This window comes from Hyphococcus luteus (genome assembly GCF_002943565.1).
In the GTDB taxonomy this organism is placed as follows: Bacteria; Pseudomonadota; Alphaproteobacteria; order Caulobacterales; family Parvularculaceae; genus Hyphococcus; species Hyphococcus luteus.
This window is the reverse complement of the sequence record NZ_PJCH01000010.1, coordinates 1-115343: the sequence shown is the minus strand read 5'-3', so window position 1 is coordinate 115343 and position 115343 is coordinate 1. Positions and strand designations below refer to the sequence as shown.

Genomic DNA, 115343 nt, shown 5'->3' with positions numbered 1-115343 from the left:
TGGGCTCGCCATTCAAAATGCGCTGGGAGCCGAAGACGCCGGAAATCCGGCCCGTCACCGGCCAGTCGAAGCCCACCGACCAGTCGGCGATGCGCTGCGTCTCCTGGCGGGCGGCTTTTTTGAGCGCGCTATCCTTGGCGATCTTGGCGAGCTGCTCTTCGGTGAAGCCGGAGACCTTGGACTGGTCGAGCCCGTCAATGCGCTGGGTCGGGAACTCCCGGTCCTCGATTTCGATAGCGCGGCGCTCCACGGTTCCGTCCGGCAGGGTCACCACAAGGAGCGCGGTCGGCGCCGCATCGCGGCCAAAGCCGAGAATGAAGCGGCCGTCATCGTCGACCATCACCTCATCGCCGTCGAGCTTCGCCGTCGCGCCGATTTCGGTCTGGCCGAAAAGAAGCCCGCCCTGGGCGAAGGACCCGTCCAGGGTGAAATGCACAGGCTCCCCGGCGAACACTTTCTGGCGCTCGGCGACCTCGTTCATCGCCTCGGCGTAATTGGCGCGGCGGGCGAGCGAGGCTTTGCCGTCATCGCCGGAGATATTGCCGACTTTCGATCCGGCCGGGGGAAGCAGATTTTCCGCTTCTTCAACTTGATCGGTGTTCTTCGCGTCCTGCGCGACAGCAGGCGCGGCGAAAGCAAGGGCTATAAGCGCGGCGAAAGCAGTTTTCATTCGGCGTGTCCCTTCAGTCCGAACCCCTTCATCGCCGCGGCGGCGTCGGCATAGGGCTCCTGCTTGTCCACATTCCAGTAGCGCAGCGCTTTCAGGGAAATGCGCGCGCCGGTGACGGCGCAGACGACATAGGCGCCCGGCTTCACCACATGAAACTCGGCGTCGTCATAATCGAGCACCGCCTCGTCGTCGGGACCGAAGGAGTCAAACGGGTTCACTGTTTACGCTCGCGCCTTTCCTTATCGCTCGTGAATTCCTACCGCGCCGGGGCGCGTCTCGTCAAAGCGGCGCTTAGTCGAAAAGCCGGGGCTGGCGCGGCTTGCCCGCCTCGTCCGGTTTCGGCGTCTCCTTTTGAGACGCTGATTTTGCGGGACTTTTCGGGCTTTTTGAAGGCGCGGCCCCATCGAAATGAACAGCGCGCACGCCATCGGCGAACTGGATTTCGCCGCCCGCGCCTTCCGCCGCATCCCCCGCCCGGCGCAAAAGCGTCCCGTCCTTAGCGCGCACCAGCGCAAAGCCGCGCTCAAGAACGCTTTCGTAAGAGACCGCCGCCAGCATCCGCGCCGAGGCCTGAAGCCGCGAGCCCCGGTCGGCGACGATGCGCTCGGTGCGGGTCTCGATGCGCGACCAGAGAACGCCGATCTTATGCTCGCGCTGGCCGAACCCGGCGGCGAGAAGGCCGGGGGTCAGCCGTCCGCTGGCGCGCGCCAAAGCGGTGAGCGCCGTATCGAGCCTGCCGCGAAGCCCCGAGCGCAACCGGTCCGAGGCGCGGTCGAGACGCTGCGTCGCCGCGCCCAGAATATCTTCCGGTCGCCCCAACCCGCGCGCGGCGGAGACAAGCGCCGAACGCCGGGTTTCGAACATCCGCGTCACGGCGCCGGTAAAGCGGCGCTCCTTGTTAAGGACTTCGGCCAAGAGCTCAGCGCGCACCGGAACGGCGAATTCCGCCGCCGCGGTCGGCGTCGGCGCGCGCTTGTCCGACGCGTAATCGATCAAGGTCGTGTCTGTCTCATGGCCCACCGCCGAGATCAGCGGAATTTCGCTCGCCGCCGCGGCGCGCGCGACCATTTCCTCATTGAAGCACCAGAGGTCTTCCAGCGAACCGCCGCCGCGCGCGACGATCAGAACGTCCGGACGCGGAATATCGCCGCCGGGCCGAAGCGCGTTGAAGCCGCGGATCGCTTCGACGATTTTCTCCTCCGCGCCGCGTCCCTGGACGAGGGTCGGCCAGACGATGACATGGCGGGGGAAGCGCTCGCGCAGGCGATGCAGGATGTCGCGAATGACCGCGCCCGAGGGCGAGGTGACGACGCCGATCACTTTCGGCAGGAAAGGCAGCGGCCGTTTGCGCTCCGGCGCGAACAGGCCCTCGGCGGCGAGCTTTTTCTTGCGCTCTTCGAAGAGCGCCATCAGGGCGCCGACGCCGGCGGGTTCGAGCGAATCGATGATCAGTTGATAGCGCGACTGGCCGGGAAAGGTGCTCATGCGGCCCGTCGCCACCACCTCCATCCCCTGTTCGGGCTTGATGGCGAGCCTTGCGGCCATGCCCTTCCACATCACCCCGGAGATGACGGCTTTTTCATCTTTCAGGTCGAGATAGACATGGCCCGAGGCGGCGCGGGTGACGCGGCCCAGCTCCCCCTTCACCCGGACAAGGCCGAACGTGTCCTCGATGGTGCGTTTGACCGCGCCGGAAAGCTCGGAAACCGTGTATTCGCGGAGATTGCCGATATTCTTTTCACTCATGGGCCGTGTTAAAGCATGTTTCGGAAGCGCAGATAAGCGGCGCGGCGGGGCTGGGACTTAGAACGATCCGCCGAATTGCGGCGCCGGACCCTAACCAAAGTCAGTGTTCTTGCGCAGGGCCCCGGCCTAGGCAGCGCGCAACACGCCGTTCGCAAAGGACGGCGACGAACCATATTCGAGAAACCCATGGGGAGTTTTATGAAAACCAAATTATTGCTGGGCGCCGCCGCAGCGGCCGTCGCCCTTGGCGGCGTCAGTCTCAAGACCCGGATGGCGGACGACAGGGAAGCGGCTGCGCCGTTCCTCAATCCGTTGCTGATCGCGCGCACGCTCTGCGGCGACAATCCCGACGGGCTCGCCAAACGCCGCGCCTTTTTCATCAGCGCCGCCAAGGCCTACGCCGCATCGGGCGCTGAAAAAGACACGGGCGTTCCAATGCTGCGCTCCAATCTCGGCGCGATCAGCTACGCCGTCACGACGGCGAAGCCGGAAGCCCAGGCCTGGTTCGACCAGGGTCTCGCTCATACCTACAACTTCAATCATAGCGAGGCGGTGAAGGCGTTCAAACGGGCGCAGGAAATCGATCCCGATTGCGCCATGTGCTATTGGGGCGAAGCCTTTGCGCTCGGCCCCAACATCAACGCGCCGATGTTCGAAGAAGCGGTGACGCCCGCCTGGGAGGCCGTCAACAAAGCGCTCTCGCTGCGCGATAAAGCCAGCGAAAAGGAACAGGCGCTGATCAACGCGCTCGGCTATCGTTACGCCGAAGTTCAGCCGGAAGACCGCTCCAAGCTCGACAACGCTTTCGCCGACGCCATGGCCGACGTCGTGAAAGACTACCCGGACGACGACTTCATCGCCGCGCTCGCGGCGGAAGCCAATATGGACACGCAAGCCTGGGATTACTGGACCGACGGCGGCCGCACGCCGAAGGGCCGCACCGCGCGCACGATTTCGCTTCTCGAAGGCGTTCTGGCGCGCAATCCCGACTGGCCTGCGGCGATTCATCTCTACATCCACATCACCGAAGCCTCGCGCAATCCTTACCGCGCGGCGGAGCATGCGGACCGGCTGGCGGGCCTCGCGCCGGGCCTCGGCCACCTCACGCATATGCCGTCGCACACTTACTATCGCGTCGGGCGTTTCAAGGACTCGCTGGAGCACAATATCCGTGCTGTCGACATCGATCAGGCCTATCTCGACACGGCCGACGCCTCGATGCTCTATGAGTACGGCTATTACACGCACAACATCCATTTCGCGATGACCTCGGCGCAAATGGCCGGCGACGGCGCCACCGCGCTGTCCATGGCCGAACGGCTCGACGAAAAGCTTCCCGCCGAAATGGCGTCGGCTGCGCCCTGGGTGCAGCCGATCAAGGCGGCGCCTTATTTCACCATGGTGCAGTTCGGCGATCCGGCCGACATTCTACAGCTGGACGCGCCGGGCGAAGGCTCGCCCTTCCTTAAAGGCGCATGGCTTTATGCGCGCGGCGAGGCTTACGCGAAACTCGGCGACGCCGACGCCGCCATGAAAGAAGCCGAAGCCATTTCGAAACTGGTCGCCGAAGCCGACCTTTCCGCGCTTGTGGAAGGCGGCGTTCCGGCTACGGATATTCTCAACATCGCCCGCCTTACGGTCATCGCCCGGGCGAGCGCGGCTGAAGGCGATTTCAGCACGGCAGTCGAATCCATGGAAGAAGCCGTCGCCCTGCAGGAGGCGCTTCCCTATACGGAGCCGCCTTTCTGGTATTATCCGGCGAAGCAGACGCTCGCCGGGATGGTGCTGCAGGCCGGCGATATCGAACGCGCCGAACAGCTCTTCCTCGAAGCGCTGACCGAGTCGCCCAACAATGCCTGGGTGCTTTACGGGCTTACCGAAACCTACAAGCGCGAGGGCGATAAATCGGCGGCGAAATACGCCGGCGCGCTCTTCAAGAACGCCTGGATCGGCGGCCGGAAAACCTATCCGGAGATCGCCGCGCTTTAACGCCCCGCGGACGCGGGGGAGAAGATCGCTCCAAACAGCCATCCCGGCGTTTGGAGCGATTTTTTTAGGCGGTGACGAAAGAATTAGCTCTCGCGGTTGGCGAGCGCCGATTGCAGGATCCACCAGCCCGAAGCGAGACCGATGACGGCGGCGAGCGCGAAAGTTCCTTCCTGCATCAACTTGCCGAGATGCATGAAGGCGGCGAGCGCCCATAAAACCGCTTCGGAAAAGGCGAAGCTTTCGGATGCGACAAGGATGACAAGGGAGGCGATCCCGATTTTCTCGAGCATGGAAAACCTCAACTGAATACCAAAAAACTCATATAGGCCCCTGCATAGACGGCGCCAATCATCTCCATGGAGACTAGTTGTTCTCTTCGGCCTCTTTAAGCTCCCTTTCGAGCTTTTCGATGTCTTCCTGTGACAATTCGCCGTCCTCGCGCAGGGTCCAGGAGGGCTCGAAGGGCGCCGGGCCGATATTCGGCCGGTTGCCCTCGACGCCGCGCATGAGATTGTCGTCGCCCGCATCGGGCAGGTTGTTGACGCTGTCCTGACTGCGGCGCGGATCGCGCAAATCCTCAAGCAACCGGTCCTCGCGCCGGGCCTCGATCCCGGCGGCAGCGGGACCGATAGTCGGCCCCGTGACGCCGTCGGCGCGCTCGCGCTTTAAGAGCTCCGTCGCTTTCGACCAGTCCTCGCCGCTGGAGCCCGGGGTCCAGCCGGAGCGGATTTCGGGCCGGCCGGCGCATTCCTTCTGTTTTTCCTCGTCGGTGAATTCCTCGGGGCAGAAGATCGCCACCACGCCGGAATCGCCGGGCAGGATCGCCGCCTCTCCCGGCGGCGCCTCGCCGGGCGCGGGCAGCTCCGCTGTCGGCAACTGCACGCGCGGCATGACGAAGGTGCGCCCGCCGAAGCTCGGCTCCTGATCGAACATGTCGTCGCCGGTGATTTCCGCATCGGACGGAGTATCGGACGGGGCTTCGGCCAGCGGCTCTTCAGCGAGCGGAACCTCCTCCAGCTCAGGCTCTTCGCCCTCGCTTTGCTCAAGCGCGGCGTCCTCGCCTTCGGTTTCATCGTCCCCGGGGATCTCTTCAAGGCCCGATTCCGGCGAGGCTTGCTCTTCCTCGACCGAGACGAGCGGCTCATCGGCTTCCTCTTCGGGCGCCTGCGGTTCTTGTTCGGGCTCGGGCGCGAGGTCATCCGCCGCCGCCTCGGGCGCGGCGTCGGGGATCAGCGGCGCCAGTTCTTCCGGCGGCGGCGCGAATTGCGGTTCGAGATCGAGATTGAGCTCCGGCTCTTCGGGCTCGGCGGGTTCCGGCGCCGGCTCCTCGGCGAGTTCGGGCTCCGGTTCGAGTTCGACGATCTCCGGCTCGGGCTCTGGTTCAGGCTCTGGCTCTTCGATGACTTCGGGCTCGGGCTCAGGCTCGGGGGTTTCCGGCTCCTGTTCGGGCGCCGGTTCCGGTTCGGGCTCGGGTTCGGGCTCCGGCTCCTCGACGATTTCCGGCTCGGGCTCCGGTTCGGGCTCAATCTCTTCCTCTTCCGGCTCCGGCGCCGGCTCGAGGTCCGGATCGCGCAGATCGATCTCGAAGGGCAAAGGCTCCACCAGCGTCACCTGAATGGTGTCGCTCGGCGCATTGGGGATCCAGATCCGCACCCGGGCGAAAGCCGACAGGAGCGTCAGGACGATGAGGTTGATGGCGAGCGCCAGGGTAATCGAGGCGGCGCGCTGGCGCCGGTCGGTGGCCCCGAGATAGTCGATAAAGCGCCCGCTGGCGCGCCCCCAGGGCCCGTAAACCCGCAGCCAGAAACGGCGCAGCGCCGCCAGCGCGCCGCCCTTGGCGGGCGCGGGTTTCGCCTTTTCCGGCGGGGCCGGTTTTTCCCCAGATTCGGTCATGCAATAGGAAGACAGCCGTCAGGGCGGTGATCGCGAGCCCGTTGATCGCGAAGCCGTTGATCCCGGGAACTGGGGCGCTTAAACGCGAGTGACGAAAAACGGAGAACGCCCAAGTGAAAGTCCTGTTGGTTGGCGGCGGCGGCCGGGAACATGCGCTGGCCTGGAAAATCGCGCAAAGCCCGGAATTGTCAAAGCTCTATCTGGCGCCTGGCGGCGCGGGGCTCAATCACCTTGGCGAAAAATTGACGTTTGGAGACGGCGAGCTTGAGGCGATCGCTGATTTCGCCGCCGAAAACGCCGTGGATCTGGTTGTGGTGGGGCCGGAAGCCCCCCTCGCCGCTGGGCTCGGCGATTTGCTGCGCGAAAAAAAAGACGTCGCCTGCTTCGGGCCGGGAAAAGCGGCCGCGCAGCTCGAATCCTCCAAAAGCTTCATGAAAGAGGTCGCGAGCGCCGCCGGCGCGCCCACAGCCGGCTACGGACGATTCGAAACGCCAGAGCCCGCCAAGGCGTTTCTGCGCGGCCAGACTGCGCCTTACGTCATCAAGGCCGACGGGCTCGCCGCCGGCAAGGGCGTCGTCATCGCCGAAACGCTTGAAGAGGCCGACGTCGCTGTTGACGAGATGCTCGGCGGCAAGTTCGGCGAGGCGGGCGCGGCCATCGTCATCGAGGAATTCATGCGCGGCGAAGAAGCGAGCTTCTTCGCGATCACGGACGGCGAAAACATCCTGCCGATGATCGGAGCCCAGGACCACAAGCGCGCCTATGACGGCGACAAGGGCCCGAACACCGGCGGCATGGGCGCCTATTCCCCGGCGCCGGTCTTCACCGACAAAGTCCGTGAACGGACGATGAAGGAAATCATCGAGCCCGTGGTCGCGGAAATGAAAAACCGCGGAACGCCTTATGTGGGCGTTCTTTACGCCGGACTGATGATCGAGGACGAGGCCCCGCGCCTTGTGGAGTTCAATGCGCGCTTCGGCGATCCCGAATGCCAGATCCTGATGCGCCGCCTTAAAAGCGATCTCCTGCCCGTCCTCTACAAGGCCGCGACCGGCGATCTCAAAGGCGCGACGTTAGACTGGTCTGAAGACGCCGCCGCCCTCGTCGTCATGGCCGCACAAGGCTATCCCGGCGCTTATGAGAAAGGGACCGAGATCAAAGGCGTCGAGACGGCGAACGAACTGTCCGGCGTCGTTGTCTTTCACGCCGGCACGAAAGAGGAAGATGGCAAACTTCTCTCAAACGGCGGACGCGTTTTAAACGTCACCGCCACCGGCCATGACATCGAAGAGGCGGTGGCGCGCGCCTATGCCGGGATCGCCGCCATCGACTGGCCGGACGGGTTTTACCGCAAGGATATCGGCTGGCGCGCGCTTGAAAGACGGGACGCGGAGACGCCCGCGTGATCGCGCTTGAAGAATGGCGCAAGGCCGCGCGGTTCAACCCCTGGGCGGGGCATCGCATCGCCTGCTGGACGCCGGACAATCCCGACCCGCAAAAGCCCTGGCTCCTCCTCATCCACGGCTACCCCACCTCATCCTGGGACTGGTCGGCGCTGTGGCTCGATCTCGAACCGCATTTCAATCTCGCCGCCCTCGACATGCTCGGCTTCGGGCTTTCGGACAAACCGGCGAACGTCAATTATTCGATCCTCGATCAAGCGGATATTCAAGAAGCGCTGCTCGAACGCATGGGCGCCGGCGAGGCGCATCTTTTCGTCCACGACTATGGCGACACGGTCGGCCAGGAATTGCTGGCGCGCCATAATGAACGCTCTTTGAGCTTCGCGTTGAAGTCCATGGTGTTTTTGAACGGCGGGCTCTTTCCCGAACAGCACCGCGCGCGGCCGATCCAGAAACTCGGGCTTTCCCCGCTCGGCCCCCTCCTCGGCATGATGATGACGAAAGAGAAATTCCGCGCGACCTTCGACAAGATTTTCGGACCCGACACCAAAGCCTCCGACGAGGAAATCGACGGCCATTGGGCGCTGATCAACGAGAACAAGGGCCGCAAAATCCTGCACAAGCTGTTGCATTACATTCCCGAACGCCATGCTCTGCGCGCGCGCTGGGTCGGCGCCTTGCAAGACGCGTCCGTTCCTTTGCGTCTCATCGACGGCGGCATGGACCCGGTCTCGGGCAAACATCTTTACGACTATTATCTCGAACAGGTCCCGAACGCCGACGCAGTCCTTCTCGAAGACATCGGCCATTATCCGCATACGGAAGCGCCGGACCGCGTGCTAGAAGCCTTTTTCGATTTCCACAAAAAACTGGGAACCATAAAATGACAGCCTTTCTCTCGATCTTCGTCACCGTTTTCCTCGCCGAACTCGGCGATAAGACCCAGCTGGCGACCGTCCTTTTCGCAAGCGACGGCGGCAAGTCGAAGCTGATGGTGTTTTCAGCAGCGGCGCTGGCGCTGATCGCCGCGACGGGGCTGGCGGTGCTCGCCGGGGCGGCGGCGGACAAATGGCTCTCCGCACTGCCATTGAAGCTTATCGCCGGCGCCGGATTTGTTATTATCGGCGGGCTCATGATCCTCGACCATTTCCGCGCCGCATAAAACAGACAGGGAAACGCCGTGACCGAAGCAGAAGACTTCACCGGACTTGGCGACACGCCGGAACATCTGAAATTCGACGAAGGCGCGCTCGACGCCTATATGCGCGAGAACGTCGACGGCTATGCGGGGCCGCTCTCGGTCAAGAAGTTCAAGGGCGGCCAGTCGAATCCGACCTATCTCATCACGACGCCGACGAAAAAATATGTCTTGCGCCGCAAGCCGCCGGGCAAGCTGTTGCCCTCCGCCCATGCAGTCGAACGCGAATACAAGGTGATGACGGCGCTCGGAACGCAAGACTTCCCCGTGCCGAAAACCTATGCGCTGTGCGAAGACTCTGAGGTGGTCGGCACGCCGTTCTTCATCATGGATTTCGTAGAGGGCCGCATCTTCTGGGATGCGAGCCTGCCGGACGTCGAAAAAGAAGACCGCAAGCCGCTGTTTCACGCCCTCATCGACACACTCGCGGACCTGCACAATGTGGATTACGAAAAGGCTGGCCTCGGCGATTACGGCAAGCCCGGCAATTATTTCGAGCGCCAGATCGGACGCTGGTCGAAACAATATGAAGCGGCGGAGACGAGCCCCATCGAGGAGATGAACAATCTCATTGAGTGGCTGCCGACCGCGATCCCCTCCGACGACGCCAACGCCATCGTTCATGGCGACTATCGTTTCGACAATGCGATCATGCACCCGACGGAGCCGAAAGTGCTGGCGATTCTTGATTGGGAGCTGTCGACTCTCGGTCACCCCCTCGCCGATTTCACCTATTTCCTGATGGTCTGGCACATGCCGAAATCGGTGCGCGGCGGGCTGTTGGGCGTCGACCTCGAAGCGCAAGGATTGCCGACCATCGACGAGGCGGTCGCACACTATTCGGCGAAGACGGGCCGCGACGGCGTGCCCGACGTCGATTTCTGCCTCGCCTACAACATGTTCCGTCTCGCCTCGATCATTCAGGGCGTTTATGCCCGCTCGCTGCAGGGCAACGCGTCGTCGCCGGCCGCGAAAGAAATGGGCGCGCAAGTGCAGCCCCTGGCCGCGCTGGCGTGGAGTTTTGCGCAGAAGGCGGGGGCTTAAGGCGCTAAATATTACTTGCAATGGCTTTCTTTACTTGTTTCACTTTAGTCGGGGCATGCGGGGGCACGAAACTATGATTTTCCGCTTTCTTTTCAGCAAGATATTTTTCGGGATTACTACTACAATTGCGATATTAGCTTTGCTTCAACGAGCAGAAGTTGTCAGCACCGCTGACGCAATTCAAACTATCGTTGATGCTTATATCGCTTTTAGCAATAGAGCATTTATTTGGCTAAACACATTGCCTTTTGGTTTAAATCTAAAAATTTCTTCAGCGGAATCACTCATGCTAACCTCTTTCATAGTGATGATCATGCCATTTTATACAACTAGCGCAAAATACAGCTCATCTCCAATTAGCGGAATTTTCACAAGCTTCTTAATGGTGCTCGCAGCGATATTTCTTTTGTCGCCGCTAAATGTCATTGAATTAGACAGGTCTTCTATAGGGCTCACTTTTATTTTTTCCTTTTTCTCTGGCGTTGGCACCCTTGTGACCGAAAGAAAGGCAGATAAAATTCCAGAAGCGGCAATAAATATTTTTGCTGCCTTTGGCATAATCGCCCTATTGTATTTTTCAAACCTGTTAGAAATTCTGCCTAGCACTGCCGCATGATATGACAGTTATGCCTTCAACAACGCCGCCAATAACACCGCGCTCAACACCGCCCAGCCGGTCATGATGGCGAGGGGAGCAGCGATGACGCCGACCGCCGTCAGCATGACAGCGAGAAACGCCAGATGCGCGGCGGCGCCGGACGCCTGCGCGCCCAGCGCCCAGCCGGCGCGCCCGCGCGCGAGGACGGCGCTCTCCAGCCCGAGCGCCGTAATCTTGAACACTTGTGCGAAGGCCATGAGCGCAATTAAGGGCGCGGCGGCGGCGAACGCCTCCCCCCCGACGCCGACAGCCAGCGGCCGGCGCAGCAGGAAAAAAAGCCCGATGACGGGAAGCGCGATCAGCACTGCCATGGCGATGGAGCGAAACGCGGTCTTCATCATGTCGCGCACGCCATTTTCCGCCTCGATGCGCGAGAGTTCGGGATAGGTCGCCTGATTGAACATGTTGACGGGCTGGGCGAGCACATTGGCGAGATTAAAGGCGAGCTTGAAAAGCCCCGCCGCGCCCGAGCCTAGGACGCCCCCGACAATCAGCAGGGGAACGTGATTGTGCATGAGGTCGATCGAGCTCGACAGGTTCGTCTTGATCATGAAGGGCAGCCATTCCTTGTCCGCTGGCTGCGCCGCCGCTCCCGTCAGGTTCGGCGTCAGCTTTTTCTTTTGAAGCTCGCGCCAGCCGAGAAACCACAGGCTGCCCCCGTAAACGAAAACCGACGCGATCCACACGATAAGAAACGCGCCAAGACCCGCCCCCGTCGCCCAGAGCACGATCGCGCCGACAAAGCGGATCGCCGGCATCAGCGTCAATTGCCAGCCGAGAATCTTGAAGCGGTCGTAAAGCCTGAGGACGCCGGTCGGCGTCGCGGCGATCAAAAACGGCGTTGCGAAACAATAGACGGTGATGAGCCCGCGAATATCGTCGGACCAGCCGAAGGCCCGGGCCGCGAAAGGCGCGGCCGCCAGCGCCACAACAACGGAAGCGACCGCGCTGATGATGTCGAGACGGATCGTATAGCGCAGGAGATCCTTGAACCGCGCCTCGTCGCCGGTCTTCAGCATCGGCGCGCCGAAGCGGATCACCGCCTGCCAGGACTGGAAACGGGCGAGCCCGGCCACGACCTCGGCATAGGCGTGGGCGAGCACGAGCGCGCCCATCGCCGCCGGCCCGAGGCTGCGCGCCGCGATGGCGAGATAGGCGAGGCTGAGGATCCCGGCCGCGGCCTTGCCGGAAAGCAGCGCGCCCGCATTCTTTAAAATGCGCGCGACCGGTCCCGCTGGTTCGCCTGCCGCCTCCGCGTCGCTCATCTTCGCTCCTGCCCCGCCCGAAGGACGGCCTTTCCAAGCTTCCGCACTAAGCGCACAATCCGCGCCAGATCAACGACGCGCCCCCGCCGGCTTGTCCCGGCTTGCATAAAGCGTTCGATTGACCCTAGGAATAAGCAGAAATTCCAATTGCTTAGAGAAGAGAGGACAGGCCATTGGCGCCCCCGCCGGACCGCACCGGGCTGAGAAACGCTGCGATTTTCGATCTCGACCGCACCATCACGCGGCGCGGGACCTTCACGCCGTTTCTTCTGTCCGTGCGGGCGCAAGGCCCGGCGCGTTTCGCCCTCTTCGCGCGATTCCTGCCGCATATGGCGCTTTATAAGACCGGGCGCCTCAGCCGCACGACGCTGAAAAACCGCATGCTGGCCATGGCGCTCGGCGGCTTCGAACGCGAAGAGATCGCCGCGCATGCCGACCGCTTTGTTGCGCAGATTATGACGGACGGCCTCCATGCCGATGCGCTTGCGGCGATTGCGCGCCATCGCGCCGCCGGCGACATGCTGATCCTGGCGACCGCGAGCGTCGACTTTTATGCGCGGCTCTTCGCGGAACGCCTCGGCTTCGACCATTGCATTGCAAGCCCGACCGATTTCGATGCCGCGCGCGATGCGCCGCCGCAGATCACCGGCGAGAATTGCTACGGCCTCGCCAAGCGCGCCATGGTCGACGCACAGCTTGAGGCGCTTTGCGGCGCGGACCGCGCGAAACTCAATATTGCCTTCTACACGGATCACATTTCCGATCTGCCGCTGCTTGAAAGCGCGGACGCGCCTTATGTCGTCAATCCCAAACCGGCCCTGCGCGCCCATGCGCAAAAAGCCGACTGGCCGATCTGTTCATGGATCGCGCAAGGCGGCAAAGCGTGACCGGCCACGATCCGCATGAGGCCGGCTACACGGCGATCGTCATCGCCGGCAAACGCCCCGGGACCGACCCGGTCGCCGCGGCGCGGGGGCAAACCTATAAGGCGCTTGTGGAGATTCATGGACAGGCGATGATTGCGCGGGTGCTTGACGCCTTGTCGCAAGCCCCGGCGATCGCGCGCATTGTTCTGGTTACGGAAGATGCGATCGGCCCGCTTGACGCCATACCCGGCGTCGCCGAAGCGAAAACCCGCCTTCCCGTTGAGCGGGTGCGCGCCGCGCCGACAATCAGCGCCAGCGTCTGCGCCGCCATTGAAGCGCGCGAAAACGATCCGCGCTTCCTCATTGCGACGGCCGACCATCCGCTGCTGACGAAAGACATGGTCAATGACTTCCTCGACCGGTCGCAAGGCAAGCCGGGCGTTTCCATCGCACTTGTCGCGCGCGAAACCATCGAGGACGCGTATCCGCAAATGCAGCGGACTTATCTTAAATTTCGCGGCGCGGAGGTTTCCGGCGCCAATCTTTTTGCAATCAATGACCGCTCGGGCCTCAACGCCGTTCGGTTCTGGGAGAAAGTCGAAGCCAACCGCAAACGGCCATGGAAACTCGCCGCGGCGTTCGGGCCGCTTAATCTCATCGGGTTCGCCTTGAAGCTGTTCTCCATCGACACGGCTTTCCGGCGCGCCGGAAAGATCGTCCGGTGTCCGGCGCACGCCATCCTCCTGCCTTACGCCAACGCCGCCATCGATGTGGACAAGCCGTCCGATCTCGAACAGGTCGAAGCGATCCTCGCCGCGCGTTAAGCCCTGTGTCTTTCCATAAAAGCAACAATGGCGCGCGCCGCCCGGACCGATGACGGCGTTTCCTGAAGATCGAACGTATAGGCGAACGCTTCGCGCTGGAGAGCCGCGTATTTTCGTTCATGCTCGGCCGGCGCGCGGGCGAGCGCCGCATCCAGCATCGCCGGATCGTCAATCACTTCGCCAAGCATCCAATGATTGTAGTTGGGATCGTCCCTCCATTGGGCGCCGTGCGCGTTGAGAAAAACGCAAGGGCGCGGACGGTAGATGAACTCGTAGACCTGGCTTGAAACATCGCCGAGATAGATGTCCGCCGCCATCGTATAGGTCATATCGGCGCTCGCCGGACTGCCTGTGTCGATCAGCATATGCGGACAGTCATAATAACGCTTCGGCAGGCGCTTGCGGATCGTCATGCTGAACTCTTCGAGCGAGACATGCAGCAGACGCTCAAACAGCATGAGATGCGGCGCGAAGATGAGATTGAATTTGTCCGACCGGTAAAAATAGTCCAGCACCGCCGCCCCGTATTTGTACCATGACGACAGGCGGGCGTCGAAATGCGGGTTATAGAGAACCGTCGGACGGTCATTGTCGAATAATTTCGGCGCGGCGCCGGAGAGAAGGTCGAATTTCGGATAGCCGACAATCTCGTAAGGGCGCCCCTCCAAAAGATGGGCGGCGGCGAGCCGGTCGCGAAACTTGGCGCCCGGCAACAACAGGAAGTCGAAAAGGGCGTTGTCGGCGTTGAAACTCAGCGACCGGTCGCCGGCGCCGTGCCGCGCGTAAATCATCGTCAGATCCGTCAGCCCGAAACGATGCTTGATCATGGCGCTGGTCTTTTCCGGCGTCACCAGCGCGTCGAGCGCGGCGAAGCGCTCGATATTCGACCGCAGGACGGCGACCTTTTTTATGGGCGCGAATTTGCCGAACAGCCTGTCGAGCGCCTTTGCAACCGGCCCGCAGTCAATTGGCGTGAAGCGGCAGCGCTGTCCGGGAAAATGCGCGGCGATCTTTTCCAGCTCGGCCATTTGCGCGGGGCTGGAAACCAGCAGCTCAACGTCAATGGCCGGGAAGTCCCGCGAAAGCGCGAACGCCGTCGGGGCGCTGTGAGCGACCTGATGAACGGCTTCATGATTGAACAGAAATCCGATGCGGCGCGGTTTCACGGGGGGTATCCGATAGGGAACGGGCGCGCTCCTATGGCACAAAAATCGCGCCGGATCGAGTGCTCTTGCGCACGCCCCCCTTACCATTGGCCTTCAAAAACCAAAAAAGCCGGCCCGAAGGCCGGCTTTTCGTTTCGCAGAGTGTTGCGAAGCCTGTTTAGGCGGTCTTACGGCGACGCGATGCGAAGCCGAGGCCGGCAAGGCCGGAAAGCAGCAGCGGAAGCGCCGCCGGAACCGGAACTTCGCTCACGGTAAGTTTCGCGACCGTGAAGCCGGAGCCCGGCGTAACCGCCGTCAGAACGAATCTGGCGCCTGTGCCGAGCACGCCCAACACATCGGTGTTGGTAATGTCGATCAGGCTGGCGGAAAGGAAGGCGTCCGCATCATCGAAAATCTCGAGGATGAACTCGCCGCAGCTGCCTTCGCCGCTGCCGTCAGACGTGTTGGTGCAGTTCGTGTCGCCGCCGGCGTTGAATTCAACATCGGTGACTTTCACAAGGTTGTCGAAAATGAATTCAATCGACTCGCCGGAATCGAACTGCGTCTGGTCGTCACTGCCAGAATCTTCAGACCATGCGCCGAGACCGGAGTCCGACGGCGCGATGTCCTGGATCAGACGCGTGGCCGTGCCGAGCGTCACTTCCAGCGTGTCCGTATCGGACACGGTGTCTTCATAAGCTTTAACCTGGAGGCCGTAGCCGTCCAGCGTATAGGAAAGCCCGGCATCGTGATCGATCGAGCAGAAGTCGCCGGTGGTGGCGCAATCTTCTTGGAAATCAACGCCGGCCGTGCCGAGCGGCGTCACATTATTGCCTGCGCCTTTAAAGACGAAGGTCGTCGCATTCGCCGGAACCGCCATCAGGCCCGCGGCGGCAAGGGCTGCCGCCATGTAGCGAAGGGTTTTCATGGTTTAGTCCCCCACTCAAACTGATTGATCCGGAAAACGCCGGAACCCGCGTCGTTAAAACTCCTTTAACGACAGTCCCCAATCTCAGCTTTTTCAGGGTTATGTCAAATAGTTTAGGGCGATTAACTACAAGTTTTTTGTTGCAACGCAACATTTAAGCGCATCCGGATCGGCGCATTCCCGCATAACGGGAAAATTAACCCCTCTCGGAAACGAAACCAGTTTTCAACAGCCCTTTTCAGCTCGCGGGTGCCCCTGGATTCGTCTCAAGGGATCGATTGCGGGGCCTTGCGGCGCCGGTTACACCGGTAATGTCGCCACCCTGGCCGCCTCTCCCGCGCCAGCCCTTCCCATGAAGCCTTTCTCAAGGAGTTCGCTCATGCCGCGTTTCGCCGCCAAATACGCCTTGTTCGCCCTTGCCCTGCCGGCCCTCGCCGCCTGCGGAGGGCGTGACGCGCCGTCTGCCGGCGCGGCGCCGGAAGAGGCCGCCAAGGTCGTGATTTTCACCGGCGGGCCGATTTATACGGGCGTCGAAGGCGCGCCGACGGCGGAGGCCGTCGCCGTGGCCGGGAGCGAAATCGTCGCCGTGGGGGACCGCGCGCTTGTGGAGGACGCCGCCGGCGACGCCGTGGAGCTCGTCGAGCTTGACGGCGCGGCGCTCTATCCGGGCTTCACCGACGCCCACGCCCACCTTCTCGGCATCGGCATGCGCGAGTTGACGCTCAATCTCGAGGAGGTCGGCTCGATTGCGGAGCTCGTCTCCATCATCGAGGCGAATGTCCAACATGCGGGCGAAGGCGAAACCGTTTACGGCCGCGGCTGGATCGAGACCGGCTGGCCCGAGGGCCGCATGCCGACCCGCGACGACCTCGACCCTGTGAGCCCGGACAATCCGGTGCTCCTCACCCGCGCCGACGGCCACGCGCTGGTCGCCAATTCCGCCGCCCTCGGCGCCGCCGGCATCGACGGCGAAACGCCCGATCCCGACGGCGGCAAGATCGAGCGCGACGAAACCGGCCGCGCGACGGGCATTCTCATCGACAAGGCGCAAGGGCTCGTGCGCGGCCTTCTCGGCGAGACCAGCGAGGCGAAAAAACGCGAGGGCTACGCGAAAGCATCGGCGGTTTACACGAGCTATGGCTGGACCGGCGTCCACGCCATGTCCGTCGATCCGGCGAATGTCGACATGATGGAGGCCCTTTCCGACGAGGGCGTCCTCAAGCTGCGCTCCTACAACGCCATCGACCGGGAAGGCCTTCCCGCGCTGATCGAAAGCGGCCCGCGCATCAATGAGAACGGCCATGTCGTCACCCGCGCCATCAAGCTTTACATGGACGGCGCGCTCGGGTCGCGCGGCGCGGCGCTGATGGAGCCCTATTCCGACCGCCCCGACACCAGCGGGCTTCTCCTGATGCAAAAGGACGAGGCGATGCCGATCCTCAACGACGCCCTCGAAGCGGGCGTTCAGGTCTGCACTCATGCGATCGGCGACCGCGGCAACAAGCTGATGCTCGACTGGTATGAAGAGGCCTTCGCCGCCCATCCGGACAAGACCGACATGCGCTGGCGCGACGAGCATACGCAAATTCTGCGCACGGAGGATATTCCCCGTTTCGCAGAGCTCGGCGTCATCCCGTCGATGGAGCCGAGCCACGCCATCGGCGATCTTTACTTCGCGGTCGACCGGCTCGGGCCGGACCGCCTTGACGGGGCCTACGCCTGGCGCGCGCTGATCGACGCCGGCTCGATCATCGCCGGCGGCTCCGACGCGCCGGTGGAGCGCGGCGATCCGCGCATCGAGTTCTACGCCGCCGTGGCGCGGCGCGGGATCGACGGCTATCAGGACGAAAACTGGCGCCCGGACCAGGCGGTGACGCGCGAAGAAGCGCTGAAAATGTTCACCATCTGGCCGGCTTACGCCGCCTTCCAGGAAGACATGCTCGGCACCATCGAGCCCGGCAAAAAGGCCGATTTCACGGTGTTTTCAAAGGACATCATGACAATCCCGGAAAAGGAAATCCTCACCGTCGAACCGGTGATGACCGTCGTCGACGGCGAAATCGTCTTCGACGGGCGCTAAGCCCCGAAAAACCTGCGCCCGGCGGCGCTAAAACCGCCGGGCGCTTGCCGGAAGGGCGTTCACTCCCCATCTATAGGGGACGATGACATTCTGGCTGTTTTTGATCCTGTTCCTGCTGGCTGTTTTCGTTCTTTGGAATATCTGGGTCGCGATCCGGTCGCTGGGCGATATTGGAGACGACGACTGACCGGCAGGAAGGCCGAAAGGCTCTTGAAAGAACCAGCTCCGCGCCTTTGCATTCATCATCGGGCGCGGAAAGCGCATCTTCACGTTGCGAACAACTGGCCCATATCGTCGAAATATTTGAACTCCAGCGCATTGCCCGCCGGATCGAGCAAAAAGAACGTTCCCTGCTCGCCGGGTTCGCCTTCAAAGCGCACATAAGGCTCGATGATGAAGTCGGTTCCCGCCGCAACAAGCAGGTCAGCGAGCGCCCGCCATTGCGCTTCGTCCAGAATGAGGCCGAAATGCTTCGCCGGGACTTTCTTCCCGTCGACCTCGTTCGTGACCGCGCGCCCGCATTCCTCCGGCGCGAGATGGGTCACAAGCTGGTGACCGAAAAAATCGAAATCGATCCATTTCTCGTCGCGCCGCCCGCGCGGGCAGCCGAAGAGATCGCCGTAAAACGCCTCCGCCGCAGCAAGATCGTCGACCGGGATGGCGAGGTGAAACAAGGGCGCGCTCATGAACTCTGCTCCTTTTCACGCCTTGCCCCTGCAGAGGAAGCCGTGCTTGCATTATCGCCTGCGACGCGCGAAATACCGCCCATGCGTCAATTGCGAAACCGACAAATTATGCGAACCGTCATGGCTTGCCTACTGGCCGCGCCCTTCGCATATGCGATTTTTTCAGGCGCCCCGCCGGCGGCGGCGAAATCTGCGGCGCATAAGGAGAAAGCCTTGCCAGACAAGTTCACATCCTTAAGGCCCGGATTTTCGGTCGCGCCCCAGCTCTCCGCCGCCGATATCGCCGAAGCGGCGGAAGCCGGCTACACGCTGATCGTCAATAACCGGCCCGACGGCGAAATGTTGGGCCAGCCGAAAAGCGCCGATCTCGAGGCCGCCGCGCGCGCCGCCGGGATCGCTTATGCGCATATCCCCGTGGACCGGCGCGGCGTCTCCATGAGCCATATTTCCGCCCTGAAAAATGCGTTAGCAGAAGCGGGCGAAAAAACCCTCGCCTTTTGCCGCTCCGGGACGCGCTCGACCGTGGTGCAGGCTTACCTCGCCGCATCCGAGGGACGCGATCCGGACAAGATCATCGCCGAGGCCGCCGAAGCCGGCTACGACATTGCGGGCCAGCGGCCCGCGCTCGAAGCGCTGAAAGCGGCGCATCAAGAGGACTAAAGCCTGAAATGACCCTGTTTGCGTTACTGTTGTCGATGGCGCTCCAGACTCCCGACCCTTACGCGGCGCCGCCTGTTCTGGGAGAGAAGTCCGCCTGCACCTGCCCCGCCTATAACGACTCCGACGTGACCATTACCGGCTTCGTGATCGACGCCGAAGTCATTCTCGGCGCCGACAGGCATTCGGTCGAAGACCGCATGGCGACGATTTTCGACGTCACCCAATCAAGCGATCTTGAGATCAGCGGGCGCACGCGCGTCTGGCACAATGTCAGCGAAGACAATTGCGGCGTCACCTTCGATTACGGAAAGAAATATTCCGTGCCCGCGCGCTATGACGAGAATGGCGATCTTGAAACCGACAGCTGCCTGATGGGCTGGTGAGGGCTGTCCGCTCTCAATAATGAATGATGATGCGCGCGCTCGACGCCGCCGCCGGAATGACGACGGTTTCCGTCAGCGTCACGCCGCAATGCAGCACGGCCATGTCGCGGCCGTCTTCATCCGTCGCGCGCCGGTCCTGGCCTTCGCCGCAATCGAGAAAGCTGCCGCGTTCTTTTTCGACCACGTAAAGATAGTTCGGCGGCGCAGCAACATAGGCGCGGTCGGTGATCCCGCCATGCCCGTCGCCAAGCGCAACGCCGCCGGCTGAACCTTGAGAATTTTGTGCGAGTGCGGCGCCCGGCAAGGTAAACGCCGCCAGCGCGATTGCGGCGGCGAGATTAAGCTTCTGTTTACGTTCGGCACACATGCGCGGCTCGTCGCAAAAGCCGCGCCGTCCGCCGTATTTCGCGCCTCTCGGTAATTTTATTTCCTTGTCAACGGGGAAGAAGCCATGTTCATTGCGGCAGGGGGCGGTTCCGAGGCGGAGCGTCGATGTCTATTTTTGGCGATTTTAAAATTAACGGTAATCAGCTCGTTGCGACCGAAACGGGCGCTGAAATTCCGCTGGATCGCGGCTTCGCCCGCGACGCGCTGAGGATCGCCAGCTTTGTCTGGCTGGTGAACGCGCTGCGGGCGACGCGCATGATGCGCGGGCGCGAACCGCGGGCCCGCATCTCCTTCTTTCCCAAAAAGCCGCGCTCTTATTATGCGGTCTGGCCGGTCTGCCAGCTCGCCGACATCAAGATCGTCGAAGATCCGGCGGAAGCGGACCTGCATTTTTATTTCGAGGACCGCGAATTCCTCACCGCGCCGCGCCTGGCGCCGACGGAAAAACCCGCCTTCAATGTCAACTGTTTCGACATCCGCAAAAGCGTCGTCTCGCGCATTTTCGAAGAAGTCTTCGGCTACAGCCTCGCTGTCGACCCAACGACGCATGAAGGCGTCGCCGTCGAGAAATCCGAACGCAACGGCAAGCATGACGGCCATATCATCGACTGTCCCATCGCTGCGAAGCAGCCCGGCCATGTCTATCAGCGCATGGTCGAAAATACCTTTGACGGCCGCGAACATGTGGACATCAGGACGCCCATCGTCGGCGGCAGGACGACGCCTTACGTCTTCCTAAAAAAGCGCACGCGCGAACTGCGCTTCACCAATGACAATCACCGCGTCGATCTGGCGCCTATCGACGCCATGCTGTCTGCAGACGAGCAGGAAAAGATCGCGGGTTTCGCCGCCGCCATGCATCTCGATTTCGGCGGGCTCGACATTCTGCGCGACCGCCATGACGGACGCATCTATATCGTCGACGCCAACAAAACCGATATGGGCCCGCCCGCGGCCATGAAATATCAGGACAAGCTCACCGCCATGCGCGCGCTCGCCGAGGCCTTCGCCGCCGCCATCGACGCCAAGCTGGGACAGCAGGTCTAAAATTGGCCTCTATTCCTTTCGTCAAAGACATCGACTTTGCGCATGGGCGGTCCGACCGCGTCGCGCCGGGCGTGCGGCGCGTCATCGCGAACAATCCCGGCCCCTACACCTACACCGGGAGCGGGACCTATATTATCGGCGAAGGCGAGGTGGCGGTCATCGATCCGGGCCCGGACGATGACGCGCATCTCGAAGCCCTCCTCGCCGAATTGAAGAGCGAGCGCGTCAGCCATATCCTCGTCACCCACACCCACCGCGACCATTGCGGCCTTGCGATGAAATTCGCCGCCGCGACCGGCGCGCCCCTCCTCGGTTTCGGTGCGCACCCGGTCAAAGAGCAAAAGCACGACGCCCCGGCGCTCGACGAAGGCGCGGATTATTCATACGCGCCGGATGAAACCATCGGCGACGGCGCCGTCATCGAGGGGCCGGACTGGCGCATCGAAGCGGTGCACACGCCCGGCCATCTCTCGAACCATCTGTGTTTCGCTTTGCCCGACCAAAAAGCGCTGTTCACCGGCGATCACATCATGGGCTGGGCGACGACCGTTGTGGCGCCGCCCGACGGCGATATGAACGCTTATCTGACGAGCCTCGACACGCTGCTCGCGCGCGACGACGAGATTTATTTCCCGACCCATGGCGCGCCCATTAAAAACCCGAAGCGCTTTGTGCGCGCGGTCAAAACCCACCGGCTGATGCGCGACGCGCAGATCCTCGAGCAACTGAGAAAAGGCCGCTCGACGATCAATGAGATTACCGCCGCCATGTACGCCGATGTGGACAAGCGCCTTCACGGCGCGGCGGCGCTCAACGTCCTCGCGCATCTAATCCGCCTGACGCAAAACGGCGTCGTCACAAGTGACGGCGCGCCGGGCATGAACGCCAATTACATACTTTCAGACTAGGATTGCGTTTCGTTTTTTCGGCGCGGAAAGCCCTGCGATTTGCGCCGCGGCGCGTTGTCCGCTGCGATAGGCGCCGGAAACATTGCCGGCGTCGTCGTCTGAAACGATGGCTTCGCCGGCGAGAAACAGCGTGTCGTCAACAGGCCGCGCCAGAATATCGCCTTCATCGAGGCGCGCGCCGGGCTTTCGGTGCGAGTAGGAGCCGCCAGCCAGCGGATCCGACGCCCAGCGGGTAACGGCTGCGCCGTCAGGCTCCGGCAGCTTAAGGCCAAGCGCCCGCTCGAAATCGCGATGCAGTCGTGCCGCCGCTTCTTCATCGCTCATGGTTTCAAGACGACGGGACGTCGCGCCTCCGGTTAACCCAAGCAAAACCGGCGCGCCGGAATAAACCGGATGATTGGCGATAATCGCCGGCAGTTCGCCACCGGCCAGCACAAAATATTCACTATCTACAGGCCATGAGACGGATGGATATGACAAGGCGATCTTGTTCAACAGCCCCATGCCAAGACGGTCGAGAGCGGCGCGCGCATCGGCCGGCAATCCTGGCGTCAACCTGATCGCCTGACGCTTCAACAGTCCTGCAGAGACTGTGAGAACAACCGCCGCCGCTTCAATTTCGCCATTATTCGTCACGATGCGCGCTGCGCCGCGGCTCCATTCAATTTCTCTGACATGGGTGGACAAGCGTACTTGCAGATCTTTCGCCAGATAGTCGGCGAATGTCTGCATGCCGCCGGTCATGAACCACTCATGATTAGGCAACTGCTCACCGCCGAGAAAGAGCGATTCCATCGCCTCTTCATGCAGCGGAACAGCGTATTGCGTTTCAAGGATCATGCGATAGGCCTCGCCGCTCAGCGCATCGACTTCGCCCGCAACGGCTTCCTCCCAAACATCGCCAATGCTTCGCCCGGATGCGCCCCCGCCGAGACGCCAGCGCAGATATGGCCAGAAAAGCTGCGACTTGAACCGATCGGCAATATCGAGCTCTTCATAAACTTGCGTGATCGGTTTCTTTTCAACCATCGATCCAGACAGTCCGAACACATCCACATTGTTATAATCGGAAATATTGAAAGCGAGGCCGCTCTCGCGCGCGAGACCAGCCAGCGCGTTTTTCGCCCCGGAATGCAGCCATGAAGCGCCAAGGTCGACCGGCGCCGGCGTCGTTTCCTTCGTCCAGGCGCGTCCGCCGATCCGGTCTCGCGCTTCGACAATCTCAGTCGCATAACCGGCTTTTCGCAATGCGCGCGCGGCGCCGATCCCGGCAAAGCCGGCGCCGACAATGACGACCTTCGCCCCCGGTTCAACCCGCGGCCGCCGGGCGCAACCGCAGCCAAGACCCGCAGCGCCAGAGCCCAGCAAAAAATCACGGCGGCTTGTGGTCATGGCGGCGCTTCCCTTATCGGATTTGCAACCTGTCATATGACAGGTTATTCAATCTGTCAATTGACAGAAACAGCGACTTGAGAAAAGCCGTTGAGCATGACGAAAACGAAGAAAACCAGTGCAGCGAACCGCAGAGCAGAGATCATCCGCGAAGCGCGCACGCTGATGATCGAACAGGGATACGGGGCCTTAAGCTTGCGCGCCGTTGCGGAACGCGTAGGGATCAAGCTTGCGTCACTGCAATATCACGTGCCGACCAAGTCCGCCCTTCTGGCGCTTCTGATCGAGGATGCTGTGGAACACTATCGCTCAGTCCTTATCGGTTTTACGGAGGACCGTAAAAGTCCGAAAGAAACGTTCGATGCAGCGATGTACTGGCTGCTGGAACCCTCGCCCGAATGGAACGAGGTGACGCGATTCGAAATTCAATTCTGGGCGCTCGCCTTCGTCGATGAAACGGCTGGGGCTGCGCTTGATGAATATCTCAGCCTCTATCGCGACTTTCTGGCCGATCTGACCCGACGCCTCAATCCCAAACTGTCAAAAGCACAGGCCAGGCGACGCGCGCTGGCGATCGCAAGCCTCCTGGAAGGATCGATGCTGTTCCATGGGCCGCGACCGATGCGCGCCGCGCCGCCACGCAGCACTCTCAATGATCTCGTCGCGGCGGCGCGCGCAATCGCGCTTGCGCATTGACAGCTATAGAACACTGAACACAAAAAAGCCCCTGCGCCAAAAGGCAGGGGCTTTCATTTCAGAACGGTCAACGCTTAAGCGTTCTCTTTTTTGTATTTCTTGTCGAACTTCTGCCAGTCTTCCACCATCTTGGTTTCGACTTTGACGGTGCGGTTGAACTCGTCGAGCGCCGCCTGACGCGGCTCGACTTCAAGCTCCTCATTTTCAGAAACGGCCGTCAGGCATTCGCGATATTCGTTGAGCTTGCCCTGGTAAGCCTTGATTTCTCCGATCGTCGCCGAGCGATCTTCAGCGGTCGCTTCTTTCGGATCGGGCATTTCCGGCGCCGCAACCATGAGCTTGCACTCGCCCACCTGGGCCACCGGCTCGGCCGGCTGCATCTCTTCTTCCTCAGCAAAGGCCGCGCCCGCCATGGCCATCAGCCCCGCTGTCGCCGCCATCATTGCTTTTTTCATCGTCCGTCTCCTTCCTGAACTCTCAGATCGTCGCCCCCTCCGCCGGGGCCTAAAGGGGACACCATAACGGCAAGCGGCGGCGTGGGGCAAATTTCAGCGCTGTTTTTCTCTCTTACAGTCTCGCAATATTGATTTAGGCGGCAAGCAGGACCCGCCGCGCCTCGGCGATGAGGCGGCGCTGAACGTCCGCTGGCGGACCTTCGATCTCCGCCGTGCGCTCAAGGAGAGCGACAAGCTGTTTTTTCTCCTCATCGGTGCAGATTTCGGTCACCGGCCGCAAGATCTTGCGCACGCTGTTGCCGGCGTCGTTGATCTGCCCGACGGCCCCGCGCGCGAACGCGCGCAAATTATAACCAGACCGCCTTCGCGGTCGGGCGGCCGAACGCATAAAGCCCTTGCGCGGTTTCCTCGTCCGCTTCGAAAACATCGCGCATATCCGCAACAATCTGCGCCGCTTGCCGGTCGGTGACGGCGCCGTCATAGGCGGCCATCTGATAGAGCAACACGGCGGCCGCCCAGCCGCGAAGGCGGCTTAATAATAACCTGCGCGCATTCGCGCGCGGGGCGCGGGTCGGAAAGGTTTTCGATGAGCCGCTGATCGACCCGGCGGTTCCATTGTCCCCGGCGGATGACGCCTTTGACATCGCCAATCGCCTCGCGGCCTTCATTCGCTGCGCGCATGAAATAGGTGAATGCCCAGAAGGCCGCCGCCAGCGCGCCGAGAATGGCGATGATGATGTGCATGGGCCTCTCCCCGCATCCACGGCAAGATTACGGGAATCGTGCGCGCCCGGCAATCTGTAAAAACCTAGCCCAGCGGCTTGATGTGGAAGACGCGCTCGGCGTTTTTGTGCGCGACCTTGGCTTTTGTCTCGTCATCGAGGGGCGCCGACCTGATGAAATCCACCGCTGGCTTCATGGGCTGGTAAGGGTAATCGATCGCCCACAGAACATTGTCGGCGCCGAGCTTCTTGATGGAGTAATCGAGCGCCAGAGGATCCTCGACGCCGCTCGTGGTGATGACGAAATTGCGCTGAAAATATTCCGCCATGGTGAGCGATGTTTTCGGCGCCCGTCCGCCTTCCTGGGCGCGGGAGTTCATGAAATTGAGACGCCAGAGCCAGAATGGAATCGCCTCGCCCATATGGCCGATGCAGATTTTCAGTTTCGGGAAATGATCGAAGACGCCGGAGGTCATCATCCGCACGGCGTGCGTGCCGGTCTCGACGCCATAGCCCCACATGGCCGAATCCATGCCGTAATCCTGCAACGGGCCCTTGAGGCCGTAAGACGCCGCGCGCGGGTGAATATAGATGCAGGCGTCCAAAGCTTCCGCCGCCTCGAGGAACGGCCAGAATTTCGGATCATCGAGATATTCGTCATTGGTGTGCGAGTTCAAAATGAAGCCGTTGAGCTTCAGATCGTTGATCGCCCGCTCCATCTCCTTCGCGGCGCGCTTCGGCGATTGCGGCGCGAAACTCGCGAGCCCCGCAAAGCGCGCCGGATGGCGCTTGCAGATATCGGCGAGCGCGTCATTGGCGAGCGCCGCCAGATCCGTCGCCGTGTCGGCGTCGAACATCTGCACCCCCGGCGCGGTCAGCGACAGGAGATGCATGTCGATGTCGAGCTCGTCCATCTGTTTCAGGCGCCGGTCCTCAACATCGAGGAGGCCGTCGAGGAAGTTCAGGGCGTCATAGCCCTTGCTGGCTCCCGCGTCGTAAATGCCCCGGACGAGGAGCTTGTCGAGGGACTGGCTCGGGCCGCGCGCGACCTCTTTCAGCGCCGCGGCGACTTCAGGGATGGAAAAAGCTTCTTCCGTCGCAATTGTTCTGAGTTTGGCCATTGTTTCCTCTCCTTGGCGCGGTGTTTTGCGGCGATGTTACGCCGCTGCGCCAGAGGGACGCTCCGGAAGAGGAAACCAGAAAAGAAAATCGGCGCAGTCTCTCCGCGCCAGCCTTAAGGCTTTTCCACCGCTGTTGCATTCATGGTCAACAGCGCGCCATCCTTCGGCAGGGCGGCTGCTTCAAACACAGAGCGGGCCGGATGGTGCTCGCCCAGAATATCCGCATAGACAGCGTTCATTCGGTCGAACAACGCCATATCGGTCAGAAAAATATTGATGTGCAACACATGCTCAAAATCCGAGCCCGCATCCTCAAGGATGGTGTTGATCGCTTCCAGGATCTGCGCCGTCTGGCTTTCAACATCATCGCCGGCAAGCGCGCCGGTTTCGGGATCGACGCCCGCAATCGCGCTGATGGAAATAAAATCCCCGGCTTTTGTGTAATGCGAGTAAGGCCCGATGGGCTTCATCAGGTCGGGCAGCGTAAAACTTTCTACCGAACGTCCCATGCGGCCTTCCTCCCGTCACGGATAAAGATGTTCCTTTGTCCAGGGGGACGAAACATCTTCTCGGGCGTATAAAAGCCGCTCGTGAAGACGGAAGGGCCGGTTCACCCAAAATTCAATCTGCACTGGCTTTATTCTGTATCCGGACCAGTGCGGCGGGCGCGGAATCTCGCCAAGACCGAATTTCGCCGTCTTCGCGGCCACGGCTTTTTCCAGCGCAAAGCGGCTTTCCAGCGGGCGCGATTGCTGCGAGGCCCAGGCGCCGATACGCGAAGCCCGGGCGCGGGAGGCGAAATAGGCGTCGGCCTCCTTATCGCTCACCGGCTCCACACCGCCCCGGAAGCGCACCTGGCGGCGGATCGACTTCCAGTGAAACACGACGGCGGCTTTCGGATTGGCGGCGAGCTCGCGCCCCTTGGCGCTTTCCAGATTTGTGTAAAAAGTGAGCCCGCAGGCGTCGACATCTTTCAGGAGCACCATGCGCACGTCGGGCATGCCGCTCTCGTCCACGGTGGCGAGCGCCATGGCGTTGGGATCGTTCGGCTCCTTCTTGCGGGCGAGCGCCAGCCACTCGGCGAAAAGGGCGACCGGATCTTCAATCGTGAAGACGTCGCCCTGGTCCTCGTCGACCGCATAGGCCTCTTCCGAGGGGCTCGGGGGAATGAGATCGGACATGTCGGCTCCTCGGAAGCCCCCCATGGCCGGGATGACCGGGATGGCCGGGGCGTTAGGAAATCGCTACGGGATTGGCTATAAGCTCATCCCGCGAGAAAGCGATTAATACGGAAAAGGCATGTCTTTCAACTCTTTCGGCAGGATGTTCCGGTTCACGACCTGGGGGGAGTCCCACGGGCCCGCGCTCGGCGTCGTTATTGACGGCTGCCCGCCGGGCATCGTCCTGCGCCCCGAGGACATTCAGACGGCCCTCGACAAAAGGAAGCCCGGCACCTCGAAATTCGTCACCCAGCGCAAAGAGCCGGACGAAGTCAAAATCCTCTCCGGCGTCTTCGAGGACGAGCGCACGGACGGCCCGCGCACCACGGGAACGCCGATCAGCCTGATGATCGAAAACACTGACCAGCGCTCGAAAGACTATTCCGACATTCGCGACAAATACCGCCCCGGCCACGCCGATTTCACCTATGACGCGAAATACGGGTTTCGCGATTATCGCGGCGGCGGGCGATCCTCGGCGCGCGAAACGGCGGCGCGGGTCGCCGCCGGCGCCGTGGCGGAAAAGGTTCTCGCCCATGTCCTTGGCGGCGCGGTGTGGATTCGCGCCTCCATGGTGCAGATGGGCCCCGACAAGATCGACCGCGCCAATTTCGACTGGATGGAAATCGAGAAGAATCCGTTCTGGTGCGCGGACGCGAAAGCCGCCGAACGCTGGGCGGAAAAACTCGACGAAGCGCGCAAAAACGGCTCGTCCTACGGCGCCGTGATCGAAGTCGTCGCCTCGGGCGTTCCCGCCGGTTTGGGCGCGCCGGTCTACGGCAAGCTCGACGCCGACCTTGCGAGCGCCATGATGTCGATCAACGCCGTGAAAGGCGTCGAGATCGGCGCCGGGATGGAGGCCGCCGCGCTCACCGGCGAGGAGAACGCCGACGAAATCCGCATGAAAGACGGCGCGCCGCAATTCCTCTCCAACAAGGCGGGCGGCATTCTCGGCGGCGTTTCAAGCGGCCAGGACATTGTCGCGCGGTTTGCGGTGAAACCGACCTCCTCGATCCTCACCCCGCGCAAGACCATCACCACGAAAGGCGAGGAAACCACCGTTCAGACCAAGGGCCGTCATGATCCTTGCGTCGGCATTCGCGGCGTGCCCGTGGGCGCGGCGATGATGGCACTCGTCCTTGCGGACCACGCGCTTCTTCATCGCGCGCAATGCGGGTGAAAGCTCAGGCCGGCTTCCGGAACGAGGATATCTTGGTAAGAAAAGCGAGCGTCTCGTCGTCTTTCGCCAATCCCGCCTCGCCGAACAGCGCGTCCAGGTCAGTGCGGCAGTAACTATCGTAATAAGGCTCGTGAAAACCGCGCGGGAAATTCTCCAGAAGGATATCGAAACCCGATTCATCGCCATACTGAATAGTGTCGACGTGAATATAGGTTCCGCCCGGCTTTAAGAGCCGCATGATTTCCGCCGCGACGTCGGCGCGCACCTTGGGCGGCAATTCGTGAAAGAGATAGACCGAGGAGACGATGTCGAAGGATGCGTCTGCAAGGCCCGTCGCCTCCGCGGGCTGCTGCACATAAGAAATTTTTTTCGCCTCGCCCAGCGCCGTGCGCGCCCGGCCAAGATAAGCGGGCGACAGATCGAGCGCCGTCAGCTGAACCATCGGCCAGTTGTTGTTCACTTCTTCGATAAACCCGCCGCAGCCGCAGCCAAGATCGAGGAGAGAGGCGCGCCCTGCGTCCTTGCCTTGAAGCGCGCGGGCGACGAACGGCAAAGCCTGCCGGCGCATGGCGGCGGCGGAGCCGGTGAACAGCGTTTCGACCTGCATGTCGTAACGCGCGGCGGACTCATCGGTGAGCCAGCCATCGGTCTGGTAATGGAAATTCTGGAGATAATAGCGCGGATATTTGTCCCGGTGTGCATCGGTCATCACTTCCGAATGCGCGCGCACCGCCTTGCGCCGCGCGACCTTGCGCGCATCGAGAAAATAGTCGCGGCTTTCGCGCCAGAGCTTCGAAAAGGACGGCGCACGGCGCAACTCCGCCGGCATTTTGTAAAGCCCGGCTTCGATGTTTTTCCAGTCGCGCTGAAAGAGTTCGCGAAAAGCGCTCTTGAGCCGCGCGCGGTCGAGGGGGCCGAATTCCTCCGCATAAGGCGCCTGGCCCGGATCGGTGAGCGGGCCCATCAGGCGGCGGCCATAGGCGTAATGGCCGGTATACCAGAGCACCCGCGCCGCCTGGGCGGCGCCATAGGCCGCACGCTTTGCGCCATTGGCGATAACCGTGTTCAAAGGCGCCATCGCTTATCCTTTCGTGAAAAGCCCGGCAAGTTCAACATGGGGGGAAAACACGAACTGATCAACGGGAAGCACCTGCGACAGACGATACCCGCCCTCGCGCAGGATCGAGGCGTCGCGCGCAAAGCTCTGCGGGTTGCAGGAAACGCCGACAACCACCGGGACAGAAGAGCGGGCAAGCTCCGCCGCCTGGGCCTCGGCGCCCGCGCGCGGCGGATCGAAGACGGCGGCGCTGTAAATCTTCAGCTCTTCGGCGCGCAAGGGCCGCTCGAAAAGATTGCGCGTCTCCGCCTTCACCGGATGGCGCAACCCCGCCGCGCGCGCCGCGGCGTCGAGCGCGGCGACAGCGGGCGCATCCGTGTCGAAAGCGTCGACGGCGGCGTTCTTCGCCAATGGCAAGGAAAAGGTCCCGCATCCCGAGAAGAGATCGGCGATGTGTTTCGCGCCTTTCAGATGGCTGACGACGAAATCGCTCAGCGCCGCCTCGCCTTCCCGGCTCGCCTGCAAAAACCCGCCGGGCGGGACTGCAACCGGAACGCCGCCGAAGCGCACGCAAGGCGCGGCGAAAGCCGCGACCGGCGCGCCCTCGACGGTAAGACGCGCGACGCCGCCCGCCCGCGCCGCATCGGTCAGCGCGAGGATTTCCGGCCCCGTCAGATCGTCTTCTGCGTCGCCGCCCGTCAAAGCCGCATCGAGCCCGTTGTCGCAAAACGTTACGGCGAGATCGAAACCGCGCCAGCGCGCCGGCGCCGCCTCGGCGAGCGCGCGCAAGGCGGGAAGGTTTTCGGCAAAGACGGGCGCCAGCACCGGGCAATGATCGATATCGACGATTTGCGCCGAGCGCCGCGCATTGAAACCGAAGACGAGCCCTTTCGCCGTTCTCTTGACCGCAAAAGAAGCGCGCCGGCGCGACGCCGACGGGCAGGAAAAGAGCGGCGCCACAAGATTCTCGTCAAAGCCTTCGCGGACCAGCGCAGTGATGACGAGATTGCGTTTCCAGTCCCGGTAATAGGCCGCATCGAGATGCTGCAGGGCGCAGCCGCCGCAGCGGCCGAAATAGCCGCAGACCGGCTCTCCGCGATGATCGCTCGGCTCCAAAATCGTGTCGATTTCGCCGCGCTTTCCCCGAAAGGAAATGCGCGCCATATCGCCCGGCGCCGTCAGCGGTACGAAAACCCGCTCGCCATCAACATTTGCAACGCCGTCGCCGCGCGCGCCGATTTCCCCGATGCGAATCTCGGCGCTTTGAAGCGGCGCCTGTTTCGCCGGTTTTCTTTTATGCTGTCTTCGCCGCGCCAATCAGAAACTCTTTATTGCCGTCGCCGCCCTTGATGGGGCTGTCGATCAATCCAAGAAGACGCCATCCTCGCGCTTCTATCCATTGCGCCATATCGTCCGCAACCGGCCCGGCCAAGCCTTCCTTCACCAGCCCGCCCTTGCCGATCCCTTCGGGGCCGACTTCGAATTGCGGCTTGACGAGCGCGGCGAGACGCGCGCCGGGCGCGGCCAGCGCCAGCGCGAAAGGCAGCGCTTTTTTAAGACTGATGAAACTGACGTCGCAGACAATGACTTCCACCGGATCGGGAATAAGCGCGGACGACAGATCCTTCGCATGGGTCTGTTCGAGATTGACGACACGGGGGTCGCCCGCGATTTTTTCATGCAATTGCCCGCGCCCCACATCCACCGCGTAAACTTTCGCGGCGCCGGCGCGCAGAAGGACATCCGTAAAGCCGCCGGTGGAGGCGCCGAGATCGAGACAGGTTTTTCCCTCCGCGTCGATTTCCATCCTCCGCAAGGCGACGTCGAGCTTCACCCCGCCGCGGGATACGAAGGGATGAACTTCGCCGGAAACGGCGACTTCGTCAGTGTCGGCGATTTTCTGTGACACTTTTTTCGCCGCCGCGCCGTTCACCGCGACAAGCCCGGCCTCCACCGCTTCGCGCGCTTTGGCGCGGCTTTCGGCGAGCCCGCTTTGAACGAGATATTGATCTAGGCGCATGGCGCAAGACGCCTCCTTAAACGCCTGCGATATTATAACAGAAACCTGACAGAAAAATCATGCGCCCGTCCCCATATGGGCATATTCTGACGCCATAGTTGCTTTTCCATTTTCATCAGCCCTCATCCGTTTACCGGAGGCCCTGTCATGAGCCGCTCTTCTTTCCTCTTTATCGGCGCCGCGCTGTTTCTCGCCAGTTGCGACGACCCCGCGGAAATCGGCGACGAATCAGAAACCGCCGCCGCCGCGCAACCCGCCCAAAGTTTCGCCGCTATATTCCAATGCGGCGACAAACGCATCCGCTTCAGCGGCGCCGGCGAGAACGCTACGCTCGAAACCGCAGACGAAACATTTTCGCTGATGCAAACCCGCACCGCTTCCGGCGCCCGATATGAAGATCCGGAAAATCCCGGGACCTATATCTGGAACAAAGGGAAGGAAGCGACAATCTCCATCCGCGGCGGCGTTCTGGAAGACTGCGTAGCCGTCGAAGAGAGCCAACGGGCAACAGAGCGAGCGTTCGACGCGCAGGGCAATGAACCCGGCTGGCGTCTCGAGATCGCCCGCGGCGAGCTTTCGCTCACCTGGAACTATGGAGAGGATGAGCTTTCAGCGCCCGCGCCCGAACCGCAAGAAGACGGCGCCGTCACGCGCTACGCCATTCCGGATGAAGACCTTGTCATCACGACAAGAGAAGAGATTTGTCATGACGACGCCACGGGCATGCCGCATCCTTTTCGCGTCTCCGTCGATATTCGCGGCCAGACGTTGCATGGCTGCGGCGGCGATCCCGCCTCCCTCCTTTCCGGCGAATGGGTGGTGGAAGACATTAATGGCGGCGGCGTCATCGATAACTCCCACGCCACGCTGTCCTTCAGCGCGGACGGGCGCCTTGCGGGGCGCGGCTCCTGCAACAATTACAGCGCCGCCTATACGCTCGGGCCCGAGCGCTTCTCCATCGGCCCTATCGCGGCGACGAAAAAAGCCTGCCCGCCTGCCCTGATGGAGCAGGAACGGAAATTGTTCGACAGCCTCGCCAAAACCCGGCGCTTCGAGATCGACGATGCCGGCGCGCTGATCCTCATCGGCGAGCACGGCGCGCGCCTGCTGGCGCGGAGAACCGATTAATACTTTCCAAACGCTTGTTTTCGCCGGGTTTTTTTAGGAAGATGAAGTTTTGTGCAGATTCCTAAAGCCAGGAACGAGTCCGGGGCGTCTCGTGTTTCCGTTTTTATAGGTGTGATCGGTTTCCTCCGCTCACGGAAAGGAGGCCCAATAATGGCTCAACTCGAAAACAGGAAAATCGCAATCCTCGCTGCGGACGGATTCGAAGAGTCCGAATTGTTTTCACCGCTGAAGGCGCTCAAAGAGGCTGGCGCGAGCGTGGATATCGTGTCGATTAAAACCGGCTCTATTCAAGGGTTCCGGCATACGGTTCCGCTGCGGGACATCCGGGTCGACAAGACTTTGGAAGACGCCGACATTAATGACTATGACGGTCTTTTGATTCCCGGCGGTCTGTTTAACCCGGATGCGCTGCGCCGGGATGAAAAAGCGCTCGCCTTTGTACGCGGGGCTTTCGCAAAAAACCTGCCCGTCGCCGCAATCTGTCACGGGCCCCAGGTGCTGATCAGCGCCGGCGTGGTCGAAGGCCGCAAGATGACCGGCTTCGAAGCCATTCAGATCGATCTCGAAAACGCCGGCGCGGAAGTCAGCGATACGGAAGTGGTTGTCGACGAGGGGCTCGTCACAAGCCGCAATCCAGACGATCTCGACGCCTTCAACAAAAAGATCATCGAAGAATTCTGCGAAGGCAAACACGCCAGGCAAAAGAAATCAGTCGCCGCGTAACCTCCCCTATCTCGCCCCCGCGCGGCGACGAAAAAAGCCCCGCCTTTTGGCGGGGCTTTTGATTCCATCGCTTTGCTCTTGAGAGCGTTAAGCCCTGGCGGCCTTGCGCTTGCGTCCGGCGAAACCGAAACCGGCAAGGCCGGTCAGCAAGAGCACGCCCGCCGCCGGGATCGGCGTTTCGAACGCTGTCTCGTAGACCGTGAAGACCAGATCATTATAGTCGAGGTCGCCGCCGTTCGGCAGATCTTCGAACCCTACCGTGATCGATCCGTCCGCATTTTGCGACAGGATCGCGTGGAGGACATTGTCGTAATTGTCTGCGGCGAGCCCCGTGACGAAGGAGAGCGACTTCGAAAGATTGTCGAGGCGGAAATCAATCTCTTCCCCGGGGAGAAACGATCCAATATTGACCGTCGTGCCAAAAGAGTCGGCGTGGTTGTTAAAGAGCGTTGCGCCGGTATTGACGGAGACGAGATTACTGGAATCGCCCGCCCAGCTGCTGTCGAACACAACAGTAATGTCCCCGCCATTTGAGGATTCGATCTTGTTGGTCGCCGGATTGATATAAGCGGCGTTCGCTGCCCCGCCAGCGGCGAGAACCGCGCCAGACGTCGCAATTGCTGCAGCAGCGAATAATCTCTTCATCATACTCAATACTCCGCGGAGCCAGGGCCCGATACTGATTTTCAACTTATCAAGCGTCCTAAAAATAAAGCAATGAAATTCATCTATTTAAGTTCCCGTTAACCATAAATATTTCTTTGTCTCCCTTACGAAATGTAATCGGCTGAGACCGCTCAACCGGCGGGGGCGGCGAAGCGAAAGAAACGGGAAGCGCGAAGACGGCGTGCGGCTTCAGGCCGATTTCCGCTTCGCCGCGCCGCCGAGGGATTCCAGCGCGCCAACCACAAAATAGACGATGAACGAGACGATCACCGAGTAAATGAAATAGCCGGCGATCGGCTCCACGTCGCCGGCGAGCACCGCCGACAGGGCCGGACCCATGGCCATCCCTTCCGCCAGCGCGTCCTTGAGCGGCAGGATCAGAAGCGTCGCCAGATTGAACGCGACGCAGCTGTAAACACAAGCGAGCGCCGCCGCCGGACCGCCAAAGCGGGTTCGAAGGCCCACCAGGGTTGCGACCACGATGGCGCCTTGTCCGAAGACGGAGGTGAGCGCGATCAGCTCGTAAATGTCCGAGCCGCCAAGCGCCACCGCAAGCGCGCCGACGCCCGCAAACGCGGTGCCGAAACGCGCGATCATGAGCTGTCCGCGCTCGCTTGAGCGCTGGTGAAGCTTTTTGAGAATGTTGATGCAGATGAGCGAGGAGACCGCCAGCAGGTTGGAGTCGACCGTCGACAGGATCGCGGAAAAGAGCGCGCCGACAAAAACAATGGCCAGAACCGGCGGCAGATACTGAACGGCGATCGCCGGCAGGAAATTATCGCCGACGGCGCCCGGCACGTCGAGATGCGCGCCGGAAAGCCCGATCAGCACCGGCATCAGGCCGATGACCATGTAAAGCCCCGCCGCCGAAAACGCCGCGCCCTTGGCGATGGTCGAAGACCGCGCGGCGAGAAACCGGGTGATGACTTCCTGGGTGACGAGGCTGCCGATGACCGGGATCGCCCAGGCGTCGGCGCGCGAGAAAACGGACTCGCCCGGACCGACGAGCCGCAGCTGTTCAGGCTCTATCGAGCCGATCATGATGGAAAGCCCGCCGAACTGATGCGCCACCACCACAAACAGGACGACGACGCCCGCCATCAGGAAAAGCCCCTGAACGACGTCGGTGACGACGTCGCCGATCAGCCCCGCGAACATGCTGTAAAAAATCACGACGCCGGCCGCGACGAAGAGCGTCAGAACGCCCGGCAGGCCAACCGTTGTTTCAAGGATTGCGGCGATGGCCAGGAGCTGCGCCCCGGCCCAGATGACGGAAATGATGACGAGGACAATGGCGGTGATGAATTCGGCGTGTTTGCCGAAGCGGTCGCGGAAGAAATCGGAAATCGTCACATAGCCATGGCTGCGGATCGGCCCGGCGACAAGGAACGCCATAGCCACAAGGCAGATCGCATAGCCGAAAGGCTCGGCCCGGGCGCCGGAAAGACCGCCTTCCGCCACCGCCGCCGAGGAGCCGAGGATCGTCTCCGCCCCGAACCAGGTGGCGAACAAGGACAAGGTGATTGGAAAGAAACCGAGCCGCCCGCCGGCGATGTAATATTCGGTGTCGCTCTTCGTGCCGCGCGCAAACCACAGCCCGAGCGCGATCTGAAACACCACATAGATCGCGATAAAGAAGATCAGTTCACTGCGTTCGAGATCGAGCACGGACCGGCCCCCGCCTTGCGAAAGCGCGTATTCAGCCGCAAATCACGACGCTTGAAAAGCCGAAAGGCGCGCGCAGCAGAAATCCGGCGCAGGAAAACGCCGGATAATGCGCTTATTGCAACAAAAAGACGCCGGATCGCCCCGAGAAGCCGCCGCGCCTCTGCGGGCAAAGGCCGCACCGGCCCCACGCGCCCCGCTCCCTTCATTTCGCCTCGCCGGTTCTTATATCTCAAAGAGCTGTGCGCCGCCTGAGGGGACCGAACTTTACGTCATGGAGGCGCCTTATGGCTGACGCTCCTCAAAACCCCCGCCCGCGCGACTGGACCGGCGAACCGGACCCGCTCGCAGCCAAAGTGCTCGGACTGGTGATGGCGGTCGGCGCAATCGGTTTTTTGATCATCGGCGCGATAACGCTTCACGGCTAAGATTAAGCGCAATCTCAAATCCAGCGGCGCACGCGGGCCTTGTAAGCGCGATAGTCGCCGCCGAACTGGCGCTCCATCTTCTCTTCTTCGTAAGGGATCGAAATGAAGTTGACGAAGACGAAGAAGGCGACAGGCGCGGCGAAGCCGAGATAGGTCCCGATCACCAGGGCGAGCCCCGCTGTCGCAACAAGGATTCCGAGATACATCGGGTTGCGCGTGAAGCGGAACGGCCCCGTCATCACCAGCGCGGAGTTCTTTTTCGACACCGGGACCACCTCGGTCTTGGCTTTCGCAAAGGCGAACCGGCCCGACGCAGAAATGAAGAACCCGAGGACGAAAACCGCCCATCCGGCCATCGGATAACGCCAGGGCGCGGAGAGCCCCAGCGCCCAGCCGGCGAGCCAGGCGGCGAGAACGAACACCAGCGCCCAGGCCGGCGGGGGAATAATCACCAGCCAGGAAGGGCGGAGCCGTTGGTCTTCAGTCATTCCGTCTCCTTTCAATGAAAGGAGGAGCGCGTCCTTAGCCGCGCAAGGTCACCACATTGGATTCCATGCCGAGGGCTTCGCGGGCGCGCTCGACGATGTGGGCGGCGTTGAGCCGGGCCGCGTCATACATCTTTTCGGGGCTGTCCTGGTCCTGGAACACGTCCGGCAGGTGCATGGTGCGGATCTTCAACCCATTATCGAGAAGCCCGGTCTCGGACAGGAAGTGCAGGACGAAAGCGCCGAAGCCGCCGCGCGAGCCCTCCTCGACGGTGATCAGCGCTTCATGCTCGTTGACGAGGCGCATGATAAGATCATGGTCGAGGGGTTTGGCGAAACGCGCATCGGCGACCGTCGTGGAAATCCCTTGCGCTTCCAGCGTGTCGGCGGCTTTCAGCGATTCCTGAAGCCGTCCGCCGAGCGAGAGGATCGCGACTTTCGTGCCCTCGCGGACGATACGGCCCTTGCCGATCTCGAGAAGCTTGCCCTGCTCGGGCATGTCGACGCCGACGCCCTCGCCGCGCGGATAGCGGAACGCAATAGGACCGTCGTCGAACGCGGCGGCCGTCGCCGTCATATGGACGAGCTCGGCTTCGTCGCCCGCCGCCATGATCACCATATTCGGCAGGCAGCCGAGATAGGCGAGATCGAAGGAGCCGGCATGGGTCTGGCCGTCCGCGCCCACGAGCCCGGCCCGGTCCATGGGAAAGCGCACGGGCAGGTTCTGGATGGCGACGTCATGGACGACGGAGTCGTAGGCCCGCTGCAGGAAGGTCGAATAAATCGCCGCGAAAGGCCTTAGCCCGTCCGCCGCAAGACCCGCCGCGAAGGTGACGGCGTGCTGTTCGGCGATGCCCACATCGTAGCAACGATCTGGAAAGACTTCGGCGAACATGTCGAGCGAGGTGCCCGACGGCATCGCTGCGGTGATGCCGATGATGCGGTCGTCTTTCTCCGCTTCCTTGATCAGGGTCTTGGCGAAGACTTTCTGATAGGCGGGCGCGTTGGGCGTGCCTTTTTTCTGCTTGCCGGAGACCACGTCGAATTTCGCGACGCCGTGATATTTGTCGGCGGATTCCTCCGCAGGCGGATAACCGGCGCCTTTGCGCGTCACCACATGGACGAGCACCGGGCCGTCCTTCATGTCGCGGACATTTTCAAGCACCGGCACCAGCTGGTCGAGATTATGCCCGTCGATGGGGCCCACATAATAAAAGCCGAGCTCTTCGAAGAGCGTGCCGCCGGACACCATGCCGCGGCCGTATTCCTCGGCCTTGGCGAGTTGGTTGTAGATCGCCTTGGGCAGGCGCTTGGCGAGTTGCTTTCCGAAAGTGCGGAAGCCCTGATAGACGCCCGACGAGGACGCGCGCGCCAGATAGGCGCTCATGGCGCCCACCGGCGGCGCGATCGACATGTCGTTGTCATTGAGGATCACCACCATCTTCGAGCCCAGATGCCCGGCGTTGTTGAGGCCTTCATAGGCCATGCCGCCGGACATGGAGCCGTCGCCGATGACGGCGATGGAAGTGGTCTCTTTTTTGAGATGCCGCGAAGCCTCGGCGAACCCGGTGGCGGCGGAAATCGACGTCGCCGCATGGGCCGCCCCGAAGGGATCGTATTCGCTTTCGGACCGCTTGGTGAAACCGGAAAGCCCGCCGCCCTGGCGCAGGGTGCGGATGCGGTCGCGCCGGCCGGTGATGATCTTGTGGGGATAGCACTGGTGGCCGACGTCGAAAACGAGGCGGTCGTCCGGCGTGTTGAAGACATAGTGGATGGCCGTCGTCAGTTCGACGACGCCGAGGCCGGAGCCCAGATGCCCGCCGGTCACCGAAACCGCGTCGATCATTTCCGCCCGGAGCTCGTCCGCGAACTGGCGCAGCTCGCTCTTGTCCAGCTTTCTCAGATCAGCGGGAAATTTGACATTGTCCAGGAGCGGTGTTTCTACGGCCATGGAAGTCCCTCTTATTGTTGTGCGGCCTTGCCGTGATGCGCCTTTCGGCCCGGTTTTGCGAAGCGAATCAGGGCGTCCGGCGGTCTCAGCCGCCGCGCGCCCGCGCTGCAGCGCAGTAACCGCCAGTTCTAACGTTTCGACAAGATTTCTCCACCCTTTTTGAGGTGAAAAGAGGGCGCCCCCGCGGAGAATTGACCCCCATGTTGCCGAGGGGCCGCGGGGGAGCGGGCGCGCCGCCAGCCAGGGCTTTTCGGAAGACGGGAAGCCGTTTCGCCGCAGCCCGGCGCCGCCTTTCCTAATTGAAAATGATTCTCAAAAGAGCGAGATAGGAGTCCCGAGGACAATGCCCCATGCTCCTGAGCGAGATGAAAAAAGGCGCCGCCGGCCGGATTTCGGCGATCAGCGCCGAGGACCCGCTGATCGAGGCGAAACTCCGTGAAATCGGCTTCGCCGAAAACGACGCGGTCGAGCTCGCCCATATCGGCCCTTTAGGCCGCACGCCGGTCTGCGTGCGCCTCAACCGCACGCTGATCGCCCTGCGGCTCGACGAAGCGAAAGCCATTTCCGTGAGCCTTGACCCATGACCGCAGCCGCTGCAGCCACACGCATCGCTCTGGTCGGCGCCCCGAATTGCGGCAAGTCGACCCTCTTCAACGGGCTCACCGGCGGGCGCGCCAAGGTCGCCAACTATCCGGGCGCCACGGTGGAGACCCGGCATGGCCGTTTCGAAACGCCGGGCGGCCGCAACGTCGATCTCATCGACCTGCCCGGTTTTTACGGCATGTCGCCGCGCTCCCTCGATGAGAAGATCGCGCTCGAAACCGTGCTCGGCAAAGACGGCGCGGCGCCGGAGCTGATCCTCGCCCTTGTCGACGCCGCGAACTTGCGCACCCACCTTCAGTCGGTGCTGCAATTGCGCGCCATCGGCGCGCCGATGATCGTCGTCCTCAACATGTACGACCTCGCCCTGCGCGACGGTTTCGAAATCGATCTCGACAAGCTTGAGCAAGAACTCGAGCTTCCGGTCGTCACCACCAATGCAACGCGCAAGGCCGGTCGCGAAGCCCTGCTTTCAAAGCTCGACGGCGTGCTGGCGCATCTGACAGACATTAAACCCGCCCCCGCCGGACGGTATCCGGCGCCGGAGGACATCCGCGCCCATCAGGGCGCGGCGCGGCGCATCGCCGACGCCGCAATCGAGCATGAGCCGCTTTTCAACCGGGCGACGCGCATCATCGACCGCTTCGTGCTGCATCCCCTGCTCGGGCCCGTCATTCTCGCCGCCCTTCTCTTTTTCATGTTCCAGGCGGTTTTCACCTGGTCGACGGGTCCGGTGGATTTCCTCGACGCCAGCGCCGGGGCGCTTGGCGGCTTCGTTGGCGCGCATATGCCCGCCGGATGGCTGCATGATCTCCTGGTGGACGGGGTGATCGCCGGGGTCGGCAGCGTCGTCGTCTTCCTGCCGCAGATCGTAATCCTGTTCACCTTCATCCTGTTGCTCGAAGCGTCCGGTTATATGGCGCGGGCGGCGTTCCTGATGGACGAGATCATGCACCGCTTCGGCCTGAACGGCCGCGCTTTCATCCCGCTCTTGTCGAGTTTCGCCTGCGCCATTCCCGGCATCATGGCCTCGCGCGTCATTGAGAACGACCGCGACCGGCTGACGACGATCCTGATCGCGCCTTTGATGACCTGCTCGGCGCGCCTGCCGGTCTATACGCTGATCATCGCCGCCTTCATCCCCAAGGAGAATGTCGGGCCGTTCAACATGCAAGGGCTCGTGCTCTTCGCGCTTTACATTGCAGGCGTCGTCAGCGCCGTTCTCATCGCGTTTCTTTTCAAACGGACGATCGCCAAAGCCCGTTCGCAACCGCTGATCATGGAACTCCCGACCTACAAGGTTCCGAACGCGAAAGACTTCTTCATCAGCCTTTGGATGCGCGCCTCGGCCTTTTTAAAACGCGCCGGCACGGTGATCCTCGCGACCTCGGTCATTCTCTGGTTTCTCGCCGCCTTTCCGGCCTCGGCGACGACATTGCGCGAAAGCTTCGCAGGCCGCATCGGCGCGCTTCTCGAACCCCTGCTCGCGCCCATCGGCTTCAATCTCGAAATCGCCATCGCCCTCGTTCCCGGCATGGCCGCCCGCGAAGTCGCGGTCGGGGCGCTGGGGACCGTCTACGCCGTCCATGGCGGGCCGGACAACGCGCAAGGCCTTTCCGAAACGCTGCAATCGGCCTGGAGCCTGCCCACCGCGCTGGCCTTTCTCGCCTGGTATGTCTTCGCGCCGCAATGTTTCGCGACGCTGGCGACGATCCGGCGGGAGACCGGCTCCTGGAAATGGTCGGGCTTCGCGCTTCTCTATCTCTTCACCCTCGCCTATGCCGGCGCCGGGATCGTTTACTGGGGCGCCCGCGCCGCAGGCCTGTGATCCGGATTTAGGCTGCGCTCCCCGCTTGCGCGCGACGCCGGCGGTTTCCATGATCTCTTCCCAAGCGGCGGAGCGTTTCTCTCATGGACGATAAATTTTCAGGCAAGCTGTGCGTCATTACCGGCGCCGGATCGGGCATCGGCCGCGCCCTGGCGCGCGCTCTCGCGGCCAAGGGCGCAAGGCTCGCCTTGTCGGACGTCAATGAGGAAGGCCTGGCGGAAACCGTCCGCCTTATCGGCGCGCCTGCGTCCAATTCCATCCGCACCGACCGGCTCGACGTCTCCGACGCCGGCGCCGTCGAAGCTTACGCCGCGAGCGTGAAAGAAAGCCTCGGCGACGCGGACTATCTTTTCAATGTCGCGGGGATGACGCGGCTTGGCGATTTCAACGAAACCTCGCTCGAGAATTTCGAAAAGGTGATGAACGTTAATTTCTGGGGCGTCGTGCGCCTGACCAAAGCCTTCCTGCCGCAATTGCTGGCGACGAAAGGCGGCGTGATCAATATTTCGAGCCTCTTCGGCCTCATCGGCTTTCGCGGGCAGACCCATTATTCCGCATCGAAATTCGCCGTGCGCGGTTTTTCCGAAACGCTGGCCATCGAACTGGAAGAAAAAGGCGTCGCCGTCACCTCGGTTCATCCGGGCGGCGTCGCCACCAATATCGTGCGCAATGCGGGGCTCGATTCCCTGCCCGAGGGCGTCGAAGACAAGGCGGCGTTCGACGACGCTTTCGACAAGATGGCCATCACCCCGGCGGAAAAAGCGGCAGACCTTATTCTCGCCGGCGCCGCGAAAGGAAAACGCCGCGTCATCGTCGGCTCGGACGCGAAATTCGTTTCCGCCATCCAGCGCCTGTTCCCGCAAAGCTATGCGAAGATTTTGAAAAAGCTGCGCCGCGAAGACTAGCGCCTATTCGAAATCGGCTTTTTCGGTTTTGGGTTTCCCATCGCCGTCGACCACGATCTTTTCGATCTTTTCCTGCGCCGATTTCAGCGTGGTTTCGCAATGGGCTTTCAGGGCGGCGCCGCGCTCGTAAAGCTTGATCGATTCCTCGAGCGCCGCCTGCCCGCTTTCGAGCTTGGCGACGATCTCTTCGAGCTCCGCGAGGGCTTTTTCGAAGGAAAGCTCGGCGATGTCGGCGGGCGTCTTGGTCGGTGCTTTGGCCATGGGCGATGTTTAACGGGGGCCGCCCGGCTCTGGCAAGCCGGTTTTCTCCCTCTCGCCCGCCCCTGTCGCCCCGCTCTATCGTTATGGGCCCGAACCCCATAAAAGCCCGGCATGGAACTGTTTGACGTCATCATTATCGGGGCCGGCGCGGCCGGCATGATGGCCGCCATCGAGGCGGGCCGGCGCGGGCGGCGCGTGCTTCTGATCGACCATGCGGCGAAACCCGGCGAGAAGATCCGCATTTCCGGCGGCGGGCGCTGCAATTTCACCAATATCCATGCGGGGGCCAAAAATTTCATCTCGCAGAACCCGCATTTCTGCAAGTCGGCCCTGAAGCGCTTTACGGCGGCGGATTTCATCGCGCGCGTCGACAAGCGCGGCGTCGCCTGGCATGAAAAGGCGCTGGGCCAGCTTTTCTGCGACGATAGCTCACGCTCGATTATCGAGATGCTGACCGACGATTGCCGCGCGGCGGACGTGGAAATGCGGCTGTCCACAAGCGTCGAGACAGTGGAAAAAACCGAGGACGGCTTTACCCTGGCGACCAGCGGCGGCGCCGTTGCATGCGCCTCGCTCGTCATCGCCACCGGCGGCAAGTCGATCCCGAAAATGGGCGCGACGGATTTCGCCTATCGCATCGCGCGGCAATTCGGCCTTGATATCGTCGAACCGCGCCCGGCGCTCGTTCCCCTCACCTTTACTGACGGCGTGCTGGAGGAAACCGCGCCGCTTTCCGGCGTCAGCACAGAGGCGTGCGTTTCCTGCAATGGCATGGCGTTTCGCGAGGCCCTCCTCTTCACCCATCGCGGGCTATCGGGCCCGAGCATTTTGCAGATTTCGTCTTACTGGCGTGAGGGAGACGAACTTTCTATCGACCTGGCGCCGGAGACGAATGTCTTCGCGGCGCTCAAAGCCGCACGCCAGGAAAACGGCAAGCAGGCGCCGCAGACCGTGCTGGCGCAGCTCCTGCCCAAACGTCTCGCCGACTGGATCGCGCAAAGAGCCGGCGCGGGCCCGCGCCTTGGCGACTACAGCGACGCGAAACTCAAAACCCTCGCCGGCGCGGTCACCGACTGGCGCGTCAAGCCGGCGGGCTCGGAAGGCTGGCGCACGGCGGAGGTCACCCTCGGCGGCGTCGACACGGGCGCGCTTTCTTCAAAAACCATGGAAGTAAAATCCGTTCCCGGATTATATGTCATCGGCGAGGCGGTCGACGTCACCGGCTGGCTCGGCGGCTATAATTTCCAGTGGGCCTGGTCGTCCGGCTGGGCCGCGGGACAGGCGGCGTAAAGGGGCCATCATGATCATTGAAATCGCGAAGCTCGCCGAGCATGACGATATCCATATCACGCGTGACGACGGCTCGACGGCGGAAACGACTTTCCCGAAAAAGGGTCTCTTTCCTCATGACGCCGTCCATGTGGTCGTTGAAGAAGCGCTCGACCTCAACAACGCTTTCTGGGGCATGATCGCGCAAGGCAAGCATCCCGAAGACATTCAGGCGCTTGCGAAAGAAGCAGGTCACGCCAGCGCCAAACGCGCATGCGAACCGGATCCGTCGATCATCGAACTCCTGCAGGCTGAACGCATTGTGGAATGTTTTGAAGCCGAGCTTTGGAGCGCGCCGTCCGATCTTGGAACTCTGCAAGGCGTCATCGACGCCGCCTGCGCCAGTTCTTTCGTGGCGACGGTTTCGCTTGACGAAAAAACCGCGGCTGAAATTCGCACGCGCCTGTCGCGCCTGAACCAGGAGTGGCTTCCCGCGCCGTTGGGAAAAACGATGACATTCGTCTGGCCGGAAAATTAGATCAGCCTGCTCTTCCGGCGGCTATCATTTCCAATGGGCGTAGTCGTCCGGCTGGGCCGCAGGACAAGTGGTTTGAAACAACCCGCTTTCGAATGGAAAGAGCCTTCATCCTGAGGAGCAAAATTTCTTCGCCCTTCGAGACGGCCTATCGGCCTCCTCAGGATGAAGAAATTTTGCGTCTCGAAGGATCGAGGGCGGGCCGCGTCGCGCCTAAGCCGCTTTCTGGCGCTTGTCGGCCTGGGTGATCAGGGCGCGATAGTCTTCGAGATCGCCGTCATAGGGTTTCGCCGCGCCGTCTTTCACCAGCCAGAGCTGTTCCGCCGTCGCCTCGGCAAGGAAGACGTCGTGGGTGATCAACAGGACCGCGCCCGGATAATCGTTGAGCGCATAGATCAGCGCCTCGCGGCTGTCGATATCGAGATGCGAGGTCGGCTCGTCGAGGATGAGGATATGCGGCGCATCGAGGGACATGAGCCCGAGAAGCAGGCGCACTTTCTCCCCGCCCGAGAGTTTCTCGACTTTCGTTTCGACCTTCTCATGGGAAAAGCCCATCTGCGCGGCCCTGGCGCGCTGCTTGCCCACGGGCATGTCCTTCGGGAGCGCGCGGCGCACATGATCGAGCACCGACTCGCCCAGCCTCAACTCGTCGAGCTGGTCCTGAGAAAAATAGCCGATGCGGATGGAATTCGGCGCGGTCAACGCCCCGCCCATCAGCTTCAACCGTCCGGCGATGGATTTCACCAGCGTCGTCTTGCCCTGGCCGTTGGCGCCGATAATCGCGATGCGGTCTTCCGGATCGACGCGCAGATCGACGTCGGCGAGGATCAGCGCATCCTCGCCATAGCCGAGATCGGCGCCGGCGAGATGCAGCATGGGCGGCGACAAGGGGTCTTTCGGCGCGGGGAAATGAAACGGCGTCGTGCGCTCGGCGAGCGGGATCGTGACGTCCTGCATCTTTTCGAGTTTCTTGACGCGCGATTGCGCCTGGCGGGCTTTCGAGGCCTTGGCGCGGAAGCGGTCCACAAAGGCCTGCAGATGCGCCTTCTCCGCGTCCTGTTTGGCGCGCTGGCTTTCAAGCTGGGCGACTTTCGCGGCGCGCAGCTCAAGCCAGGCGTCATAGCCGCCGGGGCAGACCGTCAGCTTTTTATGCTCGAGCGCCATCGTATGCGTGACGCAGCGGTTCAAGAGCTCGCGGTCGTGAGAGACAATGAGCACCGTATACGGATATTTCTTGATATAGCCCTCGAGCCAGGAGGCGCCCTCAAGATCGAGATAGTTGGTGGGCTCGTCGAGGAGCAACAGATCCGGCTCGGCGAAGAGCACGCCCGCAAGCGCCGCGCGCATCCGCCAGCCGCCGGAGAACTCGCGCGTCGCGCGGGAAAGATCCGCGTCGGAAAAGCCGAGACCTTTGAGGACCTCCGCCGCGCGCGCCTCCGCCGACCAGGCGTCGATGTCGATGAGGCGGGTATGGATATCCGCGATGCGCATGGGGTCTTCGGCCGTCTCGGCCTCCGCCATCAGGGCGCAGCGCTCATGATCGGCGGCGAGCACCACGTCGAGGATGGTCTCGTCCGTGGGCGCCACCTCCTGCGCGACCCAGCCGAGGCTCGCCCTGCCGCTCATGCGGATGGCGCTCTCCGCCCGCGCGCGAAGGCGCGCTGATTTTGGATTGGCCGCATTCGCGGCCGGGGGCTCGGCGATCTCCTCGCGGATCAGGCGCAAGAGGGTGGATTTGCCCGTGCCGTTGCGTCCCACCAGCCCGACCTTCCAGCCGGACGAGATCTGGGCGCTCGCGCCCTCGAACAGGGGGCGCGCCTCAACGCGGTAATCGAGATTTGAGATCGTCAACATTCGCGGCCCTTACCGCAATGCAGCATTGAGGGGAAGGGGTGGGGTTTGATTAACGGGAAGGAGCGCCAAGGCGCGGAGAATACCTTGCCCCCCACGTTTTAACTACGTCGCCAAAACCCTCAAAGAAGGCTTTAAATAGTTTTATTATATCTGTTCGAAGTCAAAAGTCTAAGATTCAACTTGGCGCGCGATATGACCGTCAAAGAGGGCTTAACCGATGCAGCCAGACGAATATTGGAAAAACTTCAACCTTGGAACCGAACTCGATATCGCGGGACGGTTTTTGTATAACGGCCTTCAGACTTTCCATCAAATGGAGACCTTTGCCGGAGAAGAAGACGCGTTCGAGTTTCTCTATGCGGTGTCAGTAGGCATCGAAAGGTTGCTTAAAATTGCGCTGATCTTGACCGAACATGATCACCACACCGATCAAGAGGCGTTTGAACAGGAACTTATAACTCACAGCCACCAAGAACTGCTGAGACGCTTAAAAGAAAATCACTCTCTGACATTAGGGCAGGTACACAACGAGTTTATCAGCCTTCTATCACGTTTCTACAATTCGCATCGCTATGGAAGATATAGCCTAGCGTCCGCCACCGCTCCTGCACAGGAGCGAGATGACTTGAATATTTTTCTTGAAAAATATCTCAAGATCAAAATTGACACTAAAACTATGTTCTTTGTCACCCCAAACGAACGTCGTCATAAGAAATTTGTAGGCAAAGTCATTTCAAAAATCGTAGTGCCCATATTCAACATTATTAGAAATGAAGCTGGCAGACTGAACCTTTACACCTATGAAATTGAATATGGGTCGAAAGCTTCAAAAATCTTTCAGTTCCAAAGCTTCGATTTTGAAAATGAGGACATTCTACAGATAGAACTTCTCGTCTACTTCTTATCAGATATCCCGACAGGAGCTAATACCAAATTCTTACGCGAGTGCATTGAAGCTCTTTCCTTCGATTCTGCTTTGGAAGCCGATTACATTGCCGCACTTAGGTGCGACCGCAAGAAGCTAAAAGTCATGGACGAACTCGAAACTCTCTACGAAGAGGATGTTTCAGATTTCGGGACCCGAAGAGACATGCTTAATGTCGCAGTATCTGATTACCTCCACTACGGATTAGATGAGGATGAGGAATAAGCAGAGGCTTTTTCAATGACTAGGATTCCAGCGTCGGTCCTCTACGTCTCTGAAGTATAGCCGGATATCCGCTTTGGCGTCGGAACTGATGCTGTGTACCGATCACGAAGCTCCCTCATTTCAGAGCCCCCCTACTCCGCCGCGACCTCCGCCCCCACCGCGCGTTTATCGCCCGCGGGTTCGTAGATGCGCCAGGACCAGTAGTGGTTGCCGCCTTCGCGTTCGGTGCGTTTCCAGCCCTCGCGCAAGAGGCGCCGGTCGATCATCCAGTTGAGATAGCCATGGGCGCATAAAAGAACGTCGCCCTTTTGCGAGAGCGCGTCGAGGCGCGCGGCGATTTCGTCGACCCGCGCCCAGGTTTCGCGATTGTGCTCGACGCCCGCCGGGGCGTAGCCCAGGATCCAGAAAGCCCGCGAGACGACGCCCCACAGGCCGGGCTTTAATTTCAGGAAGTCGGGCAGCGGCGGCGCCGGCAGCGGCGCCTCCACATAGATCGGGTCCGCCGGAACCTCGCGGGCGCCGCCGGTGGCCTTGGCCGCGGTCTCGATCGCCCGCGGCAGGGTCGAGGAGAGAACCGTCTTCGCGCCCCGGGCGAGGGCGATAAGGCTTTCCGGCGGGCGCTCGTCGGGGTGCAGGCCGCTCTCGTCATAGCGCGCCCACCACTCGCCATATTCCCGCGCCGTGATGGTGACATCACGGGAGAGGTCGGGACGCCCGTGGCGTGCGGTGATGATGCGGCCGGTCATTAAGGGTGCTGCTTTGTCTCGCCGCCCTTATGACGCGGTTTTCACGCTTCCATCAAGGCTTTGACATGGGCGGCGGCGCTTCGCCCCAGCGCCGGCAGGTCATAACCGCCCTCGAGGATGGAAACGAGCCGCCCGGCGGCCTTGTCCCGGGCGACGCCGGCGATTTCGGCGGTCACCCAGGCGAAATCCGCCTCCGTGAGCTGCAGCCCGCCCAGGGGGTCCGCCCGGTGGGCGTCGAAGCCGGCGGAAATGACGATCAAATCCGGCCCGAAATCGGACAGGGCGGGCAGCAGGGTTTCTCCCCAGGCGCGGCGGAAGGCCTCGCTCCCCTCGCCGCCGGCGAGCGGGGCGTTGGCGATATTGTCGAAGCCGCCCCGGTCCGTTGTCCGGCCTGTGCCCGGATATTGCGGCCATTCATGGGAGGAGGCGTAAAAGGCGTCTTCCTCGTTCCAGAAGGCGGCCTCCGTCCCGTTGCCGTGATGGACGTCGAAATCGACCACGGCGACGCGTTTGGCGCCGTGGGCGGCGCGGGCGTGAAGCGCCGCGATGGCGGCCCCGTTGAAAAGGCAAAAGCCCATGGCGCGTTCCGGCTCGGCGTGGTGGCCCGGCGGGCGGGCGGCGACGAAAGCGTTTTTGGCCTCGCCGGCGTAAACCGCATCAACGCCCGCGCAGGCGCCGCCGGCGGCCCGCAAGCTCGCGTCGAGAGAATGGGGGCCGGCGAAGGTGTCGGCGTCGAACTGCGCAAGACCTTCGGCCGGCGCATTGTCCTCGACGAGTTCGCGGAAACGCGGCGGATGGACAAGCTCTACCTGCCCGGCGCTGGCGCGCGGCGGGACCCGGCGTTCGAGCGCCGTGAACGCCTCCTGTTCCAGCGCCTTCTCGACGGCGGCGTAACGGCCGGGATGCTCCACATGGCCGGGCGGGACTTCATGGGCGCCGAAAGAGGCGTGGGTGTATAGGAGCGTGGTCATAAGAGTCATCATATCGGCGTGAGGGGGCTTTGCATACGCCGTCCTAATCTGCGCATGAACCTCGACGGCGCGCTAGCTGCCGCGCATAACACAAAGCCGTGCGTTCCGGAGTTTCGAAAATGAAAAAAATCGGTTTGGCCCTCGCGGGCGGTTTCGCGTTTCTCGTTCTGGTTCTAGTCGGGCGCACGCTCATGCTGCCGGGGCCAGAAAGCCGCGCCGCCCCCTACGCCGCTTACACGCCTCATGACGGAAACGCCATCGCCGAGCGGCTCTCCCGCGCCATCAAGATCGAAACCATTTCCTGGAACACGCAAACGCCGCCCGAAGGGGAAGCCTTCGCCGCATTCGCCGCCTTTCTCGAAAACGCCTATCCGGCGGCGCACGGCGCCATGACGCGGGAGATCGTGAACGGTCATTCCCTGCTTTATAAGTGGGAGGGGTCGGGAGAAGAAAAGCCCGTCGGCCTGATCGCCCATATGGACGTCGTCCCGGTGGAGCAAGGCACGGAAAGTTTATGGACGCGGCCGGCCTTTTCCGGCGCCGTCCATAACGGCGCAGTGTGGGGCCGCGGCGCCATGGACAATAAAGGCCAGCTTATCGCCATCATGGAAGCGGTTGAGCGCCTCGCCTCGGAAGGGTTTCAACCGGCGCGGGACATCTATCTTATGTTCGGTCATGACGAAGAACTCGGCGGGTTCGACGGCGCCGGCGAGATTGCGAAGCTCTTGAAAGACCGCGGCGTTCATTTCGAATGGACGCTGGACGAAGGCTCAGGCCTCGTTCAGGGGCTGATCCCCGGCGTCGCCTCGCCTGTCGCGCTGATTTCAATCGGCGAGAAAGGCGCAACCACCCTGCGCTTCACCGCGCACGCCGAAGGCGGGCATTCCTCGGCGCCGGGCAAGGACACGGCGGTGAGCCTCGCCGCGCGCGCCGTCATTGCGGTGACGGACAATCCTTATCCGCTCGAACTCGACGAAAACATGGTCGCCTTCCTGCACGCCATCGCGGGTGAAATGCCGTTCCTGCAGCGCCTGGCGCTCGCCAATCTCTGGCTCACCGGGCCGATGATTAAAGCACAGCTTGGCGAGAGCCCGACCACCGCCGCCGCGCTTCACACGACGACGGCGCCGACCATCATCGAAGGCGGCGCCAAGGTGAACCTTCTGCCGCAGCAAACGAAAGCCTTCGTCAATTACCGCATTCATCCGCGCGATACTGTGGAGGCGGTGAAACAGCGCGCCATCCGCCTTATCGATGACGAACGCATCGCCGTGGAGGCCGTCGGCGGGCGCGAGCCGAGCCCTGCCTCCTCGACAATGTCGCCCGGCTACAGCGCCATCGAAACCGCGACGCAGACGATTTTCGGAACCGTGCCGGCGGCGCCTTTCCTGACATTACAGGGCACGGACACGCGCCATTACACCGGCCTTGCGGACGACAATTACCGCTTCACGCCGTTTGTTTATCAAAGCGACGATCTTGAACGCATTCACGGCAATAACGAACGCGTTCTCATCGAGGATCTCGCCCGCGGCGCAGCCTGGTACGAGCTTCTCATGCGACAGACGGCGGGCGAGCAGTAAACAGCGTTTTTCCGGTTTTTGGGCGCCTGCTTGACAGGGCGGCTGGGGTTCCATTATTTAACATTCTTGTTAATTAATGAGTCGGTTAAATATGGACCCTTTATCCTCTGCTTTCTCTGCGCTTGCCGACCCGACGCGCCGGGCCATTCTCGCCCGGCTGGCGGAAGGAGAAGCGACGGTGAACGAGATCGCCGAGCCCTTCGACATCAGCCTTCCCGCCGTGTCGCGGCATCTGAAAGTGCTCGAAAGCGCCGGTCTCATCACGCGCGGGCGCGACGCCCAATGGCGGCCCTGCAAGCTCGAACCGAAAGCCCTGAAAGGCGTCGACGACTGGCTCTCCTTCTATCGCCGCTTCTGGGATCAGCGCTTCGATAAAATGGACGCCTATCTCACCCGCCTGCAGAAAAAGGAGAAACGAAAATGAGCGCCCAACTCGCCGATGACGAACTCCTGATCACCCGCACCTTCGACGCGCCCGCTGCGCTTGTATTCTCCATGTGGTCTGACCCGGAGCACTTCAAAAACTGGATGGGCCCGGAGACATTCGAGTGTCCCGTTGTTGAGATGGACTTTCGCGAGGGCGGTAAATACCGCGCGATGATCCGTTCGGACGAGCATGGCGAGAACTGGTTCGGCGGCGTCTACAAGGAGATCGAACCCTACAGCCGCCTCGTTTTCACCTTCATCTGGGACAGCGGCGGCCCCTCCGACGGTGTTGAAACCCTCATCACAATCCTGTTCCGCGAAATCGATGGCAAGACCGAACAGATCTTTCATCAGTCGGGAATCCTCAACGCCGAACGCCGCGACTCCCAAATGGGCGGATGGTCGAGCGCGTTCACAAAGCAGGAAACCTATGTCGCAAGCCTTATTAAACCAGAAAAGGAGTAAATCATGAAACAATTTCTGGCTGTCTACACAGGAACGCCGGCGTCATTTGAAAAATGGCAGGCCCTAGATGAGGCGGAACGTAAGAAGCGCGAAGAAAAAGGCATGAAAGCCTGGACGGATTGGGGCGCCGCGCACGCGAAGGCTATTGTTGTTGAGGGCGGCCCGCTCGGCAAAACCAAACGCGCCGGTCCGGACGGAATATCCGACACCAAGAACAATCTGGCGGGATACATCGTTGTCGAGGCGCAATCCCACGAAGCGGCGGCGCAGATGTTTGAAAACCATCCGCACTTTTCGATCTTTCCAGGTGATTCCGTCGAGATCATGGAATGCCTGCCCATGCCCGGAATGTAACGTCCGTATAACGACAAAAGGAGAAACCCTGATGATCACCATTTCCGCGTTCGCCTGGGTCCCCGATTTCGCCAAAGGCCAGGTGCGCGATCTGCGCGTGCGCTGGGCGCTGGAAGAAGCAGGGCTTCCTTACAAGACGCACCTTCTCGAGCAGGGCGACCAGGACAAGCCGGACTATCGCGCGCTCCAGCCATTCGGGCAGGTGCCGGTTTTCGAGGAGGACGGACTCTCTCTGTTTGAAACGGGCGCCATCGTTCTGCATATCGGCGAACGCTGCGAAGCGTTGTTGCCAAAAGAGGCGAAGGCCCGCGCCAAGGCACAGCAATGGCTCGTTGCGGCGCTCAACTCCATTGAGCCCTTCATCATGAATGTGGCGCTGATCGACTTGTTTTATGCCGATGAAGAGTGGGCAAAACTGCGCCGACCAAGCGCTGTCGAATTCATGAACAAACGTCTCGACGCCTTGTCGAGCGCGCTCGGCGACAAGAAATTTCTCGACGGAGACAATTTCACCGCAGGCGATCTCGTCATGTCGACGGTCTTGCGGATTCTTCCCGCGATCGCCGAACGCGATCCATGTCTTGCCGCCTATATCGACCGCTGTACAAGCCGGCCGGCCTTCAGTCGCGCCCTTGAGGCGCAGCTTGGCGACTTCCGGGAAGCGGCCTGACGCCTGCAAATCTTCAGTAGCGGATATAGAATTCCCCGTCCGTTTGCGCGGCTATGGCGTCCTCGGTTTCGACGGCATCGACCCGCGCGGCAGGCGGGCCTTCACGGCAAAGCGCAAGCATGGCGTCGACCGCCTCTGAAGGTCCCGAAAACACCGCCTCGACGGCGCCGTCGGGGCAATTGCGCACCCAGCCGGAAAGCCGGCGCGCCCGCGCCGCATCCTGCGTCCAGGCCCTGTAGGCGACGCCCTGCACGCGTCCCGTGATGCGGACCTGCACGGTTTTGTCAGCCATCGCGCCGCTTCCTTGTCATGCTTCAACAGAGTCTAAGGGCTTGTCAGGCGCGGCGAAAGCGGCTGCACTGAATCGAAGAAAGGAAACCGTCCATGCCGCAATTCGACATGATCGTGATCGATCCGGAGCGCGCCAAAGGCGCCGACATCGAACAGCATACGGCCGGCGCGCCTTTGCGCGAAGGCGGCGGCGACGAGACTTATCGCTGTGGCGGCTGCAAGACCAAGCTCTTGGTTAATGTGGCTCACCATGACGCGCATGGCGCGGTGATCAAATGCGGCAAGTGCGGCAAGCTCAATATCGAGCCGCATCACCATTAGGGCTATGACGCCTCGACGCTGTCGCCCACGGCGATGTCGCCGAGCGCGCGCGGCGCGGCGTTCATGCCGAAAATCACGCCTTTGATGCGCGGGTCCGTGGAACGGTGAATGCGCGCCAGGGAGGCGATCGGCTCCGGCCCCATGCGCGCGCCGGAGCGTTGATCGGTCGTCGTCACAATGCAGCGGTCGCATGGTTTGACAAGGTCGAGTTCGACGCCGCCGATCTTCAGCCTGCGCCAGTTATCTTCCGGCCAGTCCTCATCGCAATCGACGACAATATTCGGACGGAACCGCGCCATGGGAACGGCCGCGCCGCCATGAGCCTCAATATCGCGATTAAGCGCCGCCAGAGAGCCCGTGCTCGTCACCAGCACGGGGAACGCATCGGCGAAACTCACCGGCTCCGGCGAAGGCGTCCACATGCTGTCTTTCATGCGTCGCGCCTCATCGTCCATGAAAACCAGATGCGCCTCTTCCCCGAGAATATCCGAGAGAAAGGCGGATGCGGGCGGCGCGGCGCACGCGGCGCTCACGGTCGAATCCCAGACGACGACATCGCGGCGGCGCGCGGCGTCCGGACGCGCCACGTCAAGGACGCCGCCGCCATCCACGGATAAGGAAAGCCCATTTTCGGTAATGCGCGCCGCGATGGTTGCGAGCAGCGGACGCTTGCGCTGGGTCATGAAATTGCCCGCCGCATCAATCACCATCCAGCGGCGGTCATTTTCAAGGCCGCGCGTTTCGAGTTTTGCGCGCGTCAGATCGACGGCGCGCATGGCTTTCACCGGATGGATATGAAGAGATGCAACCTTAATGACTGGGCCTCAATGCCTTGCCGACGGCGCCGGATATCGGACTCTCAGTAGAATAGAGCACAACAGGCGTCATTTATCATTATTGCTTTCTTCCGCCGCCTCTTCCTGGCGTTTTTCACTCTCGACGCGCATTTGATTGAGCATCAACTCCTGAACCTCCGGAGACATCATGTCATAGCGTTGCATTTGAAAATCGACGCTCACCTTCGAAGCGCCCGTCTCCTCCAATAGTACGCGATACTCCTTGCGCATCGCCGCCGCTTCGTCTTCGGTTTGCGCCGGTCCAAAATCCGCGGGGTCGCGTTCCGGAGGCGTCGCCGTGCAGGCGGCGAGCGCGGGCTCGCAATAGGTTTTGCATTGCGCGCCGGGCTCCCAGTCGGCGTTGCACGAACAGGCGCAGGCCCCGCCAAGGGCCGCCCCGCCTGAGGCCGACCGGCCGCCGAGGCCTTTAGCGGGAGAGGAAGACGGCGCGCCGGACGAACGCGTTGCCTCGCCGAGCCCCGGAAACATGGCGGCGACATCCTGGGCGGCGTCATTCCCATCGGGACGGCCCGCATAAACCGTCGAACGCTTGTCGTTAAGGTGCGGCGCCGCAATGACGAACTCGACTTCGAGACTATGCGCAACCGGCAATGTCGGATTATCCCCGGCGGGCATCTCAGCCTTGCTGACGAGCGCCGCCGTGGCGCGGCCGCGCAGCACGTAAGGCGTGAACTCTTCGATGACGACATTGCCGTTTAGCGGGAAACGCTTCGCCCGCCCGGGCTTGATGTCATCCGGCGCCAGCGACTCCAGCGGTCCGTTCGGGCTTGTCGCGACGATATAGGCATTCTGGAAACTCCCGGTGAAGCCATAGTCGAAAGGCGGCGTGACAATGCTGATTTCGCTGCCCGGCGTTGCTTTCATCTTGTCGGCGAAATTCCTCATGTAATTCGGATTCTGCGCAAAAACGCCCGCCATCTCGGTCAATTGCGCGCCGAGCTGTGCGCTGAAACCGCCCTGCCCGATGGTTTCCGAAACCGACCCGAACCCGCCCGCCGGAACGAGCGTGAGGGAAATCCGCGTACGCGGTCCGCAGGCGATGAAGACGAAAGCATTAGCGCATGGACGCTCGTCAAACACCAGGGAGACGCTCTGACTGTTTCCGGCATAGGACGTCAGCACAACCTCTTCGGCGTTGATATCGCGCGCCGCTTCTTCGTCTGCATTTGCGAGCGGTTCGACGGCCTGATACGCCGCCGGAATGAGTTTCGCGGCGCCGGCATATTGCATGGGCGCAGGCCGCCGGTTCTGGCGCTCCAGAAACCCGTTCCCGCCGCCGCCGGCGGGCGGCTGCGGTGGCCCCAGCGAAGACGGCGTCAGGCTCGAATTCCAGTGCCCGAGCGTGAGATAGAGCACGCCATTATCCGCCGGTTCAGGCTGTCGATAGCCGTCATATAACGGATCGCTCATCGCCGGCACGGAGAAGTCGTCGCGATCGGGCGACGGGAAATTGACCAGCAGGAAAACCGCATCCTCTTCGCCATGCACGACAAAATTCCACTGCGCATAATGCAAGTCAGGATCCGCGCTGGACTGCGACGTGCTCGCCTGCGGGCTGACTTTGCGCGTGCCCCCCTGTCCCATATGCAGACGATTGATCAACTCTTTGTCGGCAGACCCGAAAGCGGCCGCGACATTGGCGTAACCGTCCGTTTGAAGATCGAGCTTGATGCACCGCGTTGCAAATTTCGGCGCTGAAATTTTGCGCACCACATGAGGCGCGCTTTCGGAGAGGACGGCCTCTTCGCATTCTCCGAAAATTGCTGCGAGCCAGTCGTCCTCGGTCTTGATGTCTCCCTCTCCGAAGCCCTTCAGCCGCGCCGGCACATAACCGGCGAACTGGGTGATGAAATTGGCGTACATGCGGTCGACGCCTGCGCCGATGCGGGGCGTCGCTTTCAGGGCCTCGTTGATCCAGTAATATTCCCGCTCCGTCGCGGCCGGCGAGTCCGCGCCGCGTTTCGCCATCGGGATTTCCAGCATCTTTCTTAGATAGTCGTAGTTTTCCTGGAAATGATCATTCGTCTTTTCAACATCGACTTTTCCTTGGGCCCCGGCGTGTTCAGCCAGGTATCGCCAGAACGACCCGGTGTGGTAAGCGCGACGATAAAGAGGATGCGTTTTTGTATTGAACGCACTCTTGGGAAGCTTTTTCGCCTCTTTCTCTTTGATCAGTTTGCCATCGCTGTTCCGGATGTAAATTGTCGTTTCTGCAGTATCCAGCACATGCAGCGGCGCGCTGTACTTGCGCGCATGCAATCCCCATTCCGGCGAGGACTCTTCGTCATAAAAGTCGTGAGCCCCGTAAATGACAGCGTTTGCGGATATGGCTTCCGCCGCGCCCTCTATGATCCAGGGATCGATTTCACAATTTTCCCACATCTTGTCATAGGCGAACTGCGTGGCGTGAAACAGCTCATGCGCAAGCGCCATATCCGCAAAGGGTGTCGGTTCGCCTTTCGAAAACATGACGCGCTGGACGTCTTGAGCCTCGCTGTCGAACAGGCCGCCTGTGCCGACATCGATATATTTCGGACTGCTCGGCTTTTCACAATCGCGATTATACGCCGCCGCCGCATCCTTTCGCTTGTTCGGATTGATAAAAAGCGGATAGAAATTTTTGATTTCCGATGTTTCGGGGTCGCGATATTTGTAAGGGGTCAGGGCCGGCGGCCTGAAACCCCTCGTTTGATAATATCTCTTTATATTAAAGAGCGACCTCTCAAGGCCTCTCAGGGAAGCCTTCCGGTCCGGATCGATCTCGATCACCTTGTCCGGATCGCCCGGCGCCTGTTTGACGAAAATGAACGGAAGCTCGTCTTTGGCTTGGGCGTGCAAAGCCCCCGCCCAGCTAAGGAAAACAATCCCCGCCGCAGCGAAGCGAATAAGCGATTTGAGCATGTCTCCCCCTGACATATGCGTCACGAACCATGAATAACCGCGCCCGTCCTAGCGGCGCAACCCATAGCTCTTTGCATAAGGTTTATCAGGAGCGCGGTTTATCCGCCCAACATGCCGTCCATGAGCGTTTCAGCGACGCCCGGCGGCGGCGTCGACGCATCCGGCACGAAGAAATCCGGCGCCAGCTTTTTCGACGGATCAACGCGGTATTTTTCGAAATCCGTAACGCCGTTCTCGTAAAGGAACGTGTCGTCGATGATGAAATTTCCGGTGAAGTCTTTCGCGGGTTTCGTCAAAATGAGATGCGCGGCGTCGGCGAGAATATCCGTCGTGCGCGAGGCCTGCATCATCGCCTCGCCGCCAAGCGCGAATTTCACCGCGGCGGTCGCGATCGCCGTGCGCGGCCAGAGCGCGTTGAACGCGATCCCCTGGTTTTTAAACTCCGCCGCCATGCCGAGAACGCACATGGACATGCCGTATTTCGCCATGGTGTAAGCGGTGTGGCCGGCGAACCATTTCGGGCTCATATCGAGCGGCGGCGAGAGCATCAGAACATGCGGGTTTTCCGATTTCTTCAGATGCGGAATACAGATTTTCGAGGTCAGGAACGAGCCGCGCGCATTGATCGAATGCATCAGGTCCCAGCGCTTCATTTCCGTCGCTTCGGTGCCGGTCAATGAAATCGCCGAGGCGTTGTTGATGCAGATGTCGAGCCCGCCGAATTTTTCGACCGTCGCCGCGACCGCCGCTTCGACCTGATCCTCATACCGGATGTCGCAGACCAGCGGCAGCGCCTTGCCGCCCGCCGCCTCAATCTCTTCGGCGGCGGTGTAGATCGTGCCCGGCAGGTGTTTGTGCGGCTCGGCGGATTTCGCCGCGATGGCGATATTGGCGCCGTCCTTCGCGGCTTTCAGCGCGATCGCCAGGCCGATGCCCCGGCTCGCGCCGGTGATGAACAGGGTTTTGTTTTTCAAGCTTGTCATAAGGCCGTCTCCTCGCTGGAGGGGAGACTAGCCTTACCGCCGGGGCATGCAACAGGAATCGGCGCCTGCTAGCGCGCATCCTTCACGCCGCAGCACCCGACAGCGCAGCGCGCTTCGTCCAGCGATTTGACGCGCACGATGTTTTCCGTTCGCCCGCCGGGACTGAGCGCCGAGTTCGATAAGCCGATCGCGACATGATCTTCGATGATGGCGGACCCGAAGCCGTGGGCGTCCAAATGGTCCTTGATTTCAGCCAACAACGAAACGTCGCGGGGCTCCTCGAACATTGTCTTTCCTTTCTGTTGAAATGCGTTTCAGGCGATGTGAATGACGCCGCACTTACACAAAGGACGCCGCCGGATGCAATAAACAAAATGGACATGCAGTTGCGAAAAACAGCCCCCGCGCGCGCCTGAACGAAAATTCAAAAATCGGACCGCGTAAAGTGTATCGGGAGTCTCAAAATGGACTTCCCAAATTTGGGCAGGATGCGTTTTGGCTGTGGAAAAAACGGCGCCGGCGTTGAAGAGTTTCTATTCTTCTTATAAAAAAACCGGCCTCCGAGCAGCTGCTGCGGAAAGCCGGTTTCAAATAATCCGTATGGGAATCAGCCTTAGAATTTGCGCCTTTTGTTGCGCGCGTCTTCGACCTCTTCCCAGACCCGCAGCGCATTGCCGCCGAGAATTTTTTCGATCGACGCTTCGTCATAGCCGCGCTCCAGAAGGCCGTCGACGATGACCGGATAGGTCGACACGTCTTTGAGGCCTACGGGCAACGCATCGCCGACGCCGTCATAATCACTGCCGAGCCCCACATGGTCGATCCCGGCGAGCTCCACGGCGCGGTCGATATGGTCGAGCACCTGATCGAGCGTGGCGAAGGGATAAGGATGGTTGGAAAGCCAGGCGGTTCGGAACGCCTCCTGCTCCGTCTCCGTCATCTCCCGGCCGAGGCGCTTTTGCTCCGCCGCGCGCGCCGCCTCCAGCGGCTCGCTATAAGTGTTGGCGGCCTCATTCAAAAACATGGAGCCGATGGCGACCATAATGACGCCGCCATTTTCGCCGACCTTCCCGGCGAGTTCGTCCGGCAGATTGCGCTCCCAGCCCGGCGTGAAATGACGCAGCGAAGAATGCGACGCGATCACCGGCGCGCGCGTCGTCGCCAGGACGTCCTCAATCGCGGCGTCTGAAATATGGCTGACGTCCACCATGATGCCGAGATCGTTCATGGCGCGCACCACCTCGAACCCGAAAGGCGACAGGCCGCCCCATTTCTTATTCTCGTCATAGGATGAATCCGAAATATGATTCGATTTCGAATGGGCGAGCGTCACATAACGCACGCCGCGGTCGTAGAAATGTTTGAGATTGGCGAGATCGCCTTCGATGGGCGAACCGTTTTCCATGCCGAGCGGCAGGGCGATTTTGCCTTCCTTGAAAATCCGGCGCACATCCTTCGGGCTGTAGGCGATCTCGAACTTGTCCGGATATTGCGCCTCGACGCCCTCCATGAGGCCGATGAGAATGTCGGCGCGCGCTTTCGCGCCGCCCACAGGCTCATAATCTGCGGACACGTAAATCGACATGAAAGGCGCATCGAGCCCGCCTTCCCTGGCGCGCTCATAATCGAAGTCCACGGTCTTTTCGCCCGTGGCGATGTCGGCGCCGGCCTCGGCGATCGTTGACGGCGCGTCCACATGCCCGTCGACGATCACATATTTATGGGCGATCTCAACGGCCTGCGCCGATGGCGCAGCATGGGCCTGAGCGAGGGCGATCAGGGATGAGGCGAGAAGGGCGGCGGTTTTCTTCATGGGTGGAAGCCTTTCACTTGCGGCGCGGACACGCGCCAAATTGCGCTCTCCCCCCGATTTGCGCAGGGAGCGGGCCGCAAATCAACCGGCTTTTTTGCAGTTGCGAGATTTCAGGTGCGAGATTTCAGGTGATCGTGGGGACGGCCCATGGGCCTTCGCCCTGCTCCGCCCCCACGAGGAGAGATGTTGCCGGAACCGGACGCTGGGGGAGAAATACGCCAAAGGCCCCGAAAACAGCGGCGAGCCTAGGGGGCTTTCCGCAAAAAAACTGTCATCCAGACGACAAACCGGCTTTCGGAACCGGGAAAAACCCTTCACAAGGGGGAGTTGAAAAAATCAGGCGCAACCTATGCGAGCGCGCCTGATTGTGGGAATCGCCGCCGCCGCATGCGCCGCGGCGGGCCGCGGTTTTTCATTCGTATACATACTTTTTCCCTTTTTCTAATTTATGCACACAGGTTCATATTAAACTTCTCTGCCAGCGCCTGCCGGTTGAGCGGGATTTGCTAGTTTTCAACACAACATGCGACTGACTGAAGGAGGAAGCGCAATGACCGACTCTTCGCGGTTCGACCGGCGCCGTTTTCTGGCGGCGAGCGCCGTCGCCGCAGGCTTGCCCGCCGTCGCGAACGCGCCCGCGGCTTTGGCGAAACATGATGGTCCGCCGAATTTCCTGTTCATCATGGCGGACGATCTTGGCTGGGCCGATCTCGGCTGTTACGGGCGCGACGACGTTGCGACGCCTCATCTCAACAAGCTGGCGCGTCAGGGAATGCGTTTCACCGACGCTTATGCGAATTCCTCCGTCTGTTCGCCGACGCGGGTCGGCCTCATCACCGGCCGCTATCAATACCGCCTGCCCATCGGCGCTGAAGAGCCCTTGGGCATCAACAGCGAACACGAATTGCCCGCGGGCGGGCCCACCATGCCGGGCCTTCTCGGAAAAGCCGGTTACCAGACCTCCCTTGTCGGCAAATGGCATCTCGGCGGCATCGACAAATCCGGTCCTTTGGATCACGGCTATCAGCATTTCTGGGGCATCAAAACCGGCGGCGTCGATTATTTCCGCCACAGTTTCATCATCAATGGCGAGGAAACGCCGGATCTGTGGGACGGCGACGCCCAAATCGAAGAAATCGGCTATCTCACCGACCTTCTCGGCGCTCATGCGAGCGAGGAAATCACGCGCATGAGCGCGCAGGACGCGCCTTTTCTTTTAAGCCTTCATTTCACCGCGCCGCACTGGCCCTGGGAGACTGCGGAAGACATAGAAGCGGCGAAACAAATACGCGAAAGCCTCGATTTCGAAGGCGGCTCCATGGCGACTTATCGCGGCATGGTGGAAAGTCTCGACGCCGCCGTGGGGCGCGTTCTTGCGGCGCTCAAGAAGGCTGGCAAGGACAAGAACACCATCGTCGTTTTCACCTCGGACAATGGCGGCGAACGCTTTTCCAAAACCTGGCCGCTCAACGGCATGAAAGGCGAACTTCTCGAAGGCGGAGTCCGCACGCCGCTGATCGTGCGCTGGCCCGGCAAGATCAAAAAGGCAAGCCAGACGGCGCAGACCGCCATCAGCATGGACTGGCTGCCGACGATGCTCGCCGCAGCCGGCGCCGATGTGGAAGCGCCGCAATTCGACGGCGTCGATCTTCTTCCCGTTCTGACGGGCGGCGAAACATTCGAACGCAAGCTCTTCTGGCGTTATCAGGCGCATGACCAGCAAGCCATGCGCCAGGGCCCTTGGAAATATCTTTCCATCGGCGGCCATGATTATCTTTTCAATATAAAAGAAGACCCCATGGAGCGCGCCAACAAGAAGACAATCGAAGCGGAACGTTTCGCGCGCATGAAAGACGAATGGGCCGCGTGGAACGAAACCATGCTCCCCTATCCGGAAGACAACCGCAGCTGGAGCAACAAGCTCGGCGGGTTTTACGCTGACCGCTACTAAGCGCCTTCCGATTCTTCATCGCCTATCCTTTAGTGAACGATGCCTGGGCCGCAATCGTGCTTTACGCCGTCAACCTGTTCATCGCATTGCTCGGCGTCCCGCCGGGCAACGCCGCGCTGCAGGTCATCACGCTGGCGGAAATGCGCGCCTAATCGAGCGCGGGCACGTCTTTTTGTTCGTCATAGATCGGGTTGTAAATCAGCGTGCCGAAGAGCTTGACGACTTTCGCGCGCTCGTCATTCGGCGGGTCCTGCGGGATCGAACGCACCAGCGCATCGTTGCGCGCGACAAGACCGTCTTTGAACTCCGGGTGCGACATGATGAAAAGATCGCCGCGCGTGATCCCGCGCAAGACGCGCTCGCCCACCTCTTCCGGGTCCATGAAGACATTCGGATCGAAAGGCGGGATATCGCGCGGCGGCGCCTCGCCGGCGGCCGGCGGCGTCTCGTCGCGCAGATGCGCGGGACGCACCTCGTGGGTCGTCTGGCCGAGGCTGGTTTTCACCGGGCCGGGATAGAAAACGGAAGCGCCGACATTGGTCCCCTGAAGGTCGGTCGCGAGCGATTCCATCATGCCCGTGACGGCGAATTTCGTCGTGCAGTAAAGCCCGGCGCCGCCAACGGCGGAAAATCCGCCTGTGGACGAGGTGGTGAGCACATGCGCCGGCTCGCCATGTTTCAGCATGCGCGGCAGGACGGTGACCACGCCATTCACGACCCCGCCGATATTCACGTTGATGCTGAAATCCCAGTCCTTATAGGTGCAGTTCTGCATGGGCTTGCCCGCGACGCCGACCCCGGCGTTCAGCACGAGAAGATGGATGTTGCCGTAAACTTTTTCCGCTTCGTCGGCTGCCTCGACCCAGGCGTCGCGATCGGTGACGTCGAGCTTGATCGGATGCACCGGAAAATTCGTGTCTTTGAATTCCGACATGGCTTCATCGAGCGCGCTTTGGCGGACATCGGCGATCACGACATTCATGCCGTGTCTGGCGAACACTTTCGCCATGCCAAGCCCCATGCCGCTGGCGCCGCCGGTGATAAAAGCGGTCTTGCCGCTCACATCTTTCAACATGATGTTTTCCTTCTTCCCGTTTTTTGCGCGCCGCTTCGCAAGGCGGCCGCCGTGACTGTTACGCGCCTTCCTGTTTCATGGCGGCGCTGGCGTCCGCCATGGCGCCGACCGGCGTTTGACTTTCGGCCGGCCCGTCGCCGGCGCCTTTAGGCGTCAGGTCCTTGGCGAACCGGTAACGGCCAAGCGCGAGATAAAGGCCGATGGTGATCACCATCAGGAACGCCATAAAGACGAACACCGGCTCATAACGACCGTATTTGTCGTAATACATGCCAACCAGCAGCGGCGCGACGCCCATGCAAAACGCCTGAAACGGCGCCTGAATGCCGACCAGCGTCGCGAAGGCTTTGAGCCCGAAAAACCGCAGCTGGAACAGGGTGCCCATGGGCCGCTTCGCGCCGCCCGCAAAACCGATCAGCCCTGCGGCGAAGAAAAGCAGCGCCACGCCTGCGGTCCCGCTGACCAGCAGCAGGTAAAGGGTGAGGCCAATCGCCGTCAGCAGACTGAAAGGCGCGGCGACTTTCGCCGTCTCGAACCTGTCGAGCAAAAAGCCGCCGACAATGGCGCCTGCGGCCATGGCGAGCTGTGAAAAAGACAACACCCATGACGCGGTTTCAACGCTGATGCCACGCGAGACGATGTAAGGAATCAAATGCGGATTGAGCCCCATAGCGGGGATCAACGCGAGAAAGCTGGCGATGAGGATGAGCCAGAAATCTCTCGTTCTCAGCGCTTCCCCGGCGGTGAGCCCGGGCGGCTCGTAAGCCGGGGCGCCGGCGGACGCGCTTGTAGGCGCTTCTTCATGCGGCGCTGCCTGCGCTGTGTTCCGGGCCGCCGCATCCGCCGGCGCAGCTTCGCTTTTCGGCGGCTTTGGCGCTTCCGGCTCTTTCAGCCAGACGAAGAGAATCGGCACGACTGCCAGCATAATGAGACCAAGGCCGACAAACATGCCGCGCCAGCCGTAATTGGAAATCAGCCCCTGGATAATCGGCGGAGCGAAGGCGCCCCCGATGCTCGATTCGATGCCGAAGATCGCCAGCGCCTTGCCGCGGTGCTTGTTGAAAAGCGCGCCGATGACCTTCGAATAGCCGATCGCCGTCGTTCCGGCGAGACCGAGAACGCCGAAGCCGGCGTAAAACTGCCAGAGCGATCCGTCCTGCAGCGACAGCGCCATGGTGATCAGGCCGACAAGCACGGTGCCGCCGATGATCATCACGCGCACGCCGATCTTGTCGACGAGCCGGCCGAGGATCGGCGCGGAAATCGAACCAACCAGCATCATCGACGTCAGCCCGCCGGAAAACTCCGTCCGAGACCAGCCGAACTCTTCCGTCATCGGCAATGTCAAGAAGGCGATCGCCATGAACGGCAGGATGGACGAGCCGAACAACGTGCCCACAAGGATCGCAAAAGCGATCTTCATTTTGCGAATGGAAAAATCCGATTCTTCTTCCGCCGGCGTCTGAACATCAGCCGTCATGTCGTTCCTCCCAAAAGTTCACTGCCGCGCCGTTTGACGGCGTCTTTATAGTCAACGTCCGAATTTTCTCGCCGCAGGCTTGCGCGCCTCCTGGCTATCTCTATGCGTTCGCCGCGCCATAGGCCTCTTCTTCCTTCCTTCGCATGCCGCGCACGACGGCGCCGACGCCGATGACCGACAGCGCAAGCAGCGACGGGCCCAGCATCAGGAACAGGAAGATCTTGATCACCGGCAAACCGCTCGACAAAAATACGCCGCCAAGGATCGGTCCGGCGACGCCGCCCATTTTCGCCACCGACGACGCCCAGCCGCCGCCATTGGCGCGGATCGCCGTTGGATAATAAATGCTGGCGATGCTCAAAATGCCGTAATGGCCGCCGGATATGAGCGCCACCACGAGCACGTTGATCACGAGGAACAAGGTCGTGGGAATCGGCATGACGCCCATTACGAAGAGCACCGGCAAACTCGCGACCGGAAACGCCGCAATGGCGAAAGGCCCGATGCGATCGGTGAAACGCATCAGCGTCATGCCGGCGACGGCGCCCGCAAGCGCCGCGGCGGAGCTGACCCAGGCGGCGGTCTGGCGACCTACGTCGAGATTTTCAAGAATGATCGGGCCCCAGCTCGCATGGAGATAAACCGTGAGCGTCGACGCCGTATAGCCGAGCCAGATCAGCGGCGTCAGCACCAAAAGGCGCCCTTCGAACAGCTGCGAGGCGCGGAACTGTTTTTTATATTCGGGCTCGTCGCTTAAAATGAACTGCGTCTCGGCGCCGACGACGGCGTCGGGATCGAGGCGCTTGACGAGGCGCGCGATCTCTTCAGGATTGCCGCCCCGCGCCGCAAGAAAACGGATCGATTCCGGCAGATTGAAAAAAAGCGCCGCGGCGCAGACAAGCGTGCCGGCGCCGGCGAGAAAATAAACGCCCTGCCAGCCGAAATGCGGCGCGGCCCAGTTGGTGAGCGGTCCGGCGAAGGTCGTGCCGAGGGAATAGCCCACCATGATCAGGGTGACGACCGTGGCGCGGATGCGCTTGGGCACGAATTCGATATTGAGCGCCCAGGCGAGCGGCAGCATGCCGCCTATGGCGAGGCCGTCGAGGAAACGGAACAAAAGCAGCTGTTCGTAAGTTTGCGCGAACCCGGTGATAAACGTCAGTATGCCGAATGAAAACGCGGCGATGACGATCGAGATGCGCCGGCCGATGCGATCGCCGAGATAGGCGAAACCGAACCCGCCAAGGGTCATGCCGAGTATGCCGGCGCTGAACACATTGCCCAGCATGCCCTGGCTGAGCTCAAGCCCCTCGGCCATATAGGGCGCCGTATAGGAAATCATCATCATGTCGAGGCCGTCGAAGAAGGTGATCAGCCAGGACAGAATGATGAGCTTGTAGTTGAAGGCGGAAAGCCGCCGCCCGTCGATAAACCCCGAAATGTCAAAAATCGACTGGGACGTCTCGCGCATCATTCATCTTTCCATAATGGCGTTGGCGCGCGTTTTAAACGCATCCGCCCGGAACGCGCGGCGCAAGGACCTTGTTTCCGGATCAAACAACCGGTCAAACGCCATCTTGTTCTTCCCTGCTGTAAGCGATCTTGAGACGTGCGCCTATTGCATTGCAGACGGGGGCGGCCGCCGCAATTGATCGATATGAGCATAATTGCGCCGCTTCCGCCTGGAGAACCAAGAATGAATTTGTTCCTTACAATGAGCGCAGCCGCGATCATTTATCCGCGACAAAGGGGCGGGTACGGACAAAAAGAAATCCGCCGCCCCGGGAAGCCGGAACGGCGGATCTGTCAGCTGCAAGCCCTTAAGGCCTAGAAGCTCTTCTTGACCTGGATGTACCACTCGCGCGGGGCAGCCGTCTGCGCCTCGGTTCCCGGCTGACCGAATGCGGTCAGATCGAAAACGTTATGGTAGTACTCTTTGTCGAAGAGATTAGTGGCGCCGACCGCGACCTGGAAGTCGCCGTCTTCGTTCAGATAGGTGATGCGGCCGTTGAACACCGACCGACTCGGCACGCGGGCGATGGCGGTCGTCGAGTTGAAGGCGATGGCCGACTGGTAGAACCAATCGATGCGCGGCGTGATTGTGCCGCCAAGGCCCGGCGTCTGAATCTCATAAGCGACGCCAGCCGACCCCGTCCATTCCGGCACGAAGACCGGATCGGTATTGACGATCGCCGGGTTGTTTTCGAGCTCCGGCGCCTTGAACTGGGTCCAGCCGCCTGACGCGTTGATGAACAGGCCCGGAATCGGACGCCAGTCGATCTCGGCCTCGATGCCTTTCACCTTGCCCGGCGTGTTGATGTAGTTTGTTTTCGAAATACACGAAACGCCGATGCCGTTCGGAATATCGACCGGCCCGTCCGTGGCCGGAACATAGTCCCGGCAGGTCGAGGTGTTTTCACCGGTGACCACATACACCTGATCGCCTGCCTGGTTGCAATCGCCCGTAACGCCGCTGTCGAAACATTCCGCGCCGCCAGCAGGCACGATCCGCTGTTTATAGTCGGTATAAAAACCGGCGAGGTTCACCCGCATCGTGTTGTCGAATAGATCGCCCTTGAAGCCGAGTTCGTAAGCGATCGCCTCTTCCGGATCCACGGCCACGACTTGCGAGGCCTGGAATGGGCGCGGATTGAAAGCGCCCGGCCGATAACCGGAAGCCGCCGATCCGTAAACCGTCACGTCGTCGGTAACCTGGTAATCGAGACCGGCGCGCCAGTCGAAATTGTCGCTGGCGACCAGCACGTCGGTGTCGATGCCGCCGCCATTGTTGAAATGGACTTTTTTCTCATCGTCCGAATAGCGCCCCCCCAGCGTAATGCCGAGACGCGGACCGAAGGGACGGAAAACGCCCTGTCCAAACACCGCCTTCGACGTAGAATCGAAATCGATCACCGCGTTCTGCTGGAAGCTGAGGAACGCAATCGAGACGTTCGACGTGGTCTGGGCGTTGGACGAGTAGAAAAAGCCGCCCAATGTAAAGTCGACGAAGTCACTCGTATAGTTGAAGCGAGGCTCGACCGTCCATTGTTCGTGATCGATCTGGCTCTTGACGGTTTGCAGACTGAGCGGCGAACCGTCCGTGTCGTTGATGCCCGTGGTGTAGACATCGCGATAGCCCGCGACCAGGGTAAAGGTCAAATCCTCAGTGAGATCTACATTCGCCTTGGTGCTGAAGCCATAATTTTCGATAACCGCTTCACGCTTGAGTTGAACGCCGCCGCGATCGCCGGAGCCGTTATAGTAGGTGCAGGTGCCGACGAAGGGTGTGGGATCGCAACCCGCCGGATACATGCTGCCGGACGGAATGGGATCGGCGTAGGTCGCATAAGTGGTGTACGGGCTGTCCGTCAGGAAGCGCTCGTCATAGCGGATGCCCCAGAGCGGTTCGTAGACCACATCGGAAAGATTGTTGGTCGAGCTGTTCGGCACGATCTGAAGCTGTTTGTCCGCCACCGGCTCCGACTGGTCGTTCGTATAGTCGGTGGTGAAGGTCACGTCCCAACCGTTTCCTTCATATTTCAAGGCGCCGCGAAGCGCCTGAACGTCCTGGCCGCCATAAGTGTCGAGGACGCAGTCGTCCCCTGAAGTCGGCCCTGCGGTCGGATTGGCGAAACCGCCCGACGGATCGAGCGAGGGGAAGTCGCCTGCAAGTTCCGGCGTGCCGGCCTGAACCATAGCGCAACGGAAATCGAGCAGCTTCTGATAACCCTTGCGGCTCTTCGAAACGCCCGATACGCGCAGAAAGAGGTTGTCGGAAAGCGGGTAGTTGAAGCCGGCGCGGATGTCGGTCCGGTTATAGGCGCCGTAAGTGGCGTCGATATAGGCTTCCGGCTCCGGCCCCGGCTCTTTCGGGATGATGTTGACCGCGCCGCCGATAGCGTTGCGGCCGAAGGTGGTGCCTTGCGGGCCGCGCAGCACCTCGACCCGGTCGATGTCGAGCAGGTCGAAGACCGAGCCGGCGAGCAGCGCGTAATATTGGTCGTCGACATAAAAGGCGACGCCCGGCTCAAAGGCAAGGTTGAAGTCATATTGGCCGATGCCGCGGATATAGGCGGTCACGGCGCGGCCATAAGCGGCTTGGGCCTGCTCGAAACTGGCGTTCGGCACGATGCGGCCGACATCTTCAATGCTGTCCATGGCGCGGGCTTCGAAGGCTTCCGCGGTAACGGCCGTGATGGCGAGCGGCGTATCCTGAAGGTTCGTCTCGGAGCGAGTCGCCGTAACCGTAATCGTGTCGAGGCCGCCGCGGGCTTCCTCTTCGTCCTGGGCCAGCGCCGGCGCGCTCAGCGCCAGCGCCCCGATGGACGCGCCAAGCAGCGCTGAAGCCCGCCTGCTCGAGATAAGTGTTGGATGTTTCTTCTTCATGATTCCCTTCCCTGGTTTGGATTAGCTGGTTGACGTCTTATTGTTATTTTATCCCTTGCAATTTTCACGGAGCTCCTGCGCACAGGAGGTCGCCGACCACCCGGCGCCCATTGCTGACGACGTCGCTCTTGAATTCAATTTTTTCAAAACCCGCCGCGGCGCAAAAAGCCCGGGCCGCGTCTTCGTCCTCGGCGTCTATCATTGCACCGTCAAGCATCGGCGTTTTGAAGAAATAGGCCTGGTGGCCGCGCAGCAAGCCTTCGGCGCTAGCGACCGGCGCCGCGGGCGCATCCGGGACCGCCGCCCGGGCGGGCGCATCTTCCACAGCCCCTTTTGCAACCTGGGGCGCACTGACGGTTTCCGGCTGAGCCGGCCGCGCCTCAATAGGTCCGGCGCCGCTTGGAGCATCTTCAATCGGGCGTACAGAGCGGACCCGAGAAAAAAAGCCGAGCTCTTTTTTGAGGCTGACGACCTCGTCGCCCACCCCAAGGTCCAGACAGGCGCCTTTGAAATTATTGCGCGTGCAAAGCTCCCAGCGACCGGACTTAACCGATGCGCTGTGAAAAGGATACCGCACGTCTATATCGGCCACCGGCGCGTCGAACGAGACCTGCCGTCCCGACATCCCGACTTTTTCGAACATGACGAGCACCGGAGGCTCCATATTTTCGCCCGCCGCCGTTACGACAAACGCCGCGGGAAGACAAAAAGCCAAAAGCCAGGCCGCTGTCTTACGCCTAACCATCACAATCCCCTCGGACTTAGCGCATATCATGACTTGCTTTCAGGGCGCCTTCAACATCGATTCAAGAACAGCGCGCAGCGACAGCGCCTCAAGCCATGGGCGATTTTCCGTATCAGGAATATTAAGATGAACTAAACATTTTTTCGACTGTAGCGTCAGCGCAACAATGACTTCGCGTTTGCAGTAAAAGTTTTTGCATCGCAGCAGGGGTCATGAAAAAAGATTCAAGCCATTGAACATCAATATAAAATGACAAAAAAACACGCCCGAACCGGCGTCTTGAGACGCGTTTCAAAATCATTCGCAATTCAAAATATCATTTCCACCGTGTCCGCCCTGCCGCATATATTTGAAAGAGCAAACGCGCGCGCATAACTTTCAGGCGAAAGTTGAGTTCGCCTTTTGTCGAAATTGACTTCCGCGCCGAACGGGTGAGAGACGCATCTGCGTCGAAGGACACGCCGCTCATTTTAAGCGCGCGCGAAATATGCTAGCAACAATCCTGTTACCAAGCCTTGCGCCCGGACCGTTCCGACGCGCTTGCGCCGCATTTAACGACTCCCGAACGGCGCGCTGGCGGCCGCAAAATAAAACCTCGCTGGCGGGCCCTTGAAAAAACAAACCTCAGAAGCGGTAACGAAGCCCGCCGTAAAGAGAGACGCCGACGCCGGGCGTGTAGATGCGCCCGTCAGACAGATCCTGCGACAGGACCGGCGTGAGGCCGGCCGCGTAATGCTTGTCCGTGAGATTTTCGCCCGATGCGTAAATCTCCAGATTATCGCTCATGCGATACCCGGCGCTGAAACCGACGACCGTATAGCCGGGCGCTGAAACCTCATTCTCGTGGTCGGCGTAATAGTCTCCCGCCCCGATCTCGACATTCACGCCGGCGAACCATTTGTCGCCCGCGCTGTAGCGCAGCTCGCCGCGATAGACATGCTGCGGCAGGCCAGCGAGACGGTTTCCATCAAGACCGAGATAACCGGAGTCGACAATGCGGAAATCGTTGTAATTATAGACATTGCGCAAGGTCAGCGCATGGCCTCTCCGCGAAAAGGCGCCGGGAAAAAAGTTGATGTCGAGCGCCGCTTCAGCGCCCCGGTGGCGGGTCTTGTCCATATTGACGAGGGCGTCGCCAAAGCCGTTGGTTTCCGGCTCCTCCACATTGATGATCTCGCCTTCAATGCTGGTGTTGAAATAGGCGACCTCCCAACCGACCCAGTCATTAATGCGGCCTCTGAGGCCTCCCTCATAGGAAAAGGAATCCTGCTCTTCGAGGCCGATGATGTCTTCCGGATCGCCGGAGACAAGCTCGCCAAATGAAGGCGGCTCATAGCTGCGCGCGGCGTTGGCGAAAACCTGCAGCGCTTTCGCAAGCTGGTAAGTTACGCCGCCGCGGGCGGCGACGCCGGTGTAGGTCTCCGAATCCGGATCGCCGTCGACGGTGAGCGTGCGCTCGGTCTTGACGAATTTGACGCCGAGATCGACCACAAGCTTGCTGATCGGGCTGACCGCCGCTTCGACAAACCCCGTAATCTTTTTCGACTTCTGGATCGTCGCCGCAGCGAGGTCGCCTTTTTCACCGTCGAGATTTTCATACCAGTCGACGTCTTTCGAACCGGACCCATAAGTCCCGCCAAGGCGCAGATCCGTATCGAATATCCACAGCCGCACCTTGCGGCGGGCCGCCAGGTTGACGCCCCATTCGCCGCCGTTCGAATCGAGAACGCCGGCGAAATCGATCTGCGGCGCCAGGACGTCGCGGCGCAGATAATGTCCCCCCCCTTCGAATGCGACTCCGAAAAGATCAAAATTGGTGACATTGGCGAGGCGCGCCGTCGTCAGTTTGCGGCCGATTTCGCTGTCGTCGGCGCCGCCGGCGAATTCGATGATCGGGCCACCCGGGAAAAGCGGGCCCAGCGTGATTGCGGGCATGTCCTGTGAAATATCGTCGGCGAGCTGCGCCTCGTTGAGGCCGCCGGCATATTCGTCGTCGCTGCGCGAGGCGTCGATGAAGAAGCGCGTGCGAAATCCCGGCGAGAATTCGTAACCGATATTGCCATAAAAGAGCGCGTCGATGCGCTGGTTGTTGTCCCGGAAACCGGTCTCGTAGCGCCCAGTGACGCTGGCGAAATAATCAAGCGCGCCCGCGGCGGCGGCGAGTTCCGCATGCGCCTGGCCGCCGGGCTTGCCGTCTTTTGTCGCGCCGGCGTCGAAACGGACGGCGCGCGGCGCGCGCGCCGTGCGGCCGGTCGGCGAAATGAAATTGACGGCGCCGCCGAGATTGTCGCCGACATATTTGAGATCGCCGCCGCCGCCGCGCAAGACGCTCACCTCGGACACGGCCAGAAGATCGACTTCAGCAAGATGCGTATCGCCGTGAATGTCGGTCAAAGGCGCGCCGTCGCGGAAGACATTCACCGTCGCGCGGTGGGTCCTGTTGCCCATGGTGAAGCCGCGAATGACGATGCGCGGTTCAGCGAGATCGAGATTGTTGACGGAAACGCCCGGCGCAAAAAAGAAGGCGCCGCCGGCGTCATTGGCGTAATTGTCGACGTAATCATTCGCGCTGATCGATGTTCCCGCCGCCGGCTTTTCCCATTCGGTCATGTCTTCAAGGGGCCGGTCGCGCAACAGGCCCGGCGGCGAGACCAACGGATCGTCCGCCGCCGCCGCCGTCGCAAAGCTGAGCGCTGCTGCGCTCGCCATAAGCGCTGGTTTGATGTTCATGCGTCGCCCCTGTTTCGCGTTCCCTGGCCTTTCGCGCGTCAGATCGCTGCGCCGGTGAAAAGACCGATGTCTCTCGTCGAAAAATTGCTTAAGCCCGGCAGCGCGTCGTCGAGCTCCGTATCGTTGAGACCGAACCAGCGCCCGAACGTTGCGGCGAACTGGTCTACCGACGTCGTCGGAATGAGGCGGCCGTTGCCCGAGTCGTAAGCATGCTCGAGCACCGGCTCGGGGAAAGTCCCGTGCATGCGAGAGCCGGCGAGCCCGCCGCCCACGACGAGGTGATGCGCCCCCCAACCATGATCGGTTCCGTCACGATTGACGGTCAGCGTGCGTCCGAAATCCGACGCGGTGAAAGCCGTCACGTCGTTGCCGACGCCCATCTCCACGGTCGCGTCGTAAAAGGCGCGCATCGCAGAAGCGATCTCGCCATGACGGTTAGGAATAGAATTCGCCTGTCCAGAATGGCTGTCGAACCCGCCGATCCCGACAAAAAAGATCTGGCGATTGACGCCCAGCACGGCGCGCTGCGCGATAACGCGCGCAACCACCTGAAGCTGTTGACCGAGGTAGTTCTGCGGGAAAACCGTCGCAAAAGGCGCCGGCGCCTCGAACGATTCGGCCAGCGTGCGGTTGGCGTCGATGGATCTGTTGACGGCGCTTGCGTAATCGCGCTGCAGAAGATTGGAAAGCGTTTCGTTTTGCGCGCGCAGATGCGATTCATAAAGCGCGGGCAAGGCGTCGGAAGAAAGATAGTTGTCATCGTCGATGCCGCGTATGACGGCGGGACCGTTGGAGCCGACCTCGAACTGGCCCGCCAGCTGACCGGACAGAAACACCTGGTTGCCGGAAGTCGAGACGACGGTGAAAGTCGAATCCTGATTGGCGTTGGCCTCAAGCATGACATCGGCGAGACGCCCGCCCCAGCCGAAACGCGCGCCTTCAGGCTGCGAAGCCATCCAGACCGACTGCTGGTCGTTATGGGAAAACAGGCGCGGCGGCAGCGGCGCCGACCGGTTTTGGTAATCGTCGCGCGTGACCGGAACCACAAGAGGCCCGACATTCGAGACGATCGAACAGGCGTTCTCGTCCATCAGTTCATGCAAAGGACCGAGTTCCGGCGGCAGCGCGAACTGGCGCCCGCCGAAATCCGACGCATTCGCAAGCGTCATCGGCAAAAGGCGGTCGCGCGCGCGCGTGGAGCCGCCCTCAAGATCGTCATACCTATTGAACAAAGAACTGCGAATATCGGCATAACGATTGTAATTGGTCGTATCGTAGGGGATCACCGTATCGTGGCAGTCCATCCCGCCGAACAAAAACACGCATACGAGGGCGCGATAGCCGCCTGTTTGCGCTGCAAAGGCGTTGAAACGCGCAAGGTCGAGCGCAAAGCCGGCGCCGCCGGTCATGGAAAGCGCCGCCGCCGTTTTCAGAAAATGCCGTCTTGAGGGATTCATTGTCCCGCCCCTTCGCTTAACGCTGCACGATGTAGTCGGCGGACGTCATCATCATGAGGATGGCCGCTTCCACACGATTTTCCTGATCGCCCTGAATGGAGTTCACCGCCTGGATAATGCGACTGCGGCTTTCATCTCTGAGCGTTCCGTAAGTCAGAATGCGGTCGAGATGATCGACCAGCGCTGCGGCGTCGTCCGCAAGCGCGATCTCCGCAGAGTAATCCGGCACATAGGTTTCATCGGAAACATTCTGGAGGATGAAGCCTTCCATGAAGTTGGCGTAACCGGTGATGCTCGAGCCCGTCGTGATCTGAAGCTCCGGCGCGACGAGCCCCGCCGCCGCCGTTTCAGAGCCCGGCAGCACGAATCCCGGCCGGTAAAAGTTGAACACGGAAGGAGAGCGGTAAGCCTGCTGGGCGAGCCGCGACGGCGCCGAGGTGTTGCGCAGGATTTCGGCGCCGTCCGTATCTGTTTCATCGACCCCGAAAGCGCGCGCCCAATGGGTGAAGCGTAAAACCGGCTCGCGCAGCTTGCCGAAATTCGGATCGGTCATGTTGTCCGGATCGCGCGCTTCCGGATCGAGAAGGATCGCCGCCACGACGGCGCGCATGTCGCCGCGCGCGCCGTTTCCGACCCGGCTTCCATCCGGCAGCTCGAACCGGCCTCTGCGGAAGGCCGCCGCCACGCGGCCGACATAGCCGCGGCTCGGATTGCTGGTCACCAGGCGCTGAATGAGCTGGCGTGAAATGAAAGGCGGCGTGTTTGGGTGATTGTAAAGCGCATCAAGCGCAATGGCGATGCTCTGATCGCCCGGCGTATTGGGCGGGATCGTCGTGCCGAGAAAGCTTTTGGCCTTTGGCGAATGCTGCTCTTCGAACATGACGAGCGGCAGATATTCGGACTCGAGCGTTTGCGCGTCGCCGAGAAAATAGCCGCGCTCGGCCCAGCTAAGCCCGGTGAAAACCTTGGCCAGCTCCGTCACATCGTCATTGGTGTAGGTTTCAATGGGATCGCCTGAGCCGTCGAGGCGCACTTCGCCGTCCGGCTCAAGCTCCAGAAGGCCGATGGTGAAAAGCTGCATGACTTCGCGGGCGTAGTTTTCGTCGGGGACGACTTCGCCTTCTTCATCGGCTTTCTGGTTTTGCAGATAGGTCAGGAAGATCGCCATGGCGGGGCTGTAGGTGACGTTCTCCAGCGTCTGGCGGAAATTGCCGAAAGCGCCTGCAGACATGATGTCCATATAGTTCGCCATCGCCACCGGATGATCGGCGAGCTGGGAGTCGGTGAAAGACGCCACGAAAATTTGCGACAGCGAATACCCGACGCGCTGGCGCAACTGATCGTCGCTCAGGATCGCGCGGGTCCAGAACGCTTCGGCAAGCGCATCCGGACCGACATCCACGCCAGAAGCCTCCGCAATGAGAACGTCCTGCAGGATCGACTCCTGAGGCTTGTCGAATTCCGCTTTAAGCCAGGCCGACACGCCCGACGCGGCGAGCGCGTCGATATCGTCTTCAGAAGGGCCGAACGTCGCCTGCGACAGAAATCGCGAAGCCTCCTCCGTCGTCATCGCGCTCGACGCCGGAGGCGGCGCAGATGTTTCCGGCGGCGCCTCGCTCTCATCGCCGGACCCGGAACATGCAGACAAAAGAAGAAACGCCGCTGAACACACGGCGCCTATCCGCGTCATTTTGTAAGGACCACGCACACGCATCATCTCGCCCAATACCTGCCTTCGCTTGAGGAAATAGGCGGCGCGCCGGTAAGAGGACGTATAAAAGCGCCGGACAATTTGACTTAATCTGTACTCCGGGCGGTCCAGAACGCTGAATGTGCGCAGTCGGTGCGCAGCCTTACAAAAAAGATAAGTTGAGCTTTAAAAATTTTGCAGCGCGCGACGGCCTGTCGGCGTCTTCAAGCCGCCCAAAACGCATGCCGGAGATTGGCGAGGTTGAAACAATTCGGTCAACCGTGTGCGCTCTTCATAAGGCTGGTCCGCCGATCGCGCCCGCGGATTTCCTCGGCGGCTTTTACGACTTAAAGCTGTGCGCGGAATTTTGATTCTCGCTTCAAACGCGAATGGCGTCAGCCCCGCTGCGGCGGGGCCGGTTTTGTTTGATGCGTCGCATCAGCAAAGGCGCAGCGCCTCTAAACATTTTTCGTTTTATCGCCATCAGAGGATCAAAACTGTTGATCCGCCCTGCAGATGAAGGCATAGGCGTCAGCTATTGTTTTACCTTTAAGGTTCATTGATTGTGTCGCATCGTTCACCGATTCTCACTTTACTGATTAGTTTTTCTCTTTCTTGTTCCGGCCCCGCTTCAGCCTTCAACAAACCGGACGAACTCGTCGTGACGGCGACGCGCCGGGCGCAGCGGCTTGAAGACATTCCCGCAAGCGTTAATGTGATCACAGGCGCGCGTCTGAACGCAGCCGAGACGCTGAACGGCGCGGAAGACGCGACGCGTTATCTTTCCGGCGTCGAAGCGGCCGTGGCCAACGGCTCGCAGATCGCTTTTCAGATCCGCGGCATCGGCGCCGTCGACCATCAGGCGCTGACGCCCACCGCCGCCGCTGTTTACGCCGACGGCGTATTCCTCGCCACGAATGTGCAGACGAGCCTTTTCCTTTACGACCTCGACCGCATCGAAGTGCTGAAAGGCCCGCAAGGAACCCTTTACGGGCGCAACGCCTCATCCGGCGCCATCAACTTTCTCACCGCCCGTCCCTCGCAGGATCAGCACTCTTATTTGCGCGCCTCTTATGGCCGTTTCGACCGGATCGATCTCGCCGGCGCCGTTGGAACGGTGTTGACGGACCGGCTCTCGGCGCGCATCGCCGGGCGCTATCTTTCCGAAGAGCCGACGCTCGACAACGTCCAAAGCGATCCCGCGATTCCCAGGGGACCTGAGGACGCAGGCGGCGTGCGCGACGAATTCGGCCTGCGCGCTTCATTGCTTTACGAACTCGACGACGACGCCGCGCTCCTCTTGCGCGGCCACTACGAAGAAGACAACGGCGTCAACGCGACGCCCTTGAATGACAGCCTCGATCTCGGCAAACATGAAATTTCCTCCGAAGGCGACGGCGTTCAGAATACGGACAACGCCTTCTTCGGCGCATCTTTGGAAGGAACGGCGCAGCTGAGCCGCTGGTCGCTTTATTCGCTTACAGCCTTTGAAGGCTATACCCAAGATTACGGGTTCGACTTTGACGGAACGCCTGCGCCTTTCGGCGTTCCCAGTCTCAACGCCAATCTTCATTACGACCGGGATTTCCGCCAAGTAAGCGAGGAGCTGCGCGCGCAAACCGAAATCGGCCGGGTGAATCTTTTGATCGGCGCCCATGGCGCCTGGGAGGACTTTTCCCAGGATTATCTCATCTGGTGCGGCCAATTGGATCCCGACACGCTGCTCGGAACCTGTCCTTATGTCGGCGCTGCGGGCCGCGTCGGCCCGGCCCCCGCCTCGCCCGGCACAGCGCTGTCTCTTCTCACGCATATCGAACAGACGCGGGAGACCTTCGCGCTGTTCACCCATAACGACATCGCGCTTGACGAGCGCCTGACGCTGACGCTTGGGGGACGCTACACGTATGAAAACATCGAGGGCGACGGCTACGGCCTTCATTTCTTCGATGACGGCGCGCAAGGCTTCAACAATCGCGACAGCCTCGGCCCCGCCATTGGCGAAAACCGCATCGAGGAAAACCGTTTCACCGGCAACGCCGCTTTGCGTTACGCGTTCAGCGACGAAACATCCGTCTACGCCTCTTTTTCCAGCGGTTATAAAAGCGGCGGCTTTAACGGCGAGGTCCAGAACAATGCAGCGCACTGGAGCGATGAAGGCCTCTTCGGCGCGGAAACGGTGAAGGCTTACGAACTCGGCCTCAAAACCCGCGCAGGCGATGATTTCGCCTTCAATGCGGCGTTGTTCTTTCAAGATTATAACGATCCGCAGGCGCGCATCTTCGTCGACTTCCCCCTGCCGGATGGCGGGCGCATCATTTCGAACTCGCTTTCCAATCTCGACGCCGCCGTTTCTTACGGTTTCGACGCCGATGGAAGCTGGTCGCCGGCGCGCGGGCTCGATCTCGCCGCAAGTTTCACCTGGCTCGCAACCGAGATAAATCAGGAAAGCGACGCCGCCGGCAACGCCGCGCTTTTCGACGGCAATCCCCTGCCCTTTGCGCCGGAACTCTCGGGAACCGTTTCCGCACGCTATGAATGGCGCCTTGCACAACAGATGCGCGCGGCCGTCCAGGCCAACGCCAAAGCCAAAAGCGCTTTCTATCTCGACGCGGAGGGGCTCGCCGCCCGCCGCCAGGGCGCCTATGCGACGCTGGATGCAAGCGCGACGCTCTATCTCGATGCAGTCGGCCTCGAATTGTCGCTCTGGGGCCGCAATCTGACCGACCGGGACGTCGCCGTCTCCGGCTACGGGTTTATCGGCTACAACACCTTCCGCTCCGCGCCCTTGAGCTATGGCGTATCGGCGCAGCTGTCATTTTAACGGCCGCAGGACTGCTTAAATCGCGCATATATTTCAGAAGCTTAACCCCGCCTCGGCATGATGGCGGGCTGAGCCCGACGGTGTTTTCAAAATCAGCCGGTTTCCCTCGGCCCCGCCCTTGATCTAGATGAAAATTGTTAAGCGGCGGAATGCTATCATCGCTCGGCCCGCAATCGAAGGAAGCTCTCTCCAGCATGTCCGAAAGCGTCGCAAAGGCTAAAACGGCGGAGCTCGCCTTTCGCACCTCGGACTTGTCGAAAGTCTATGGCGAAGGCCCGGCGGCGGTGCACGCCTTGCGCGGCGTCAACCTGGAAATCCCGGCTGGCGAGCTCGTCGTCCTGCTCGGACCGTCGGGCAGCGGCAAGTCCACCCTTTTGAACATTCTCGGCGGCATCGACCGGGCTTCGAGCGGGCGCGCCTTTTTTCAAGGCGATGAACTTACCGCGATGACCGACCGGCAGCTCACCGCCTATCGCCGCCGCCATGTGGGCTTCGTTTTCCAGTTCTACAATCTGATGCCGAGTCTGACCGCGCTTGAAAATGTCGATCTCGTGGCGGAGATCGCCACGGACCCCATGCCCACCATGGACGCGCTTGACCTCGTCGGCCTGAAACCGCGCGCCACGCATTTTCCGTCGGAACTGTCCGGCGGCGAGCAGCAGCGCGTCGCCATCGCTCGCGCCATCGCCAAGAACCCCACGGTTCTCTTCTGCGACGAGCCCACCGGCGCCCTCGACAGCAAAACCGGGGTCGGGGTGTTGAAAGCGCTGCAGGAAGTCAATACGCGCCTCGGCACGACCACCCTGATTATCACTCATGCGGCGGCGACGGCCGCGATGGCAGACCGCGTCATCCATTTCGCCGACGGTCAGATCCGCGAAGTGATCGAAAACGATCACAAAGTCTCCCCTGACGAAATCAGCTGGTGATCTTCATGTTCGCTTTCGCCAGCATCCTCGACCGGAAACTCCTGCGCGATCTCTGGCGCATCAAGGGCCAGGCGGCGGCGATCGTTTTCGTCATCGCCGCCGGGATTTCGCTCTTCGTCATGTCGCACGGCATGATGATCTCTCTCGACGAGACCATGCGCGCCTATTATGAGCGCTACCGCTTCGCCGACATGTATGCGCCGGCCAAACGCGCGCCCGACTACATCATCGAGGAGCTGAGCGCCCTCGCCGGCGTCAACGATGTGGAGGGGCGGATCAGCGGCGGCGGGCTCGTCACGCTGCCGGACGAGTCGGCGCCGATCAGCGCGCGCGTTCTCTCCTTCGATCCGGAAGCCGTCTCGCCCATCAACGGCGTTCACCTGTCCGAAGGGCGGATGATCTCGCCCACGCGCAACGACGAAATCCTGCTTTTGAAATCCTTCGCCGACGCGCATGAGCTGAAGCCCGGCGACAGTCTTTCCGTCACCATGAACGGCGTGCGCCATAAATTCACCATCGCCGGGCTCGCCCTGTCGCCGGAATTCATTTACGCGCTGCCGCCCGGCGAGTTTGTCGTCGACAACGGGCGTTTCGCCGCCCTCTGGCTCAATGAAGACGCGATGGAGGCCGCCTACGATCTCGACGGCGCTTTCAACGAAGCGGTGCTGACCTTTTCTCCGTACGCCAATGAAGACTTTCTCATCACCGAACTCGACCGCATTCTGGCGCCTTACGGCGCGACAGGCGCCTATTCGCGCGCCGACCAGATCTCGAACAAGTTTCTCGTCGAAGAGCTGGCGCAGCTCAAAACCATGGGCCGCGTCATGCCGCCCATTTTTGTCGCCGTGTCGATCTTTCTGCTTAACATCGTGGTCACGCGGCTCGTTCAGACCGAGCGCGAACAGATCGGCCTCATCAAGGCGTTCGGCTATTCGAACCGCGATGTCGCCGTGCATTATCTGAAATTCGTGCTCGCCATTGCGCTGGGCGGCGCGCTTGTGGGCTGGGGCGGCGGCGTCTGGCTCGGGCGCATGATCGGAGAAATCTACCGGCTCTATTTTCATTTCCCCTTTCTTGTTTTCATCGCGGATTTTTCGACGCTCGGAATCGCGCTCGCCATCAGCGCGCTTTCGGCTGCGGCCGGCGCCTTTTTCGCCGTGCGCTCGGCCGTCGTTCTGACGCCCGCCGTCGCCATGCGTCCGCCGGCGCCGCCGAAATTCGCCAGCGGCAATGGCGTCTTAAAGGCCGTCAGCCGGCTCCTCGACCAGCCGAGCCGGATGATCCTGCGCCGTCTTTCGCGAGAGCCGGCCCGCGCCCTGCTGACCGCTTTCGGAATCGGCGCGGCCATGGGGCTGTCCGTGATGATGCGCTTCAATGTGAACGCCACGGACTACATGCTCGACGTCAGTTTCAACGTTATCGACCGCAGCGACGTCTTTGTCAGCTTCGTCGAGCCTTTATCGGATAAGACCATTCTCGAACTCGAAAGCATCGACGGCGTCACGCTGGTCGAGCCGGTCCGGTCGACGCCGGTGATGTTCAAACATGACCGGATCGAATATCTCGGGAGCATCACGGGACTTCCCGAAGACGCCGCGCTCAACCGCGCCGTCGATTCAGACCTGCAGGATGTGGACATCACCGGCAATGGCGTTGTCCTGTCGGAACAGCTGGCGGAAATTCTCAATATCGCGCCGGGCGATACGCTGACGGTGGAGGTGCGCGAAGGCCGCCGGCCGACCCTCGACATTCCCGTGACCGGCATTGTGGAAGCGCTGATCGGCACGCCCGCCTATATGGACATGGATGCGCTCAACCGGCAGCTGAAAGAACCGAACCGCGTCTCCGGCGCCTATCTCAAAATCGATCCGCGCATGCGCCAGGCGGTCTACAACGAGATCAAGGCGATCCCGAAAGTCGCCGGCGTCAGCTTGAGACGCGAGGCCTATGAGAATTTCCAAAAAATGATCGACGAAGGTCCCGGCGTCTTCCGCTATATCATGACGGTGTTCTCCATCGTGATTGCGGCGGGGGTCGTCTATAACAGCGCGCGCATCGCCTATATCGAACGCGAACGCGATCTTGCAAGCCTGCGCGTTCTCGGTTTCACCAAGATCGAAACAGGCTATGTCCTGTTGGGAGAGCTGGGGACGCTGGCGATCATTGCGTTGCCAATCGGCTCTGCGCTCGGCTATCTGATCTGGTCTTATATGGCGACGGCGATGTCAACGGATCTTTACCAAATCCCTGTGATCTATAAGGAGGACGGGCTTGGCTATGCGGCCATTATCGTGCTTCTGGCGACGGCTTTCGCCGGCGCCTTCATCCAGCGGGACGTGTCAAAGATCGACATGGCGAGCGCATTGAAAACCCGGGATTGAGTTGATGGCGAAGATGATGAAAGGACTGAAATCGCGCTCGACGGTCATCGCCGCCGCTATCGTGGTTGTCGGCGCGTTCATGCTTTACGCGTTCTGGCCCCGGGCGCTCGCGGTCGACATCGATGAGGCGGCGCGCGGGCCCATGATGGTCACCATCGATGAAGAAGCCAAAACCCGGGTGCGCGACGCCTATGTCGTCTCCGCGCCGGTGTCCGGCCGGCTTCTGCGCGTCGAAGTCGAACCGGGCGACGAAGTCACGGAAAACGAAACCGTCATTGCGCGGCTGACGCCCACCACGCCCTCCGTTCTCGATGTGCGCACCGAGGAACAGGCGCGGGCCGCCGTCGAAGCCGCCGAAGCCGCATTGACGCTCGCAAGAGCCGATGTGCGCCGCGCCGACGCTGACGCCGATTATGCAAGGGCGGAGCTTGAACGCACGCGCAAGCTGCGCGAGACCAACACCGTCGCCGAAGCCGCGCTCGACCGGGCGGAACGCGCCGCGCGGTCGGCCGAGGCCGCGCTCGACACGGCGCGCGCCGCCGTCTCCATGCGCCAGGCCGATCTCGACAACGCCCGCGCCATGTTGATGACGCCGGAAGAAGCGGACGCAAAAGCGGCCGGAACCAATCCGCACCCGCAAACTTCACTGCCCTTACGGGCGCCGATTTCGGGCCGCATCCTGCGCGTCATGCAGGAAAGCGAAACCGTCCTCGCCGCCGGCACGCCGATCCTCGAAATCGGCGATCCCCTGGGCGACCTTGAAATCGTTGCAGAGCTCCTCTCGACGGATGCGGTGAAAGTCTCGCCCGGCGACCGCGTCATCATCGACAAATGGGGCGGCGCCGACCCGCTCGAAGGCCGGGTCGAAAAGATCGAGCCCTGGGGTTTTACCAAATATTCCGCGCTCGGCGTCGAGGAGCAGCGCGTCAACGCCGTCATCCAATTCGCCGGCGCAGAAGACGCGCGCCAGCGGCTCGGTCACGGCTTTCGCGTCGAAGTGAAAATCGTCATCTGGGAGGACGAGGCGGCGCTGACCATTCCATCGAGCGCCGTCTTCCGCAGCGGCGATCGGTGGTCGGCCTTTACGGTCCAGAACGGTAAAGCGCGCCTGCGCACGATCGAGATCGGCCGCAATAACGGCGTCGCCGTCGAAGTCCAAAGCGGCCTCGACGAAGGCGACGCAATCATTCTCTATCCGGGCAACCGCGTCACCGACGGCGCGCGCGTCAAACAGCGGGCGCTGGAATAGAGGCGCGCCTCACCAGTGCTCGAGCTTTTCGACGAAATAAGCGTGCAGCTCGCGCTCTGTTTCATTGGTCAGATCCTTGTCGTAAACGCCGATCACTTTCGCCGTCACGTCGGGATGCAGCTTTTTGCGCAAGTACCCCAGCGCCGAAGGCGGCGCGACGATCACAAGCTGATCGTAGCGCGTTTGTTTCGCCGCCTCGGCGAGATCGCCCGCGCGGGCGGCCAGAAACGCCTCGCCGGCCTTGTCGTGTTCGGACCGGCCTTCCATGGTGAAAGGCTCGCCCGTGCCGATGGTACGCCCGCGCGGCGGGCGGTCGCGTTCAAGCTCGCGCGACGGCGTTCGGGCGTCCTCATCAGCCCATTCTTCAATCACCCGCCAGCCGCCCTGGTGGGGGCCGTTGCTTTCGATGATCCGCGCTTTCGCGCTGTCCGCAATCAGGAACCAGGTCGTGCGCTTTGGAATTTTCATGGGACCGCCTTTTTTGTTGAGGCTTATTAACCACGCCCGCGCCATCCTATGACGCTGATCATAAACCTATAGTTTTCATATGGGTGCGATAGAGTAAAGAGCAAACCCAGCGCCGGGAGCACGCCCCTGTGGACGATCACAGAAACAAGACAAAAGAAATGAAGGAGCCCTCGGCGGCGTCTTTTTGGGGCCCGCCGGCGTCCATGCGGCGGCGCAGACTCTGGTATGTTCCCCTGCTCATCGGGCTTTCCGCGCTCGCTGCGCTTATTCTCTTCATCGCGCATTTAAGCGACATCACCGGCTTCGCGCGGCAGGCGGCGAACGCCAAGGCGGGACCGATGTTCGCGGCCGTGGCGACGCAAGCGGCGCCTTATCTTCTGAGCGCGCTTGTCTGGCTTATGTTTCTGCGCCGCGCGGCAACGCCGATGACGCTTTCCTCCCTCGTGCCGCTTTCCTTCGCCAAACTCTTCGCCGATCAGGCGCTGCCTACGGGCGGGCTTTCGGGCGCTGCGTTTTTCCTCTTCGCTCTCACCCGCCGCGGCGTTCCCGACAAGATCGCGTTCCGCACTTTCACGTTCACCACAACGGCCTATTTTCTCGCTTTCTTGATCGCCGCGATTGTCAGCCTCGCCATGCTGTCGCTTGCCGAAAAGGCGCCGCCCGCTCTTTCCGCGAGCGTTTCGGCTTTCGCCGCAATCTTCCTTTTTCTGACCATCGCCGTTGCGCTCATTATTCTTTACAAACCGACATTCTCGCCCTCTTTCATCCGTGAGCATCGCTTCGCCGCCAAAGCGGCGGAGTTCGCCGGCGCGGCCGTTCACGACATTCGCTACATGCCGAGCCTTTTCACCAAGCTCGCCTTCATCCTCTTGGCCTCGCGCGCCATAGACGGGCTGACGCTGATGCTGATTTCAGAGGCGATCGGCGCGCCCATTTCGCTGTGGACCGGTTTTGTCGCCGTCGCCATCGCATCTATCGCTGCGACCATCGGCCCCGCCCCCATGGGACTCGGCACCTTCGAGGCGGGCATGATCGCAAGCCTCACCGTCTTCGGCGCAGGCGTCGAGGACGCGCTGACGGCGACGCTCATCTATCGCGGGCTGACCCTGTGGCTGCCGCTACTGCCCGGCTTTATCATCATTCAGCGGGAGTTTTTGCAGGCGCGAGAGGCGGCCGGGCCGGCGGAAGGCCAATCTGACCAGAATCAAACTTGAAACCCGGCGGCGCTATAAGAATATAAAGACAAGCGGGCGAAAAGGAGCTCATCTCTTGTTCACGGATCGCCGTGAGGGCGGAATGAAGCTGGCGGACAAGCTGCTTGCTTTTGCTGATGCGAAGCCGGTGGTCTACGCCCTGCCGCGCGGCGGGCTGCCCGTCGCCGAAGAAGCCGCGAAAAGACTGCATGCGCCGCTCGACATCATTCTCGTGCGCAAGCTTGGCGCGCCCGGCCATGAAGAGCTCGCCATCGGCGCCATTGTCGACGGGGCCGCGCCGGTGACGATCCTGCATAAAGACATTATCGCCGAACTCGGCGTTTCCGAAGCTTATATCGAGAAGACGAAAAAGGCGGCGCTTGAAGAAATCGAACGCCGACGCGCGCTTTACATGAAAGACAGACCGCCCGTTTCGCCGAAAGACCGCACGGTCATCATCGTCGATGACGGGCTCGCCACGGGCGCGACCATGGAAGCGGCGGCGACGGCTATGCGCAAGGCGGGCGCGGCGAAAATCGTCGTTGCGGTTCCCGTGGCGCCGGAAGAAGCGGTCCGCGACCTTGCGAAAATCGCCGACGAAGTCATCGCGGTCGCAACCCCCTCTCCGTTCTGGTCCGTCGGCGGCTGGTACCAGTCCTTCCCGCAACTTACCGATGACGACGTTGTTGAAACGCTGGCGCGCCATCACGCGCAAACGCCCTCAAACGAAGACAGGAACACGCCATGACCGACTATATCGCCTGGTTTTCCGAACTTGAGAGAGGCGACGTTGCGCGCGTCGGCGGCAAGAACGCCTCGCTCGGCGAGCTCGTTCAGAACATGGCCGCCGCGGGCGTGCGCGTGCCCAACGGGTTCGCCGTCACCGCCGGTGCCTATCGCGCTTTTCTCGAAGCAAACGCGCTCGAAGACAAACTCTCCCGCGAACTGGCGCGCTATGAAAAGGACCAGGACAGCCTCGCCGAAGTCGGAAAGACGGTGCGCAACTTAATGCTGCAAGGCGAGATGCCGGGCGATCTCGCCGAGGCCATTCTCGCCGCTTATCACAAGCTCGCCGACGGTGACGCGACGCCCAGCGTCGCCGCGCGCTCGAGCGCCACGGCGGAAGACCTGCCCGAAGCGAGCTTCGCCGGCCAGCTTGAAACCTTTCTCAATGTGCGCGGGGACGACGCCCTCATCGACGCCTGCCGCAAATGTTTCGCCTCGCTCTACACCGACCGCGCCATCAGCTATCGCCGCAATCACGGCTTCGGCCAGCTCGACGTCGCGGTGTCCGTCGGCGTGCAGCGCATGGTGCGCTCCGACAAGGCCTCGTCCGGCGTCATGTTTTCGCTGGACACCGACAGCGGCTTTCCGGATGTGGTGCTGATCAACGGCGCCTGGGGGCTTGGCGAAACCGTCGTGCAGGGCATGGTCGATCCGGACGAGTTCGAAATTTTCAAGCCCTTGCTGGACAAGGACAAGCTTACGCCGATCCTGCGCAAGAAATGCGGCGCCAAGGAGCAAAAACTCATTTACGCCGAAGACGGCGAGCGCCCGGTGGCGCTGAAAGAAACGTCCGATAAAGAACGCCGCAGCCTTGTCCTCGATGATGAGGAGCTTTTGATTCTCGCCCGCTGGGCGGCGCGCATCGAGGATCATTACGGCCAACCCATGGACATGGAATGGGCGAAGGACGGCGAGACAGGCGAGCTCTTCATTGTGCAGGCCCGCCCCGAAACCGTGCAATCTCGGCACGCGGCGGGCGCGCTCAAGACCTATCGTTTGAAATCCAAAGGCAAGCGCCTGCTCGACGGCGCGGCGATCGGCGACGCCATCGCCCGCGGCAAGGTCTGCCGCTTGAAAAGCGCCGAGAACATCGCCGATTTCGAGGACGGCGCAGTGCTCGTCACCGAAATGACAGACCCCGACTGGGCGCCGATCATGAAAAAGGCGGCGGCCATCGTCACCGATCATGGCGGGCGCACGAGCCACGCCGCAATCGTCAGCCGCGAGCTCGGCCTGCCCGCGATTGTCGGCGCCGGCAACGCCACCGCGCTCCTCAAAAGCGGCCAGGAGGTGACCGTCTCCTGCGCCGAAGGCGAGACAGGCTATGTCTATGACGGCCTGCTCGATTTCGAGGAGCAAGAGCTCGACCTTTCGGCGACGCCTGAAACGCAAACGCATGTGATGCTCAACATGGCGAATCCATCGGCCGCTTTTCGCTGGTGGCGCCTGCCGAGCGACGGCGTCGGCCTTGCGCGGACCGAATTCATCATCAATGACTTCATCAAGATCCATCCGCTCGCCCTCGCCCGTTTCGAAACGCTCGAAGACAAAGACACGCGCCGCGAAATTGAATCCCTCACCGAAGGCTTTGAGAACAAGGAAGACTATTTCACCGAGCATCTGGCGCGCGGCGTGGCGCGCATCGCCGCCGCGCATTACCCGAATCCGGTGATTGTGCGTCTCAGCGATTTCAAAACCAATGAATATGCAAGCCTTATCGGCGGCAGGACGTTCGAACCGGAAGAAGACAATCCGATGATCGGCTGGCGCGGGGCGAGCCGCTATTATCACGAGGATTACCGCGACGGCTTTGCGCTCGAATGCAAAGCCATGCGCAAGGCGCGTGAAGAGCTCGGCCTTGCCAACATCAAGCTGATGATCCCGTTCTGCCGGACTCTCGCCGAAGCGGACAAGGTGATCGAGGAAATGGCGCGCCATGGCCTGAAGCGCGGGCAAAGCGGCCTTGACATCTATGTGATGGCGGAAATCCCGTCGAACATCGTGCTCGCCGATGCGTTCGCGGACCGCTTTGACGGCTTTTCCATCGGTTCCAACGATTTGACGCAGCTAACGCTCGGCATCGATCGCGACAGCGGCAGGCTGCGCCCGCTTTTCGACGAGCGCAATGACGCGGTGAAAGACCTGATCGCAGAGCTGATCAAAAAGGCGCGCGCCAAAGACGTTCCTGTCGGCATCTGCGGGCAGGCGCCGAGCGACTATCCGGAATTCGCGGGCTTTCTTGTCGAGAAAGGGATCACGTCGATTTCCGTGAACCCCGACAGTTTTCTTAAAGTGAAAGAGACCGTCGCTAAAGCTGAAAAAAGCTAGTGCACCATGAAGACGGGCATTTTCGCCTCGTGGATCATATGACGGGTGAAACCGCCCAGCACCGCTTCGCGCCAGCGGCTGTGTGAATAAGCGCCCATCACCAGAAGGTCGGGCTTGCCTTCCCGGATTTCCGCATCGAGCCGCTCCGTCGCGTTTTCATTGCCGGTGACTTCAATTTCGTTTGCTACGGCGCCGGCGCCATGCAGCCGCAGATAAGCGGTGATGTCATCGGTGTTGATGAAGGGCTCGCCGGTCCGGCGCACGCTGACCACATTCACGGTTTCCGCCCCTTGTAAAAAAGGCAGTGCGGCGGCGACAGCCCGGGCCGCTTCCTGGCTGCCGTTCCACGCGACGGAGATTTTCTCCAGCGGGTCGGGCAAACCGGTTTCGGGGCACATCAACACCGGCCGGCCGGTCTGAAACAACAGGCTTTCGGCGATGCTTTCCTCCATTGGCGAGGCGTCATCGCCCGCCGCCGCCACAACGGACATGTCGAACGCTGTCGCCAGACGCGCATAATCGGTCAGAAGATCTCCTTCTCCATCGGTCCAGGACGCGGTGACGCCATGATCATCTTTATGCTCTTCAAGCGCCATGACGCTAACGCCGCTTTCATCGCACAGCGCCGAAAAAATCCCTTTCAGCTTTTCGGCGAGCGCGTCTTCGGCCTTTTGCAGGCCTTCGGTGAATTCTGTCGAAACCCCGCCCAGCGGAAAATAGACATTGGTGGGCGGCAGCGGCCGGCTGCGCATATGCACGGCGGAAATATGCGCCTTGCCTTCTTTCGCCAGCGCAATAGCTGTGCGAAACGCCGTTTCCGCCGACTTCTCTTCAAAGAACGGAACAAATATCGATTTCAACGCCATGTCGCTCTCCATTGCTGCAGCGAGAGTAGCCAGCCGGCGGCGCACGCCGATTGACAGAGATCAAGTAAAGCCTCTTGTGGCGGCGATCTTACTCATTTTCGAGGGCGCGCCGCAAACGTCTCAAAATGACATTGCGCGAGCGCTCGTCCGCCGCCCCCTCCAGGGCGTCGCGAATGTCGAGGGAAAGCTGGGCGAGATCGTTGTGCCAGTCGAGATCGACCACGTCTTTATGGGCGAGGCGGCGCGGACCGGCGCGCATGGCGAGACCGTCATGACCGAGAAGATCGACCTCGTCGTCAAGACGGGGGATCATCACCCGGTCCTCATCGAAACCGGCGGCGATGAGGCGGTCGCGCAGAGCCGTTGAGCCTTCCATTTCGCCATGGGTGAGAAAGACGCCGCGTGTCACCGGCTTGCGCGCCATCATCCAGTCGAAAAGCCCGTCGGCGTCTACATGGCCGGAGTAAAAGTCGATGGATTGAATATGCGCGTTGACGAGAATTTCCTCACCTTGAATGCGCACCGATCTCGCGCCGGATTCAAGGATCGAGCCCAGCGTGCCCGGCGCCTGGTAGCCGGTGAGCAACACCGTGTTCTTTTCGTCCCAGAGACGGCGTTTCAGATGATGGCGAATCCGGCCCGCATCGCACATGCCGCTCGCGGCGATGATGATGACGCCGTTTTCATAATTGTTAATCGCCTTGCTTTCGTCGACGCTGGCCGTGAAATGAAAAGCGGGATTGTCAAACAAATCGCCGTCCTCGCCCAGATCCTCAAGTTCGTCCGCATGACGCTTAAAAGCCCCGGTCGCCTTGATCGCCAGCGGCGAGTCGAGGAAGACAAGGCTTTCCTTGATTTTGTCGTGGCGCATCAACGAGGACAGGTCCGCCAGCAATTCCTGGGTGCGTTCGACGCTGAAAGCGGGAATGACGAGCACCCCGCCGCGGCCCATGGCTTTATTGACGATGCCGCCCAGCAAGTCGCGCCGTTTTTTCGGCGGCAAGGACGGGCGCTTGCGCGCGCCATAGGTCGACTCGCAAATGACATAGTCGAGATTGCTCGGCGCGTCCGGGTCGGGATGAAACAGCTTGTGTTCAGGTCCGATATCGCCGGAGAACAGCATGCGCATGACCCGCTCATCGCTGTCGCCCGTTTCGATCTCGATTTCAATGGACGCCGCGCCGAGAATGTGCCCCGCATTCCAGAACCGCGCACGCACGCCCGGCCCCGGCTCGAACCAGCGCTGATAATCCTTTGCAATGATTTTTTTCGCCGCGGCTTCGCCGTCTTCGCTCGTATAGATCGGGTCCACCGGATCGCGTCCGCGCTGCGCGTTGCGGCGGTTCAGATACGAGACCTCCATTTCCTGAATATAGCCGCTGTCCGGCAGCATGAATTGAAGGAGATCTTTCGTGCCGTCGGTCGCAAAGGCCTTGCCGTGAAAACCGTTTCCCATGAGCTTCGGCACAAGCCCGCTGTGATCGATATGCGCATGGGTGATGAGGAGAAAATCGGCCTTGTCCGCCGGAAACGGGAAGTCGCCATAGTTCAGCTCTTTTAAAGTCTTCGAGCCCTGAAACATGCCGCAATCCACAATGAAGGCGCCTTTGTCATGTTCGATCCAGTAACACGAGCCGGTGACGGTCCCCGCCGCGCCGCAAAACTTCATGCGCATGCTCATCAGCGGCGCTCCTCTTTCAACGCATTCGCCAAAAGCGGCGCAACAAATACAGCGTTCGTCCGATGGGCGACGCTGTCTGTGGAGCGCACCCGCTCTATGCCCGCATCACGCATAGTCTCTTCATCCCTTTCTTTAAAAAACGCATGAACGACTGCAGCTTCGATGCGGCCGGCCCCCTTCAATTGCAACAGCCGCGCCGCCGCCGCCAGGGTCGCGCCGGTGGAGGCGATATCGTCCACAAGAAAGATACGCTTGCCTTTAACATCCGCGTCGTCCGGCAAGGAAATCTCGACATCGCGGTCGCCGCTGCGGTTTTTCTGCAGCACGATGAAAGGCGCGCCGGTCGCTTTCGCCACCGCGGCCGTCCAGGCGCGCGATTCCGCATCGGGGCCCACAAGCAAAACGCCAGCCGGGGCGCCGTCCGATGCGATCATCTGCGCCAACAGCTCGGCGCCGGAGAGCGCCGCCGTTTCGGTTCCCGGCATGACGTCGCCAAGATTTTTCACACGATGAAGATGCGGCTCGATGGTGACGACGCGGTCGAACCACCCTGCGAGAAGCGCGCCGATGAAGCGCTGCGCCACCGCTTCGCCTGTATGGAAAGCCTTGTCCTGGCGCATATAGCAAAGATAAGGCGCAACAAGCACAAGCCGTTTGGCGCCGAGATCGCGGAAAGCCGAAACGGCGAGCCCAAGCTCAACAAGCTTTTGATTGGGGCGATCGAGCGAGCAATAAAGGATGACCGTTTCCGCCGCGCCCGGCGCGCGCACCAGGCTCTCACCGTCTGGAAAAGCATGAACGCCGATTTCCGAAAGCGGCAGGCCGGTTTCCCTCTCAAGCCGGCGGGCGGGCGCGACGTCGTCCGGCATGGCGGCGATCATCAGCTTCATCATGTGTGAACGCTCTTTCGCACCGGCGCGCCGTCGACCGTGACGCCGGAATGTTCATGCGCCATCGCCTTGGCGAATTCGAAGTCGGAGGAGAAACAGGAATGGATGCGATAAAGCGCATCGCCCTTTTTCACAGGATCGCCCATTTTTTTAAACAGATCGATGCCGGCGCCTTTGTCCATGGGCGCCCCGGCGAGGCGGGCGATGCGCGCAATCCGGAAACAGTCCATCGCCGCAACAACGCCTTCATGGGTGGCGATGATCTCCGCCGTCAGCTCCCCGGCGCAGGCCGGTTTATCGGCGCGGCCTTGCGCGTCGATAATGCGCTCCATGGCGGCGAGCGCCTTGCCGGAATCGAGAAGCTCCTGCGCGCGCTTGCGTCCCATGCCGCCACGCAAGTCCGGATCGAAATCCAGAACGCGCCCGGCGAGTAAAAGCGCCCGCGCGCGCAAATCCGCCGGCGCATGAGCTTCGTTGTTCAAAACCGCCATGACGTCGCGCGCTTCGAGCACGGGGCCGATGCCCCGGCCCACCGGCTGCGCGCCATCCGTGAAGACGACATCGATGACAAGACCGATCTCGGCGCTCACATATTCCATAAGCTTGCGCAGGCGCACCGCCTCACTCTGTGAGCGGACTTTCGCCGTCGGTCCCATGGGAATGTCGAGCACGATATGAGTCGAGCCCGCCGCGAGTTTTTTCGATAAAATGGACGCCACCATCTGTTCGCGAGTGTCGATGGAAAGCGGACGCTCCACCGTAATGAGAACATCGTCAGCGGGCGACAAATTGACGTGACCGCCCCAGGCGAGACAGGCGTGTTCGCGTTCCACGACGTCTTTCATCTCGTCAATGGAAAGCGCCACATTGGCGAGCACCTCCATGGTGTCGGCCGTGCCGCTCGGCGAGGTGATAGCGCGCGAGGAAGTTTTCGGCATGGTGAGGCCGTGCGCCGCGACGATCGGCGCCACAATCATCGACGTGCGGTTGCCCGGTATGCCGCCAATGCAATGCTTGTCGACGACGAGCGGCGCGTCCCAGTCGATCTGCGCGCCCGAAGCGGCCATGGCGCGGGTCATCGCCAGGACTTCATCGGTAGTGGTGAAACTCGCCGCCGCAATCAGATAGGCGGCGATCTCCATAGGCGAATAGCGGTGCGCGGCGATGTCGTTGATGATCGCCTTGATCTCGTCAGGGCTCATCACTTCGCCGGCGATCTTGCGGCGTACGGCGTCGAGACTGCGCGGCGGCGTCGCCTGTTCAATCTCAACGGCTGCGCCCTCGGGAGCGCCAAGCCGGCGGAACGCCTGCACCCCGAGGCCAAGCTCGTCCGGCGCGGTAATCGCGTGATCGTCAGTGATGGAAAGGGTCGCAAGCAGGCTTTTGCCGCCGCTTGTGACTTCGATCTTTTTCAGCGCGCGAAACTCTTCCGGGCGATAAACCGCGCACTGCCGTGACAGAAACACTGTGTTTTCGGGCTCGGTGTCGATCGCCACGCGTTTGATTTTAAGATGACCGTCCGGCGCGGGCATGTTCGGCCTTTGTTTCACTTCCCGCTTATCATTGCGGAGCATCCGTTTAAGCGGTTTTAACGGGAAACGAAACGCCTGTCGTCCGCCCAAGACAAGGCCGCGGCTCGATCTTAAAGTTGTTTTCGGGAAAAAGAGCGACCCTCGCGGCTGCAGCAAAGCCCGCCAAGGGCCGGCGGAAAGCTGGGATTAGTTCTCAGCGTCCGCCGCCACGGGGAAACCGGCGAAGGCGCGGTAGATCTCCACCGCATTGGTCGCCGCTTCGAGTTTTAACAGCACCAGCTCTTGTTGCGCTGCGTAATCGGCGCGCTGGGCGTCGAGAACGGCGAGATAGTCATCGACGCCGTTCTGGAAGCGCGCATCGGCGAGTTTGAAAGTGGCGGCGGCGGCGTCCGCGAGTTTCTGCGTCGCATCCATGCGTTCAGCCAGGGTGGCGTTGGTCGCCAGCACATCCGCAACGTCGCGGAACGCCGCCTGGATCGATTTTTCATATTCGCTGAGGGCGATGTCACGGTCGATCTTCGCGCCGGACAGCTGCGCAAGATTTCGCCCGCCGGTGAAAATCGGCAGGGACACTGAGGGCGCGAAACTCCACACCCCGGTTCCCCCGGAAAACAGACTGGAAAGTTCGCTGCTCGTCGAGCCGGCGCTCGCCGTCAGGAGAATGCGCGGGAAGAACGCCGCGCGGGCGGCGCCGATATTGGCGTTAGCGGCGCGCAGCCGCCGCTCGGCGGCGAGAACGTCGGGCCGCGCAAGGAGAACGTCGGAAGAAAGCCCGGCCGGCGCCGCCTCCGGCACGTCGATCTCGCTCAAAGACGGCGTCTCGCTAAGCCCGGACGGCAAGCCTGTTCCGAGAAGGAGCCGCAGGGCGTTTTCATCGCGCCGGATTTGCGTCTCAAGCGCGGCGGCGTCGGCGCGCGCCCTTTGCACGGAGGTTTCAACGCGCTGCACGTCAAGCGCGTTGCCAAGGCCGTTGTCCACAAGCTCTTGGGTGAGGGTCAGCGAATCCTGCTGGCTTGTCACCGTGTCCTGCGCAATCTGCTGGCGCTCGCGGTCGGCGAGAAGCCGGAAATAGGCATTGGCGACTTCCGCGACGAGAGAGATTTCCGCCGACCGGCGCGCTTCCTCGGTCGCGAAATAGGTTTCGAGCGCCTCCGCGTTCAAACTTCTGACGCGGCCGAAAAGATCGAGCTCATAAGCGCTGACGGCGCCTTCGGCGGAATATTGTTCGATGGTGAGAGGCTCGCTCCGGGCGCCGCCGCCCGCCGCGCTCGCAGCGCCGATGGAGGCGTTTTCCCCGATGCGCTGGCGCAGATAGCTTCCTTCTGCATTAACGGTCGGCAAGCTGTCCGAACGCTGCACGCGGTAAAGCGCCCGCGCGCGCTCCACATTCAAAACCGCAACGCGCAGATCGCGATTGTATTCAAGCGCAGTTTCGATAAGCGTCCCAAGCGTCGGGTCGGTCACCACGGCGCGCCAGCCGGCGAGCTGCGGCGCAGCCGTCGCCGCCGCGTCGCTGTAAGGGAACGCATCATCGACCGGCGCGTCCGGGCGCTCGTAATCCGGCACCATGGTCAGGCTCGTGCAACCGGAAAGCACGACCGCAAGCGCGACGGCGGACGCCGTCTTCAATGACAGAAACGGAAATCTCATTCAGCCGCTCCGGGTTGCGGTTTCATGGCTTCCGCCGGCGCCGCCGCGGCGCGCGAGCCGAAAAGGCGGCGCACAAGCACATAAAAGAGCGGGGTGAAGAAGAGACCGAGAAACGCCGCCGTCAGCATGCCACCGAGCACGGCGGCGCCAATGGCGTTGCGCCCTTCCGCGCCGGCGCCCGAACTCAACACAAGCGGCGTCACGCCGAGCCCGAAGGCGAAGGATGTCATCAGGATCGGCCGCAGGCGAACCCGCGCCGCCTCGATCGCCGACTCCACCGCCGAACGGCCCTGTTTTTCAAGTTGGCTCGCAAATTCGACAATGAGAATGGCGTTCTTCGCGGAAAGGCCGACAGTCGTCAAAAGGCCGACCTGGAAAAAGATGTCATTGGGCAGGCTGCGCATGAGCGCCGCAAGCGTCGCCCCCATGACCCCGAGAGGCACGATCAAGAGGACCGACATCGGGATGCTCCAGCTTTCGTAAAGCGCGGCGAGACACAGGAAAACGACAAGAAGGGAAAGCGCGTAAAGCAACGTGGTCTTCGACCCGCTTTCGATTTCCTCCCGCGAAACGCCCGTCCATTCGATGCCGAAGCCGGAGGGCAGCTGCCCGGCCAGTTTCTCAATCGTCATCATGGCTTCGCCGGAACTGACGCCTGGCGCGGCCGAGCCCTGAATCTGCGTCGAGGACACGCCATTATAGCGTTCGAGCTTCGGCGCGCCGGTGGTCCAGGAAATATCGGCAAAGGCGGCGAAAGGCACCAGCTCGCCTTGCGCGTTCGGAATGCGCCAGAGTTTCAGGTCTTCCGGAGAACTGCGGTAAGGCCCGTCCGCCGCGAGATAAACGCGTTTAACGCGCTCACGGTCGATGAAATCATTCACATAGACGCCGCCCATGGCCGCCGCGAGCGTGGAATTGATTGTGGACAGCTCAAGGCCCATGGCCTGCGCGCGCCGCTGGTCGATGTCGACCTTGAGTTGCGGTTCTTCGCTGAGGCCGTTGGGCCGCACGCCCACGAGCGTCGGTTCTTGGGACGCCATGCCGAGCATTTGATTGCGCGCATTCACCAGCGCTTCGCGTCCCTGTCCGCTGCGATCCTGTATATAAAAGTTAAAGCCGCCAGCCTCGCCCAGCCCCGGCACGGAAGGGGGACCGAAAGCGAAGACCTGTGCATCGCGGATTTGCGAGAAAGCGGCCATGGCGCGCTGAATGACTGCGTCCTGGCTTTGGTCTTTACGCTTGCGCTCTTCCCAATCCTTGAGCGGCACGAAGGCGATGCCAGTATTCTGCCCGCTGCTGGCGAAATTGAAGCCGGCGATCGTAAAGTATCCGCTGATCGTATCGTACTCTTCTTCTTCGTGGCGCAAATGCGCCTTGATCTGATCAAGCACTGCGAGGGTGCGGTCATAAGTGGCGCCCGCCGGCAGCTGCACCTGCACCATCATCCGCGCCTGGTCTTCATTGGGCAGGAATGACGTCGGCAGGCGAGAGAAGAAAAACCCGGTCGCGCCGCTCAAAACGAGAAAGATGATGAAGAAGCGGGACGACCGGCTGATCACGGCCCTGGCGCCGCTCAAATGCCGGCGCGCGCCCGCATTGAAAACCGAATTGAAAAGCCGCAACGGCGTCGCCAGTCTGTGGGCGAGCGATCCGGGCTTGGGCTCATTTGAAGAATCGCGCGGCTTCAAAATCGTGGCGCACAGCGCCGGCGTCAGGATGACCGCCGTCAGCACCGACAACGCCATGGCGGTGACGATTGTAATCGAGAACTGACGATAGATAACGCCGGCCGTGCCGCCGAAAAACGCCATGGGCACGAACACCGCGGACAACACCGCGCCGATGCCCATGATGGCGCCGGTGATCTGCGACATCGCCTTTCGCGTCGCCTCGCGCGGCGGCAGCCCCTCCTCGTCCATGACCCGGTCGACATTTTCAATGACGACGATGGCGTCGTCGACGAGAAGACCGATGGCGAGCACCATGGCGAGCATGGTCAGCGTATTGATGGAAAAGCCGGCGGCGAGCAGAATCGTAAATGTGCCGAGAAGAACGACAGGCACCGTGATCATGACAATCGACGTCGCGCGAAGGTTCTGCAGGAACAGGAACATGATGATCGAGACGAAGATCGCCGCCTCAATCAGCGTCTTCACCACTTCCTTGATCGACTCGCGGATAAACGGCGTCGAGTCGACGGGATAGACGATGGAGAGGTTCGGCGGCAAAAAGGCGGTGAGTTCGTCAATGCGCGCCTTGACCGCATCGGCGGTGCGCAGCGCATTGGCGCCGGGCGCAAGCTGGATCGCCATGCCGGAGGCCGGAATGCCTCTGTATTCCGTGATCCGGTTATAACTCTCGCTGCCGATTTCAATGCGCGCCACATCGCCCAGCCTGACCTGCGAGCCGTCTTCGAGCGTGCGCAGCGCGATGGCGGCGAATTCCTCAGGCGTCTGCATCAGCGACTGCACCGTGATGGTGGCGTTCAATTGCTGGCCGGACATGTGCGGTCCGCCGCCGATCTCGCCGCCGGTCACCTGCGTGTTCTGCGCGCGGATGGCGGTGACGACCTCTTGCGTGGAAAGCCCGTAATTCGCCAGCTGGAACGGGTCGATCCAGATCCGCAGGGCGTATTGCGACCCGAACAACATGGTTTGACCGACGCCCGGCACGCGGCTGACCGGATCCCGCCAGTTCGAAGCCAGATAGTCCGCAATGTCGGGCTCCGTCAGCGTGCCTGAACTGTCGATCAACGCCACGGCGAGAAGAAACCCAGAACGCGCCTTGTTGACGGTGACGCCCTGACGCTGCACCTCCTGCGGCAGAAGCGGAGTCGCCAGCGCGAGTTTGTTCTGAACCTGGACCTGCGCAATATCGGGATCGGTTCCCGACTCGAAGGTCAGCGTCATTGCCATCGTGCCGTTGGCGTTCGAACTGGCGGAGATGTAACTGAGATTGTCGATCCCCTTCATCTGCTGTTCGATCACCTGGGTGACCGCGTCTTCCATCGCTTTCGCGGAAGCGCCGGGATAGGCGGCGCTCAGTGAAATCGACGGCGGCGCGATGTCGGGATATTGCTCAAGCGGCATGTTGAGCAGGCTGATAACGCCTGCAAGCATCGCAATAATCGCGATGACGCCTGCAAAAATCGGCCTTGATATGAAGAAATTCGACACGGGGGGATAGCCTCTAAACGCGCTGACGCCGCTACTGCATGCCGGATGAATTGGACGCAGCCACGGCGCCGTCGCTCGCAGGTGAAGACAGCTCAACGGGGCTCACCTCGGCGCCCGGACGGATGCGCTGAAACCCTTCAACAACGATCCGTTCGCCGGGTTTGAGCCCGGAGGCGATCAGCCATTTGTCTCCGATAGCGCGATCGACCTTGACGATCCGCTCCTCGATCTTGTTGTCCGCATTGACCACATAGACGACGCCTTCGCCCTGCGGATTGCGGGTGACCGCCTGTTGCGGAACCAGAATCGCATCGTCGCGCGCGCCTTCGATAATTTCCGCGCGCACGAACATGCCGGGAAGCAGCAATCCTTCCGGGTTGGGAAAGACGGCGCGCAAGGTGATCGACCCGGTTCCGGGCTCGACATTCACTTCCGTCAACGCGAGTTGGCCGGGATGCTCATAAGCGCCGCCATCCTCAAGGGTGAGATTGACTTCAAGCTGGCCGTCGTCGAGCGTTTCAAGCTCGCCGCTCGCGAGCTTGCGTTTCAGGCGCAACAATTCCGCGCTTGACTGCGAGACGTCCACGTAAATCGGATCGAGCGCATTGATAATGGCGAGCTCCTGCGCCTGATTGGCGTTGACGAGCGCGCCGCTGGTCACGAGGGTGCGCCCGATGCGCCCGTCGATCGGCGCCTTGATGGTCGTGCGTTCAAGATCGATCTTCGCGCTTTCAAGCGCCGCACGCGCCAGCGCCACTTCCGCACGCGCCTGTTTGGCGGCGGCGGCGGCGTCGTCAAAATCCTGCTTGCTGACGCCATTGACTTTCACAAGGCGCGCAAACCGTTCTTCGCGATTTTCCGCGGCGACAACCATGGCCTCGGCCCGCGCCATGGAAGCCGCGGCGCTGTCGACCGCCGCCTGATAAGGCGCCGGGTCGATCTGATAGAGCGGCTGGCCGGCGGCGACGGCGGCGCCTTCCTCGAAAGTCCTCTCCAGAATGATGCCGGAAACCTGCGGACGCACTTCAGCAACCCGGTAAGAAGCCGTCCGGCCCGGCAACGTCACCGACAGCCGGACGGTTTGCGTCTTCACCGTTTCCACGGCGACTTCCGGCGCCGGGCGCTGCATGGCGGCGTTTTGTTCGCCGCCGCACCCGACGAGCAGGGCCGCAGCCATGACGGGCAAACTCAGGTTCCTAATCATAGATATAACTAATGGCATCAAAGGCGCTTTCGACCGGTCTCCAGGACAGAAATAAACCCCCAAAAGCGTAAGAATTTCTGAGGGCTTGATTAGAATGAACGTTTATTCTAAATATTCTTTTACACGACGAATGCGCCGCTGGCAAGCGTTTTTGTGCGGCGCAATAAGCTTGAGAGGAGACTGCGATAGGCATGTCCGAGGCCCTGGCGAAACCCGCAGACGCCCGCCGCGAACGCATATTAAGGGCGGCGGAACGCAGTTTTATCGCGAGCGGCTTCCATGGCGCGCGCATGGCTCAGATCGCCAAAGAAGCGAAAATGAGCCCCGGGCACATCTATCACTATTTCGAGAGCAAGGAGCAGATCATCGCCGAGATGATCCGCGCCCATTTCGACGAAAAGCTGGAGACCCTCGAACGCTACCGGCACGCGGGCGACAAGCTTGTCGACATGATGATCGAAAACCTCTCCGACAGCTTTGCCACAGACACCGACCCGTTCTGGTCCACGCTGATGCTGGAAATCGCCGCGGAAGCCACCCGCAATGACGAGATTGCGGCGTCTATCCGCAACATGAATGCGGACATGAGGGCCAAAGTGCTGAGTTATCTGCGCGAAAACGTCGACGTTGACGATTTGGAGGCGCGGCTCGAAGTCTTCGTCGCTCTGATCCAGGGGCTCGGCATCCGCAACATCATCAATCCCGATATCGACAAGGAAGCGGTCGTTCGAATTGCGCGCGACATTGTCGAGCTTCTCTTCCGCCGCCCGAGCAAGCGGAACGCCTAGAAATTCTCAGTTTTTCTTTGCAGCCATCCGCTCCGCGGAATCGATCGTGTTTTCAAGCAGCATGGTCACGGTCATCGGTCCGACGCCGCCCGGCACCGGCGTGATGTAAGACGCCTTTTTCGAAACGCTTTCGAAATCGACATCGCCCACAAGCTTGCCGTCCGGCAGGCGGTTGATGCCCACGTCGATCACCACCGCGCCGGTCTTGACCATTTGTCCAAGAATGAGATTGGGCACGCCCGCCGCCACCACGAGGATGTCGGCGAGGATCGTAAACTGGGCGAGATCGCGCGTCTTGGCGTGGCAGATGGCGACGGTGGCGTCCTGCCCCATCAACATGATCGCCATCGGCTTGCCGACAATGTTCGACGCGCCGACCACGACGACATTCTGGCCTTCGACCTTGATATTCTCACTTTCGAGCATCTTGACGACGCCGTAAGGCGTGCAGGGCGGAAAGAAATCGCCCTTGCCCAGAACGAGCCCGCCCACATTGTAAAGATGGAAGCCATCCACATCCTTTTCCGGCGAAATGGTTTCGAGGACGCGCTCCATATCGATGTGCTTGGGCAGCGGCAGCTGCACCAGAACGCCATGCACGCCCGTATCGGCGTTGAGTTGATGAACGAGCACCACAAGCTCTTCCGTCGTCACCGACGCATCGAGCCGGTGCGTATAGGACTTAATGCCGACCGCCTCGCAGGCGCGCACCTTGTTGCGGACGTAAACAGCGGACGCCGGGTCTTCGCCCACAAGAACAACGGCGAGGCCCGGCGTCACGCCGGCCTTTTCCTTCAATGCGTCAACCCGGATCTTGCACTCGTCGCGGATTTTCGCCGCCACTTTGTTGCCGTCGATGATTTTCGCCGTCATGCTGTCCTGTCTGCTTGTGGCTCGGTGAGAAAATTGTTTGCAGGACATACAATTTCCGCCCGCCGCCGACAACCGCTCTATACCCCATTCCGAGCAGCTTCGCCTATCGGACCCTTTTGACTTCCTTCCTGGCGGCTTATTGCGCCGCCAGAAAGGGTTTGCGGGCCATAAACCAGCAAATGAAGGCGTTCCGCAGCGGCGAAAAATAGGCGCAACGGCGGCGTCTATTGGGGAATATCGACGTCGCCGAGCCCCAGCCCGCCCTCGAGAATGACATTGGCGAGCGCGGCGACCGGCGGCGCCATGGCGCGGGTCGCGCTGACGACCACGAATTCCACCTCGCCGAGCTCGGGCAGATGCACGCCGTCCTGCGGAACGATCAGCGACAGCGGCGTCAAATGGCGGGATTGGGCCGAAATCCCGAGCCCCGCCTCCACTGCGGCGAGAATGCCGCTTAGACTGCCGCTGGTGCAGGTGATGCGCCATTCGCGCCCTGCATTTTCAAGCGCTTCGATCGCGCCCGAACGGGTGATGCTGGGCGGCGGGAACGTAACGAGCGGCACCGGCCGGTCGGCCCAGAAATCGAAATCCTCGCTGGCGATCCAGACGAGCTTTTCACGCCAGACAGTCTCGCCGCGGTCGTCGCCTTTCCTGCGCTTCGAAAACAAAAGATCGAGTTCTCCGTTTTCAAGCTTTTCGTAAAGCGGCTCTGCGAGCCCGACCGACAGTTCCAGATCGACCGATGGGTTGGACCGCCGGAAGCTCTTCAGCACCGAGGCAAGGCGCGACAAGACGAAATCTTCCGAGACGCCGAGCCGCACCCTGCCCCGTAAAGCCGAAGCGGCGAAATGCGCATGAGCGCGCTCTTCGATTTCGAGAATGCGCTGGGCGAATTCCAGCATCGCCGCCCCGTCGGCGGTCAGGGTGACCGTATGGGTGTCCCGGACCAGAAGCCGGCGGCCCACGGCGCGTTCAAGGCGCTTGATATGCTGACTGACTGTCGATTGCTGCAGGCCCAATTTTCGGCCGGCAGCCGTGAAGCTGTTCGCGCCCGCCACCGCGAGGAACGATCTAAGCAAAACCGGATCAAAACCACGATTGTTCATAACGTTTTATGATAACGCCTTATAAGGAAGCGCACAGCGCCTGCAAACTGAATAAAATGGTTAAGGCGCCGCCGGCTTGACCCCGCTGGCGAGTTGGCGGTCGGCCTCATGCCGGTAAGCGCGCGCGACAAAGGCGCAGACGATGAGCTGCATCTGGTGAAAGATCATCAAGGGCAGCACCACGGCGCCGACCGACGCGGCGGGGAAGAGAATGCTGGCCATGGGAACGCCGGTGATCAGCGATTTTTTCGAGCCGCAAAACACGACCGTGGCCTCGTCGGCCAGAGACAGGTTCAGATAGCGCGAAACCGACCGCATGGCGAACATGACGATCATCAAAACGACGAAGCAGACACCCACGAGGATCGCCAGCTGGTCCGGCGAAATGGAGCTCCAGATGCCGTTGACCATCGCCTTGCCGAAAGCGGCGTAAACCATGATCAGCACCGAGCCCCGGTCCACAATGCCGACAACCGATTTATGACGCGCCAGAATGGGCCCGAGACGCGTCTGAAACAGCTGGCCGACAAGGAACGGCGCAAGGATCGAGCCGACGATCGACGTCCAGGAATCGAAGCTGACGGCGCTGTGCCGGGAAAGCAGAAGCCCGGCCAGCAAAGGCGTGATGAAAACGCCCGAGAGATTTGACAGCGAGGCCGAGCACACGGCCGCCGGCACATTGCCGCGCGCAATCGAAGTGAAGGCGATGGACGACTGCACCGTGGACGGCAGGCAGCACAAAAAGAGAAGTCCGGCGTAAAGGGAGCTGTCGATAACGCGTCCGCTTAACGGACTGAGCGCCAGACCGATCACCGGGAACAAAAGGAAAGTGCTGCCGAAAACAATGAGATGCAGCCGCCAGTCGCGCACCCCCGCAATGACCGATTTGCGCGAAAGATTGGCTCCATGCAGAAAAAACAGAAGAATGATCGCACAGCGTCCGACAATGTCGGTGGCTGCGACGAAACCGCCTCTCGCCGGAAAAAGCGAGGCCAGCACGACAGTTCCGACCAGGGCCAGCGTGAACACATCCGGCGTCAGCGCGACCCATAACGGGCGTTTTGCGGGAACCTCCCCTCCTCCCAGCTGCTCAGACGTCATTTGAGGCCCCACCGCCTTGTATTTGTTCGAACCAATTTAGCGACAGCGCGCGAAACCATCAGTATCCGGACAGCCCCCGCCCGCGCCGCCGCGCAAACGGCCGGCTCATTCCACCTGGACACGGAAATCATCGTGAAGAGCCCTCTCGCGCCGCAGTTTGCGCCCCGTTCCGATCTCATTCAGATCGACTGACGACGGCTAGAGAGCCCGCGTCGGCCACATGATCGTGCGCCACATATGAGCGCTCGGACTGTGGTCAAAACCGAGCCCCTCGTCAGGCTGCCGGAAATGACGTCCAATCAGGTCGGTGAATTCCTCGATCTCAAGTTTTCTCACATTGGGATCGAACGCATAAACATCGTTCATGGTGATATAGCGCCCGGTCCTGTACCATTTGTGATTGCGGGCGCGTTCATAAGCTTCTCGGATGTAAGGCTCCGGAACGAAGTCTTCCCCGAAATATTTGATATAGGCTTCAGGATATTCATAGCCCATCTCTTCGTCCGGATAGAAGCGAATATACTGATGCGCCTCCACCGCCCAGGCGACTTCTTCATCCACATAGGGCTCAAGAAGCTGTCGGCCCCAATAGCCATGATCGCCGGAAATGAAACTCGTCACGCTGATGTCGTGCACGAGACATGCGAACGCCACCTTCTCGCCATAGCCATTGTTAAGGGCAAGCCTGGCGCTCTGCATGAGATGCTGAGTGTTGCACATGCGCTGTTTGAAAAAATCGATCAGAGTCGGCTTTTCCGGCATTTCGGAAAGCCGCGGATCCGGCCCCATCAGTCCAAGATTGCCCGAAGCGACAAGCTTGTCGAAATCATGCGTGAAAGTGGTCGGGTCTTCCGCGCCCGAACGATAAATCGTCGAGCGGATCGGGACATGCTCGAAACCGGCCTCAAGCTCGCGGGCCATCCGGTCTTCCAACTCGTCCGCACGTTCCGATGATGAAAGCTTATGTTGCAACTCAAACTCCTAAGTCAAAGGAAGCGTTGCGGCAGAATTTTCACAGCACAGCGCCTATTGGTACCCGAGCCTATCAGATCACAGTCATTACGAAACATAATCCAAAAGCCGGTTTGCGGGAGGAAGGGGGAAGGACCTTCCTCCCGCGTAATTTCGCTAGAAGTTTCTCTTTAGCGAAATACCCCACTCGGCTCCGGGAGCGGGAACCCCTTTGATCTGCCAGTTCCCGGAGACGTAGTTCTTCCGATAGAAGTACTTCTCATCGGTGATGTTGTAGCCGATGACCGAGAATTCCCAATCTTCGTCATTGTCGACGAAGGTCAGGCGCAGATTCGCCACGCCATAAGAGTCGATCTTGAGCTCTTCGAGATTGCGCGTGTCAGGATATTGCTCGGACTGGAAGGCGTAGTCGCCATTCAGATAGAGCGACCCGTATTCCGTGAAGAACGGCAAGGTCGCGTTGAAGCCCAGATTGAACTGCCATTCCGGCGTATAAGCCTGGGTGGAATCCAGCGTCGGCCCGTTGGTCGCCGCAAAAGCGGCGGCCGGACCGAGGTCCTGATACTGGAAGTCGGTGTAGCTGACCGAACCGTAAAGGAAGACCGACTGATTCACGTCCGCTTCGAATTCGGACTCAATGCCCCAAATTCGCGCTTCGGCGGCGTTGGTGACCACCGAGACCGGGAAGGCCTCGCCGGCGACGATCGAGTCGATGCGGCCGTTGAGCTGGATGCCCTTATATTTGGCGTAATAGCCGGTGTTGTTCCAGCGCACGCGGCTGTCGAAGAACTCGCTGCGGACGCCCGCTTCGTAGCTCGTCACCTCTTCCGGTCCAAACGGCGTCACCGACTGAAGATTCGCCGGACGCGGATTGAAGCCGCCGCCGCGGAAACCGGTCGAGACGTTGAAATAGACCATGTGATCGTCATTGACCTGGTACTGAATGCCGGCGCGCCAGTCCGTCCGGTCGTAAGAGGTCGTCGCCGGCACATCGAGGCCGCCCGGGAAAACGCCGCTGGGCGTGCCCGGAATATCGTTCTCGATGAAGCGATAGACCTTGTCTTCCGATGTCCGGCGAATGCCGCCAATCAGGGTCAGGGCGTCGGTGAGGTCGTACTCCACATGGAGGAACCCGGCATAGTTTTCATGCTCGGGATAGCTGTCGACCTGGATCGCGAAGTTGAACGGCACGGCTTGAATAGTGCCGATGTCGCGCTGGGTGGCGTCATAATAGAAGCCGCCCAGAGTCCAGTGCAGACGGTCGTCCATGAACGCGCCATTTATCCGGAGCTCCTGGCTGAACTGCTCGTGTTTTTGCGTGTCGATAACGCCGTCCGTCGCCAGCGGCGAGGAGTCCGAGTCATAGGACCAAGTGCCGGCGATGCTGCGCCAGGCCGAAATCGACTGGATGTTGAGAGTCGGGCTCAATTCCCAGTCCATCGTCAGCGTGGCGTCTTTCGTCAACATCGTCGCCTGCGGGGAGAAGTCGAGACCGTAATACGGGTCTTCGAAGGTTGCATAGCTCGAATAATTGTCCGGCGGCAGGAAGCGTTCGTCGTAAGGAACGCCGTAAACCGTCTCGAAGAACGGCACGCCCGGCATGCTCGGTTCTTCGTAGCCCGAATAACCCGACGGATCGACGAAGAGCAAAACATCAGCCGCGCCGCCCGAATTGTCGTCGATATAGTTGCCGGACAGGTTCGCCTCGAAATTATCGGACGGAGTCCAGCGGAACTGGATACGCGCGCCGTTGACCCGGCTGTTGCCGAGGGTGCCGCGCTTACAACTTTGCGCCGGCTGCTCGTCGCGAACCGTATGAGGCGCAGACGTGTCGCCGACCAAATCCGGATTGACGCAGCCAAAGTCGAGAAGCTGCACGACCCCGTCCTGACTTTCGGAGAAGGCCGAAACGCGCATCGCCAGATCTTCGGCGAGACCGACATCGAACGCGCCTTTGAAGCGCAGGAGATTCCGGGAGCCGGTCTCAGCGCTTAGGTAACCGCTGTTATCGCCCTGCGGCTTCGCCGAGATAAGCTTCACGGCGCCGCCGATGGCGTTTTTGCCGTTCAGCGTGCCCTGAGGCCCGCGCAGAATTTCCGCACGCTCAAGGTCGATCAGCTTCAGCAGGAGGCCGAATGACGGTCCGAGATAGACATCGTCGATGTAAAAAGCGACGCCCGGTTCGATGTTGAAGTTGTAATCGTTGGCGCCGACGCCGCGGATATAAGCGCCCATGGTTTTGCCGCCGTAAGGGCCCGTCGAGCGGAAGTTCACGCTCGGCGCGATCTTCGCAAGATCCTGCGTGTCGGTGATGCCGCGCTGCGTCAGATCTTCGCCGGTCACCGCCGTGATCGCCAGCGGCGTTTCCTGCAGGTTCTGCTCGCGGAACTGCGCGGTGACGACGATTTCGTCCTGCGCCTGGGCGAGGCCCGGGAGCGCTACCATTGCACCCAAAGCCGTCGCCGCCATCAGACTTGTCTTTATTCGACGGCGCGCCGCCGCCCCTTTCTTTATCACTCCGTACTCACCCATTTTAGCCTCCCTTGCTTGGTTTTTTTGCCTACCCCCCTAGTTCAGGCAGACATGTTTCTTCAGCAGTCTTAGTACCAGCGCGCGTTATCCACCGGCACGTTATGTCGACCCCGCGATATGTATTCGTAGAGAAGGTCGACATCCTCTTGCGTCAGCTCGTCCCCGAAATTCGGCATGCCACGCGGCACAAGAGCTCCTTCAAGAAGAATCGAACGGAATGTGTCTTTGCCCAGCTCCGGCACGCGCGAAAGATTGGGCAGCATCGGCGTGCCCCCGCCCGTCGAGTGGCAGCCGGCGCAATTCAGATAAAGCTCTGAAGCCGCCGCAAGTTTGTCTTCACCCAATGGCGGCAGCGACGCATTTTGCGGCGCCGGACCGAGCGGCGTCTCGCGTTTCTTGGGCGTTGGGATTTCGCCGCCGCCAAGTTTGAAGACGAGAAGACGACCGGTGTTCTCATAGGTTTTCACAGCAGCGTCGTCGCCGATGGTGATCATCCCTGAGCCGCCATAGCCGGCGAGCAGAGCCACATATTGAACGCCGTCCGCCATATAGGTGACAGGCGCGGCCATGGCGCTGTTGCCCGTGAAAAGATGAAGCAAGCGCTCCCCGGTTTCGGCGTCATAGGCGCTGAAATAACCGTCGCCGGAAGCATGAAAAAGGAGATTGCTCGCGGTCGTCAGCGCGCCGCTGTTCCACGTCGTCGACAGCGGGATCTTCCATTTGATCTCCCGGTTCGCAACGTCCCAGGCTTTCAGGAAGCCGCCCTTCTCCACCTCCGGCTGGCCCGCCGTCATGCGCTCGAGATGGCGCGCCGGCACGCCAATGTCATAGAAGTAACGAAAGCCCGGTTTGGTGCTCTGGACCCATGGCACGTCGAGCGCCGGAATATAGGCAAGGCCTGTCTGCGGATTGAACGACATCGCCTGCCAGTCATGGGCGCCGTTCGGATTCGGATAGACAAGCTGGTCTTCTTTGAAGAAATTCGCCTGTTCGGTCAGCACCGGACGGCCGGTCTTCATGTCAACATGGCTCGCCCAGTTGGCGACGCCGTATTTGTCCGCGCCCAGAAGTTCGCCCGTCTCCCGGTCAAGCAGATAGAAAAAACCGTTCTTGGGCGCCTGGAAAAGCACTTTGCGCTGCTTCCCATCGACTTCCATGTCGGCGAGAATGATGGAGTTGGTGGCCGTGTAGTCCCACATGTCGCCGGGCGTCGTCTGGTAATGCCAGGCGAGCTTGCCGGTGTCGGCGTCGACGGCGACGATGGATGAGACGTAAAGATTGTCGGTTTTATCGTTCGGACGCTGACGTTTCCACGAACCGCCATTGCCGGTCCCGATGTAAAGCAGGTTGAGCTCCGGATCGAACGCCATGGCGTCCCAGGCGGTGCCGCCGCCTTTGCCTTTCCAGATCGGATCGTCCGGCCAGGTCTCAAGCGCGGCTGCGACGTCCTCGTTTTCGGGCGCCGCGTCCGGCCCTTCAGGCACGATCCAGAACCGCCAGTCCTCCTCGCCGGTCTTGGCGTCGTAAGCGGTCACGTAACCGCGCACGCCGCGGTCCGCGCCGCTATTGCCGATGACGACCCGGCCATTGATCACGCGCGGCGCGCCGGTGAGCGTGTAAGGGCGGTCGGGATCTTCAATCGTGTCGACGATCCAGGCGGGCTTGCCCGTCTCGGCGTCGAGCGAAATCAGGCGCCCGTCAAGCGTGCCGAAAAAGACATTGCCGTCATGAACCGCAACGCCGCGATTGACGACATCGCAGCAAAGCATGCGCCCGATGCCGCGCGGCACTTTCGGATCATAGCTCCAAAGCGTTTCGCCGGAGACGGCGTCGAAAGCAAAGACGCGGCTCCATGTGCTGGTGACGTAAATCACGCCGTCCACGACAATGGGAGTCGCCTCAAGGCCGCGCGTCGAGTCCATGTCGCTGACCCAGGCAAGACCAAGCTCGCCGACATTTTCTTTATTGATCTGCGTCAGCGGCGAGAAATACTGCTCGTCATAACCGCCGCCGCGCACGCGCCATTCCGAACCGTCGCCTTCGAGCATGGCGGCCTCGGCGACCGGATCGGCGGCGGCTTCGGAGACAGCCGCCTCCGCGCCGGACTCCCCGCTTGCGACATCCGTCTGCGGCGCGCCCTCATCGCGGCTGCAGCCGAAAGCCGCCGCTGCGAGAGCCGCCAAACCAATCCGGACAATCATCGGCCGATTACGCTTCATTCTTTAAGCCCCTCATGGCGCCGAACCTTCCGGTTCGGACAAACTTCCCCTTTCCAGGCCGAGCAAGGCTCGATACCTGGCGCCTTTGTTTCAATTGCTCGATAAACTCTCAGTACTCTGACGCTGACTCAGGCCCTCATTCTTCCAACTCGGCGGCATCGCTGTACCGCTCATTCAGCTCGATGACCTGACCGTCGGGGTCAACGACATAGATGCTTTTGCCGCGCGGAGAGACGAGCGGCTCGGAAACGAAACGGATGCCCGCTTTTTTCATCTTGGCGAGAATGGCGTCGAGATCCGTGACCATATAGGCGTTGTAGCCCTTGCCGCGAATATTCGCGGTCGGATTCTCGTTGATCGTTTCGTCGAGGGGCACGCCCTTGATTTCCCAGAATTCGATCTGCGGAACATGCGTTCCGTAGCTCGGCCCGCCGGGCATAGTGACGATGGCGTGCCGGTATTGGGCGCCCGGCTGCCCTAGAAGAACGTTCATCCGATCGTTCATCGGCGGATCTTCGCTGATATCCTGGATTTTCATGACCTGTTCGAAGCCGAGAATATCCACGTAGAAATGCAGCGATTTCTCCATGTCAGCCACGAAGAGATGCGTGTGCTCGAGACCGTAGACGCCGGCCTTGTTCGGCTTGATCGGCTCCGGATCGTCGACCTTGGGACGATTAAACCAAGCCATGCCGGTAGGCGGCCCGTATTCCAGCGGCGTGGGGTAAAGACCCGAATCCGCCGCGGCGGCGCCCTTGTCTTCAGCGACGGCCGCCCCTTGCGTCAGCACGGCCAGCGCCAAGCCAGCGGCAACGCCTCTCGCATTGAGATTTGTGATAAACATTTTTCCTCCCATCCCCCTCCTCTTCCGGGAGGCGCTTACGCATGGAATGTCTTGAAATGCGCTTTTCCGGCTTCTTAGCGGCCTTTGCGCGGGTTTTTTCGTTATTTCCCGTGAGGTTTTCACAACTCTCTTGGGATTGGAACGGCTTCTCTGACGCTGACTGAAATCGCAATTCATGATGACGGGCAGGTCATTTTCGGAAGCGGCGGGCCGGAGACGCCTCTAAAGAAGCATGCCTAGCCGACCGCTCCCGCAGAAATTGTATAATCCTTATTTCTCGCCGAAAGGCTTCGGAAACTGGTCGAGTTCGACGATCTGGCCGTCGGGGTCGATGGCGTAGACGCCGGAGATTTCGTCATTGATGAAGACTTGCTTGGAAACGAACTTCACGCCCTTGGCCTTCATCTTTTCGATAAGGCCGGCGAGGTCTTTCACCCGGTAAGCGTTGTAGCCTTTGCCCTGAAGGTTCATGGCCGGATTGTTCTTAAGCGTTTTATCGAGCGGCACGCCGCTGATTTCCCAGAGTTCGATCCCCGGCACATGCCGGCCATAAGATGCGCCGCCCGGCATGGCCAGCATGGCGGTGCGGAAGGACGCCTTGCCGCCGAAGCCAAGCATCTCGTTCATCAGCTCGTCCTTGCCGATGTCGCGCACATCCGTGACCAGATGGAAACCGAGCAGGTCGACATAAAACTCGATGCATTTTTCGATGTCGCCGGTGATGACGTGGGAATGCTCAAGCCCGTAAACGCCCATCTCGTTGGTTTCGAGCGGCAGCGGATGCTTCACTTCCGGCAGGTTGTATTCAACCGGCGCACGATCTTCGCGGCTCGTGGGCGTCTTTTCGTCCTGGCTCTCGGCGGCGCAGGCGGTGACCGCCAGAAGCGCAGTCGCGCCGGCCAGGCAAGCTTGCCGCCCCCATGCGCGCCCAGAAAAGAGTCGATCCGATTTCATGATAAAGGTCCTCCCTATTTGACCGTCTTAATAGCCCGCCGCATGCTCTGTTTCCGAGCTGTTTATCGGCTTCGGCTAACAAAGGTCACACAGGGCGGCGCTTTGCGCTAGCTGGCTGAGCGCACTCAACTTAATCACGATTCATGATTTTCGAGCGGCCCCCGCGACGGCCGCTCAGGCCATTTGCGCGGCTCGGCGCGCATTGGCTTCTATAGCAGTCCAGTCGCCTTTGGCGATTGTCTGTTTTGTCGCAATCCAAGACCCGCCCACACAAGCGACATTGGAAAGAGCCAGATAGTCCGGCGCCTTTTCTGCGCTGATAGAACCGGTGGGACAGAACATGATCTCCGGCAAAGGCCCCGCAAGCGCTTTTAAATATGCAATCCCGCCGGCGGGCTCCGCCGGGAAAAATTTCAACGCCTTGAAGCCAAGCTCCGCTGCGGTCATCGCCTCGCTCGCGGTCGCAACGCCGGGCAATGACGGCGCGCCGCTGTCCGCGAGCGCTTTCAGAAAGGAAAGACCGGCGCCGGGGCTGACGAGAAAGGCGGCGCCGGCGGCGAGGGACTGCTCAATGTCGTCGCCCGTCCGCACCGTGCCCATGCCGACAATAAGATCGGGCGCGGCGTCCTGCATGGCTTTCAGCGCATCGAGCGCGCAATCGGTTCTTAAAGTCAGCTCGACGACGCGCAATCCGCCCGCCGCCAGCGCGCGCGCCAGCGGCGCCGCGTTTTCAAGCTCGGCGACTTCAAGAACGGGTATGACGCTCGCCGCATCGACGATCTCTTCAATCTGCATTGCCCGCTCCCTTGTCGGCGCCCTTCGCCATCTCGGCGCCCTTCGCCATCGCCGCCGCGCCAAGCAGCGCGGTTCCGTCGCTGATAATCAACCGCACCGGCACGTCTTCCAGATAATATTGCATGCGCCCTTTATCGAGAAAGCGCTCGACAAAGGCGCTTTTCAAAAACAGCTCGCGAATTTTCGGCAGGATGCCGCCGCCGAGCACGACGCCGCCGCGCGCGCCGGCGCCGAGCACCGCGTCGCCCGCTACGCGGCCGAGAAGCGCGCAAAACATATTCGCGGTTTTTACAGCGATCGGATGCGTTCCCTTGATCGCGGCGGCCGTGATTTCATCGGCCCGCATAGGATCACAATCCACATCTTCGATTTCACAGAGCGCCCGGTAAATATTGACCAGCCCGATGCCGGAAACCACGCGCTCCACCGAAACCCGCGCGTGCTCGCGCCGGATGAACTGCATCAGCGCAATCTCTTCATCGGTGCGCGGCGCGAAGGAGACATGCCCGCCCTCCGTCGAGACGACGCGCTCGCGGTTCCCGAAGGGAACAATCAGCGCTTGCCCCAGCCCCGTGCCCGGCCCCATGACGAGCGTCGGCGCATGGGGATCGCCTGCGCCCGCTTTGATTTCCAAAAAATCCTTGTCGCGCAGACTGCCGACGCCCGACGCCAGCGCCTCAAAATCATTGACGACGCGAAGCCGCGTCAAACAGAGCGCTTTTTTGAAGCCTTCGATATTGAGCACCCAGGGCGAGTTGGTGAACTCCACCTGTTCGTCGGTCACCGGCCCCGCCACAGCGAAACAGGCGGTTTTCGGTTTCACGGAAACGGCCTCAAGATAAGCGTGCGCGGCGGCCCGGATGGAGTCGAACTCTTCAGCGCGAAACGAACGCAGCTCTTCGACAGCGATCCCGCCATTTTTCATGTGCGCCAGAGCGAAGCGCGCATTGGTGCCGCCAATATCGGCGACAAGAAAAGGCTCAGTCATCGGCGTCAACCTGTTCCGCAAGCTGAAACGTCATCGCGCCCTGTTCGGCGCCAGAGACAAGACCGCGCATCCCCGCAAAGAGTTCGCGCCCGGCTCCCCATCGTTCCGCCGCAAGCTCAGGCGCTGTCATTTCACGCTCCGCCAGCTTACCGCCGCCCGTTTTCACTTCAAGGCGCCCGGCTTCGGCGTCGAGAAGAATGACATCGCCATCGCGGATTTTGCCGATGGCGCCGCCGTCGAGCGCTTCGGGCGTCACATGGATGGCGGCGGGGACCTTGCCGCTGGCCCCGGACATGCGTCCGTCGGTGACGAGCGCCACCTTGAAGCCTTTGTCCTGCAAAACGCCCAGCGGCGGCGTCAGCCGGTGCAGCTCCGGCATGCCGACAGCTTTCGGCCCTTGAAAGGGAACCACGGCGACGAAATCGCGATTGAGCTCGCCCGCCTTGAAGCGGTCCATGAGATCCTGCTGGGAATGGAAGACAATCGCCGGCGCCTCGACGACGCGGCGTTCGGGTTTCACCGCCGAGACCTTGATCACCGCACGACCCATATCGCCGTCGAGAACGGCGAGGCCGCCGGTTTTGGAGACGGGATCGCTCACAGGCCGCAAGACCTCTTCGTCGCCGGACTGCGCCGGCGCGGCGCGCCAGGAAAGCTTGCCGCCCTCAAGATGCGGCTCGCTTGCATAATGGGAAAGCCCCTCGCCCATGGCCGTCATCACATCTTCATGGGCGAGCCCCGCCTCGATCAGCTCACGGATGATAAAGCCGAGGCCGCCGGCCGCATGGAAATGGTTCACATCGGCCGAGCCGTTCGGATAGATGCGCGACAAGAGCGGCGTTACGCCGGAAAGCTCCGAGAAATCGTCCCAGTCGATGACGATCCCCGCCGCGCGCGCCATGGCGATGAGATGGATGGTGTGATTGGTGGAGCCGCCCGTCGCGTGAAGGCCGATGACGGCGTTGATAATGGCGCGCTCGTCGATGATGTCGCAGAACGGAATGTAATCCTCGCCGAGCGCGGTCGTCGCCGCCGTGCGCCGCGCCGTTTCCTTCACCATCGCCTCGCGCAGGGGCGTTCCCGGATTGACGAAGGCGGAGCCCGGAATATGAAGCCCCATCATCTCCATCATCATCTGGTTGGAATTCGCCGTGCCGTAAAAGGTGCAAGTGCCGGGCGAATGATAACTTTCGCTTTCCGCCTTCAACAATTCGTCGCGCCCGACCTTGCCTTCGGCGTAAAGCTGGCGCACCCGCGCTTTTTCGTCGTTGGATATACCGGAAGTCATGGGGCCTGCAGGCAAGAAAAGAATCGGCAGATGGCCGAACCGCGCCGCGCCGATGAAAAGCCCCGGCACGATCTTGTCGCACACGCCGAGCATCATGGCGCCGTCGAAAACATTATGGGAAAGCGAGACCGCCGCCGCCATGGCGATGACGTCGCGCGAGAAAAGCGACAGGTCCATGCCGGGCTGACCTTGCGTGACGCCGTCGCACATGGCCGGCACGCCGCCGGCGATCTGCGCCGTGGCGCCGACGCCGCCAAGCGTTTCTTTGATGATATCGGGATAGGCCCCGAGCGGCTGATGCGCGGAAAGCATGTCGTTATAAGCGGTGACGATGGCGATGTTCGGCCCGCCGCCTTTCGCAAGCGCGCGTTTTTCATCGGCCCCGCAGGCCGCGGCGGCGTGCGCAAGGTTTCCACACGATACGTGCGAGCGATGCGGGCCTTCCGAGGCGGCCGCGCGCATCTGTTTCAGATACGCCTCGCGCGTCTTCCGGCTTTTCTCGCGCACGCGGTCCGTCACCCGCGCCAGAACGTCATTCAGTTTCGCCACAGAAACTCCTTCGCCAAGCCCTTCACGGGGCCCAGCATACAGACAAATCGGGCCGCATGCGGATAATCGCGCGAACAGGCATGTCTTCGACCGGCCCGGCTTTTAACGCCTGCTCGAATACGCTTCGCTTTTCCACGCCCGTCATCAATAAACAGATATAATGCGCTTCGCTAACCGCGCCGAGTGTCAGCGTCATGCGATCGAGATGCTCTCCGGTCACGGCGCTTTTTTGCGCTTTCACCGCCGCAAGGCGCACGCCGCCGGCGTCAAGCGCACGACCGAGGCCCTGCGCATGAGGAAACCACGACGCCGTATGCCCGTCCGGCCCCATGCCGAGCACGACCACATCGAAAGATCCTTTCACTGTTTCATAGCGGGCTTCCGCCGCGGCCAAGCCTTCCGCCGGGGTCGGCGCATCGGACCACATCCCCACAAAGCGAACATCCGCGGCCCTGTTTTGTTGCAGCTTGGCGCACACGAAACTTTCATTCGAGCCCTCTTCGCCCGGCGCGACCCAGCGTTCATCCACCAAGGCCGCCGTCACGTTCGCCCAATCGAGATCGCGTTTCGACAAAGCCTCGTAAAGGCCCGCCGGCGTCGACCCGCCGGAAAGCGCCATCGCCGCCCCGCCCCGCTCTTCGAGCGCCCGGCGCAAGCGGTCTGCAACATCACCGGCAAGTTGCTCCGCCATGTCATCGCGCGAGGCAAAGTCGATCCGTTTCACCTCAGACGCCCTCGAACCATTCGCGCCCGTCCCGGTCGAGCATCATCGCCGCCTGAGCCGGGCCTTCCGTTCCGGCAGCGTATGCGTAAGCCGGCGTGCCGTCGGCCTCCCACGCCTCAAGAATGCCGTCGACCCAGCGCCACGCCGCCTCGACTTCGTCGCGCCGCATGAAAAGCGCGAGATCGCCGCGCACCACCGCCATCAAGAGCCGCTCATAAGCGTCCGGATAGCGCGCCTTGAATGCGTCGGCGTAAGAAAGGTTCAACGGCACATAGCGAAGACGCATGCCGCCCGGCCCGGGATCCTTGGTCACCAGCAACAACCGCACGCCCTCATCGGGCTGCAACCGGATGACCATGCGCGTCGGCGGCAAGGGCCCGCCGTCATTGATGAGCGCGTGGGCGACTTCCTTGAACTGAATGATAATCTCCGAACGCCGGTCTTTCATGCGTTTGCCGGTGCGCAGGTAAATCGGCATGCCCTTCCAGCGCCAGTTGTCGATATTGGCTTTGATGGCGACGAAGGTTTCGGTCGTGCTTTCAGCGCCCAACTCTTCGGCGTAACCCGGCGCCACTTCGCTGTCCGCGGCGCCCTTGCCGTACTGGCCGCGCACCGTTGTCTGGCGCGCATTGTCTTTCGTGATCGGCCGCAGCGCGCGCAACACCTTGATCTTTTCATCGCGCAGCGTGTCCGGCGAAAGGTCGAGCGGCGGCTCCATGGCGACGAGACATAAAAGCTGCAACAGATGGTTCTGCACCATGTCGCGCAGAGCCCCGGCCTTGTCGTAATAGCTGGCCCGCCCGCCCGCGCCGATGGATTCAGCCACCGTGATCTCGATATGATCGATGGCGTTGGCGTTCCACACCGGCTCGAAGAGCGAGTTCATGAAACGCAGCACGATCAGGTTCTGCACCGTCTCCTTGCCCAGATAATGATCGATGCGGAAAATCGACTCTTCCTCGAAGACCGCGCCCACCGCCTCGTTGATGGCGTGCGCGCTTTGAAGATCCGTGCCGATGGGCTTTTCAAGAACGATGCGCGCGCCGGGCGACTTCAATCCCGCCGCATCGATATTGGCGCTGACGGCGCCGTAAAGGCCGGGCGCGAGCGCGAGATAAAACACCCGCTGCTTGTCTTCTCCGCCGGAGAGCAGGTCTTTCAGCCGGGCCCAGCCCTCGCCGCCCTCTTTGACCGCGTCAAGCTCCGCATAATAAAGCTGGCTTGCGAAAGCCGCCCATTCGCTGTCGTCGATGATCTCATCGGGATGGAATTTGCGGAAACTTTCGATCGCCAGCTTGCGGAACGCGTCATCATCCATGGCCGTGCGCGATACGCCGACGATTTTCGATTCCGCCGGAATCTGGTTGTCGCGCCAGCGGTGAAACAACGCCGGAATGAGCTTGCGCAAAGACAGATCGCCCGCCGCCCCGAACACAACAAGATCGAAAGCGGTCACCGGAATGAAGTGCG

At 61.2% G+C, this 115343-nt stretch carries 103 protein-coding genes (1 of these 103 running past the window's edge); 39 read left to right on the top strand and 64 right to left on the bottom strand.

From position 1 onward, the window contains the following. The 3 genes from CW354_RS13615 to xseA form a co-directional block, all read right to left on the bottom strand. Positions 1-670: the 5' portion of a M23 family metallopeptidase gene (locus tag CW354_RS13615; RefSeq protein ID WP_104830640.1), read on the bottom strand. It extends 350 nt beyond the left edge of the window; only the first 670 of its 1020 coding nucleotides appear in the window; its start codon is at positions 668-670; the stop codon falls past the left edge of the window. Then, a complete protein-coding gene (locus CW354_RS13610; RefSeq protein WP_423793532.1) occupies positions 667-849 on the bottom strand; it encodes a DUF2093 domain-containing protein in 183 nt (60 codons plus the stop codon). The genes CW354_RS13615 and CW354_RS13610 overlap by 4 nt, the downstream gene beginning before the upstream one ends. Before the next feature lie 112 nt (positions 850-961). Continuing rightward, positions 962-2416 carry an exodeoxyribonuclease VII large subunit gene (gene xseA, locus CW354_RS13605; RefSeq protein WP_104830638.1) on the bottom strand — a complete coding sequence of 485 codons (1455 nt, stop codon included), beginning with the start codon at positions 2414-2416 and terminating at the stop codon, positions 962-964. Between the two features lie 198 nt (positions 2417-2614). Here xseA and CW354_RS13600 point away from each other — a divergent pair, with 198 nt between their 5' ends. Continuing rightward, positions 2615-4405: a tetratricopeptide repeat protein gene (locus CW354_RS13600; protein ID WP_165793708.1), complete on the top strand. Its 1791-nt coding sequence runs from the start codon at positions 2615-2617 to the stop codon at positions 4403-4405. Between the two features lie 83 nt (positions 4406-4488). Here the strand turns inward: CW354_RS13600 and CW354_RS13595 are convergent, their stop codons facing one another. After that, a complete protein-coding gene (locus tag CW354_RS13595; protein WP_104830636.1) occupies positions 4489-4695 on the bottom strand; it encodes a hypothetical protein in 207 nt (68 codons plus the stop codon). A 73-nt stretch (positions 4696-4768) separates the two neighbouring features. Then, on the bottom strand, positions 4769-6298 hold the full coding sequence (locus tag CW354_RS23685; protein ID WP_207764811.1) for a hypothetical protein: 1530 nt from the start codon (positions 6296-6298) through the stop codon (positions 4769-4771). A 113-nt stretch (positions 6299-6411) separates the two neighbouring features. Here CW354_RS23685 and purD point away from each other — a divergent pair, with 113 nt between their 5' ends. The 5 genes from purD (at position 6412) to CW354_RS13565 (ending at position 10559) form a co-directional block, all read left to right on the top strand. Next, positions 6412-7704: a phosphoribosylamine--glycine ligase gene (purD, locus tag CW354_RS13585; RefSeq protein WP_104830635.1), complete on the top strand. Its 1293-nt coding sequence runs from the start codon at positions 6412-6414 to the stop codon at positions 7702-7704. Further along, positions 7701-8588, top strand: coding sequence for an alpha/beta fold hydrolase (locus CW354_RS13580; RefSeq protein ID WP_104830634.1), 888 nt, complete (start codon positions 7701-7703; stop codon positions 8586-8588). The genes purD and CW354_RS13580 overlap by 4 nt, the downstream gene beginning before the upstream one ends. Further along, complete coding sequence (locus CW354_RS13575) at positions 8585-8863, top strand: TMEM165/GDT1 family protein (protein WP_104830633.1); 279 nt, start codon at positions 8585-8587, stop codon at positions 8861-8863. The genes CW354_RS13580 and CW354_RS13575 overlap by 4 nt, the downstream gene beginning before the upstream one ends. An 18-nt stretch (positions 8864-8881) precedes the next feature. After that, positions 8882-9943 (top strand): phosphotransferase family protein, encoded by a 1062-nt coding sequence (locus CW354_RS13570; protein WP_207764810.1) that lies wholly within the window; start codon positions 8882-8884, stop codon positions 9941-9943. Between the two features lie 73 nt (positions 9944-10016). Then, positions 10017-10559 carry a hypothetical protein gene (locus CW354_RS13565; RefSeq protein WP_104830632.1) on the top strand — a complete coding sequence of 181 codons (543 nt, stop codon included), beginning with the start codon at positions 10017-10019 and terminating at the stop codon, positions 10557-10559. An 8-nt stretch (positions 10560-10567) separates the two neighbouring features. Here the strand turns inward: CW354_RS13565 and CW354_RS13560 are convergent, their stop codons facing one another. Beyond that, on the bottom strand, positions 10568-11866 hold the full coding sequence (locus CW354_RS13560; protein ID WP_104830631.1) for a lipopolysaccharide biosynthesis protein: 1299 nt from the start codon (positions 11864-11866) through the stop codon (positions 10568-10570). A gap of 173 nt (positions 11867-12039) precedes the next feature. On the opposite strand from CW354_RS13560, the gene CW354_RS13555 reads away from it, so the two are divergent. Continuing rightward, positions 12040-12753: an HAD family hydrolase gene (locus CW354_RS13555; protein ID WP_104830630.1), complete on the top strand. Its 714-nt coding sequence runs from the start codon at positions 12040-12042 to the stop codon at positions 12751-12753. Continuing rightward, positions 12750-13556 carry a nucleotidyltransferase family protein gene (locus tag CW354_RS13550; protein WP_165793707.1) on the top strand — a complete coding sequence of 269 codons (807 nt, stop codon included), beginning with the start codon at positions 12750-12752 and terminating at the stop codon, positions 13554-13556. Before CW354_RS13555 ends, CW354_RS13550 begins: the two co-directional genes overlap by 4 nt. On the opposite strand, the gene CW354_RS13545 is transcribed toward CW354_RS13550, so the two are convergent. Together CW354_RS13545 and CW354_RS13540 are read right to left on the bottom strand one after the other, a co-directional pair. Then, positions 13553-14722, bottom strand: a complete 1170-nt coding sequence (locus CW354_RS13545) for a hypothetical protein (RefSeq protein WP_104830628.1) — start codon at positions 14720-14722, stop codon at positions 13553-13555. The two genes, CW354_RS13550 and CW354_RS13545, sit on opposite strands and share 4 nt — an antisense overlap. A 157-nt stretch (positions 14723-14879) precedes the next feature. Next, a complete protein-coding gene (locus tag CW354_RS13540) occupies positions 14880-15629 on the bottom strand; it encodes a VPLPA-CTERM sorting domain-containing protein (RefSeq protein WP_108723960.1) in 750 nt (249 codons plus the stop codon). A 379-nt stretch (positions 15630-16008) separates the two neighbouring features. Here CW354_RS13540 and CW354_RS13535 point away from each other — a divergent pair, with 379 nt between their 5' ends. Then, on the top strand, positions 16009-17709 hold the full coding sequence (locus tag CW354_RS13535) for an amidohydrolase (RefSeq protein ID WP_104830626.1): 1701 nt from the start codon (positions 16009-16011) through the stop codon (positions 17707-17709). Positions 17710-17975: 266 nt separating this feature from the next. On the opposite strand, the gene CW354_RS23435 is transcribed toward CW354_RS13535, so the two are convergent. Then, positions 17976-18395: a VOC family protein gene (locus CW354_RS23435; RefSeq protein WP_165793706.1), complete on the bottom strand. Its 420-nt coding sequence runs from the start codon at positions 18393-18395 to the stop codon at positions 17976-17978. Positions 18396-18608: 213 nt separating this feature from the next. Here CW354_RS23435 and CW354_RS13530 point away from each other — a divergent pair, with 213 nt between their 5' ends. Further along, on the top strand, positions 18609-19055 hold the full coding sequence (locus tag CW354_RS13530) for a TIGR01244 family sulfur transferase (RefSeq protein ID WP_207764809.1): 447 nt from the start codon (positions 18609-18611) through the stop codon (positions 19053-19055). Between the two features lie 8 nt (positions 19056-19063). Then, positions 19064-19438: a hypothetical protein gene (locus tag CW354_RS13525; RefSeq protein ID WP_104830625.1), complete on the top strand. Its 375-nt coding sequence runs from the start codon at positions 19064-19066 to the stop codon at positions 19436-19438. Positions 19439-19451: 13 nt separating this feature from the next. On the opposite strand, the gene CW354_RS13520 is transcribed toward CW354_RS13525, so the two are convergent. After that, positions 19452-19805, bottom strand: coding sequence for a hypothetical protein (locus CW354_RS13520; RefSeq protein WP_104830624.1), 354 nt, complete (start codon positions 19803-19805; stop codon positions 19452-19454). A gap of 125 nt (positions 19806-19930) precedes the next feature. Between CW354_RS13520 and CW354_RS13515 the strand changes: the two genes are divergently transcribed. Then, positions 19931-20872 (top strand): hypothetical protein, encoded by a 942-nt coding sequence (locus tag CW354_RS13515; protein WP_104830623.1) that lies wholly within the window; start codon positions 19931-19933, stop codon positions 20870-20872. 2 nt (positions 20873-20874) lie between these two features. After that, positions 20875-21780, top strand: coding sequence for an MBL fold metallo-hydrolase (locus CW354_RS13510; protein WP_104830622.1), 906 nt, complete (start codon positions 20875-20877; stop codon positions 21778-21780). Here the strand turns inward: CW354_RS13510 and CW354_RS13505 are convergent. Continuing rightward, a complete protein-coding gene (locus CW354_RS13505) occupies positions 21772-23172 on the bottom strand; it encodes a flavin monoamine oxidase family protein (RefSeq protein WP_165793705.1) in 1401 nt (466 codons plus the stop codon). The genes CW354_RS13510 and CW354_RS13505 overlap by 9 nt on opposite strands. 96 nt (positions 23173-23268) lie before the next feature. Here CW354_RS13505 and CW354_RS13500 point away from each other — a divergent pair, with 96 nt between their 5' ends. Further along, entirely contained in the window at positions 23269-23868 is a 600-nt protein-coding gene (locus tag CW354_RS13500) for a TetR/AcrR family transcriptional regulator (RefSeq protein ID WP_104830620.1), read from the top strand. Between the two features lie 74 nt (positions 23869-23942). Here the strand turns inward: CW354_RS13500 and CW354_RS13495 are convergent, their stop codons facing one another. From CW354_RS13495 to pdxH, 7 genes are all read right to left on the bottom strand, one after another. After that, a complete protein-coding gene (locus tag CW354_RS13495; protein ID WP_104830619.1) occupies positions 23943-24323 on the bottom strand; it encodes a hypothetical protein in 381 nt (126 codons plus the stop codon). 133 nt (positions 24324-24456) lie between these two features. Then, positions 24457-24669, bottom strand: a complete 213-nt coding sequence (locus tag CW354_RS13490; RefSeq protein ID WP_104830618.1) for a hypothetical protein — start codon at positions 24667-24669, stop codon at positions 24457-24459. Between the two features lies 1 nt (position 24670). Further along, the gene (locus CW354_RS23430; protein WP_165793704.1) at positions 24671-24829 is read right to left on the bottom strand and encodes a hypothetical protein; all 159 of its coding nucleotides are present in this window, start codon (positions 24827-24829) and stop codon (positions 24671-24673) included. Further along, on the bottom strand, positions 24801-25067 hold the full coding sequence (locus CW354_RS13485) for a hypothetical protein (RefSeq protein WP_104830617.1): 267 nt from the start codon (positions 25065-25067) through the stop codon (positions 24801-24803). The genes CW354_RS23430 and CW354_RS13485 overlap by 29 nt, the downstream gene beginning before the upstream one ends. A gap of 64 nt (positions 25068-25131) precedes the next feature. Continuing rightward, entirely contained in the window at positions 25132-26166 is a 1035-nt protein-coding gene (locus CW354_RS13480; protein ID WP_104830616.1) for an amidohydrolase family protein, read from the bottom strand. 113 nt (positions 26167-26279) lie between these two features. Beyond that, positions 26280-26675, bottom strand: a complete 396-nt coding sequence (locus CW354_RS13475; RefSeq protein ID WP_104830615.1) for a RidA family protein — start codon at positions 26673-26675, stop codon at positions 26280-26282. A 15-nt stretch (positions 26676-26690) separates the two neighbouring features. Further along, the gene (gene pdxH, locus CW354_RS13470; RefSeq protein ID WP_423793530.1) at positions 26691-27371 is read right to left on the bottom strand and encodes a pyridoxamine 5'-phosphate oxidase; all 681 of its coding nucleotides are present in this window, start codon (positions 27369-27371) and stop codon (positions 26691-26693) included. A 94-nt stretch (positions 27372-27465) separates the two neighbouring features. Between pdxH and aroC the strand changes: the two genes are divergently transcribed. Beyond that, a complete protein-coding gene (aroC, locus tag CW354_RS13465) occupies positions 27466-28566 on the top strand; it encodes a chorismate synthase (RefSeq protein ID WP_104830613.1) in 1101 nt (366 codons plus the stop codon). Between the two features lie 4 nt (positions 28567-28570). Here the strand turns inward: aroC and CW354_RS13460 are convergent, their stop codons facing one another. Genes CW354_RS13460 through CW354_RS13450 form a run of 3 tightly spaced genes read right to left on the bottom strand, consistent with a single transcriptional unit; the run spans position 28571 to position 31643 of the window. Then, a complete protein-coding gene (locus CW354_RS13460; protein WP_104830612.1) occupies positions 28571-29644 on the bottom strand; it encodes a class I SAM-dependent methyltransferase in 1074 nt (357 codons plus the stop codon). 3 nt (positions 29645-29647) lie between these two features. After that, positions 29648-30940, bottom strand: a complete 1293-nt coding sequence (locus CW354_RS13455; RefSeq protein WP_104830611.1) for a class I SAM-dependent RNA methyltransferase — start codon at positions 30938-30940, stop codon at positions 29648-29650. Beyond that, positions 30918-31643 (bottom strand): TlyA family RNA methyltransferase, encoded by a 726-nt coding sequence (locus tag CW354_RS13450; RefSeq protein WP_104830610.1) that lies wholly within the window; start codon positions 31641-31643, stop codon positions 30918-30920. Before CW354_RS13450 ends, CW354_RS13455 begins: the two co-directional genes overlap by 23 nt. Positions 31644-31790: 147 nt before the next feature. On the opposite strand from CW354_RS13450, the gene CW354_RS13445 reads away from it, so the two are divergent. Continuing rightward, positions 31791-32771, top strand: a complete 981-nt coding sequence (locus tag CW354_RS13445) for an META domain-containing protein (protein WP_104830609.1) — start codon at positions 31791-31793, stop codon at positions 32769-32771. Between the two features lie 150 nt (positions 32772-32921). Continuing rightward, entirely contained in the window at positions 32922-33494 is a 573-nt protein-coding gene (locus CW354_RS13440) for a type 1 glutamine amidotransferase domain-containing protein (protein WP_104830608.1), read from the top strand. 87 nt (positions 33495-33581) lie between these two features. Here CW354_RS13440 and CW354_RS13435 read toward each other — a convergent pair whose 3' ends face one another. Both CW354_RS13435 and CW354_RS13430 read right to left on the bottom strand, forming a co-directional pair. Then, the gene (locus CW354_RS13435) at positions 33582-34142 is read right to left on the bottom strand and encodes a DUF4114 domain-containing protein (protein WP_104830607.1); all 561 of its coding nucleotides are present in this window, start codon (positions 34140-34142) and stop codon (positions 33582-33584) included. Positions 34143-34349: 207 nt separating this feature from the next. Then, on the bottom strand, positions 34350-35828 hold the full coding sequence (locus CW354_RS13430) for a sodium:solute symporter family transporter (protein WP_104830606.1): 1479 nt from the start codon (positions 35826-35828) through the stop codon (positions 34350-34352). Positions 35829-36112: 284 nt separating this feature from the next. Here CW354_RS13430 and CW354_RS23425 point away from each other — a divergent pair, with 284 nt between their 5' ends. Then, a complete protein-coding gene (locus tag CW354_RS23425; protein WP_165793703.1) occupies positions 36113-36253 on the top strand; it encodes a hypothetical protein in 141 nt (46 codons plus the stop codon). A 14-nt stretch (positions 36254-36267) separates the two neighbouring features. On the opposite strand, the gene CW354_RS13420 is transcribed toward CW354_RS23425, so the two are convergent. Both CW354_RS13420 and dxs read right to left on the bottom strand, forming a co-directional pair. Continuing rightward, a complete protein-coding gene (locus CW354_RS13420; protein ID WP_104830604.1) occupies positions 36268-36741 on the bottom strand; it encodes a methyltransferase family protein in 474 nt (157 codons plus the stop codon). A gap of 34 nt (positions 36742-36775) precedes the next feature. Continuing rightward, positions 36776-38689, bottom strand: a complete 1914-nt coding sequence (gene dxs / locus CW354_RS13415) for a 1-deoxy-D-xylulose-5-phosphate synthase (protein ID WP_104830603.1) — start codon at positions 38687-38689, stop codon at positions 36776-36778. A 350-nt stretch (positions 38690-39039) separates the two neighbouring features. Between dxs and CW354_RS13410 the strand changes: the two genes are divergently transcribed. From CW354_RS13410 to CW354_RS13400, 3 genes are all read left to right on the top strand, one after another. After that, positions 39040-39273, top strand: a complete 234-nt coding sequence (locus tag CW354_RS13410; RefSeq protein ID WP_104830602.1) for a FeoA family protein — start codon at positions 39040-39042, stop codon at positions 39271-39273. Further along, positions 39270-41117 (top strand): ferrous iron transport protein B, encoded by a 1848-nt coding sequence (feoB, locus tag CW354_RS13405; RefSeq protein WP_104830601.1) that lies wholly within the window; start codon positions 39270-39272, stop codon positions 41115-41117. The genes CW354_RS13410 and feoB overlap by 4 nt, the downstream gene beginning before the upstream one ends. A gap of 83 nt (positions 41118-41200) precedes the next feature. Then, positions 41201-42022, top strand: a complete 822-nt coding sequence (locus tag CW354_RS13400) for an SDR family NAD(P)-dependent oxidoreductase (protein WP_104830600.1) — start codon at positions 41201-41203, stop codon at positions 42020-42022. A gap of 3 nt (positions 42023-42025) precedes the next feature. Here CW354_RS13400 and CW354_RS13395 read toward each other — a convergent pair whose 3' ends face one another. Next, positions 42026-42283, bottom strand: a complete 258-nt coding sequence (locus CW354_RS13395; protein WP_104830599.1) for an exodeoxyribonuclease VII small subunit — start codon at positions 42281-42283, stop codon at positions 42026-42028. 111 nt (positions 42284-42394) lie between these two features. On the opposite strand from CW354_RS13395, the gene CW354_RS13390 reads away from it, so the two are divergent. Together CW354_RS13390 and CW354_RS13385 are read left to right on the top strand one after the other, a co-directional pair. Then, the gene (locus tag CW354_RS13390) at positions 42395-43573 is read left to right on the top strand and encodes a BaiN/RdsA family NAD(P)/FAD-dependent oxidoreductase (RefSeq protein WP_104830598.1); all 1179 of its coding nucleotides are present in this window, start codon (positions 42395-42397) and stop codon (positions 43571-43573) included. A 10-nt stretch (positions 43574-43583) separates the two neighbouring features. Beyond that, the gene (locus tag CW354_RS13385) at positions 43584-44090 is read left to right on the top strand and encodes a hypothetical protein (protein ID WP_104830597.1); all 507 of its coding nucleotides are present in this window, start codon (positions 43584-43586) and stop codon (positions 44088-44090) included. 210 nt (positions 44091-44300) lie between these two features. On the opposite strand, the gene CW354_RS13380 is transcribed toward CW354_RS13385, so the two are convergent. Beyond that, entirely contained in the window at positions 44301-45941 is a 1641-nt protein-coding gene (locus CW354_RS13380; protein WP_104830596.1) for an ABC-F family ATP-binding cassette domain-containing protein, read from the bottom strand. A 217-nt stretch (positions 45942-46158) separates the two neighbouring features. On the opposite strand from CW354_RS13380, the gene CW354_RS13375 reads away from it, so the two are divergent. After that, complete coding sequence (locus CW354_RS13375) at positions 46159-47091, top strand: hypothetical protein (protein WP_104830595.1); 933 nt, start codon at positions 46159-46161, stop codon at positions 47089-47091. A gap of 131 nt (positions 47092-47222) precedes the next feature. Here the strand turns inward: CW354_RS13375 and CW354_RS13370 are convergent, their stop codons facing one another. Together CW354_RS13370 and CW354_RS13365 are read right to left on the bottom strand one after the other, a co-directional pair. Continuing rightward, complete coding sequence (locus CW354_RS13370; RefSeq protein WP_104830594.1) at positions 47223-47837, bottom strand: histidine phosphatase family protein; 615 nt, start codon at positions 47835-47837, stop codon at positions 47223-47225. Between the two features lie 41 nt (positions 47838-47878). Beyond that, entirely contained in the window at positions 47879-48808 is a 930-nt protein-coding gene (locus tag CW354_RS13365; RefSeq protein ID WP_104830773.1) for a histone deacetylase family protein, read from the bottom strand. 119 nt (positions 48809-48927) lie between these two features. On the opposite strand from CW354_RS13365, the gene CW354_RS13360 reads away from it, so the two are divergent. From CW354_RS13360 to CW354_RS13345, 5 genes are all read left to right on the top strand, one after another. Then, positions 48928-50391, top strand: coding sequence for a M20/M25/M40 family metallo-hydrolase (locus CW354_RS13360; protein WP_104830593.1), 1464 nt, complete (start codon positions 48928-48930; stop codon positions 50389-50391). Positions 50392-50482: 91 nt separating this feature from the next. Next, entirely contained in the window at positions 50483-50815 is a 333-nt protein-coding gene (locus tag CW354_RS13355; RefSeq protein WP_104830592.1) for an ArsR/SmtB family transcription factor, read from the top strand. Then, positions 50812-51282: an SRPBCC domain-containing protein gene (locus CW354_RS23680; RefSeq protein WP_207764808.1), complete on the top strand. Its 471-nt coding sequence runs from the start codon at positions 50812-50814 to the stop codon at positions 51280-51282. The genes CW354_RS13355 and CW354_RS23680 overlap by 4 nt, the downstream gene beginning before the upstream one ends. 3 nt (positions 51283-51285) lie before the next feature. Next, positions 51286-51636 carry a YciI family protein gene (locus CW354_RS23675; RefSeq protein ID WP_207764807.1) on the top strand — a complete coding sequence of 117 codons (351 nt, stop codon included), beginning with the start codon at positions 51286-51288 and terminating at the stop codon, positions 51634-51636. Between the two features lie 31 nt (positions 51637-51667). After that, on the top strand, positions 51668-52306 hold the full coding sequence (locus CW354_RS13345; RefSeq protein ID WP_104830591.1) for a glutathione S-transferase family protein: 639 nt from the start codon (positions 51668-51670) through the stop codon (positions 52304-52306). Between the two features lie 13 nt (positions 52307-52319). Here CW354_RS13345 and CW354_RS13340 read toward each other — a convergent pair whose 3' ends face one another. Further along, entirely contained in the window at positions 52320-52598 is a 279-nt protein-coding gene (locus tag CW354_RS13340) for an acylphosphatase (protein ID WP_104830590.1), read from the bottom strand. Between the two features lie 92 nt (positions 52599-52690). Between CW354_RS13340 and CW354_RS13335 the strand changes: the two genes are divergently transcribed. Beyond that, a complete protein-coding gene (locus tag CW354_RS13335) occupies positions 52691-52918 on the top strand; it encodes a hypothetical protein (RefSeq protein WP_104830589.1) in 228 nt (75 codons plus the stop codon). Positions 52919-52920: 2 nt separating this feature from the next. Here CW354_RS13335 and CW354_RS13330 read toward each other — a convergent pair whose 3' ends face one another. The 5 genes from CW354_RS13330 to CW354_RS13310 all read right to left on the bottom strand — a co-directional run bounded on the left by CW354_RS13330 (position 52921) and on the right by CW354_RS13310 (position 59472). Further along, a complete protein-coding gene (locus CW354_RS13330) occupies positions 52921-53733 on the bottom strand; it encodes an MOSC domain-containing protein (protein WP_279303129.1) in 813 nt (270 codons plus the stop codon). A 69-nt stretch (positions 53734-53802) separates the two neighbouring features. Then, the gene (locus CW354_RS13325) at positions 53803-56676 is read right to left on the bottom strand and encodes a hypothetical protein (protein ID WP_104830587.1); all 2874 of its coding nucleotides are present in this window, start codon (positions 56674-56676) and stop codon (positions 53803-53805) included. Between the two features lie 98 nt (positions 56677-56774). Continuing rightward, entirely contained in the window at positions 56775-57659 is an 885-nt protein-coding gene (locus CW354_RS13320) for an SDR family oxidoreductase (RefSeq protein WP_104830586.1), read from the bottom strand. Positions 57660-57727: 68 nt separating this feature from the next. Next, positions 57728-57946 carry a hypothetical protein gene (locus CW354_RS13315; protein ID WP_104830585.1) on the bottom strand — a complete coding sequence of 73 codons (219 nt, stop codon included), beginning with the start codon at positions 57944-57946 and terminating at the stop codon, positions 57728-57730. 326 nt (positions 57947-58272) lie between these two features. Beyond that, positions 58273-59472: a dipeptidase gene (locus CW354_RS13310; RefSeq protein ID WP_104830584.1), complete on the bottom strand. Its 1200-nt coding sequence runs from the start codon at positions 59470-59472 to the stop codon at positions 58273-58275. A 550-nt stretch (positions 59473-60022) separates the two neighbouring features. Here CW354_RS13310 and CW354_RS13305 point away from each other — a divergent pair. Next, a complete protein-coding gene (locus CW354_RS13305) occupies positions 60023-61423 on the top strand; it encodes a sulfatase-like hydrolase/transferase (protein WP_104830583.1) in 1401 nt (466 codons plus the stop codon). A 148-nt stretch (positions 61424-61571) separates the two neighbouring features. Here CW354_RS13305 and CW354_RS13300 read toward each other — a convergent pair whose 3' ends face one another. The 8 genes from CW354_RS13300 to CW354_RS13265 all read right to left on the bottom strand — a co-directional run bounded on the left by CW354_RS13300 (position 61572) and on the right by CW354_RS13265 (position 74866). Further along, positions 61572-62498, bottom strand: a complete 927-nt coding sequence (locus CW354_RS13300; protein WP_104830582.1) for an SDR family NAD(P)-dependent oxidoreductase — start codon at positions 62496-62498, stop codon at positions 61572-61574. Positions 62499-62556: 58 nt separating this feature from the next. Beyond that, positions 62557-63978, bottom strand: a complete 1422-nt coding sequence (locus CW354_RS13295) for an MFS transporter (protein ID WP_104830581.1) — start codon at positions 63976-63978, stop codon at positions 62557-62559. Positions 63979-64078: 100 nt separating this feature from the next. Next, the gene (locus CW354_RS13290) at positions 64079-65452 is read right to left on the bottom strand and encodes an MFS transporter (protein WP_207764806.1); all 1374 of its coding nucleotides are present in this window, start codon (positions 65450-65452) and stop codon (positions 64079-64081) included. Positions 65453-65805: 353 nt separating this feature from the next. Further along, complete coding sequence (locus CW354_RS13285; protein ID WP_104830580.1) at positions 65806-68364, bottom strand: TonB-dependent receptor; 2559 nt, start codon at positions 68362-68364, stop codon at positions 65806-65808. A 64-nt stretch (positions 68365-68428) separates the two neighbouring features. Then, positions 68429-69109, bottom strand: a complete 681-nt coding sequence (locus CW354_RS13280; RefSeq protein WP_165793702.1) for a beta/gamma crystallin-related protein — start codon at positions 69107-69109, stop codon at positions 68429-68431. A gap of 624 nt (positions 69110-69733) precedes the next feature. Then, positions 69734-71839 carry a TonB-dependent receptor family protein gene (locus CW354_RS13275; RefSeq protein ID WP_104830578.1) on the bottom strand — a complete coding sequence of 702 codons (2106 nt, stop codon included), beginning with the start codon at positions 71837-71839 and terminating at the stop codon, positions 69734-69736. Between the two features lie 38 nt (positions 71840-71877). Further along, positions 71878-73296 carry a DUF1501 domain-containing protein gene (locus tag CW354_RS13270; protein WP_207764805.1) on the bottom strand — a complete coding sequence of 473 codons (1419 nt, stop codon included), beginning with the start codon at positions 73294-73296 and terminating at the stop codon, positions 71878-71880. Positions 73297-73312: 16 nt separating this feature from the next. Then, positions 73313-74866: a DUF1800 domain-containing protein gene (locus CW354_RS13265; protein WP_207764804.1), complete on the bottom strand. Its 1554-nt coding sequence runs from the start codon at positions 74864-74866 to the stop codon at positions 73313-73315. Between the two features lie 781 nt (positions 74867-75647). On the opposite strand from CW354_RS13265, the gene CW354_RS13255 reads away from it, so the two are divergent. The 4 genes from CW354_RS13255 to CW354_RS13240 all read left to right on the top strand — a co-directional run bounded on the left by CW354_RS13255 (position 75648) and on the right by CW354_RS13240 (position 82366). Then, positions 75648-77807 carry a TonB-dependent receptor gene (locus CW354_RS13255; RefSeq protein ID WP_207764803.1) on the top strand — a complete coding sequence of 720 codons (2160 nt, stop codon included), beginning with the start codon at positions 75648-75650 and terminating at the stop codon, positions 77805-77807. A gap of 194 nt (positions 77808-78001) precedes the next feature. Next, positions 78002-78736 (top strand): ABC transporter ATP-binding protein, encoded by a 735-nt coding sequence (locus CW354_RS13250; protein ID WP_104830769.1) that lies wholly within the window; start codon positions 78002-78004, stop codon positions 78734-78736. A gap of 5 nt (positions 78737-78741) precedes the next feature. Beyond that, positions 78742-81117 carry an ABC transporter permease gene (locus CW354_RS13245; protein ID WP_104830768.1) on the top strand — a complete coding sequence of 792 codons (2376 nt, stop codon included), beginning with the start codon at positions 78742-78744 and terminating at the stop codon, positions 81115-81117. A gap of 4 nt (positions 81118-81121) precedes the next feature. After that, positions 81122-82366 (top strand): efflux RND transporter periplasmic adaptor subunit, encoded by a 1245-nt coding sequence (locus CW354_RS13240; protein WP_207764801.1) that lies wholly within the window; start codon positions 81122-81124, stop codon positions 82364-82366. A gap of 9 nt (positions 82367-82375) precedes the next feature. Here CW354_RS13240 and CW354_RS13235 read toward each other — a convergent pair whose 3' ends face one another. Then, positions 82376-82834, bottom strand: coding sequence for a host attachment protein (locus CW354_RS13235; protein ID WP_165793700.1), 459 nt, complete (start codon positions 82832-82834; stop codon positions 82376-82378). 128 nt (positions 82835-82962) lie between these two features. Here CW354_RS13235 and CW354_RS13230 point away from each other — a divergent pair, with 128 nt between their 5' ends. The 3 genes from CW354_RS13230 to ppsA are packed head-to-tail and all read left to right on the top strand — an operon-like array spanning position 82963 to position 87141. Continuing rightward, positions 82963-84048, top strand: coding sequence for a lysylphosphatidylglycerol synthase transmembrane domain-containing protein (locus CW354_RS13230; RefSeq protein ID WP_104830574.1), 1086 nt, complete (start codon positions 82963-82965; stop codon positions 84046-84048). 55 nt (positions 84049-84103) lie between these two features. After that, positions 84104-84775: a phosphoribosyltransferase gene (locus CW354_RS13225; RefSeq protein WP_207764800.1), complete on the top strand. Its 672-nt coding sequence runs from the start codon at positions 84104-84106 to the stop codon at positions 84773-84775. Continuing rightward, positions 84772-87141 (top strand): phosphoenolpyruvate synthase, encoded by a 2370-nt coding sequence (ppsA, locus tag CW354_RS13220; protein ID WP_104830573.1) that lies wholly within the window; start codon positions 84772-84774, stop codon positions 87139-87141. The genes CW354_RS13225 and ppsA overlap by 4 nt, the downstream gene beginning before the upstream one ends. Here ppsA and CW354_RS13215 read toward each other — a convergent pair. The 7 genes from CW354_RS13215 to CW354_RS13185 form a co-directional block, all read right to left on the bottom strand. Continuing rightward, the gene (locus CW354_RS13215) at positions 87138-88007 is read right to left on the bottom strand and encodes a universal stress protein (RefSeq protein ID WP_165793699.1); all 870 of its coding nucleotides are present in this window, start codon (positions 88005-88007) and stop codon (positions 87138-87140) included. The genes ppsA and CW354_RS13215 overlap by 4 nt on opposite strands. An 88-nt stretch (positions 88008-88095) precedes the next feature. After that, a complete protein-coding gene (locus CW354_RS13210; RefSeq protein WP_104830571.1) occupies positions 88096-89688 on the bottom strand; it encodes an MBL fold metallo-hydrolase in 1593 nt (530 codons plus the stop codon). Then, entirely contained in the window at positions 89688-90581 is an 894-nt protein-coding gene (locus CW354_RS13205) for a ribose-phosphate diphosphokinase (protein ID WP_207764799.1), read from the bottom strand. Before CW354_RS13205 ends, CW354_RS13210 begins: the two co-directional genes overlap by 1 nt. Further along, the gene (locus CW354_RS13200) at positions 90578-92110 is read right to left on the bottom strand and encodes a thymidine phosphorylase family protein (protein ID WP_104830764.1); all 1533 of its coding nucleotides are present in this window, start codon (positions 92108-92110) and stop codon (positions 90578-90580) included. Before CW354_RS13200 ends, CW354_RS13205 begins: the two co-directional genes overlap by 4 nt. 186 nt (positions 92111-92296) lie before the next feature. Further along, positions 92297-93760, bottom strand: a complete 1464-nt coding sequence (locus CW354_RS13195) for an efflux transporter outer membrane subunit (protein WP_104830570.1) — start codon at positions 93758-93760, stop codon at positions 92297-92299. Then, on the bottom strand, positions 93757-96936 hold the full coding sequence (locus CW354_RS13190; RefSeq protein WP_104830569.1) for an efflux RND transporter permease subunit: 3180 nt from the start codon (positions 96934-96936) through the stop codon (positions 93757-93759). Before CW354_RS13190 ends, CW354_RS13195 begins: the two co-directional genes overlap by 4 nt. A 31-nt stretch (positions 96937-96967) precedes the next feature. Beyond that, positions 96968-98113: an efflux RND transporter periplasmic adaptor subunit gene (locus CW354_RS13185; protein ID WP_104830568.1), complete on the bottom strand. Its 1146-nt coding sequence runs from the start codon at positions 98111-98113 to the stop codon at positions 96968-96970. A 218-nt stretch (positions 98114-98331) separates the two neighbouring features. Between CW354_RS13185 and CW354_RS13180 the strand changes: the two genes are divergently transcribed. Next, positions 98332-98928, top strand: a complete 597-nt coding sequence (locus CW354_RS13180) for a TetR/AcrR family transcriptional regulator (protein ID WP_104830567.1) — start codon at positions 98332-98334, stop codon at positions 98926-98928. Positions 98929-98934: 6 nt separating this feature from the next. Here CW354_RS13180 and folD read toward each other — a convergent pair whose 3' ends face one another. The 13 genes from folD to zwf form a co-directional block, all read right to left on the bottom strand. Further along, positions 98935-99801: a bifunctional methylenetetrahydrofolate dehydrogenase/methenyltetrahydrofolate cyclohydrolase FolD gene (gene folD / locus CW354_RS13175; protein WP_104830566.1), complete on the bottom strand. Its 867-nt coding sequence runs from the start codon at positions 99799-99801 to the stop codon at positions 98935-98937. Between the two features lie 224 nt (positions 99802-100025). After that, the gene (locus CW354_RS13170) at positions 100026-100907 is read right to left on the bottom strand and encodes a LysR substrate-binding domain-containing protein (RefSeq protein ID WP_104830565.1); all 882 of its coding nucleotides are present in this window, start codon (positions 100905-100907) and stop codon (positions 100026-100028) included. 60 nt (positions 100908-100967) lie between these two features. Next, the gene (locus CW354_RS13165; RefSeq protein ID WP_104830564.1) at positions 100968-102008 is read right to left on the bottom strand and encodes a bile acid:sodium symporter family protein; all 1041 of its coding nucleotides are present in this window, start codon (positions 102006-102008) and stop codon (positions 100968-100970) included. Positions 102009-102206: 198 nt separating this feature from the next. Continuing rightward, the gene (locus CW354_RS13155) at positions 102207-102980 is read right to left on the bottom strand and encodes an HD domain-containing protein (RefSeq protein WP_207764797.1); all 774 of its coding nucleotides are present in this window, start codon (positions 102978-102980) and stop codon (positions 102207-102209) included. Positions 102981-103136: 156 nt separating this feature from the next. Further along, positions 103137-105425 (bottom strand): TonB-dependent receptor, encoded by a 2289-nt coding sequence (locus tag CW354_RS13150; protein ID WP_165793697.1) that lies wholly within the window; start codon positions 105423-105425, stop codon positions 103137-103139. Between the two features lie 155 nt (positions 105426-105580). Then, positions 105581-107731, bottom strand: a complete 2151-nt coding sequence (locus tag CW354_RS13145) for a PQQ-dependent dehydrogenase, methanol/ethanol family (protein ID WP_104830560.1) — start codon at positions 107729-107731, stop codon at positions 105581-105583. Positions 107732-107867: 136 nt separating this feature from the next. Next, positions 107868-108575 (bottom strand): VOC family protein, encoded by a 708-nt coding sequence (locus CW354_RS13140; RefSeq protein WP_165793696.1) that lies wholly within the window; start codon positions 108573-108575, stop codon positions 107868-107870. Between the two features lie 270 nt (positions 108576-108845). Then, positions 108846-109529 carry a VOC family protein gene (locus tag CW354_RS13135; protein WP_104830558.1) on the bottom strand — a complete coding sequence of 228 codons (684 nt, stop codon included), beginning with the start codon at positions 109527-109529 and terminating at the stop codon, positions 108846-108848. A gap of 174 nt (positions 109530-109703) precedes the next feature. After that, positions 109704-110324 carry a bifunctional 4-hydroxy-2-oxoglutarate aldolase/2-dehydro-3-deoxy-phosphogluconate aldolase gene (gene eda, locus CW354_RS13130; RefSeq protein WP_104830557.1) on the bottom strand — a complete coding sequence of 207 codons (621 nt, stop codon included), beginning with the start codon at positions 110322-110324 and terminating at the stop codon, positions 109704-109706. Continuing rightward, on the bottom strand, positions 110314-111312 hold the full coding sequence (gene glk / locus CW354_RS13125) for a glucokinase (protein WP_104830556.1): 999 nt from the start codon (positions 111310-111312) through the stop codon (positions 110314-110316). The genes eda and glk overlap by 11 nt, the downstream gene beginning before the upstream one ends. Then, positions 111305-113149 carry a phosphogluconate dehydratase gene (edd, locus tag CW354_RS13120; protein ID WP_104830555.1) on the bottom strand — a complete coding sequence of 615 codons (1845 nt, stop codon included), beginning with the start codon at positions 113147-113149 and terminating at the stop codon, positions 111305-111307. Before edd ends, glk begins: the two co-directional genes overlap by 8 nt. 22 nt (positions 113150-113171) lie before the next feature. Next, complete coding sequence (pgl, locus tag CW354_RS13115; protein WP_104828002.1) at positions 113172-113873, bottom strand: 6-phosphogluconolactonase; 702 nt, start codon at positions 113871-113873, stop codon at positions 113172-113174. 1 nt (position 113874) lies between these two features. After that, complete coding sequence (gene zwf / locus CW354_RS13110) at positions 113875-115335, bottom strand: glucose-6-phosphate dehydrogenase (RefSeq protein WP_104830763.1); 1461 nt, start codon at positions 115333-115335, stop codon at positions 113875-113877. Positions 115336-115343 lie beyond the last annotated feature (8 nt).

What these genes read in the sequence shown, in the direction of transcription:
- xseA (WP_104830638.1), bottom strand. Translation starts at nt 2,416, where the DNA reads ATGAGTGAAAAGAATATCGGCAATCTCCGCGAATACACGGTTTCCGAG.
- CW354_RS13600 (WP_165793708.1), top strand. Translation starts at nt 2,615, where the DNA reads ATGAAAACCAAATTATTGCTGGGCGCCGCCGCAGCGGCCGTCGCCCTT.
- CW354_RS13595 (WP_104830636.1), bottom strand. Translation starts at nt 4,695, where the DNA reads ATGCTCGAGAAAATCGGGATCGCCTCCCTTGTCATCCTTGTCGCATCC.
- CW354_RS23685 (WP_207764811.1), bottom strand. Translation starts at nt 6,298, where the DNA reads ATGACCGAATCTGGGGAAAAACCGGCCCCGCCGGAAAAGGCGAAACCC.
- CW354_RS13575 (WP_104830633.1), top strand. Translation starts at nt 8,585, where the DNA reads ATGACAGCCTTTCTCTCGATCTTCGTCACCGTTTTCCTCGCCGAACTC.
- CW354_RS13565 (WP_104830632.1), top strand. Translation starts at nt 10,017, where the DNA reads ATGATTTTCCGCTTTCTTTTCAGCAAGATATTTTTCGGGATTACTACT.
- CW354_RS13560 (WP_104830631.1), bottom strand. Translation starts at nt 11,866, where the DNA reads ATGAGCGACGCGGAGGCGGCAGGCGAACCAGCGGGACCGGTCGCGCGC.
- CW354_RS13540 (WP_108723960.1), bottom strand. Translation starts at nt 15,629, where the DNA reads ATGAAAACCCTTCGCTACATGGCGGCAGCCCTTGCCGCCGCGGGCCTG.
- CW354_RS13535 (WP_104830626.1), top strand. Translation starts at nt 16,009, where the DNA reads ATGCCGCGTTTCGCCGCCAAATACGCCTTGTTCGCCCTTGCCCTGCCG.
- CW354_RS23435 (WP_165793706.1), bottom strand. Translation starts at nt 18,395, where the DNA reads ATGAGCGCGCCCTTGTTTCACCTCGCCATCCCGGTCGACGATCTTGCT.
- CW354_RS13525 (WP_104830625.1), top strand. Translation starts at nt 19,064, where the DNA reads ATGACCCTGTTTGCGTTACTGTTGTCGATGGCGCTCCAGACTCCCGAC.
- CW354_RS13520 (WP_104830624.1), bottom strand. Translation starts at nt 19,805, where the DNA reads ATGTGTGCCGAACGTAAACAGAAGCTTAATCTCGCCGCCGCAATCGCG.
- CW354_RS13515 (WP_104830623.1), top strand. Translation starts at nt 19,931, where the DNA reads ATGTCTATTTTTGGCGATTTTAAAATTAACGGTAATCAGCTCGTTGCG.
- CW354_RS13505 (WP_165793705.1), bottom strand. Translation starts at nt 23,172, where the DNA reads ATGACCACAAGCCGCCGTGATTTTTTGCTGGGCTCTGGCGCTGCGGGT.
- CW354_RS13500 (WP_104830620.1), top strand. Translation starts at nt 23,269, where the DNA reads ATGACGAAAACGAAGAAAACCAGTGCAGCGAACCGCAGAGCAGAGATC.
- CW354_RS13495 (WP_104830619.1), bottom strand. Translation starts at nt 24,323, where the DNA reads ATGAAAAAAGCAATGATGGCGGCGACAGCGGGGCTGATGGCCATGGCG.
- CW354_RS13485 (WP_104830617.1), bottom strand. Translation starts at nt 25,067, where the DNA reads ATGCACATCATCATCGCCATTCTCGGCGCGCTGGCGGCGGCCTTCTGG.
- CW354_RS13480 (WP_104830616.1), bottom strand. Translation starts at nt 26,166, where the DNA reads ATGGCCAAACTCAGAACAATTGCGACGGAAGAAGCTTTTTCCATCCCT.
- CW354_RS13475 (WP_104830615.1), bottom strand. Translation starts at nt 26,675, where the DNA reads ATGGGACGTTCGGTAGAAAGTTTTACGCTGCCCGACCTGATGAAGCCC.
- pdxH (WP_423793530.1), bottom strand. Translation starts at nt 27,371, where the DNA reads ATGGGGGGCTTCCGAGGAGCCGACATGTCCGATCTCATTCCCCCGAGC.
- aroC (WP_104830613.1), top strand. Translation starts at nt 27,466, where the DNA reads ATGTCTTTCAACTCTTTCGGCAGGATGTTCCGGTTCACGACCTGGGGG.
- CW354_RS13460 (WP_104830612.1), bottom strand. Translation starts at nt 29,644, where the DNA reads ATGGCGCCTTTGAACACGGTTATCGCCAATGGCGCAAAGCGTGCGGCC.
- CW354_RS13450 (WP_104830610.1), bottom strand. Translation starts at nt 31,643, where the DNA reads ATGCGCCTAGATCAATATCTCGTTCAAAGCGGGCTCGCCGAAAGCCGC.
- CW354_RS13445 (WP_104830609.1), top strand. Translation starts at nt 31,791, where the DNA reads ATGAGCCGCTCTTCTTTCCTCTTTATCGGCGCCGCGCTGTTTCTCGCC.
- CW354_RS13440 (WP_104830608.1), top strand. Translation starts at nt 32,922, where the DNA reads ATGGCTCAACTCGAAAACAGGAAAATCGCAATCCTCGCTGCGGACGGA.
- CW354_RS13435 (WP_104830607.1), bottom strand. Translation starts at nt 34,142, where the DNA reads ATGATGAAGAGATTATTCGCTGCTGCAGCAATTGCGACGTCTGGCGCG.
- CW354_RS23425 (WP_165793703.1), top strand. Translation starts at nt 36,113, where the DNA reads ATGGCTGACGCTCCTCAAAACCCCCGCCCGCGCGACTGGACCGGCGAA.
- CW354_RS13420 (WP_104830604.1), bottom strand. Translation starts at nt 36,741, where the DNA reads ATGACTGAAGACCAACGGCTCCGCCCTTCCTGGCTGGTGATTATTCCC.
- dxs (WP_104830603.1), bottom strand. Translation starts at nt 38,689, where the DNA reads ATGGCCGTAGAAACACCGCTCCTGGACAATGTCAAATTTCCCGCTGAT.
- CW354_RS13410 (WP_104830602.1), top strand. Translation starts at nt 39,040, where the DNA reads ATGCTCCTGAGCGAGATGAAAAAAGGCGCCGCCGGCCGGATTTCGGCG.
- feoB (WP_104830601.1), top strand. Translation starts at nt 39,270, where the DNA reads ATGACCGCAGCCGCTGCAGCCACACGCATCGCTCTGGTCGGCGCCCCG.
- CW354_RS13400 (WP_104830600.1), top strand. Translation starts at nt 41,201, where the DNA reads ATGGACGATAAATTTTCAGGCAAGCTGTGCGTCATTACCGGCGCCGGA.
- CW354_RS13395 (WP_104830599.1), bottom strand. Translation starts at nt 42,283, where the DNA reads ATGGCCAAAGCACCGACCAAGACGCCCGCCGACATCGCCGAGCTTTCC.
- CW354_RS13390 (WP_104830598.1), top strand. Translation starts at nt 42,395, where the DNA reads ATGGAACTGTTTGACGTCATCATTATCGGGGCCGGCGCGGCCGGCATG.
- CW354_RS13385 (WP_104830597.1), top strand. Translation starts at nt 43,584, where the DNA reads ATGATCATTGAAATCGCGAAGCTCGCCGAGCATGACGATATCCATATC.
- CW354_RS13380 (WP_104830596.1), bottom strand. Translation starts at nt 45,941, where the DNA reads ATGTTGACGATCTCAAATCTCGATTACCGCGTTGAGGCGCGCCCCCTG.
- CW354_RS13375 (WP_104830595.1), top strand. Translation starts at nt 46,159, where the DNA reads ATGCAGCCAGACGAATATTGGAAAAACTTCAACCTTGGAACCGAACTC.
- CW354_RS13370 (WP_104830594.1), bottom strand. Translation starts at nt 47,837, where the DNA reads ATGACCGGCCGCATCATCACCGCACGCCACGGGCGTCCCGACCTCTCC.
- CW354_RS13365 (WP_104830773.1), bottom strand. Translation starts at nt 48,808, where the DNA reads ATGACCACGCTCCTATACACCCACGCCTCTTTCGGCGCCCATGAAGTC.
- CW354_RS13360 (WP_104830593.1), top strand. Translation starts at nt 48,928, where the DNA reads ATGAAAAAAATCGGTTTGGCCCTCGCGGGCGGTTTCGCGTTTCTCGTT.
- CW354_RS13355 (WP_104830592.1), top strand. Translation starts at nt 50,483, where the DNA reads ATGGACCCTTTATCCTCTGCTTTCTCTGCGCTTGCCGACCCGACGCGC.
- CW354_RS23680 (WP_207764808.1), top strand. Translation starts at nt 50,812, where the DNA reads ATGAGCGCCCAACTCGCCGATGACGAACTCCTGATCACCCGCACCTTC.
- CW354_RS23675 (WP_207764807.1), top strand. Translation starts at nt 51,286, where the DNA reads ATGAAACAATTTCTGGCTGTCTACACAGGAACGCCGGCGTCATTTGAA.
- CW354_RS13345 (WP_104830591.1), top strand. Translation starts at nt 51,668, where the DNA reads ATGATCACCATTTCCGCGTTCGCCTGGGTCCCCGATTTCGCCAAAGGC.
- CW354_RS13340 (WP_104830590.1), bottom strand. Translation starts at nt 52,598, where the DNA reads ATGGCTGACAAAACCGTGCAGGTCCGCATCACGGGACGCGTGCAGGGC.
- CW354_RS13335 (WP_104830589.1), top strand. Translation starts at nt 52,691, where the DNA reads ATGCCGCAATTCGACATGATCGTGATCGATCCGGAGCGCGCCAAAGGC.
- CW354_RS13325 (WP_104830587.1), bottom strand. Translation starts at nt 56,676, where the DNA reads ATGCTCAAATCGCTTATTCGCTTCGCTGCGGCGGGGATTGTTTTCCTT.
- CW354_RS13320 (WP_104830586.1), bottom strand. Translation starts at nt 57,659, where the DNA reads ATGACAAGCTTGAAAAACAAAACCCTGTTCATCACCGGCGCGAGCCGG.
- CW354_RS13315 (WP_104830585.1), bottom strand. Translation starts at nt 57,946, where the DNA reads ATGTTCGAGGAGCCCCGCGACGTTTCGTTGTTGGCTGAAATCAAGGAC.
- CW354_RS13310 (WP_104830584.1), bottom strand. Translation starts at nt 59,472, where the DNA reads ATGAAGAAAACCGCCGCCCTTCTCGCCTCATCCCTGATCGCCCTCGCT.
- CW354_RS13305 (WP_104830583.1), top strand. Translation starts at nt 60,023, where the DNA reads ATGACCGACTCTTCGCGGTTCGACCGGCGCCGTTTTCTGGCGGCGAGC.
- CW354_RS13300 (WP_104830582.1), bottom strand. Translation starts at nt 62,498, where the DNA reads ATGTTGAAAGATGTGAGCGGCAAGACCGCTTTTATCACCGGCGGCGCC.
- CW354_RS13295 (WP_104830581.1), bottom strand. Translation starts at nt 63,978, where the DNA reads ATGACGGCTGATGTTCAGACGCCGGCGGAAGAAGAATCGGATTTTTCC.
- CW354_RS13290 (WP_207764806.1), bottom strand. Translation starts at nt 65,452, where the DNA reads ATGATGCGCGAGACGTCCCAGTCGATTTTTGACATTTCGGGGTTTATC.
- CW354_RS13285 (WP_104830580.1), bottom strand. Translation starts at nt 68,364, where the DNA reads ATGAAGAAGAAACATCCAACACTTATCTCGAGCAGGCGGGCTTCAGCG.
- CW354_RS13280 (WP_165793702.1), bottom strand. Translation starts at nt 69,109, where the DNA reads ATGGTTAGGCGTAAGACAGCGGCCTGGCTTTTGGCTTTTTGTCTTCCC.
- CW354_RS13275 (WP_104830578.1), bottom strand. Translation starts at nt 71,839, where the DNA reads ATGAACATCAAACCAGCGCTTATGGCGAGCGCAGCAGCGCTCAGCTTT.
- CW354_RS13270 (WP_207764805.1), bottom strand. Translation starts at nt 73,296, where the DNA reads ATGAATCCCTCAAGACGGCATTTTCTGAAAACGGCGGCGGCGCTTTCC.
- CW354_RS13265 (WP_207764804.1), bottom strand. Translation starts at nt 74,866, where the DNA reads ATGACGACGGAGGAGGCTTCGCGATTTCTGTCGCAGGCGACGTTCGGC.
- CW354_RS13250 (WP_104830769.1), top strand. Translation starts at nt 78,002, where the DNA reads ATGTCCGAAAGCGTCGCAAAGGCTAAAACGGCGGAGCTCGCCTTTCGC.
- CW354_RS13245 (WP_104830768.1), top strand. Translation starts at nt 78,742, where the DNA reads ATGTTCGCTTTCGCCAGCATCCTCGACCGGAAACTCCTGCGCGATCTC.
- CW354_RS13240 (WP_207764801.1), top strand. Translation starts at nt 81,122, where the DNA reads ATGGCGAAGATGATGAAAGGACTGAAATCGCGCTCGACGGTCATCGCC.
- CW354_RS13235 (WP_165793700.1), bottom strand. Translation starts at nt 82,834, where the DNA reads ATGAAAATTCCAAAGCGCACGACCTGGTTCCTGATTGCGGACAGCGCG.
- ppsA (WP_104830573.1), top strand. Translation starts at nt 84,772, where the DNA reads ATGACCGACTATATCGCCTGGTTTTCCGAACTTGAGAGAGGCGACGTT.
- CW354_RS13215 (WP_165793699.1), bottom strand. Translation starts at nt 88,007, where the DNA reads ATGGCGTTGAAATCGATATTTGTTCCGTTCTTTGAAGAGAAGTCGGCG.
- CW354_RS13210 (WP_104830571.1), bottom strand. Translation starts at nt 89,688, where the DNA reads ATGAGCATGCGCATGAAGTTTTGCGGCGCGGCGGGGACCGTCACCGGC.
- CW354_RS13205 (WP_207764799.1), bottom strand. Translation starts at nt 90,581, where the DNA reads ATGATGAAGCTGATGATCGCCGCCATGCCGGACGACGTCGCGCCCGCC.
- CW354_RS13200 (WP_104830764.1), bottom strand. Translation starts at nt 92,110, where the DNA reads ATGCCCGCGCCGGACGGTCATCTTAAAATCAAACGCGTGGCGATCGAC.
- CW354_RS13195 (WP_104830570.1), bottom strand. Translation starts at nt 93,760, where the DNA reads ATGAGATTTCCGTTTCTGTCATTGAAGACGGCGTCCGCCGTCGCGCTT.
- CW354_RS13185 (WP_104830568.1), bottom strand. Translation starts at nt 98,113, where the DNA reads ATGGCTGCGGCCCTGCTCGTCGGGTGCGGCGGCGAACAAAACGCCGCC.
- CW354_RS13180 (WP_104830567.1), top strand. Translation starts at nt 98,332, where the DNA reads ATGTCCGAGGCCCTGGCGAAACCCGCAGACGCCCGCCGCGAACGCATA.
- folD (WP_104830566.1), bottom strand. Translation starts at nt 99,801, where the DNA reads ATGACGGCGAAAATCATCGACGGCAACAAAGTGGCGGCGAAAATCCGC.
- CW354_RS13170 (WP_104830565.1), bottom strand. Translation starts at nt 100,907, where the DNA reads ATGAACAATCGTGGTTTTGATCCGGTTTTGCTTAGATCGTTCCTCGCG.
- CW354_RS13165 (WP_104830564.1), bottom strand. Translation starts at nt 102,008, where the DNA reads ATGACGTCTGAGCAGCTGGGAGGAGGGGAGGTTCCCGCAAAACGCCCG.
- CW354_RS13150 (WP_165793697.1), bottom strand. Translation starts at nt 105,425, where the DNA reads ATGGTAGCGCTCCCGGGCCTCGCCCAGGCGCAGGACGAAATCGTCGTC.
- CW354_RS13145 (WP_104830560.1), bottom strand. Translation starts at nt 107,731, where the DNA reads ATGAAGCGTAATCGGCCGATGATTGTCCGGATTGGTTTGGCGGCTCTC.
- CW354_RS13140 (WP_165793696.1), bottom strand. Translation starts at nt 108,575, where the DNA reads ATGTTTATCACAAATCTCAATGCGAGAGGCGTTGCCGCTGGCTTGGCG.
- CW354_RS13135 (WP_104830558.1), bottom strand. Translation starts at nt 109,529, where the DNA reads ATGAAATCGGATCGACTCTTTTCTGGGCGCGCATGGGGGCGGCAAGCT.
- eda (WP_104830557.1), bottom strand. Translation starts at nt 110,324, where the DNA reads ATGCAGATTGAAGAGATCGTCGATGCGGCGAGCGTCATACCCGTTCTT.
- glk (WP_104830556.1), bottom strand. Translation starts at nt 111,312, where the DNA reads ATGACTGAGCCTTTTCTTGTCGCCGATATTGGCGGCACCAATGCGCGC.